Annotated in this window: 105 protein-coding genes and 3 tRNA genes (2 of these 108 running past the window's edge); 60 read left to right on the forward strand and 48 right to left on the reverse strand. The window is 73.2% G+C overall.

From position 1 onward, the window contains the following. From ELX43_RS03225 to ELX43_RS17735, 6 genes are all read right to left on the reverse strand, one after another. Nucleotides 1-394: the 5' portion of a hypothetical protein gene (locus tag ELX43_RS03225; RefSeq protein ID WP_127782111.1), read on the reverse strand. It extends 140 nt beyond the left edge of the window; the window shows 394 of its 534 coding nt (coding positions 1-394); the start codon lies at nucleotides 392-394; its stop codon lies off the left edge, out of view. 32 nt (nucleotides 395-426) lie between these two features. Then, a complete protein-coding gene (locus tag ELX43_RS03230; protein ID WP_127782112.1) occupies nucleotides 427-1,086 on the reverse strand; it encodes an acetyltransferase in 660 nt (219 codons plus the stop codon). Nucleotides 1,087-1,206: 120 nt separating this feature from the next. Next, nucleotides 1,207-1,896, reverse strand: coding sequence for a response regulator (locus ELX43_RS03235; protein ID WP_127782113.1), 690 nt, complete (start codon nucleotides 1,894-1,896; stop codon nucleotides 1,207-1,209). Further along, a complete protein-coding gene (locus ELX43_RS03240) occupies nucleotides 1,893-3,593 on the reverse strand; it encodes an ATP-binding protein (protein ID WP_127782114.1) in 1,701 nt (566 codons plus the stop codon). The genes ELX43_RS03235 and ELX43_RS03240 overlap by 4 nt, the downstream gene beginning before the upstream one ends. After that, the gene (locus ELX43_RS17730) at nucleotides 3,587-3,973 is read right to left on the reverse strand and encodes a response regulator transcription factor (protein ID WP_206518093.1); all 387 of its coding nucleotides are present in this window, start codon (nucleotides 3,971-3,973) and stop codon (nucleotides 3,587-3,589) included. The genes ELX43_RS03240 and ELX43_RS17730 overlap by 7 nt, the downstream gene beginning before the upstream one ends. Beyond that, on the reverse strand, nucleotides 3,970-4,365 hold the full coding sequence (locus ELX43_RS17735; protein WP_206518094.1) for a response regulator: 396 nt from the start codon (nucleotides 4,363-4,365) through the stop codon (nucleotides 3,970-3,972). The genes ELX43_RS17730 and ELX43_RS17735 overlap by 4 nt, the downstream gene beginning before the upstream one ends. A gap of 151 nt (nucleotides 4,366-4,516) precedes the next feature. Between ELX43_RS17735 and ELX43_RS03250 the strand changes: the two genes are divergently transcribed. The 10 genes from ELX43_RS03250 to ELX43_RS03295 all read left to right on the forward strand — a co-directional run bounded on the left by ELX43_RS03250 (nucleotide 4,517) and on the right by ELX43_RS03295 (nucleotide 14,867). Next, nucleotides 4,517-6,031, forward strand: coding sequence for an acetyl-CoA acetyltransferase (locus ELX43_RS03250; RefSeq protein ID WP_127782116.1), 1,515 nt, complete (start codon nucleotides 4,517-4,519; stop codon nucleotides 6,029-6,031). A gap of 31 nt (nucleotides 6,032-6,062) precedes the next feature. Beyond that, nucleotides 6,063-6,869 carry a crotonase/enoyl-CoA hydratase family protein gene (locus ELX43_RS03255; RefSeq protein WP_127782117.1) on the forward strand — a complete coding sequence of 269 codons (807 nt, stop codon included), beginning with the start codon at nucleotides 6,063-6,065 and terminating at the stop codon, nucleotides 6,867-6,869. Nucleotides 6,870-6,942: 73 nt separating this feature from the next. Continuing rightward, nucleotides 6,943-7,542, forward strand: coding sequence for a trimeric intracellular cation channel family protein (locus tag ELX43_RS03260; protein WP_127782118.1), 600 nt, complete (start codon nucleotides 6,943-6,945; stop codon nucleotides 7,540-7,542). 48 nt (nucleotides 7,543-7,590) lie between these two features. Further along, on the forward strand, nucleotides 7,591-8,280 hold the full coding sequence (locus ELX43_RS03265) for a response regulator transcription factor (RefSeq protein WP_127782119.1): 690 nt from the start codon (nucleotides 7,591-7,593) through the stop codon (nucleotides 8,278-8,280). Nucleotides 8,281-8,374: 94 nt separating this feature from the next. After that, nucleotides 8,375-9,757, forward strand: a complete 1,383-nt coding sequence (locus ELX43_RS03270) for a HAMP domain-containing sensor histidine kinase (protein ID WP_127784633.1) — start codon at nucleotides 8,375-8,377, stop codon at nucleotides 9,755-9,757. 91 nt (nucleotides 9,758-9,848) lie between these two features. Beyond that, nucleotides 9,849-11,390 (forward strand): FAD-binding protein, encoded by a 1,542-nt coding sequence (locus ELX43_RS03275; RefSeq protein ID WP_127782120.1) that lies wholly within the window; start codon nucleotides 9,849-9,851, stop codon nucleotides 11,388-11,390. Between the two features lie 4 nt (nucleotides 11,391-11,394). Continuing rightward, nucleotides 11,395-12,393 (forward strand): alpha/beta hydrolase, encoded by a 999-nt coding sequence (locus ELX43_RS03280; RefSeq protein WP_127782121.1) that lies wholly within the window; start codon nucleotides 11,395-11,397, stop codon nucleotides 12,391-12,393. A gap of 144 nt (nucleotides 12,394-12,537) precedes the next feature. Then, nucleotides 12,538-14,091, forward strand: coding sequence for a trypsin-like peptidase domain-containing protein (locus ELX43_RS03285; RefSeq protein WP_206518095.1), 1,554 nt, complete (start codon nucleotides 12,538-12,540; stop codon nucleotides 14,089-14,091). Nucleotides 14,092-14,165: 74 nt separating this feature from the next. Next, on the forward strand, nucleotides 14,166-14,663 hold the full coding sequence (locus ELX43_RS03290; protein WP_206518176.1) for a MogA/MoaB family molybdenum cofactor biosynthesis protein: 498 nt from the start codon (nucleotides 14,166-14,168) through the stop codon (nucleotides 14,661-14,663). A 3-nt stretch (nucleotides 14,664-14,666) separates the two neighbouring features. Then, nucleotides 14,667-14,867 carry a hypothetical protein gene (locus tag ELX43_RS03295; RefSeq protein ID WP_127782123.1) on the forward strand — a complete coding sequence of 67 codons (201 nt, stop codon included), beginning with the start codon at nucleotides 14,667-14,669 and terminating at the stop codon, nucleotides 14,865-14,867. A gap of 18 nt (nucleotides 14,868-14,885) precedes the next feature. On the opposite strand, the gene mscL is transcribed toward ELX43_RS03295, so the two are convergent. The 5 genes from mscL to ELX43_RS03320 form a co-directional block, all read right to left on the reverse strand. Next, nucleotides 14,886-15,335, reverse strand: coding sequence for a large conductance mechanosensitive channel protein MscL (gene mscL / locus ELX43_RS03300; protein WP_127782124.1), 450 nt, complete (start codon nucleotides 15,333-15,335; stop codon nucleotides 14,886-14,888). Between the two features lie 53 nt (nucleotides 15,336-15,388). Next, entirely contained in the window at nucleotides 15,389-16,150 is a 762-nt protein-coding gene (locus ELX43_RS03305) for an SAF domain-containing protein (protein WP_127782125.1), read from the reverse strand. Nucleotides 16,151-16,280: 130 nt separating this feature from the next. Then, nucleotides 16,281-16,718 (reverse strand): VOC family protein, encoded by a 438-nt coding sequence (locus ELX43_RS03310; protein WP_127782126.1) that lies wholly within the window; start codon nucleotides 16,716-16,718, stop codon nucleotides 16,281-16,283. A gap of 35 nt (nucleotides 16,719-16,753) precedes the next feature. Further along, a complete protein-coding gene (locus ELX43_RS03315; protein ID WP_127782127.1) occupies nucleotides 16,754-17,077 on the reverse strand; it encodes an FmdB family zinc ribbon protein in 324 nt (107 codons plus the stop codon). A gap of 81 nt (nucleotides 17,078-17,158) precedes the next feature. Further along, nucleotides 17,159-17,776, reverse strand: a complete 618-nt coding sequence (locus ELX43_RS03320) for a 5-formyltetrahydrofolate cyclo-ligase (protein WP_127782128.1) — start codon at nucleotides 17,774-17,776, stop codon at nucleotides 17,159-17,161. Between the two features lie 50 nt (nucleotides 17,777-17,826). Here ELX43_RS03320 and ELX43_RS03325 point away from each other — a divergent pair, with 50 nt between their 5' ends. The 7 genes from ELX43_RS03325 (at nucleotide 17,827) to ELX43_RS03350 (ending at nucleotide 22,572) form a co-directional block, all read left to right on the forward strand. Beyond that, nucleotides 17,827-18,738, forward strand: a complete 912-nt coding sequence (locus ELX43_RS03325; protein WP_127782129.1) for a UTP--glucose-1-phosphate uridylyltransferase — start codon at nucleotides 17,827-17,829, stop codon at nucleotides 18,736-18,738. Further along, nucleotides 18,735-19,985, forward strand: a complete 1,251-nt coding sequence (glp, locus tag ELX43_RS03330) for a gephyrin-like molybdotransferase Glp (RefSeq protein WP_127782130.1) — start codon at nucleotides 18,735-18,737, stop codon at nucleotides 19,983-19,985. The genes ELX43_RS03325 and glp overlap by 4 nt, the downstream gene beginning before the upstream one ends. Before the next feature lie 16 nt (nucleotides 19,986-20,001). Further along, nucleotides 20,002-20,655 (forward strand): GNAT family protein, encoded by a 654-nt coding sequence (locus ELX43_RS03335; protein WP_127784635.1) that lies wholly within the window; start codon nucleotides 20,002-20,004, stop codon nucleotides 20,653-20,655. Nucleotides 20,656-20,792: 137 nt separating this feature from the next. Then, the gene (gene glpR / locus ELX43_RS03340; protein ID WP_127782131.1) at nucleotides 20,793-21,593 is read left to right on the forward strand and encodes a gephyrin-like molybdotransferase receptor GlpR; all 801 of its coding nucleotides are present in this window, start codon (nucleotides 20,793-20,795) and stop codon (nucleotides 21,591-21,593) included. A 30-nt stretch (nucleotides 21,594-21,623) separates the two neighbouring features. Beyond that, nucleotides 21,624-21,696 (forward strand) — tRNA-Ala (locus ELX43_RS03345). 163 nt (nucleotides 21,697-21,859) lie between these two features. Beyond that, nucleotides 21,860-22,057, forward strand: a complete 198-nt coding sequence (locus ELX43_RS17555; protein WP_164860568.1) for a DUF5708 family protein — start codon at nucleotides 21,860-21,862, stop codon at nucleotides 22,055-22,057. Then, nucleotides 22,021-22,572 carry a TetR/AcrR family transcriptional regulator gene (locus ELX43_RS03350; RefSeq protein ID WP_164860569.1) on the forward strand — a complete coding sequence of 184 codons (552 nt, stop codon included), beginning with the start codon at nucleotides 22,021-22,023 and terminating at the stop codon, nucleotides 22,570-22,572. Before ELX43_RS17555 ends, ELX43_RS03350 begins: the two co-directional genes overlap by 37 nt. A 15-nt stretch (nucleotides 22,573-22,587) precedes the next feature. Here ELX43_RS03350 and ELX43_RS03355 read toward each other — a convergent pair whose 3' ends face one another. Together ELX43_RS03355 and ELX43_RS03360 are read right to left on the reverse strand one after the other, a co-directional pair. Next, the gene (locus ELX43_RS03355; RefSeq protein WP_127782133.1) at nucleotides 22,588-23,532 is read right to left on the reverse strand and encodes an NAD(P)-dependent oxidoreductase; all 945 of its coding nucleotides are present in this window, start codon (nucleotides 23,530-23,532) and stop codon (nucleotides 22,588-22,590) included. Nucleotides 23,533-23,563: 31 nt separating this feature from the next. Continuing rightward, entirely contained in the window at nucleotides 23,564-24,202 is a 639-nt protein-coding gene (locus tag ELX43_RS03360) for an HD domain-containing protein (protein WP_127782134.1), read from the reverse strand. 89 nt (nucleotides 24,203-24,291) lie between these two features. On the opposite strand from ELX43_RS03360, the gene ELX43_RS03365 reads away from it, so the two are divergent. Then, entirely contained in the window at nucleotides 24,292-24,519 is a 228-nt protein-coding gene (locus ELX43_RS03365) for a DUF2277 domain-containing protein (RefSeq protein ID WP_127782135.1), read from the forward strand. A 31-nt stretch (nucleotides 24,520-24,550) separates the two neighbouring features. Here the strand turns inward: ELX43_RS03365 and ELX43_RS03370 are convergent, their stop codons facing one another. Both ELX43_RS03370 and ELX43_RS03375 read right to left on the reverse strand, forming a co-directional pair. Next, nucleotides 24,551-25,252, reverse strand: a complete 702-nt coding sequence (locus ELX43_RS03370; protein WP_206518096.1) for a PIG-L deacetylase family protein — start codon at nucleotides 25,250-25,252, stop codon at nucleotides 24,551-24,553. Nucleotides 25,253-25,273: 21 nt separating this feature from the next. Beyond that, nucleotides 25,274-26,056, reverse strand: coding sequence for an alpha/beta fold hydrolase (locus ELX43_RS03375; protein ID WP_127782136.1), 783 nt, complete (start codon nucleotides 26,054-26,056; stop codon nucleotides 25,274-25,276). A gap of 119 nt (nucleotides 26,057-26,175) precedes the next feature. Between ELX43_RS03375 and ELX43_RS03380 the strand changes: the two genes are divergently transcribed. Beyond that, nucleotides 26,176-27,195, forward strand: a complete 1,020-nt coding sequence (locus ELX43_RS03380) for a P1 family peptidase (RefSeq protein WP_127782137.1) — start codon at nucleotides 26,176-26,178, stop codon at nucleotides 27,193-27,195. A 5-nt stretch (nucleotides 27,196-27,200) separates the two neighbouring features. Here ELX43_RS03380 and ELX43_RS03385 read toward each other — a convergent pair whose 3' ends face one another. After that, entirely contained in the window at nucleotides 27,201-28,643 is a 1,443-nt protein-coding gene (locus ELX43_RS03385) for a phospholipid carrier-dependent glycosyltransferase (RefSeq protein ID WP_241249851.1), read from the reverse strand. Nucleotides 28,644-28,764: 121 nt separating this feature from the next. Between ELX43_RS03385 and rsmI the strand changes: the two genes are divergently transcribed. Continuing rightward, nucleotides 28,765-29,637, forward strand: a complete 873-nt coding sequence (gene rsmI / locus ELX43_RS03390; protein ID WP_346773863.1) for a 16S rRNA (cytidine(1402)-2'-O)-methyltransferase — start codon at nucleotides 28,765-28,767, stop codon at nucleotides 29,635-29,637. Here rsmI and ELX43_RS03395 read toward each other — a convergent pair. The 4 genes from ELX43_RS03395 to pflB all read right to left on the reverse strand — a co-directional run bounded on the left by ELX43_RS03395 (nucleotide 29,607) and on the right by pflB (nucleotide 35,390). Then, entirely contained in the window at nucleotides 29,607-30,863 is a 1,257-nt protein-coding gene (locus tag ELX43_RS03395; protein WP_127782139.1) for an aminodeoxychorismate synthase component I, read from the reverse strand. The genes rsmI and ELX43_RS03395 overlap by 31 nt on opposite strands. Nucleotides 30,864-30,919: 56 nt before the next feature. Further along, nucleotides 30,920-32,239: a lipase family protein gene (locus tag ELX43_RS03400; protein ID WP_241249693.1), complete on the reverse strand. Its 1,320-nt coding sequence runs from the start codon at nucleotides 32,237-32,239 to the stop codon at nucleotides 30,920-30,922. 122 nt (nucleotides 32,240-32,361) lie between these two features. Continuing rightward, nucleotides 32,362-33,144, reverse strand: a complete 783-nt coding sequence (gene pflA, locus ELX43_RS03405) for a pyruvate formate-lyase-activating protein (RefSeq protein WP_127782140.1) — start codon at nucleotides 33,142-33,144, stop codon at nucleotides 32,362-32,364. Between the two features lie 8 nt (nucleotides 33,145-33,152). Further along, a complete protein-coding gene (pflB, locus tag ELX43_RS03410; RefSeq protein ID WP_127784639.1) occupies nucleotides 33,153-35,390 on the reverse strand; it encodes a formate C-acetyltransferase in 2,238 nt (745 codons plus the stop codon). A 216-nt stretch (nucleotides 35,391-35,606) separates the two neighbouring features. Here pflB and metG point away from each other — a divergent pair, with 216 nt between their 5' ends. From metG to ELX43_RS03460, 10 genes are all read left to right on the forward strand, one after another. Then, nucleotides 35,607-37,457 carry a methionine--tRNA ligase gene (gene metG, locus ELX43_RS03415; protein ID WP_127782141.1) on the forward strand — a complete coding sequence of 617 codons (1,851 nt, stop codon included), beginning with the start codon at nucleotides 35,607-35,609 and terminating at the stop codon, nucleotides 37,455-37,457. Next, the gene (locus ELX43_RS03420; protein ID WP_127782142.1) at nucleotides 37,454-38,287 is read left to right on the forward strand and encodes a TatD family hydrolase; all 834 of its coding nucleotides are present in this window, start codon (nucleotides 37,454-37,456) and stop codon (nucleotides 38,285-38,287) included. The genes metG and ELX43_RS03420 overlap by 4 nt, the downstream gene beginning before the upstream one ends. A 214-nt stretch (nucleotides 38,288-38,501) precedes the next feature. Beyond that, complete coding sequence (locus ELX43_RS03425; RefSeq protein WP_241249695.1) at nucleotides 38,502-39,704, forward strand: resuscitation-promoting factor; 1,203 nt, start codon at nucleotides 38,502-38,504, stop codon at nucleotides 39,702-39,704. Then, on the forward strand, nucleotides 39,701-40,564 hold the full coding sequence (gene rsmA, locus ELX43_RS03430; protein WP_127784640.1) for a 16S rRNA (adenine(1518)-N(6)/adenine(1519)-N(6))-dimethyltransferase RsmA: 864 nt from the start codon (nucleotides 39,701-39,703) through the stop codon (nucleotides 40,562-40,564). The genes ELX43_RS03425 and rsmA overlap by 4 nt, the downstream gene beginning before the upstream one ends. A gap of 117 nt (nucleotides 40,565-40,681) precedes the next feature. Beyond that, the gene (gene pta / locus ELX43_RS03435; protein WP_127782143.1) at nucleotides 40,682-42,784 is read left to right on the forward strand and encodes a phosphate acetyltransferase; all 2,103 of its coding nucleotides are present in this window, start codon (nucleotides 40,682-40,684) and stop codon (nucleotides 42,782-42,784) included. Next, the gene (locus ELX43_RS03440) at nucleotides 42,781-43,503 is read left to right on the forward strand and encodes a nucleoside/nucleotide kinase family protein (protein WP_241249697.1); all 723 of its coding nucleotides are present in this window, start codon (nucleotides 42,781-42,783) and stop codon (nucleotides 43,501-43,503) included. The genes pta and ELX43_RS03440 overlap by 4 nt, the downstream gene beginning before the upstream one ends. 44 nt (nucleotides 43,504-43,547) lie before the next feature. After that, the gene (locus ELX43_RS03445) at nucleotides 43,548-44,540 is read left to right on the forward strand and encodes a 4-(cytidine 5'-diphospho)-2-C-methyl-D-erythritol kinase (RefSeq protein ID WP_127782144.1); all 993 of its coding nucleotides are present in this window, start codon (nucleotides 43,548-43,550) and stop codon (nucleotides 44,538-44,540) included. Continuing rightward, nucleotides 44,540-46,333: an ABC-F family ATP-binding cassette domain-containing protein gene (locus ELX43_RS03450; protein WP_127782145.1), complete on the forward strand. Its 1,794-nt coding sequence runs from the start codon at nucleotides 44,540-44,542 to the stop codon at nucleotides 46,331-46,333. Before ELX43_RS03445 ends, ELX43_RS03450 begins: the two co-directional genes overlap by 1 nt. 124 nt (nucleotides 46,334-46,457) lie before the next feature. After that, nucleotides 46,458-47,042 carry a TetR family transcriptional regulator gene (locus ELX43_RS03455; RefSeq protein ID WP_127782146.1) on the forward strand — a complete coding sequence of 195 codons (585 nt, stop codon included), beginning with the start codon at nucleotides 46,458-46,460 and terminating at the stop codon, nucleotides 47,040-47,042. Between the two features lie 58 nt (nucleotides 47,043-47,100). Then, nucleotides 47,101-49,404, forward strand: a complete 2,304-nt coding sequence (locus tag ELX43_RS03460; RefSeq protein WP_127782147.1) for an MMPL family transporter — start codon at nucleotides 47,101-47,103, stop codon at nucleotides 49,402-49,404. An 87-nt stretch (nucleotides 49,405-49,491) separates the two neighbouring features. Here ELX43_RS03460 and ELX43_RS18155 read toward each other — a convergent pair whose 3' ends face one another. From ELX43_RS18155 to ELX43_RS03480, 4 genes are all read right to left on the reverse strand, one after another. Further along, the gene (locus ELX43_RS18155; protein ID WP_164860571.1) at nucleotides 49,492-52,746 is read right to left on the reverse strand and encodes an AfsR/SARP family transcriptional regulator; all 3,255 of its coding nucleotides are present in this window, start codon (nucleotides 52,744-52,746) and stop codon (nucleotides 49,492-49,494) included. Between the two features lie 2 nt (nucleotides 52,747-52,748). Next, entirely contained in the window at nucleotides 52,749-54,869 is a 2,121-nt protein-coding gene (locus tag ELX43_RS03470; RefSeq protein WP_127782149.1) for an MMPL family transporter, read from the reverse strand. Nucleotides 54,870-54,902: 33 nt separating this feature from the next. Further along, entirely contained in the window at nucleotides 54,903-56,285 is a 1,383-nt protein-coding gene (locus ELX43_RS03475; protein WP_127782150.1) for an FAD-binding oxidoreductase, read from the reverse strand. Between the two features lie 92 nt (nucleotides 56,286-56,377). After that, nucleotides 56,378-56,851, reverse strand: coding sequence for a DUF2599 domain-containing protein (locus tag ELX43_RS03480; protein ID WP_164860572.1), 474 nt, complete (start codon nucleotides 56,849-56,851; stop codon nucleotides 56,378-56,380). Nucleotides 56,852-56,988: 137 nt separating this feature from the next. On the opposite strand from ELX43_RS03480, the gene ELX43_RS03485 reads away from it, so the two are divergent. Both ELX43_RS03485 and ELX43_RS03490 read left to right on the forward strand, forming a co-directional pair. Then, nucleotides 56,989-58,209 carry an acetyl-CoA C-acetyltransferase gene (locus ELX43_RS03485; RefSeq protein WP_127782152.1) on the forward strand — a complete coding sequence of 407 codons (1,221 nt, stop codon included), beginning with the start codon at nucleotides 56,989-56,991 and terminating at the stop codon, nucleotides 58,207-58,209. 21 nt (nucleotides 58,210-58,230) lie between these two features. Next, nucleotides 58,231-60,390 carry a 3-hydroxyacyl-CoA dehydrogenase NAD-binding domain-containing protein gene (locus ELX43_RS03490; protein ID WP_127782153.1) on the forward strand — a complete coding sequence of 720 codons (2,160 nt, stop codon included), beginning with the start codon at nucleotides 58,231-58,233 and terminating at the stop codon, nucleotides 60,388-60,390. A 76-nt stretch (nucleotides 60,391-60,466) separates the two neighbouring features. Here the strand turns inward: ELX43_RS03490 and ELX43_RS03495 are convergent, their stop codons facing one another. Then, on the reverse strand, nucleotides 60,467-61,495 hold the full coding sequence (locus ELX43_RS03495) for an AraC family transcriptional regulator (protein WP_127782154.1): 1,029 nt from the start codon (nucleotides 61,493-61,495) through the stop codon (nucleotides 60,467-60,469). 5 nt (nucleotides 61,496-61,500) lie between these two features. Further along, a complete protein-coding gene (locus tag ELX43_RS03500) occupies nucleotides 61,501-63,069 on the reverse strand; it encodes a peptide chain release factor 3 (RefSeq protein WP_241249853.1) in 1,569 nt (522 codons plus the stop codon). A 184-nt stretch (nucleotides 63,070-63,253) separates the two neighbouring features. Here ELX43_RS03500 and ELX43_RS03505 point away from each other — a divergent pair, with 184 nt between their 5' ends. Further along, nucleotides 63,254-64,885, forward strand: coding sequence for a fatty acyl-AMP ligase (locus tag ELX43_RS03505; RefSeq protein ID WP_127782156.1), 1,632 nt, complete (start codon nucleotides 63,254-63,256; stop codon nucleotides 64,883-64,885). Nucleotides 64,886-64,972: 87 nt separating this feature from the next. Here ELX43_RS03505 and pth read toward each other — a convergent pair whose 3' ends face one another. The 6 genes from pth to ELX43_RS03535 form a co-directional block, all read right to left on the reverse strand. After that, on the reverse strand, nucleotides 64,973-65,533 hold the full coding sequence (gene pth, locus ELX43_RS03510; protein ID WP_127784643.1) for an aminoacyl-tRNA hydrolase: 561 nt from the start codon (nucleotides 65,531-65,533) through the stop codon (nucleotides 64,973-64,975). Nucleotides 65,534-65,741: 208 nt separating this feature from the next. Beyond that, on the reverse strand, nucleotides 65,742-66,413 hold the full coding sequence (locus ELX43_RS03515) for a 50S ribosomal protein L25/general stress protein Ctc (RefSeq protein WP_127782157.1): 672 nt from the start codon (nucleotides 66,411-66,413) through the stop codon (nucleotides 65,742-65,744). 200 nt (nucleotides 66,414-66,613) lie between these two features. Then, complete coding sequence (locus ELX43_RS03520) at nucleotides 66,614-66,955, reverse strand: helix-turn-helix transcriptional regulator (RefSeq protein ID WP_127782158.1); 342 nt, start codon at nucleotides 66,953-66,955, stop codon at nucleotides 66,614-66,616. Nucleotides 66,956-67,074: 119 nt separating this feature from the next. Next, the gene (locus ELX43_RS03525; protein WP_127782159.1) at nucleotides 67,075-68,046 is read right to left on the reverse strand and encodes a ribose-phosphate diphosphokinase; all 972 of its coding nucleotides are present in this window, start codon (nucleotides 68,044-68,046) and stop codon (nucleotides 67,075-67,077) included. 5 nt (nucleotides 68,047-68,051) lie between these two features. Continuing rightward, nucleotides 68,052-69,566 (reverse strand): bifunctional UDP-N-acetylglucosamine diphosphorylase/glucosamine-1-phosphate N-acetyltransferase GlmU, encoded by a 1,515-nt coding sequence (gene glmU, locus ELX43_RS03530; protein WP_127782160.1) that lies wholly within the window; start codon nucleotides 69,564-69,566, stop codon nucleotides 68,052-68,054. A 134-nt stretch (nucleotides 69,567-69,700) separates the two neighbouring features. Next, nucleotides 69,701-69,771: transfer RNA gene (locus ELX43_RS03535), tRNA-Gln, on the reverse strand. 164 nt (nucleotides 69,772-69,935) lie between these two features. Here ELX43_RS03535 and ELX43_RS03540 point away from each other — a divergent pair. Continuing rightward, nucleotides 69,936-70,553, forward strand: a complete 618-nt coding sequence (locus ELX43_RS03540; RefSeq protein WP_127784644.1) for a TetR/AcrR family transcriptional regulator — start codon at nucleotides 69,936-69,938, stop codon at nucleotides 70,551-70,553. Nucleotides 70,554-70,604: 51 nt separating this feature from the next. Then, a complete protein-coding gene (locus ELX43_RS03545; protein ID WP_127782161.1) occupies nucleotides 70,605-71,933 on the forward strand; it encodes a UDP-glucose/GDP-mannose dehydrogenase family protein in 1,329 nt (442 codons plus the stop codon). A 10-nt stretch (nucleotides 71,934-71,943) separates the two neighbouring features. Here the strand turns inward: ELX43_RS03545 and ELX43_RS03550 are convergent, their stop codons facing one another. Beyond that, nucleotides 71,944-73,092 carry a PQQ-dependent sugar dehydrogenase gene (locus ELX43_RS03550; protein ID WP_127782162.1) on the reverse strand — a complete coding sequence of 383 codons (1,149 nt, stop codon included), beginning with the start codon at nucleotides 73,090-73,092 and terminating at the stop codon, nucleotides 71,944-71,946. A 182-nt stretch (nucleotides 73,093-73,274) separates the two neighbouring features. Between ELX43_RS03550 and mfd the strand changes: the two genes are divergently transcribed. From mfd to ELX43_RS03565, 3 genes are read left to right on the forward strand one after another with little or no spacing between them, the layout of a single operon-like run. Next, nucleotides 73,275-76,889, forward strand: coding sequence for a transcription-repair coupling factor (gene mfd / locus ELX43_RS03555; RefSeq protein ID WP_241249708.1), 3,615 nt, complete (start codon nucleotides 73,275-73,277; stop codon nucleotides 76,887-76,889). Between the two features lie 22 nt (nucleotides 76,890-76,911). Further along, nucleotides 76,912-77,853, forward strand: a complete 942-nt coding sequence (locus ELX43_RS03560) for a SurA N-terminal domain-containing protein (protein ID WP_127782164.1) — start codon at nucleotides 76,912-76,914, stop codon at nucleotides 77,851-77,853. Continuing rightward, nucleotides 77,850-78,812 carry a MazG family protein gene (locus ELX43_RS03565; RefSeq protein ID WP_127782165.1) on the forward strand — a complete coding sequence of 321 codons (963 nt, stop codon included), beginning with the start codon at nucleotides 77,850-77,852 and terminating at the stop codon, nucleotides 78,810-78,812. The genes ELX43_RS03560 and ELX43_RS03565 overlap by 4 nt, the downstream gene beginning before the upstream one ends. Here the strand turns inward: ELX43_RS03565 and efeB are convergent. The 3 genes from efeB to efeU are packed head-to-tail and all read right to left on the reverse strand — an operon-like array spanning nucleotide 78,785 to nucleotide 82,061. Continuing rightward, the gene (gene efeB / locus ELX43_RS03570) at nucleotides 78,785-80,056 is read right to left on the reverse strand and encodes an iron uptake transporter deferrochelatase/peroxidase subunit (protein WP_127782166.1); all 1,272 of its coding nucleotides are present in this window, start codon (nucleotides 80,054-80,056) and stop codon (nucleotides 78,785-78,787) included. The genes ELX43_RS03565 and efeB overlap by 28 nt on opposite strands. Then, on the reverse strand, nucleotides 80,053-81,189 hold the full coding sequence (gene efeO / locus ELX43_RS03575; protein WP_206518098.1) for an iron uptake system protein EfeO: 1,137 nt from the start codon (nucleotides 81,187-81,189) through the stop codon (nucleotides 80,053-80,055). The genes efeB and efeO overlap by 4 nt, the downstream gene beginning before the upstream one ends. Nucleotides 81,190-81,218: 29 nt before the next feature. Next, nucleotides 81,219-82,061 carry an iron uptake transporter permease EfeU gene (gene efeU, locus ELX43_RS03580; RefSeq protein WP_127782167.1) on the reverse strand — a complete coding sequence of 281 codons (843 nt, stop codon included), beginning with the start codon at nucleotides 82,059-82,061 and terminating at the stop codon, nucleotides 81,219-81,221. Nucleotides 82,062-82,198: 137 nt separating this feature from the next. On the opposite strand from efeU, the gene ELX43_RS18160 reads away from it, so the two are divergent. The 8 genes from ELX43_RS18160 to ELX43_RS03620 all read left to right on the forward strand — a co-directional run bounded on the left by ELX43_RS18160 (nucleotide 82,199) and on the right by ELX43_RS03620 (nucleotide 89,001). Then, nucleotides 82,199-82,948, forward strand: a complete 750-nt coding sequence (locus ELX43_RS18160) for a lytic murein transglycosylase (protein ID WP_127784646.1) — start codon at nucleotides 82,199-82,201, stop codon at nucleotides 82,946-82,948. A 74-nt stretch (nucleotides 82,949-83,022) separates the two neighbouring features. Next, nucleotides 83,023-84,000 (forward strand): lytic transglycosylase domain-containing protein, encoded by a 978-nt coding sequence (locus ELX43_RS03590; protein ID WP_127782168.1) that lies wholly within the window; start codon nucleotides 83,023-83,025, stop codon nucleotides 83,998-84,000. Between the two features lie 126 nt (nucleotides 84,001-84,126). Next, entirely contained in the window at nucleotides 84,127-85,410 is a 1,284-nt protein-coding gene (gene eno / locus ELX43_RS03595) for a phosphopyruvate hydratase (RefSeq protein WP_127782169.1), read from the forward strand. A 1-nt stretch (nucleotide 85,411) separates the two neighbouring features. Continuing rightward, nucleotides 85,412-85,879 (forward strand): septum formation initiator family protein, encoded by a 468-nt coding sequence (locus ELX43_RS03600; RefSeq protein WP_127782170.1) that lies wholly within the window; start codon nucleotides 85,412-85,414, stop codon nucleotides 85,877-85,879. A 137-nt stretch (nucleotides 85,880-86,016) separates the two neighbouring features. Continuing rightward, nucleotides 86,017-86,487 carry a DUF501 domain-containing protein gene (locus ELX43_RS03605; protein ID WP_241249710.1) on the forward strand — a complete coding sequence of 157 codons (471 nt, stop codon included), beginning with the start codon at nucleotides 86,017-86,019 and terminating at the stop codon, nucleotides 86,485-86,487. Between the two features lie 64 nt (nucleotides 86,488-86,551). After that, on the forward strand, nucleotides 86,552-87,481 hold the full coding sequence (locus ELX43_RS03610; RefSeq protein ID WP_127782172.1) for a Ppx/GppA phosphatase family protein: 930 nt from the start codon (nucleotides 86,552-86,554) through the stop codon (nucleotides 87,479-87,481). An 84-nt stretch (nucleotides 87,482-87,565) separates the two neighbouring features. Continuing rightward, nucleotides 87,566-88,885 (forward strand): NAD(P)/FAD-dependent oxidoreductase, encoded by a 1,320-nt coding sequence (locus ELX43_RS03615; RefSeq protein WP_241249712.1) that lies wholly within the window; start codon nucleotides 87,566-87,568, stop codon nucleotides 88,883-88,885. A 41-nt stretch (nucleotides 88,886-88,926) separates the two neighbouring features. Further along, nucleotides 88,927-89,001 (forward strand) — tRNA-Leu (locus ELX43_RS03620). A gap of 22 nt (nucleotides 89,002-89,023) precedes the next feature. On the opposite strand, the gene ELX43_RS03625 is transcribed toward ELX43_RS03620, so the two are convergent. Beyond that, complete coding sequence (locus ELX43_RS03625) at nucleotides 89,024-89,368, reverse strand: TfoX/Sxy family protein (RefSeq protein ID WP_164860573.1); 345 nt, start codon at nucleotides 89,366-89,368, stop codon at nucleotides 89,024-89,026. A gap of 150 nt (nucleotides 89,369-89,518) precedes the next feature. On the opposite strand from ELX43_RS03625, the gene ELX43_RS03630 reads away from it, so the two are divergent. After that, nucleotides 89,519-90,409 carry a Bax inhibitor-1/YccA family protein gene (locus ELX43_RS03630; RefSeq protein WP_127782174.1) on the forward strand — a complete coding sequence of 297 codons (891 nt, stop codon included), beginning with the start codon at nucleotides 89,519-89,521 and terminating at the stop codon, nucleotides 90,407-90,409. A 79-nt stretch (nucleotides 90,410-90,488) separates the two neighbouring features. Here the strand turns inward: ELX43_RS03630 and ELX43_RS03635 are convergent, their stop codons facing one another. Together ELX43_RS03635 and ELX43_RS03640 are read right to left on the reverse strand one after the other, a co-directional pair. Continuing rightward, nucleotides 90,489-91,709 carry an acetyl-CoA C-acetyltransferase gene (locus tag ELX43_RS03635; RefSeq protein WP_127782175.1) on the reverse strand — a complete coding sequence of 407 codons (1,221 nt, stop codon included), beginning with the start codon at nucleotides 91,707-91,709 and terminating at the stop codon, nucleotides 90,489-90,491. Between the two features lie 43 nt (nucleotides 91,710-91,752). Next, entirely contained in the window at nucleotides 91,753-92,739 is a 987-nt protein-coding gene (locus tag ELX43_RS03640; protein WP_241249727.1) for an SGNH/GDSL hydrolase family protein, read from the reverse strand. Nucleotides 92,740-92,868: 129 nt separating this feature from the next. Here ELX43_RS03640 and ELX43_RS03645 point away from each other — a divergent pair, with 129 nt between their 5' ends. Beyond that, complete coding sequence (locus tag ELX43_RS03645) at nucleotides 92,869-94,254, forward strand: cystathionine beta-synthase (protein WP_127782177.1); 1,386 nt, start codon at nucleotides 92,869-92,871, stop codon at nucleotides 94,252-94,254. A gap of 172 nt (nucleotides 94,255-94,426) precedes the next feature. Next, nucleotides 94,427-95,209, forward strand: coding sequence for an RDD family protein (locus tag ELX43_RS03650; RefSeq protein WP_127782178.1), 783 nt, complete (start codon nucleotides 94,427-94,429; stop codon nucleotides 95,207-95,209). Here the strand turns inward: ELX43_RS03650 and ELX43_RS03655 are convergent. Beyond that, on the reverse strand, nucleotides 95,188-95,901 hold the full coding sequence (locus ELX43_RS03655) for an adenosylcobinamide amidohydrolase (protein WP_241249729.1): 714 nt from the start codon (nucleotides 95,899-95,901) through the stop codon (nucleotides 95,188-95,190). The genes ELX43_RS03650 and ELX43_RS03655 overlap by 22 nt on opposite strands. Before the next feature lie 78 nt (nucleotides 95,902-95,979). Between ELX43_RS03655 and ELX43_RS03660 the strand changes: the two genes are divergently transcribed. Beyond that, nucleotides 95,980-97,164 carry a cystathionine gamma-synthase gene (locus ELX43_RS03660; RefSeq protein WP_127782180.1) on the forward strand — a complete coding sequence of 395 codons (1,185 nt, stop codon included), beginning with the start codon at nucleotides 95,980-95,982 and terminating at the stop codon, nucleotides 97,162-97,164. On the opposite strand, the gene ELX43_RS03665 is transcribed toward ELX43_RS03660, so the two are convergent. The 3 genes from ELX43_RS03665 to ELX43_RS03675 form a co-directional block, all read right to left on the reverse strand. After that, nucleotides 97,161-97,403 carry a hypothetical protein gene (locus ELX43_RS03665; RefSeq protein ID WP_127782181.1) on the reverse strand — a complete coding sequence of 81 codons (243 nt, stop codon included), beginning with the start codon at nucleotides 97,401-97,403 and terminating at the stop codon, nucleotides 97,161-97,163. The genes ELX43_RS03660 and ELX43_RS03665 overlap by 4 nt on opposite strands. 125 nt (nucleotides 97,404-97,528) lie before the next feature. Next, nucleotides 97,529-98,020, reverse strand: coding sequence for a transcription elongation factor GreA (gene greA, locus ELX43_RS03670; RefSeq protein WP_127782182.1), 492 nt, complete (start codon nucleotides 98,018-98,020; stop codon nucleotides 97,529-97,531). A 162-nt stretch (nucleotides 98,021-98,182) separates the two neighbouring features. After that, entirely contained in the window at nucleotides 98,183-98,608 is a 426-nt protein-coding gene (locus tag ELX43_RS03675; protein WP_164860574.1) for a DUF4307 domain-containing protein, read from the reverse strand. A gap of 127 nt (nucleotides 98,609-98,735) precedes the next feature. Here ELX43_RS03675 and mca point away from each other — a divergent pair, with 127 nt between their 5' ends. The 3 genes from mca to ELX43_RS03690 are packed head-to-tail and all read left to right on the forward strand — an operon-like array spanning nucleotide 98,736 to nucleotide 100,667. After that, nucleotides 98,736-99,614, forward strand: a complete 879-nt coding sequence (gene mca / locus ELX43_RS03680) for a mycothiol conjugate amidase Mca (RefSeq protein WP_206518099.1) — start codon at nucleotides 98,736-98,738, stop codon at nucleotides 99,612-99,614. Next, the gene (locus ELX43_RS03685; RefSeq protein ID WP_164860575.1) at nucleotides 99,611-99,883 is read left to right on the forward strand and encodes a hypothetical protein; all 273 of its coding nucleotides are present in this window, start codon (nucleotides 99,611-99,613) and stop codon (nucleotides 99,881-99,883) included. The genes mca and ELX43_RS03685 overlap by 4 nt, the downstream gene beginning before the upstream one ends. A gap of 7 nt (nucleotides 99,884-99,890) precedes the next feature. After that, entirely contained in the window at nucleotides 99,891-100,667 is a 777-nt protein-coding gene (locus ELX43_RS03690; protein ID WP_346773864.1) for an ABC transporter permease, read from the forward strand. Here the strand turns inward: ELX43_RS03690 and ELX43_RS03695 are convergent. Genes ELX43_RS03695 through ELX43_RS03705 form a run of 3 tightly spaced genes read right to left on the reverse strand, consistent with a single transcriptional unit; the run spans nucleotide 100,664 to nucleotide 103,545 of the window. Next, the gene (locus ELX43_RS03695; RefSeq protein WP_127782185.1) at nucleotides 100,664-101,341 is read right to left on the reverse strand and encodes a lysophospholipid acyltransferase family protein; all 678 of its coding nucleotides are present in this window, start codon (nucleotides 101,339-101,341) and stop codon (nucleotides 100,664-100,666) included. The genes ELX43_RS03690 and ELX43_RS03695 overlap by 4 nt on opposite strands. Nucleotides 101,342-101,356: 15 nt before the next feature. After that, a complete protein-coding gene (locus tag ELX43_RS03700) occupies nucleotides 101,357-102,775 on the reverse strand; it encodes a HAMP domain-containing sensor histidine kinase (protein WP_127784650.1) in 1,419 nt (472 codons plus the stop codon). Between the two features lie 32 nt (nucleotides 102,776-102,807). Next, nucleotides 102,808-103,545 (reverse strand): response regulator transcription factor, encoded by a 738-nt coding sequence (locus ELX43_RS03705; protein WP_127782186.1) that lies wholly within the window; start codon nucleotides 103,543-103,545, stop codon nucleotides 102,808-102,810. A 135-nt stretch (nucleotides 103,546-103,680) separates the two neighbouring features. On the opposite strand from ELX43_RS03705, the gene ELX43_RS03710 reads away from it, so the two are divergent. The 4 genes from ELX43_RS03710 to ELX43_RS03725 all read left to right on the forward strand — a co-directional run bounded on the left by ELX43_RS03710 (nucleotide 103,681) and on the right by ELX43_RS03725 (nucleotide 108,696). Next, entirely contained in the window at nucleotides 103,681-105,171 is a 1,491-nt protein-coding gene (locus ELX43_RS03710) for an aldehyde dehydrogenase family protein (RefSeq protein ID WP_277601715.1), read from the forward strand. Between the two features lie 69 nt (nucleotides 105,172-105,240). Continuing rightward, nucleotides 105,241-106,359 carry an NDMA-dependent alcohol dehydrogenase gene (locus ELX43_RS03715; protein WP_127782187.1) on the forward strand — a complete coding sequence of 373 codons (1,119 nt, stop codon included), beginning with the start codon at nucleotides 105,241-105,243 and terminating at the stop codon, nucleotides 106,357-106,359. Nucleotides 106,360-106,465: 106 nt separating this feature from the next. Beyond that, nucleotides 106,466-108,469, forward strand: a complete 2,004-nt coding sequence (locus ELX43_RS03720; RefSeq protein ID WP_127782188.1) for a thioredoxin domain-containing protein — start codon at nucleotides 106,466-106,468, stop codon at nucleotides 108,467-108,469. Next, complete coding sequence (locus tag ELX43_RS03725) at nucleotides 108,385-108,696, forward strand: LppP/LprE family lipoprotein (protein WP_127782189.1); 312 nt, start codon at nucleotides 108,385-108,387, stop codon at nucleotides 108,694-108,696. Before ELX43_RS03720 ends, ELX43_RS03725 begins: the two co-directional genes overlap by 85 nt. A 255-nt stretch (nucleotides 108,697-108,951) precedes the next feature. On the opposite strand, the gene ELX43_RS03730 is transcribed toward ELX43_RS03725, so the two are convergent. Next, the gene (locus ELX43_RS03730) at nucleotides 108,952-109,578 is read right to left on the reverse strand and encodes a hemolysin III family protein (RefSeq protein ID WP_127784652.1); all 627 of its coding nucleotides are present in this window, start codon (nucleotides 109,576-109,578) and stop codon (nucleotides 108,952-108,954) included. A gap of 194 nt (nucleotides 109,579-109,772) precedes the next feature. On the opposite strand from ELX43_RS03730, the gene ELX43_RS03735 reads away from it, so the two are divergent. Next, a complete protein-coding gene (locus ELX43_RS03735) occupies nucleotides 109,773-110,552 on the forward strand; it encodes an isoprenyl transferase (protein ID WP_127782190.1) in 780 nt (259 codons plus the stop codon). A 21-nt stretch (nucleotides 110,553-110,573) separates the two neighbouring features. Here the strand turns inward: ELX43_RS03735 and coaA are convergent, their stop codons facing one another. Continuing rightward, nucleotides 110,574-111,521, reverse strand: a complete 948-nt coding sequence (gene coaA, locus ELX43_RS03740; protein WP_241249740.1) for a type I pantothenate kinase — start codon at nucleotides 111,519-111,521, stop codon at nucleotides 110,574-110,576. A gap of 80 nt (nucleotides 111,522-111,601) precedes the next feature. On the opposite strand from coaA, the gene ELX43_RS03745 reads away from it, so the two are divergent. Next, complete coding sequence (locus tag ELX43_RS03745) at nucleotides 111,602-112,810, forward strand: DUF885 domain-containing protein (RefSeq protein ID WP_127782192.1); 1,209 nt, start codon at nucleotides 111,602-111,604, stop codon at nucleotides 112,808-112,810. 237 nt (nucleotides 112,811-113,047) lie between these two features. Continuing rightward, nucleotides 113,048-113,808: the 5' portion of a PhoH family protein gene (locus tag ELX43_RS03750; RefSeq protein ID WP_127782193.1), read on the forward strand. It continues 538 nt past the right edge of the window; only the first 761 of its 1,299 coding nucleotides appear in the window; its start codon is at nucleotides 113,048-113,050; its stop codon lies off the right edge, out of view.

A 113,808-nucleotide genomic window follows, 5' to 3' on the forward strand; every position in this document is an offset into this window, starting at 1 on the left:
CCCGGGCCTGAGCCAGCCGAGGAAGCAGGGCCGCCTCGCTCGACGGCACCGCCAACAGCGCGGAGAGCTCCCGCAGGGTGAAGGCCCGGCGCATGGCGCGCGGCGACTCCTCCAGCACCCGGTTGCGGTGCCGGGTGCTCAGCCCCACCACCAGGTCGGCGTCGTTGACCATGGCGGGCTTGAGCTGGCGGGCGCGAAAGCCGGTGGGGTCACCGCCCAGCTCGGTGAGCACCTGGGCCGCTGACGGCTCCATGGTGTAGCCCGCCACCGCCCGGGTGCCGGCACTGCTCGCGGTCAGCCCGGGGAGTCCGTGGTGGGCGGCGTAGGCCTGGGTCAGCCGCTCGGCCGTGGGGCTGCGGCAGATGTTGCCGGTGCAGACGAAGAGCAGGTGCATCGCGCCATCATGGCAGCCCGCGAAAAGCAGTGTCAGCCGCGTGGCTTTGCGGGCACCCCTACCGCCGTGACACCCGCTGGAATGTCCTTGACCACGCTGGCGCTGGCCCCGATCACGGCGCCCTTGCCGACGGTACGGCCCTGGATGACGGCGGCGCCCGTGCCGATGTTCACCTCGTCCTCCAGCACGACGTTGCCCGAGATCGTCGCCCCCGGGTTCACCGTGACGTAGTCGCCCAGCACGGCGTCGTGGCCGACCGTGACACTGAGGTTGAGGTGTGTGTGCCTGCCCAGGACCACGTTCGTCGTCACCGAGGCGTGCGCGCAGATGACCGTGCCTGGGCCGACACGGTTGCGATGGCGGCCCAGGGTCGCAGTGGGATGGACGAGCACCGCTGCCTCGTAACCGGCCTCAGCAGCTCGTTCGTCGATCTTTCGGCGGACTGAGCCAGTGCCGATTCCGATCACGTACTGGGTGCCGTCCGGCAGGCCCTCCAGGGCGGCCATGCCGCCGAGGTGCGGTCCGCGGCCGTCGAGCAGCGACAGGTCGACCGGTCCGTCGTCGATGAAGCCAAGGAAGTCGAAGCGCGGTCGCCCATCGACGGCTGGCGCGTCATTCATGGCTTCCATGACGTCGTGCACTTCGCGGCCAAAACCGCCGGCACCGATGATCACGAGCGGTGTTGCGTTCATAGGCGGATGGTAATGAGGAGTGCGGCCACCGTGGGGGAGCCGCTTCAGCGATTCTCGCCGCCGCGTGGTGGCCGAGCCGTCTTGCCAGGTGAGCCGCGCCCCCGCAACGGACCCGTCCGGCTACTGACCGGTGCGGCGGACGTGCCCGGCGGCCACCAGTGCGGCCTCCACCTCGGCGTGCGCCAGCTCGCCGGCCTGGGCGCAGGCCTGCACCACCCGGCACAGCTCGGCCAGCCCGGGGTAACCGAACTGCCCGCTCGCCCCGGCCAGCACGTGCGCCACCTTGGCCAGCGCCACCAGGTCACCGGCCTCGCTCGCCGCAGCCAGCGCGGCGGTGCGCTCCGGCAGCAGCTGCAGGTACCCCGCCCGCATCTGGTTGAGCAGCTCGGCGTCGTAGGGATCCTCCAGCGGGTCGCGCACCGGCCCGTTGGTGAGCAGCTGGTGCGCCGCCGTCACCAGCACCGTGGCGTTGAGCGGCTTGGGCAGGCACAGCGCCGCCCCCGCCGCCTCCGAGCGGCGCCGCGCCGTGGGGGAGGGGTCCGCCGTCATGGTGATGAAGGTGGCTGCGCACCCGTTGCTGCGCAGCGCCCACAGCATGGTCGGCCCGTCCTGCTCGGCCATCGCCACGTCGGAGAGCACCAGGTCGATCTCGGTGTCGGCGTGCACCGCGTGCGCCTGCGCCGGGCCGCTGGCGGTGAGCACCGTGTACCCGGCCTCGTGCAGCACCCCGGCCGCGTGCGCCAGGTCGTCGGCGTCGTCGTCCACCACCAGGGCGATGAGCGCGGCCGGCGACGGAAGCTGAGTGCTCATGTGGCCCCCATTGCGTCCTGCATGGATTGTTCCGCGCCCACCCGCAGCGGCAGCCGGAAGCTGAAGGTGGTGCCCTCACCCTCCACGCTGCGCACCGCCAGCGTGCCCTGGTGCGCGGTGACGATCGCCCGGGTGATGGCCAGCCCCAGGCCCACCCCCGCGATGGCGTTGGTGGTGGCGGTGGTGGCGCGGAAGAAGCGGGTGAACAGCTGCTCCAGCTCGCCGGCGGGGATGCCGTAGCCGGTGTCGCGCACGCTCACCAGCGCCGCCGGCCCGCCCTCGCCGTCGGGCTCCACCACCAGGCACAGGCACACCGACCCGCCCCGCGGGGTGAACTTCACCGCGTTGGACAACAGGTTGTCGCAGGCCTGCCCCAGGCGCACCGCGTCCCCGGCCACCAGCACCGGGTGCTCGGGCAGCTCGGTCTCCACCAGCACCCCTGCAGCCGCGGCCACCGGCACCGCGGTGTCGGCCGAGGCCGCCAGCACCGCCACCAGGTCCACCGCGCTCTGGGCCACCACGAACTTGCCCGCCTCCACCTGCGCGGTGAACAGCAGGTCGCCCACCAGGTGCAGCAGCCGGTTGGCGTTGCGCTCCACAGTGGTCAGGTACTGCTGCTGCTGCTCGGTCAGCGGGTCGTCGGGGTCGTCCAGCACCAGCTCCAGGTAGCCCAGGATGGACGACAGCGGGGTGCGCAGCTCGTGCGAGATGAGGCTGATGAACTCGTCCTTGAGCCGGGCCACCTCCCGGGTCTTGGTCATGTCGGTGGCCACGAACAGGTAGCCCACCAGCTCGCCGTGGGCGTCGTGGCGCGGGGTGATGGCCAGCTCCACGCTGAGCAGCCGTCCGTCGGTGGTGCGGTAGGTGCAGTCGCGCACGTCGGCGGCACCGTCGGCGGCCAGCGCCACCAGCGCGGCAAAGCCGCTGCGCCCCGCGGCGTCGACGACGTCCAGCTCGGCGTCCACCAGGAAGTCGGTGACGCGGCGCTCGCGCACCACCTGGGTGCGCGCCGCCCCCAGCATCTTCTCCGCGCCCGGGTTGAAGATGGTGACCAGGCCACGGCGATCGGTGGCGATGATGGACTGCTCGGTGACGGCGTCGAGCACCCCGGCGAAGGCGTCGCGGGCCCCGGCCAGGTGCAGCGACGACTCGGTGAGCTGGGCCATCCGGTAGCGCACCCGGCTGGTCACCTGGTACATCGCCATCGCCGCCAGCAGCGCCACCGTGGGCGTGAACAGCCAGCGCAGCGTCATGTCCAGCGCGAACGGGGTGGGGTCGGGCAGCACCAGGTACGGCATGAACACCGTGAGGTCGGTGGCGAGGATGACCCACAGCAGCGTCTGCGGGCGCCGGGCCTGCGCCCCCAGCGCCAGCGCGGGCAGCACCAGCATGATCCCGTAGGGCGAGCTGGCCTCCCCGGTGGCCGCACCCAGCAGTCCCGAGGCGGTGATGCTCGCCAGGTCCACGCTGATCCGCCAGCCCGGGGCCCAGCGCCGCCACGGCAGCGCCAGCGCGGCCATGGTGATCACCAGCACCGCCACCACCGACGCGGTGAGCACCACGCCGTGCACCTCGATGCGGGTGAGCGGGATGCCCGACACCGACACCAGGAAGATGAGGCAGAAGATCACCTGCCGCTGGGCGAAGGTGGGGGTGGCCCGCCAACGACGCACCAGCGCGTCGCGGCTGCTCAGCACACCGGGTCCGCGAGCAGCTCGCCCAGCTTGGCCCGCAGCTCCCGCAGCGCGAACGGCTTGGGCAGGTAGGTGTCGGCGCCGGCGGCCAGCCCCGCCTGCACAGCGGAGACCTCCGCGTTGGCCGACAGGATGAGCACCCGCAGCGCGTCGCCGTGCTCGGCCCGCAGCGCGGCGCAGACCTGCAGCCCGGTCACCTGCGGCATGGACACGTCCAGGATGGCCAGGTGCGGCAGCTGCACCGCCGCGGCGTCCAGGGCGGCCTGGCCGTCACCCACCGAGGCCAGCACGGTGAACCCGGCCCGCTGCACCGCCAGCTCGATGAGCCGGCGGATGTCCGGGTCGTCGTCGGCGATCAGCACGGTGCGGACGGCTCCGCTCACGTGGGGCTCCAGTGCGGCAGCAGCCGGCCCAGGGCCGTGCGCAGCTGGCCGATGCTGAACGGCTTGGGCAGCGCGGTGTGCGCCGGCGGGTAGGACTCCAGGTCCAGTACCGAGGTGACCACGATGGGGCAGCGCGGGTCGCGCTCGTGCAGCGCCGAGGACAGCGTCCAGCCGCTCATCCCGGGCAGGCGCAGGTCCACCACCGCCAGGTCCAGGTCCACCCCCTCGATGAGGTCCAGCCCGGCCTCCGCGGAGGGGGCGGAGATCACCTCGCAGCCCGATCGCCGCAGGTAGACGGTGACCAGCTCGCGCTGGTCGTCCTCGTCCTCCACCAGCAGCACGGTGGGCGGGCGCCGCCGGGCGGGTCGGTCCAGCACGTCCTGGGTGTCCATGGGGCAGCAGCCTTCCGGTGATCAGCGGTGACCCACCCCACATCGGCTGAGGCGCCCGGTTCGTGAGGTCGACGCTGCAAGGGGGGTGGCGGGCGTCACTATTGGCTGCACTACTGTCAGGCCAGATCCCGACCCCTGAGGAGCGAGCGACGTGCCTGACCCGCGCCACATCCCCGTCATCGTCGGAGTGGGCCAGCTTCGGCACAACCGTGAGCGCACGGTGGCCGACGCCCGCGAGCCCCTGGAGCTGATGCTCGACGCGGTGGCCCTGGCCGCCGCCGACGCCGGCGTCCCGCAGCTGCCCGCCCACGCCGACAGCATCGACGTGGTCAACGTGGTGAGCTGGAGCTACGACGACCTGCCCGGCCTGGTGGCCCAGCGCGTGGGTGCCGACCCGCAGCACCGCCAGTACACCCCGGTGGGCGGGCAGTGGCCGGCCCGGCTGCTCGACGCCGCCGCCGCCCGCATCGCCGCGGGGGAGAGCACCATCGCCCTGCTGGTGGGCGGGGAGGCGCAGTCCTCCACCGGCGCCCTGGCCAAGGCCGGCGTCGACCCGGTGCAGGACTGCGGGTGGAGCGCCGCGCCCGGCGGGCCCGCGGCGTTCGACCCCGAGCTGCTGGGCGGCCCGGAGAACCAGGCGGCCGGGCTGATCCTGCCCACCCGCGTGTACCCGCTGTTCGACAACGCGCTGTCGCACCAGCTGGGACAGAGCCCGGACGAGGCGACGGCGTGGTCGGCGGAGATCTACGCCGCCTTCTCCGCCGAGGCCGCGGCCAACCCCGCGGCGTGGAACCCGGTGCAGCGCAGCGCCGAGGACATCGCCACCGTCACCCCCGGCAACCGGATGATCTCCGAGCCCTACCCGCTGTCGATGAACGCCAACCCGCAGGTGGACCAGGGCGCGGCGGTCATCATGACCTCCCTGGCCGCCGCCCGCGAGCACGGCGTGGCCGAGGACAAGCTGGTGTACGTGTGGGGCGGGGCCGGTGCCGACCAGGCCGAGGAGCACCTGCGCCGGGACGGCTTCACCGACTCCCCGGCCATGGCCGCCGCCTTCGAGCGCACCCTGTCCCAGGCCGGGGTGCACGCCGACGACCTGGACATCGTGGACATCTACAGCTGCTTCCCGGTGGTGCCCAAGCTGGCGTCGATCGCCCTGGACCTGCCCCGCGACGCCAGCCTCAGCGTCACCGGCGGGCACTCCGCCTTCGGCGGGCCGATGAACACCTACACCCTCTTCGCCGCGGTGAGCATCACCCAGCGGCTGCGGACGGAGCCGGGCCTGGCGCTGCTGCACGGCAACGGCGGCTTTGTCACCTACCAGCACGCGGTGCTGCTCAGCGACGCCCCGCACGCCCAGGGCTACGTGGGCAACCCCGAGCCGGTGCGCATCGAGTCGGCCAACGCCCCCGCGATCATCGCCCCCGTCTCCGGCACGGTGACCGTGGAGACGGCCACCGTGGAGCACGGCCGCGACGGCAAGCCCGCCACCGGCTTCCTGGTGGCCCGCACCGCCGACGGCGCCCGCTTCGCCGCGCAGACCGCCCCCGGCGACACCGCCAGCGCCGAGGCGCTGTCGATGGGCGAGCCCGGGGAGCGCCGCGAGGTGGTGGGCCGCACCGTCACCGTGGAGGTCGACGGCGCCCACGTGCGCATCAGCAGCTGAACCCACCATCACCGACAGGAACGAGGCGAGCGTGACCGACGAGGCACCCGAGGCAGTAGTCCTCACCGAGCGGCGGGGCCACACCCTGCTCATCACCATCAACCGCCCCAAGGCGTCCAACAGCATCAACGCCGACGTGCACAACGGCATCGGCGAGGCGCTGGAGCAGGCGGAGAACGACCCGGAGATCCGCGCGGTGGTGCTCACCGGCGCCGGCGACCGGGTGTTCTGCGGCGGCGCCGACCTCAAGGCGCTGGGCACCAAGGGCGGCGACGGCGTGCTGCCCCCGGAGACCAAGCACTGGGGCTTCGCCGGCATGGTGGACCACCCGGTGAGCGTGCCGGTGATCGCCGCGGTCAACGGCTCCGCGATGGGCGGCGGCACCGAGCTCGCCCTGGCCAGCGACCTCATCGTGGCCGCCGACAACGCCAAGTTCGGCCTGCCGGAGGTCCACCGTGGACTGATGGCCGCCGCCGGCGGGGTGTTCCGGCTGACCCAGGCGCTGCCCAAGCACGTGGCCCTGGAGCTCATCCTCACCGGCGAGCCGATGCCCGCCACCGACGCCCACCGCTGGGGCTTCGTCAACCGGGTGGTGCCGCAGGACCAGGTGCTCGACACCGCCCTGGCCCTGGCCGAGCAGGTCAGCGCCGGCGCCCCGCTGGCGGTGCAGGCCAGCAAGCGCGTCGCCCGCGGCATCGTCGACGGCAGCACCCCGGCCGAGCGGGACGCCTGGAAGCTCAACGACGAGGAGATGGCCAAGGTCTCCACCTCCGCCGACGTCATGGAGGGCATCGGCGCCTTCATGGAGAAGCGCCAGCCCAGCTGGCAGGGCAAGTAGCAGCACGGGTACGTCTGCGGGGCCGGTGACCAGGCAGGTCACCGGCCACCGCGCGTTGTGGAGACAATGAGCTGTGCTGCTCGTCGTCCTCGACCTCATCGGGATCACCGCCTTCGCGGCCTCCGGGGCGCTGGCGGGAGTGCGGGCGCGCCTGGACGTCTTCGGGATCGTGGTGCTCGGGGCCACCACCGCGCTGGGCGGGGGAGTGCTGCGCGACGTGCTGCTGGGCATCAACCCGCCCACCTCGCTGGTGGACTGGCGCTACCTGGTGACGCCGGTGGTGGTGTCGCTGCTGGTCTTCCGCTTCCACCCCCGGGTCTCCCGGCTGCGGCGGTCGGTGCTCATCCTGGACGCCCTGGGCATGGGGCTGTTCAGCACCTACGGCGCGGCCACCGCGCTGAGCCACGACGCCGGCGTGGTGGCGGCCTGCGTCATCGGGATGACCACGGCCATCGGCGGCGGCGCCCTGCGCGACGTGCTGCTCAACGAGGTGCCCATCGTGCTGCGCCGGGAGATCTACGCCGTGGCCGCGCTGGCCGGGGCCACCGTGCTGGTGGCCGCCGACGCCGCCGGGGTGCCGCAGGGCCTGGCCGCGCTGCTCGGCTCCGTGCTGGCCACCGGGCTGCGGCTGCTGGCCATGTGGCGGCACTGGAACGCGCCGGTCCCGCGGTAGGGCGGCTCTCTCAGACGGGTCTCAGGGGCAGCGGCCACACTGGGACGCATGCACATCTTGGTGGTGGACGACGACAGGGCCGTCCGCGAGTCGCTGCGCCGCTCGCTGACCTTCAACGGCTACACCGTCGACCTGGCCGGCGACGGCGTGGCCGCGCTGGAGGCGCTGGAGGCCACCAAGCCCGACGCGCTGGTGCTGGACGTGATGATGCCGCGGATGGACGGGCTGGAGGTGTGCCGGCGGCTGCGCAGCTCCGGCGTCGACCTGCCCATCCTGGTGCTCACCGCCCGCGACACCGTCTCCGAGCGGGTGGCCGGCCTGGACGCCGGCGCCGACGACTACCTGCCCAAGCCCTTCGCCCTGGAGGAGCTGCTGGCCCGGCTGCGCGCCCTGCTGCGCCGCGCCACCCCCAGCGCCGAGGACCCCGCCTCGGAGGTGCTCAGCTTCGCCGACCTCACCATGGACCCGGTGACCATGGAGGTGCGCCGCGGCGACCGGCTGATCAGCCTCACCCGCACCGAGTACTCGCTGCTGGAGCTGCTGCTGACCAACGCCCGCCGGGTGCTCACCCGCGGCCGCATCCTGGAGGAGGTGTGGGGCTACGACTTCCCCACCTCCGGCAACGCGCTGGAGGTCTACATCGGCTACCTGCGCCGCAAGACCGAGGCCGAGGGCGAGCCCCGCCTGATCCACACCGTGCGCGGGGTGGGCTACGTGCTGCGCGAGGGACCGCCGTGACGGGCAGCCGCCGGTGACGGCCCACCCGGAGCAGACCCCGCCGTCCGGCCCGCACCCGCCGGAGGCGCCGACCAGCAGCACCGGGCCGCACAAGATGCGCGCGCCCATGCCGCTGACCCGGTCGATGTCCCTGCGCGCCCGGGTGACCATGCTCGCCGCGGTGGTGGTGGCCGTGGCCGTGGCCCTGATGGCCACCTCCGCCTACTTCGTGGTGTCCAACGCCCTCTACGACGACGTGGACAACCAGCTGCGCAACCGGGCCACCACCGTGCTCAACAGCAACCTGCTGGAGTCCATCTCGCAGGAGAACCTGCAGATCGCCACGCTGTTCTCCTCCGGGGTGCGGGTGTCGGTGATCCTGCCCAGCGGCGCCGTGGCCTACTCCGGCCGCGGCGCGCCGGTGGGCAAGCCCGAGCTGGACGTGGCCATGGGGGTCTCGGCGGAGTCGCTGCGCACCACCGAGGACTACCGGGTGCTGGCCCAGCGCGCCCCCAACGGCACCACCCTGGTGCTGGCCCAGTCGCTGGCCCCCACCCGTCTGGTGCTGCACAACCTGGCGGTGGTGCTGTTCACCGTGGGCGGGGCGGGCATCCTGGTCGCCGTCGTGGCCGGCGCCGCCGTGGGCCGGGCCGGGCTGCGTCCGGTGGCCCGGCTCAACGAGGCCGCCCAGCGGGTGGCCCGCACCGACGAGCTCACCCCCATCCCGGTGACCGGCGACGACGAGCTGGCCAGCCTCACCCGCAGCTTCAACGCCATGCTGCTGTCGCTGGAGGAGTCCCGGGACCGCCAGCGCCGCCTGGTGGCCGACGCCGGCCACGAGCTGCGCACCCCGCTCACCTCGCTGCGCACCAACATGGAGCTGCTGATGGCCTCCAGCGCTCCCGGCGCGCCGCAGCTGGGGGAGACCGACCGGGCCGAGCTGCACGCCGACGTGGTGGCCCAGCTGGAGGAGCTGTCCACCCTGGTGGGAGATCTGGTGGAGCTGGCCCGCGAGGACGCCCCGCAGGTGGTGCAGCTGCCGCTGAACCTGGCCGAGGTGGTGGAGGAGGCCCTGGAGCGGGCGCGCCGGCGGCGCAGCGAGATCACCTTCACCGCCTGGCTGCAGCCCTGGTACCTGGTGGGCGACCCCACCGCGCTGGAGCGGGCGGTGCTCAACGTGCTGGACAACGCGGCCAAGTGGAGCCCGGCCGGGGAGCGGGTGGAGGTGGTGATGACCCAGGTGGACCCCACCCACGTCGAGGTGGTCGTCAGCGACGCAGGCACCGGCATCGCGCCGGAGGACCGGGCCCTGGTCTTCGAGCGCTTCTACCGCTCCACCGGCTCGCGGTCGATGCCCGGCTCGGGGCTGGGCCTGGCCATCGTCAAGCAGGTGGCGCTGCGCCACCAGGGCGCGGTGTGGGCCGAGGAGTCCGACCGCGGCGGGGCCCGGGTGCGGCTGCGGCTGCCCGGCTCCCCGCGGCCGCTGACCGACGCCTGAGCCCGCTCCCGGTCACTGGAACTCGCTGCCCGAAACCTCGGCCCACCAGCCACTATGGTTCAGATCACACATTTCTGTGGAGAGGTGCAGCATGCAGTGGAGCGAAGAGTGCGACGTCCTGGTGGTCGGGTCCGGCGGCGGTGGCGTCACCGGTGCCTACACCGCAGCCCGTGAGGGGCTGGACACCATCATGGTGGAGGCGACGGACAAGTTCGGTGGCACCACCGCCTACTCCGGCGCGGGCATGTGGCTGCCCTGCAACAAGGTCCTCGAGGAGGCCGGGGTGCAGGACAGCATGGACGACGTCCGCACCTACTTCCGCGCCGTGGTCGGCGACCGCACCCCGGTGGAGCTGCAGGACGCGTTCCTGGACAACGGCGCCCCGCTGGTGGACTACCTGGCCAGCGACGACGAGCACTTCGCGTTCGCGGTGCTGCCGTGGGCCGACTACTTCGGCTCCGCCCCCAAGGCGCACGCCCAGGGCCGCCAGATCATCCCCAAGCCGATGAAGGCGGAGAAGATCGGCGCGGTGCGCGACGACCTGCGCCCGACGCTGGCCGTCGAGCGCGCCGGTGCGCCGCTGGACCCCACCCTCACCGGTGGGCAGTCGCTGATCGGCCGCTTCCTGTGGGCGATGGACGGCATGGACAACGCCACCACCTACACCTCCACCACGGTGGACGAGCTGGTGGTGGAGGACGGCGCCGTGGTCGGCGCCATCGTGGAGCACAACGGCGAGCGCCGGGCCATCCGCGCCCGCGGCGGCGTGATCGTGGCCTCCGGCGGCTTCGAGGGCAACGACGAGATGCGCGCCAAGTACGGCGTGCCCGGCACGGCCCGCGACACCATGGGCCCGGACGGCAACCAGGGCAAGGCGATCGCGGCGGGCATCGCCATCGGCGCCGACGTGGACCTGATGAGCGAGGCGTGGTGGTCGCCCGGCGTGACCCACCCGGACGGTCGCTCCGCGTTCTCGCTGTGGTTCACCGGCGGCATCTTCGTCAACGACAACGGCGAGCGCTTCGTCAACGAGTCGCTGCCCTACGACCGCCTGGGCCGCGAGGTGATCGACGCGATGACCGCCGGCACCGTGACCCTGCCGTACTGGATGGTCTACGACGACCGCGAGGGCGAGAAGCCGCCGGTGGTGGCGTCCATGCAGCCCATGGGCGACCCCAAGGACTACGTGGCGGCGGGGCTGTGGAAGACCGCCGACACCCTGGAGGAGCTGGCCGAGCAGATCGGCGTGCCGGCGGAGAACCTGGTGGCCACCGTCACCCGGTTCAACGGCTTCGTCTCGGCCGTGTCGGACGAGGACTTCCACCGCGGTGACGAGCCCTACGACCGGGCCTTCTCCGGCGGCGCCTCGCCGCTGGTGCCCATCGAGCAGGGCCCGTTCCACGCCGCGGCCTTCGGTCTGTCCGACCTGGGCACCAAGGGCGGCATGCGCACCGACACCGCCGCCCGCGTGCTGGACAAGGAGGGCGCGGTGATCCCCGGCCTGTACGCGGCGGGCAACTCCATGGCCGCGGTCACCGGCACGGTGTACCCCGGCGGTGGCAACCCCATCGGCGCCAGCATGGTGTTCGCCCACCTCGCCGCGCTGGACGTCAAGCAGAACCGGCAGGGCTGACGCCATGGACCCTGCCGCTGCTCCGGTGTCCCCGCTGGGCTGGGAGCACCACTACGCCCGGATCAACGGCCTCGACGTGCACTACGTCGAGCAGGGGCAGGGTCCACTGGTCGTGCTGCTGCACGGCTTTCCGCACACCTCGTTCAGCTGGCGCCACCAGATCGGGGTGATCGCCGACGCCGGCTACCGGGTGGTGGCGCCGGACCTGCGGGGGATGGGCCAGACCAGCGCTCCCACGGACGGCTCCGGCTACGGCGTGGACGCCGCCGTGGGTGACCTCGTCGGGCTGCTGGACCACCTGGGCGAGGAGCAGGCGGTGTTCTCCGGCCTGGACTTCGGCGGCATGGCCGCCTACGACCTGGCCTACCACCACCCCGAGCGCATGCGCGCGGTGATCGGGCTGCAGAACCCGTTCATCTCGGTGGGGTCGGTGGCCCCGTCGGTGATCGAGCGCAAGCGCGGCGCCAAGCGGTTCAACCACATGTCCTACTACCTGGACCAGCCCGAGGCGGCCGCGCAGGACTACGCCGCGCACCCGCGGGAGATCCTGGCCAAGATCTTCCACGCGCTCTCCGGCACGGCCGACTTCACCCAGGTGTGGCAGCACCCGCCGGGCACCTCCTACCGGGAGGCGCTCCCGCAGCCCCCGCCGCTGCCGTGGTCGTGGATGTCGGAGTGGGAGCTGGAGACCTACGTGGCCGACTACGCCCGCAGCGGCTTCGCCGGCGGCATCGGCTGGTACCTGGCCCTCGACGACGTGTGGGAGCACCGCAAGTCCTACACCGGCCCGAGCACGGTGCCGTTCTACTTCATCGGCTCGGAGAACGACATCGACCTGGCCGTGTGGCACGGACGCGACCCGGTGAACAAGCTGTCCGACCACCACGCCGACGTCCGGGGCAAGCGGATGATCGACGGGGCCGGGCACATGCTGAACATGGAGTGCCCGGACGAGGTGAGCGAGGCCTACGTGGCCTTCCTGGACGAGGCGCACGGCCGCTGACGGCCCCGCGCTGACCGGTCTCGCTGCTGGTCAGCGGGTTCCACCACCCCGGTGGCCGGGCTCAGAGGTCTTCTTCACCACACTCCCGGCCAACCCCCAGGTGCATCTCAGCGGCTTCTCAGCCAGGCGCGGCACAGTGGTGACATGACCGATGGCAACGAGCGCTTCCCGCACGAGCAGCCCACCCCTGCTGGCTCCTCCGGCGACGGTGGGCCCGAGGAGACCGGCGGCCGCCAGTCCGGCGCCCAGCCGCAGCCCGGCGCGGTGCCGGACTCCTGGTGGTCGCGGCAGGGCCAGGGCGGCTCCGGTGACGCCGGCTCGGGACAGGCCGCCTCCGGCTCGAGTGACGCCGCCTCCGGCTCGAGTCACGGCGCCTCCGGCTCGAGTCACGGCGCCTCCGGCTACGACCCCTACGGCCGGGGCCCGGCCCAGCCCAGCTCGGGCGGCTTCTACGGCCGACCCCAGGGCGACTCGCCCACCCACCAGTACCCGGTGTACCCACCCGGCTACCCCTACGGCGGCACGCAGCAGCAGCACCCCGGCTCGGCCCCCGCCGCGGCACCCCGCAAGCGCACCGGCAAGCTGGTGGCCGGCGCCCTGGCCCTGGCCCTGCTGGCCGGCGGCGTGGGCGGCGCGGTCGGTGCCAACCTGGACAGCGGCTCGAGCAACACCACCGTCACCGCCCTGGGCGGCAGCGAGACGGTCAAGGCCCAGCCCGCGGCCGCCGCCCCCGGCTCGGTGCAGGAGGTCGCCGCCAAGGTGGTCCCCAGCGTGGTGCAGATCGAGGTGGCCAGCGGCACCCAGGGCGGCGAGGGCTCGGGCGTGGTGCTCTCCGCCGACGGGCTGATCCTCACCAACAACCACGTGATCGCCGCGGCCGCGGGCGGATCCGGTCAGCTGCGGGTGGTGCTCAAGGACGGCACCATCGAGGCCGCCTCCATCGTGGGCCGCGACCCGTCGTCGGACATCGCCGTCATCAAGATGGCCAACCAGACCAACCTCACCCCCATCAGCCTGGGCAGCTCGTCCAACCTCGCGGTGGGCCAGGACGTGGTGGCGGTCGGCTCCCCGCTGGGGCTGGCCAGCACGGTGACCTCCGGCATCGTCAGCGCGCTGAACCGCCCGGTGCGGGCCAGCGGCGAGGCCAGCGGGCAGAGCTCGGTGCTCGACGCCGTGCAGACCGACGCCGCCATCAACCCCGGCAACTCCGGTGGTGCGCTGGTGAACATGAACGGCGAGCTGGTCGGCGTCAACTCCGCCATCGCCTCCCTGGGTGGCAGCTCCTCCAGCAGCCAGTCCGGCTCCATCGGCCTGGGCTTCGCCATCCCGGTGGACCAGGCCATGCGCATCGCGCAGGAGCTGATCGGCAGCGGCACCGCCACCCAGGCGGTGCTGGGCGTCAGCGTCACCGACGCCTCGGCCGGCACCAGCTCCCGCTCGTCGGCCAGCACGTCGCTGCAGGGCGCGGCCGTGGCCGCCGTCTCGCCCGGCGGCGCCGCGGAGAAGGCCGGCATCGCCGCCGGCTCCGTGGTGACCAAGGTCGACGACCGCGTGATCCCCGACGGCGACACCCTGGTGGCCGCCATCCGCTCGCACCGCCCGGGCGACACGGTGACCCTGACGATCAAGAGCCCCAGCGGCGACACCAGCACCACCCAGGTGACCCTGCAGGGCAACACCGTGAAGGCGGGGAACTGACCATGCGCACCGGCACCACGGTCACGCTCGACCTCGTCCCGGCGCTTGTCGAGGAGGGCACTACGGTGAGCCTCATGGACATGGAGGACTCCCGCCTGGGACGCGCACTGGTGGTCATCGTCAACGATCGGACCGCCAGCCGGGACGAGCCGGATACCAACGGCCCGTTGGTCTCCGAGCTGCTGAGCGAGGCCGGCTTCCACGTGGACGCCACCGTGGCGGTGGCCGCCGACCCGGTGGAGATCCGCAACGCGCTGAACACCGCGGTGATCGGCGGGGTGGACCTGGTGGTCACCGTCGGTGGCACCGGCGTCTCCCCGCGCGACGTCACCCCGGACGCGACCTCCGGTGTGCTGGACCGCTCCATCCCCGGCATCGCCGAGGCGCTGCGCGCGTCCGGCCTGGCCGCCGGCTCGGTGGACGCCTGCCTGTCCCGCGGGCTCGTCGGCGTCTCCGGCAGCACTCTGGTGGTCAACCTGGCCGGCTCCCGCTCCGCCGTGCGCGACGGGATGGCCACGCTCACCCCGCTGGTCGGACACGTCATCTCCGAGCTCTCCGGCCTCGACGCCTGAGCCGTGGCTGACGCTCGCCCCGACCGTCCCGCCCCCGCCGACGAGGCGGCGGCGGAGCGGCGCCGGGCCCGGGAACGGCGGCAACGCATCTTCGGTGACGTGCTGCCGGAGACCACCCGCGACGAGCGCGGCCCGGCCGCGGAGAGCTCGGCCGGTGGCAACGACGAGGAGCTGCGCCGCAACGTGCCGCCGCACCACGGCTGAGCGGCTGCTCCGCTCGCGCTAGGGGGTGCCGGCGGCGGCCCGGGTCTGCGGCTCGCTGTGCGGGGCGCCCCCGGTGGCGCGCTGCTGTGCGGCGAGCAGGTCCCGGATCTCGGTGAGCAGCGCGACGTCGGTCGGCTTGTCCGGCCCCGCCTCCACGCCCTTCCGGCGGCGCTCCTGCAGCCGGTGCATGGGAACCACCAGCAGGAAGTAGACGACGGCGGCGACGATGAGGAAGTTGATGCCCGCGGTGATCACCGCGCCGACGTCCACCACCGTCTTGGGGTTGCCCGCCACCAGCTGAAAGCCCAGCCCGTTGGCGTTGGCGCCGCCCACCGCCGCGATGAACGGGTTGATCAGGTGCGTGGTGAAGGAGGTGACGATGGCGGAGAAGGCAGCGCCGATCACCACGGCCACCGACAGGTCGATGACGTTGCCCTTCATGATGAAGTCCTTGAACCCCTTGAGCACTGCTCTCCCTCACTGTGGCAACAGGTCCCGCGGCCGGTGGACGTGCCTCGCGGTCAGTGGAATGTAATGGTGAGCGACTCGGAAAGGGAAGCCGCCGCGACCGCCCCCGCCTGCTCGGCCGGCAGGGCCAGCACCACCAGCCGCCCCTCGGAGCGCCGCTTGGGATCGGCCGGCGGCACGCTGAGCACCGTGGCGTCGGTGGCCACCACCGTCACCGCGCCCCGGGCGCCGCCGAGGCCCAGGACGTCGACGGTGTCGCCGGGGTGCAGCAGGTCGGCCACGTCGGCGTCGGGCAGCCGGAGGGGCACCGCGGTGGTGGCGGCGTCGCCGGTGGCGGCCACCGCCAGGGCCGGTCCCAGCAGTCGCACGTCGGTGAGCTGCTCCCCGCTGCGCACCGCGGCCGCCAGGGCGCGCCCGGTGGCGTCGCTGGCCAGCGCCAGCGCGCCGGCGGGCAGCTGCTGGGCCGGGCGCTGCACCACCTGCAGGTCCGCGTCGCCCAGCACGTGACCCGGTGGCAGGTCCCGGGTGGCCACCAGCACCGCGGTGCCGGCGGTGCCCGGGTCGCCGCGCAGCGCCAGCACCCCGGCCAGCAGCACCAGCAGGGCGGCCACCACGCGCCGGACGGCGGCGGTGCGCGCCCAGCCGGGTCTGCTCAGCTCGGCCAGCCGCTCCCGCCACAGCGGCGCCAGGTTGCTCGCGCGCAGCCGCCGCTGCGGCGCCCGGGCCTCGGCCCGTGTCACCAGGGCGGGCCCGCGGGTCGCCGGGGCGGGCCTGCGGGCCGCGGGGCGGCGACGACCGCTGGTGTGGTTGGCCATGGCTGCCTCGTCCCTGCGCCCACGCAGGCGCTCACCGGCACGCTAGGCGCGGGGCGGCCGAGGCCGGGGCCGCTGCCACAACGCTGTGCAGGGCGGCGGCCGGATGTGGACAGGCCGCGAGACAGGCCCGTCAGTCGAGGCAGAACTCGTTGCCCTCGGGGTCGGCCAGCACCAGGTGGCCGGCGTTCATCGGGGGAGCAGGCTCGTGGCGCTGCAGCCGGCGGGCCCCGAGCGCGGTGAGCCGCTCGGCCTCGGCCTCCAGGGCCGCCATTCGCTCCTCGCCCTCCAGCCCGGGGGCAGCGCGCACGTCCAGGTGCACCCGGTTCTTGGCCTGCTTGGGCTCGGGCACCCGCTGGAAGAACAGCCGCGGACCGGCACCGTCGGGGTCGACCACCGCGGAGGCGTCGTTGCGGTGCTCGGCAGGCACGCCCCACGCCTCCAGCGCCTGCTCCCACGAGGTGAAGTCGCCCGGCGGGTCCTGCAGCCGGTAGCCGAGCGCCTCGGCCCAGAACGCGGCCAACCCGGCCGGGTCAGCGCAGTCGTAGGTGATCTGCATGTCGCGAGCCATGTCGTCTCGCCTCCCGCCGGGAGCTGGGTGAGGGGTCAGCTGGCGCTGGGTGTGGTGCTGGCCGGCTTGCTGGTGGCCGAGTCGCTCTTGCTGGTGGTGGTGGTGCTCGACGGGGTCGAGGCGGTGCTGCTGTCGGTGGACGCCGAGGAGGAGGTGGCCTTCTCCCCGCTGGGGACGGCACCCGCGCGGCTGTCGGTGCGGTAGAAGCCGCTGCCCTTGAACACGATACCCACGGAGTTGAAGAGCTTGCGGAGCTTGCCGGTGCACTGCGGGCACTCGGTGAGGTTGGCATCGGTGAACGACTGCACAGCGTCGAAGCGGTGGCCGCACTCGGTGCAGGCGTAGGAGTAGGTGGGCACGTAGGTCCTCCGCGAAAGGTCTGCTGTGGCGGTGCGGGGTACGCCGCTGGCACTCCCACAGCCGGAGTGCCAACACGCATGTTACAACGCGTTGCCCAGGCGAATCAGTCCCGCAGGCGTGAGGGCCGCGCTGACGGGGATGTCGTGCTGCTCACGCGGCAGTCGCGCCACCACCTCCGCCGCCCGCACCACGGCCACCAGCCGGGCGCTCGGGCTGGCCAGGGGCAGCGAGCGGTCGTAGCAGCCGGCTCCCCGACCCAGCCGAGTGCCGGCCCGGTCCACGGCCAGCGCCGGCAGCAGCACCACCTCGGCCTGAGCGATCGCGTGCGGGCCCAACGCGGGCGCGGCCGGCTCCCGCAGGCGGTGGGCGGCCGGCACCAGCCGGTCGGCGCCCTCGTACTCCGCCCAGTCCAGCGGGTCCCCGGCCGCGCCGGTCAGCGGCAGCAGCACCCGGGTGCCCTGGGCCCGCACGGCGTCGAGCATCGCCAGGGAGCCGGGCTCGGTGCCCACCGGCACGTAGGCGGCGAGCACGGCACAGCCGTCGGCGACCGTCAGCACGTGCTGGCTGAGCAGGTCGGCCTCGGTGTCGCGGACCTGCCCGTCGAGCGCGCGCCGCGCGGCCAGCACCCGTGTGCGCCAAGCGGACTTGTCGAGATCTGGTGCCGTCGAAGCGGCTGTCACGTCGTCGTTCCCACTCATCCGACCATCATTGCCGGGGGTTGGCCGCGCACGCCGATAAGGTGAGCGCCATGAGCAGCGCTGCTAAGCCACCCCAGTTCAGGACGGCCATCGTCCCGGCGGCTGGGCTCGGCACCCGATTCCTTCCCGCCACCAAGGCTGTACCCAAAGAGCTGCTGCCGGTGGTGGACACGCCGGGGATCGAGCTGGTGGCCTCCGAGGCGGCCGAGGCCGGGGCCACGCGCCTGCTGATCGTGAGCTCGCCGGGCAAGGAGAGCGTGGTCGACTACTTCCACCCCGACCCCGAGCTGGAGGAGACGCTGCGCGAGCGCGGCAAGACCGCCCAGCTGGAGAAGGTGCTGCGCGCGCCGTCGCTGCTGGAGGTGTCGTCGGTCCTGCAGGAGGAGGCCCTGGGGCTGGGCCACGCCGTCGGCTGCGCCGAGGACGAGCTCACCGACGACGACCAGGCCGTGGCCGTGCTGCTGCCCGACGACCTGGTGCTGCCCAACGGCGTGCTCACCGTGATGGCCGACGTCCGCGCCCGCCACGGCGGCACCGTGCTCTGCGCCTTCGACGTGCCCGAGGACCAGGTGTCCGCCTACGGCGTGTTCACCGTGGAGGACAGCGGGGACGGACCGGACGTGCAGCGCGTGGTCGGCATGGTGGAGAAGCCTGCCCCCGAGGACGCTCCGTCCACCCTGGCCGCGGCCGGGCGCTACCTGCTCGACCGCGCGGTGTTCGACGCGCTGCGCCGCATCACCCCCGGCGCCGGCGGCGAGCTGCAGCTCACCGACGCCATCGCGCTGCTCATCGAGGAGGGCCACCCCGTGCACGTGGTGGTGCACCGCGGCGGCCGCCACGACCTGGGCAACCCGGGTGGCTACCTGCGCGCGGCCGTGGACTACGCGCTGCAGGACGACACCTACGGCCCCGGGCTGCGGGAGTACCTGCAGGAGCGGCTCGCGCAGGGCAGCCCGTCGTGAAGTCCGTCGACGAGCAGCGCGCCCGCGTGCTGGAGTCCGCGGTGCGCCCGCGGCCGGTGCGGGTGGCGATCTCGGAGGCCCAGGGACTGCTGTGCGCCGAGGAAGTGGTGGCGGAGAACCCGCTGCCCGGCTTCGACCAGGCCGCCATCGACGGCTACGCGGTGCGCAGCATCGACGTGCAGCTGCCCAAGGACCCCAAGGAGGTCGGGGCCACCCCGGTCACCCTCCCGGTGGTCGGCGAGGTCAACGCCGGCTCGCGCCAGCCCACCCGGCTGCAGCCCCGCCAGGCCGTGCGGGTGGACACCGGCGCCCCGCTGCCCACCCTGGCCGACGCGGTGCTGCCGCTGAGCTGGACCGACGGCAACGCCGCCCGGCTCACCGTGAAGAAGCCCGTGCGCTCCGGCGACTTCGTCCGCCACATCGGTGACGACGTCCAGCCCGGCGACGTGGCGGTGCGCTCGGGCACGGTGATCGGCGCCGCGCAGGTGGGTCTGCTGGCCGCCGTGGGCAAGAACAAGGTGCTGGTGCACCCGCGCCCGCGGCTGGCCGTGATCTCCGTGGGCGGTGAGCTGGTGGACATCGACCGCTCGCCCGGCTCCGGGCAGGTCTACGACGTGAACTCCTACGCGCTGGCCGCGGCGGCCCGCGACGCCGGCGCCACCGTCACCCGGGTGGGCATCGCCACCGGCGACCCCCGCAAGCTGCGTGACGTGGTGGAGGGCCAGCTCATCCGCTCCGAGATCGTGGTGATCTCCGGCGCCGTGGGCGGCAACGCCTCCGAGCAGGTCCGCGAGGTGCTCGCCGACCTGGGCGAGGTGACGGTGGACCGGGTGGCCATGCACCCCGGCTCCGTGCAGGGCTTCGGCCGCCTGGGTGACGAGAAGGTCCCCACCTTCCTGCTGCCCGCCAACCCCGTCAGCGCCCTGGTGGTGTTCGAGGTGATGGTGCGGCCGCTGGTCCGCGTGGCGCTGGGCAAGCGCAACCCGATGCGCCGGATCGTCATGGCCCGCACCGTGGCCCCGGTGACCTCCATCGCCGGCCGCCGCGGGTACCTCCGCGGGCAGCTGATGCGCGACGAGGCCACCGGGGACTACCTGGTGCAGGCCCTCGGCGGCGCCCCGGGGTCGTCCTCGCACCTGCTGGCCACCCTCGCCGAGGCCAACTGCCTGGTGCTGGTGGATCCCGACGTCACCGAGGTGCGCACCGGCGACGAGGTCAAGGTCGCGTTCCTGGCCCAGCGGGCCTAGGCGCCCGGCGGTGAGCGTGCGCGACCGACGCACCAGCGACCGCCATCCCGGGTGGCCCGCTCGGCTCGGTCCGGTGCGGGTGCGGGCCGGGCAGGTGCGGGTGCGGCCCATCCGGCTGCGCGACGCCGCCGCCTGGAGCCACGTCCGCACCCGGGACGAGGCGCAGCTGCTGCCGTGGGAGCCCACCGGCGTCGGTCCGTGGCGCGCCCGCAACAGCGTGTCCAGCTGGCCGCTGGTGTGCTCGGCCATGCGGGGCTCGGCCCGGCACGGCACGCTGCTGCCCTTCGCCATCGAGGTGGACGGCGAGCTGGCCGGGCAGATCACCGTGGGCAACGTGGTGCGGGGTGCGCTGCTGTCGGCCTGGGTGGGCTACTGGGTGGCCACCCCGCTCACCGGCGGGGGAGTGGCCACCGCGGCCCTGGCGCTCACCCTGGACCACTGCTTCGGCCCGGTGGGGCTGCACCGCGTGGAGGCCACCGTCCGTCCGGAGAACACCGCCAGCCGGTCGGTGCTGGCGCGGGTGGGCTTCCGCGAGGAGGGCCTGCTGCGCCGCTACCTCGACGTGGACGGGGAGTGGCGCGACCACGTGCTGGTGGCGCTGACCGCCGAGGAGCAGGTGGGCGGGTTCACCGCGGCGCTGGTGCACTCCGGCCGTGCGCAATGGAGCTGAAAACGCCGCTGCTGCACGGCGTGTCGTGCGACACGGCGCGGCGTGTCTCGCGACACCCGGCGCGCCTGTCGCGCCCGCGGGGTGCACCTGACTACCGTGCTTACACTGATGTCGTTTAGCTCCCGGGGGTGGTTGCCGTGCCGAGCTCGCTGATCTTTGTCGGTCTCGTCGCGGCATGGCTGGCGGTGCTGGTCCCCATGGTGGCCAAGTACCGGCAGGAGGTGCGCCGCACCGGAGACGGAGCCCTCGCGGCGCGCGTGCTGCACCGGGGCGGCAGCGGCATCAAGCTACGACGACCCGGACCGGCCGCGGGACACCGCAGCAACCCGGACTGGCGCCAGCCCGAGCACGAGGAGACAGTGGTGGACAAGACAGCAGCGGACGACTCGATGCACGACCACCCGACCCAGGTGCTGGCCATCACCAGGACGGACGAGGCTGACCACGCGCCCCTGGGTGGGGTGGACGAGCACGAGCAGTACGAGCAGGACGAGCACCGTGAGCTCGAGGCGCCCCGGCGCACCGGCCGCGGCGGCTACGACCCGGAGGCCGACGCGGTGGCCCGGATGGCCCGCTACTCCTTCCGCCAGCGCGTGGTGCTCGGCCTGCTCATCGCCGCAGTCCTCACCGCCGTCCTGGCCGGTGTCGCGTTCAGCAGCCTGTGGACCGTGCACGTGCTGATCGACCTGGGCCTGGTCGGCTACCTGGCCTACCTGCGCCGCCAGGTGCGCATCGAGGAGAACGTCCGCGAGCGCCGGATGGCCCGCATGGGCCGCGCCCGCCTGGGCGTGCACTCCACCGAGGACGACGAGTTCGGCGTGGTCCCGCAGCGCCTGCGTCGCCCGGGGGCCGTGGTCCTGGAGATCGACGACGAGGACCCGGCCTTCGACGAGCTGGACGACCGCCCGTACGAGCTACCGCGTGCGTCGGGTCAGTAGCGGGCTGCTAGAGTTTCGCTCGCAGTACCCGGGGCTGTGGCGCAGTTGGTAGCGCGCCTCGTTCGCATCGAGGAGGCCAGGGGTTCGAATCCCCTCAGCTCCACCGGAAGTGCACAAGGCTCGAATTCTCGCCGACAGACATGTTGGCCGGGGTTCGGGCCTTGTTGCTTTTCCGGCCCGCGTGAAAGCCATCAGCACACCCTGGACCGCAGCCGCTCATCACTGTACATTCGTACAATACAGTCGTACAGAGATGAGGAGCGGGCATGAGCAAGCAGGGCTGGGAGCTGGTGGTCGGGGCAGTCATGGTCATCGGGGGGCTGACGATGTTCTTCGTCTTCCGCGACGTGGAGACCCCGGTAGTGGGTCTGCGTCAGGCCGGTCTGGTGATCGCGGTGCTCGGCGCGATCGAGCTCGCGGTGACCGGGTGGTCGAGGATCCAGTCGCGGCGGCCGCACGACTGATGGCCGTCACCCGCCTGCTCGACGCCGTGCTGACCGTGCTGGCCGAGCACGGAGCTGGAGCGCTGAGCGTCCGCAGCGTCGCCGCAGCGGCGGGGGTGTCACCGGCGCAGGTGCAGTACTACTACCGGACCAAGAGCGAGCTGGTGCGCGCCGGCTTCGATCACGCGGGCGAGCAGTTCCTCGCCGACGTGACGGCCTCCGGTGCCACCACGCTGATGGACGTCGTGCAGCAGTGGCTGCCCCTGGACGACCGACGCGAGCGCCGCGCTCGCGTGTGGCTCGCCTACGCCGCCCTCTCGGCTGTCGACCCCGAGCTGGCGGCGGTCTCGGCCCAGCTCGATCGCGAGCTCCGTTCCTGGTTCGCCGACCAGGGACTCACCGACGAGCAGGCCTCGACGCTCCTCGCGCTCATCGACGGAGTCACCGTCCAGTGCCTCGTGCTGCCCCACCCCGATCGGCGAGCGCTGGTCGAGCGCACCATCGTGCCGTTCGTCGCGGGCCTCGGGTCAGCCTGAGCCAGTGGCCACCGGCTAGCGGTCGTCGGCAGACAGCTCCGCGGCAAAGCCCTCGCGCCAGGACGAGTACCCGGGCTGCCAGCCCAGCAGCTCCTTGGCGCGGTTGTTGTCGGCCCCGCGCAGCGCCGTCATGAAGGCCACGCCCCAGGCGCCGACTGCCAGCCGGGCCACCAGCGCCGGGATGTGCCGCGGCTCCGGGGCGCCGAGCACCTGGGCCAGCTCGGGGATCCACTCCCGCGTCGCCGCGGGGTCGTCGTCGACGATGTTCAGCGCCCCGGTGACCTGGCTGTCCAGCGCGGCCACCACCGCGGCTGCGGCGTCGCGGGCGTGGATGAAGGAGAATACCGCATCACCGCTGCCCACGATGGGCAGGCTGCGGGCGCGCACCTGGCTGGTGAACGAACCGTTCAGGCCGAAGGCCGAGCCGGGCCCGTAGAGGTGCCCCAGGCGCAGCACCAGCCCACCGGACTGCGCGGTGCGCTGCTCCAGCTCCTGCACCGCGGCGAGCACGCTGGCGAACTGACGTGCCGGTCGCGGCCAGAGCGCGGTGTCCTCGGTGGCCAGCCCCGCGCCGCGGGGGTCGTAGCCGAAGGCGATGCTCTGGGCGACCACCCGCTGCACGCCCGCGGTGTCGGCGGCGTCGAGCAGGTCGCGGGTGCCCTCGGTGCGCAGCCGGTTGGTGGTGGCGAAGGCCTGGCCCATCCGGCGCGGGTCGATCTCGGCGGGGATCGCCGTCAGCAGGTGCACCACGGCGTCCGGGGCGGCGTCGCGCACGGCGCGGGTCAGCCCCTCGCGGTCCAGGGCGTCGGCCGGAACCACGGTGACCCCGCGGCGCGCCCCCAGTGCCTGCACCCGACTGCTCGGGCGGGCCAGGGCGAGCACCTCGTGGCCCGCCGCCGTCAGCTGGGGCAGCAGCGGGGTGCCCAGCACGCCCGTGGCTCCCGCGACCAGTACCCGCACGTCGACCTCCCCGTTCCGGTGGACCCCGGCTCTACTCGGGCCAGGGGTTGGCCTCGATCACCTCGACGAAGTCGGTGCGGACGAACCCGGGGACGAAGTGTGCCAGCACGTCGGCGTTGACGGTGCCGAACGTGGTGTCGGGCCGGTCGGCGAAGCCGTTGGTGAAGGCCTGCAGGATCTGCCGCTTGAAGTCCGGGCGCGGGTGCGCGGCGGTGACGGCCTCCAGCTGCGCCGCGTCCAGGTCGTGGAAGCCGATGCCCAGCACGTCGGTCTCCACGCCCGCCGTCACCAGCGCCACCTCCGGCTCCAGGTGCTCGGGGATGCCCGGGGTGGTGTGCAGCGCGATGGCCGTCCACACCCGGCGCACGGCGTCGGTGTCCAGGCCATGGGCGGTGAGGAAGCGGCGAGCCTCGTCGGCGCCGTCCACCTCGAAGCGCTGGTCGGTGCTGCGGTAGGTGTCGGTGAGGCCCAGGTCGTGGAACATGGCGCCGACGTAGAGCAGCTCCGGGTCTGGACGCAGGCCGCGGCGCTCGCCCTGCAGGCTGCCGAAGAGGAACACCCGCCGGGAGTGGTGGTAGAGCAGGTCGGACGTGGCGGTGCGCACCAGCTCGGTCGCCTCCGCCACCAGCTGGGTGTCCGGAACGGTGACTCCCGCGATCTGCTCAGCCATCAGCTTCCCTTCGGTGGTGGGTGGGCACCCGAAGTGAATGCCCTGGTCAGGGGGTGGGCAAGCGGCGCGAGCGTCCCTACGCTGGCCACATGTGCCGCAGCATCAAGACGCTCCGCCCGCCCTACGCCGAGGATGTCACGGACGACGACGTGCGGGCCGCCGCCCTGCAGTACGTCCGCAAGATCAGCGGCATGCGCGCCCCGGCCAAGGTGAACGCCGAGGTGTTCGACCGCGCCGTGGACGCCGTCACCGCGGCGACCCAGGAGCTCCTGGGCGACCTGCACGTGCGGGGCGCCACCACCGCCGCCAAGTCCTGACCGCCTAGCTGGTCCGGAGTGGTGCTCCCGGCTAGGCGCCGAAGATCTCGAAGGCGGCGACGTTGGGGTTGGGCATCACCTGCGCCAGCACGCCGCGGGCGTCCAGGCCCAGCTCGGCCAGGTAGGCGCGGTGCTCGGCCAGCGAGGCCACCGCCAGCTCGGTGGTGGCCGAGACGTCCAGGCAGTGGGTGGGACGCGGAGAGCCGACCACCGCCACCAGCCGCGGGCTCCACGGCTCGCCGGCGTCGCGGAAGATCCACCGGTTGCCCGCGTCGGCGACGGCGTCCATGGTGGCCAGCCCGACCGCGCGGTGGTCGGCGAAGTTCCACCCGCCCGAGGGCCAGGTGTCGCGGTGGCTGCCGGTGAGCACCAGGTCGGGCTGGTAGTGGCGGATGCGCGCGGCGAGGTCGTGGCGCAGCGCGATGCCGTACTCCACCACGCCGTCGCTGTAGCCCTCCAGGAACTCCACGGTGTGCACGCCGACCTGCGCGGCGGCGGCGCGCTGCTCGGCCTCCCGCAACGGGCCGGTGACCTCCGGGTCCAGGCTGTCCATGCCCGCCTCGCCCCGGGTGACCAGCAGGTAGACCACCTCCTTGCCGGCCTGCACCCAGGTGGCCACCGCGCCGGCGGCGCCGTACTCCAGGTCGTCGGGGTGGGCGGCGATGGCCAGCGCCCGGTGCCAGTCCAGCGGCATCTCGGGCAGGTCGACCATGCCCCGGTTGGCAGCACTCATGGCGGAAGCCCTCCGTGCGTCTCAGCTGGTGCTCTGCAGGATCAGCCGGGTGGTCTCCTCGGGGCTGTCCCAGTGGGGGAAGTGCCCGCAGCGGTCGAACCAGTGCAGCGTGGCCGACGGGAAGCGCTCGGCGGCGACGGCGGCCTGGCTGGGCAGCGTCACCCGGTCCTGCCGGCCCCAGCCCAGCACCACCGTGCCGTGCGGGACGCTCGGGTCGGCGCCCGCCTGCAGCGGCCCCTCGGCGAGGGCGTGCAGCGCCTCGTCCAGGGACGGGGAGGCCTCCGCGGTGAAGCCCTGCAGCTCCTGCAGCACCAGCTCGGCAGGCAGCTTCCACGGCGCCGCGGCGAACTGGGCCAGCAGCACGCTGCGGCCGGCGGCGCTGGTGCTCAGCCGGGGCAGCGCCGGCTGGATGCGGCGGACCAGGCCGATAGAGGCGATGAGGCTGCCCTTGAGGAAGCGGGCCTGCTGGGCGTTCCAGAAGCCGCCCGGGTCCAGCGCCACGACGGTGCCCTGGTGCCCGCGGCGGGCCAGCTCCAGCACCATCCGCGCCCCCAGCGAGCTGCCCACCAGCGCGGCCTCCGCCAGGCCCTCCTCCCGCAGGAAGTCGGCCAGGGCGTCGGTGAGGGTGGCCACGGAGACCTCGCCCAGCAGTGGCGGGGTCTTGCCGAAGCCGGGCAGGTCGACGGCGATGACCTCGCGCTCCTCGGCCAGCGGGCCGACGATGCGGTCCCAGGTGCCCAGGCTCGACCCGAGGCCGTGCACCAGCACCACCGGCGCCCCCGTGCCCGTGCGAGAAACGTTCATCGACTGGCCTCCGACTGGTCCGATGTGTCACAGCTGCTCCCGTGCCGACCAGGCTAGGGAGGGCCGTGACGCCCCGCGACACGAACAGCCCGCGGGGTGGTGGGCGGTAGTTTCCCGACATGACCGACTTGACCGACAGCCCTGCAGACAAGGCCAGCACGACCAGCACGACCAGCACGGGCATCACCGACGTCACCGGGGTGCGGGTGGGTCACGCCCAGCGCACCGGGGACGGCTGGCTGACCGGGGTGACCGTGGTGCTGCCGCCGCCGGGCACGGTGGCCGGGGTGGACGTGCGCGGCGGTGGGCCGGGCACGCACGAGACCGACGCGCTGGACCCGCGGACGCTGGTGCCCACCGCCGACGCCGTGGTGCTCACCGGTGGCAGCGCCTACGGCCTGGTGACCGCGCACGGGGTGCAGCGCTGGTGCGAGGAGCACGGCCGGGGCTTCCCGGTGGGCCCGCAGCCGCACCAGGTGGTGCCCATCGTGCCGGCGGCGGCGCTGTTCGACCTGGGCCGGGGCGGGGAGTTCACCGCCCGCCCGGACGCCGAGATGGGTCACGCCGCCGCAGCTGCCGCCGCGGCCACCGACGACCACGCCCCCGTGGTGCGCGGCTGCGTGGGCGCGGGCACCGGGGCGCTCATCGCCCGGGGCAGCGCCAAGGGCGGGGTGGGCACCGCCTCGGTGACGCTGGGGCCCGAGGCCGGGGGAGCGGTGGTGGGCGCGATCGCCGTGGTGAACGCGGCCGGCAGCCCGGCCGTGGGCCAGCCGCCGGAGGCGGGCGAGGGCACGGCGATCCACCCCCTGGCCACGCAGGCGCTGAACACCACCCTGGCCGTGGTGGCCACCGACGCCGCCCTCGACCCGGCGGAGGCCTCGCGCACCGCCACCGCCGCCCACGACGGGCTGGCCCGCGCCCTGGACGTGGCGCACACGATGAGCGACGGCGACACCATCTTCGCCCTGGCCACCGGGGCGGTGCCGCTGCCGGGGGAGAGCAGGGTGCAGCGGGTGCAGGCGCTGGTGGCGCTGCAGGCCGCCGCGGCCGAGGCGGTGCGGCTGGCCGTGCTGGACGGGGTGGCCGCGGCCACCGCGGTGCGCACCCCGGCCGGCAGCTGGGAGCCCTGGCGGCTGTAGCTGAGCTAGCGCCAGCTGGGCAGCCAGAGCTCGTTCTGCCAGTGCGACTCGGTGATGGGCACCCCGGTGAGGATGGGGTAGAGCCACGCGAAGTTGGCCACCACCAGGCCCACGTACAGGCACACCACCAGCAGACCGGTGCGGCGGCGCTCCAGGCCCGCGCGGGCCCGGCCGAGGACGTCGCCGAGCACCAGCGTGACGGCCATGACCAGGAACGGCGCCATCGCCATGGCGTAGAAGAAGTACATCTGCCGGTCCAGGTTGGTGAACCAGGGCAGGAACGCCGCGCCGTAGCCCACCAGCACCACGGAGTAGCGCCAGTCGCGGCCGAACACCGCCCGCCACAGCGACCAGGCCAGCACCGGCAGCGCCAGCCACCACAGCGCCGGGGTGCCCACCAGCATCACCGCGGACACGCAGCTGGCCGCGCCGCAGCCGCTGACGTCCGGGCCCGCGGAGTAGGCGTAGAGCATCGGCCGCAGCCCCATCGGCCACGTCCACGGCTTGGACTCGTAGGGGTGCGGGCTGCCCGCCGGGGTCACCAGGTTGGAGTGGAAGCTGAGCACGTGGCCGCTGTAGTACCAGAGCGCGCGCAGCGCGTCGGGCACGAAGCCGAACGGGCCGCCGGTGCCGACCTTCTGCCCCACCACCCAGCGGTCGATGCCGGTCTCGCTGCCGAACCACGCCCACCAGGTGGCCAGGTACACCAGCAGCGGGATGGCGACCAGGGCGTAGAGCGCCGGGCCGACGTCGCGCACCAGGGTGCCCACCCACGGGCGCTGCACGCCGGCGCTGCGCCGGGCGGCGACGTCCATGCCCACGCAGAGCAGGCCGTAGAACACGATGAAGAAGGCGCCGTTCCACTTGGTGCCGCAGGAGATGCCGAGCATCACCCCGGCGCCCAGGCGCCACCAGCGCACGCCCAGGCGCGGCCCCCACGGGGAGTCGCCGATGCGCCCCTGCTCCACCACCGTGCGCATCCGGGCGCGCACCTGGTCGCGGTCGACCACCAGGCAGCCCAGCGCGGCCACCACGAACAGGGCCAGGAAGATGTCCAGCATCCCCACCCGCGAGGACACGAACGACATGCCGTCGCAGATGAGCAGGATCCCGGCCACCCCGCCCAGCAGCGTGGAGCGGGTCATCCGCCGCACGATGCGGACGACCAGCAGCACCAGCACCACCCCGGCCACGGCGGAGGCGAACCGCCAGCCCACCGCGTTGTAGCCGAAGATCCACTCCCCGGCGGCGATCAGCTGCTTGGCCACCGGGGGGTGCACCACCAGCTCGTAGCCGGGGTTGTCCTCCAGCCCGCCGTTGGTGAGCGCCTGGTGGGCCTGCGGCACGTAGTGCTTCTCGTCGAAGATGGGCGTGCCGCCGTCGGTGGGGCTGCCCAGCCGGTAGAAGCGGGTGAACGCGGCGATGGCGGTGAGCACCAGGGTGACCACCCAGCCGCGCAGCCGGTCGGTGGGCGGGTCGTCCCGCCAGGAGGGGCGGAGGGGGCTGGTGCGCGCTCGGTCGGGTACCGCGTCGGCCAGCAGGGTCACCCGGCAATCGTAGGCTCTACCGGTGACCACCGAAGGCCCCTCGAGCACCTCCGCTGAACGCGCGCCCGGCCGCCTGGTGCTCGCCGCCACCCCGATGGGCCAGGCCGGTGACGCCTCGGCCCGGCTGCGCGAGGCCCTGGCCACCGCCGACGTGGTGGCCGCCGAGGACACCCGCCGCACCAAGCAGCTGGCCTCGGCGCTGGACGTGCGCATCGCCGGACGGGTGGTGAGCTTCTACGACGCGGTGGAGACGGCCAAGGCCCCGGCCCTGGTGGCCGAGGTCGCGGCCGGGCGCACGGTGCTGCTGGTGACCGACGCGGGCATGCCGTCGGTGAGCGACCCCGGTTACCGGCTGGTGGCGGCCTGCGTGGCGGAGGACCTGCCGGTCACCTGCCTGCCCGGGCCCTCGGCGGTGACCACGGCGCTGGCGCTGTCCGCCATCCCGTGCGAGCGGTTCTGCTTTGACGGCTTCCCCCCGCGCAAGTCCAGCGCCCGGCGCACCTGGCTGGCCCAGCTGCGCGAGGAGGAGCGGGCGTGCGTGTTCTTCGAGGCCCCGCACCGGCTGGCCGACTGCCTCGCTGACGCGGTGGCGGTGCTCGGCGCCGACCGCCGCGCCGCGGTGTGCCGGGAGCTGACCAAGACCTACGAGGAGGTGCGCCGCGGCACCCTCGGCGAGCTGGCCGAGTGGGCGGCGGAGGGGGTGCGCGGGGAGATCACCGTGGTGCTTGCCGGCGCCGCGCCCGCCGGCCCACCCGCGATGGAGCAGCTGGTGGCGATGGTGGACGAGCTGGTGGACACCGGGCTGCGGCTGAAGGACGCCTGCGCGCAGGTGACCGAGCGCAACGGCGGCTCCAAGCGGGAGCTCTACGAGGCGGTGCTGGCCGCCCGCGACTGAGGCGCCAGCGGCGTGGAGGGGCTCAGCCCGGTGGTGGCGGCGGCCTTGTCCAGGCACTCCTGCCACTCCGCCGCCGGGTCGGAGTCGATGGTGATGCCCCCGCCCACGCCCAGCTCCACCGCACCGTCGGCGGCCACCGCCACGGTGCGGATGGCCACGTTGAGCTCGAGGCCGGCCACCGGCGAGACCATGCCGACGGTGCCGCAGTAGATCCCCCGGGCGCCGTCCTCCCAGCCGGCCAGCAGCTGCCGGGCCCGGCCCTTGGGGGTGCCGGTGACCGAGGCGGGCGGGAAGGTGGCCGCCAGCAGCTCGGCGTCGGTGACGTCCGGGCGCAGCTCGCCGCGCACGGTGGAGACCAAGTGCCAGACCCCGGGCGCGGGGTGCACGGCGAGCAGGTCGGGGACGGTGATGCTGCCCGGGCGGCAGACGCGACCCAGGTCGTTGCGCACCAGGTCCACGATCATCACGTTCTCCGCCACGTCCTTGGCCGAGGCGCGCAGGTCGGTGGCGCTGCGGTGCGCGGGCAGCGTGCCCTTGATGGGGCTGGAGCTGACCACGCGGTCGTGGCGGGCCAGGAACAGCTCGGGGGAGAAGGAGACGACCGCGCCCCAGTCGCCGGCGAGGTAGGCCGCCCGCGCCGGGTCCTGCGCGTGCACCCCGGCGGTGAACAGCTGCACCGCCTCGCCGGCCAGCGCGCCGGTGAAGCGGGTGCACACGCAGGCCTGGTACACCTCGCCCTCGGCGATGGCTGCCCGGCACTGACGGACGCGGTGCTGGTGGGCGGCGGCGTCGGGGGCGTGCCAGCGCACCGCCCAGGCCTGCTCCGGGGCGCCGGCACGGACCACCGCGGCCAGCTCAGCCGGGCAGGACTCGCCGGTGAGGCTCTCGAACCACCAGGTGCCGCCGGTGTCCAGCCGCAGCACGCAGCTGGTCCAGCCGCCCGCCGCGGGCGCAAGCGCGGCGCCCGCCCCGTCGGGGTAGGCGAGGTAGCCGATCCAGCCCCCACCGATCGCGCCGGCGGGGCCCGGCGTGGGACCCGTCGGGGGGAAGGCGGCGGACGGGTCGCAGGGGGTGACCTCCACGCTGGGTGCCAGCACCGCGGCGGAGCCGAACCACTGCCCGGTGAGCGCGGCCGGGCCGGGCACGCCCAGCCGCTGCGCTCGGCGGTGCAGCCCGCGCAGCACCGCCTGGGGGGACGCCCCGCCGCCCAGCCGTTGCACGTGCACCCGCACAGCCTCCCCGAGCCGGTCGCTCAGACCGGCTCCGGGGGCTGCTCAGGCGCTCAGCCCTGCTCGGCGCAGGTCGACGTGGCTGCAGGGGTGGCCTCGGTGACGCGCTCGTAGAGCCAGCGCAGCGCGTCGCCGGCACCCAGCACCGCCGGCAGCACGTGGCCGATGCCGGTGCCCGGGAAGACCGGCGGGATGGCCAGCTCGTTGTACTGCACGGTGGCGCCCAGTGCGCACCAGTCCGTCGCCAGCTGACGGGCCTGCGGCGCGGGGATCACGTCGTCGTTGGCGCCCTGGAAGAGGTAGACCGGCGCCGTGGGGGTCAGCCGACCGAGGCGCTGGGCGGCCACCGCGGAGACGAACGGCTCCTGGTCCAGGAACGACCCGACCGGCTGCCCGCTCACGGTGAAGCTGCTGGTCTGCTGGAACGCGTAGCGCAGCGTGGTCTCGCCCACGCACTGGTTCTGCGTCTCGGCCAGCAGCCGCTTGCCCTGCTCGTTGAGCAACCTGTCCAGCTCGGGCACCAGCTCGGGGTAGACCTTGGACAGGCCGTTGATGGAGTAGCCGATCAGGCCGGACAGCGTGCTGCCGTCGATCGCCGGTGCCACGGTGGACAGGTCGGCGGGGGCGTCCCCGGCGGCGGCGCCCTTGAGGTTCAGCTCCGGGGCGTAGCTGGGGGCCATCTCTGCGGCCGAGGCCGATCCGGCGCCGCCCTGGGAGTAGCCGTAGATGCCGATGGGGGCGCTGGCCGACACTCCGGAGCCGGGGGTGCGCTGGGCGGCGCGGGCGGCGTCGAGCACGGTGTGCGCCTGTGAGACCCGGTCCACGTAGGTGTGCACGCCGGGCGTGCCGAGGCCCTCGTAGTCGGTGACGACCACCGCCACGCCCTTGTCCAGCATCTGGCTGATGAACAGCAGCTCGTACTGCAGGCCCTGGTTGAACAGCACCGACGGCGCGCACTGGTCGCCCTGGCCGATGGTGCCCACCGCGTAGGTGACCAGCGGTCGCTCGCCGGGGCCGGTCCAGGCGGCGGTGGGCGAGAAGACGGTGCCGGTGACGGCGATCGCCCGGTTCTGGGTGTCGTTGCTGCGGTACATGATCCGGGTGGCCGCGGCGGGCAGGGTTCCCCGGGTGAGCGGGTCGGTGATCACCGCCGAGCTCTCGCAGCGGATCAGGTCACCGTTGCCGGCGGGCAGCCCCGCCGGCGGGGTGTAGAAGTCCGCGGTGGGAGCGCAGGCGGTGGGGACGGTCGGGACTGCCTGGGTGGGCGCGGGCGCCGGTGCGGCCTGCGCGGGCACGGCGGTGGCGGTGGCGGTCAGCGCCACCGCCGCCATGGTGAGGACGGGGAGCTGGAACAGCCGGCGTCGGTGTCGCATGAGAGTCCAATCGTGGAGCCCCCAGCGCCCAGGAGGCCACAGAGGACTGTCTGTGTGTGACGAGCACCACGGACTCTAGCCCAGCGTCGGTGCACACCTGTAGCCAAAGCGCGGCGGAGCGGTCACGGCGCGTGCAGCCCCGCGTCGGCGAAGCGCTGTCGCGCCGAGTCCACCTGTGCCGCAGTGGCGGCCGGCACTCCGGCGAGCCGGTCGGGCTTGCCCAGCGCGGCGTACTTCTCCCGGCCGAGCAGGTGGTAGCCGAGCACGTCCACCCGCTCCACGTTGCCCAGCGAGGCCACGTAGGACGCCAGCTTCCGCACGTGCTCGGGAGCGTCGTTCACCCCCGGCACCAGGACGAAGCGCACCCACACGTGCTGGCCCCGGGCGGCCAGGCGCTCGGCGAAGCGCAGCGTCGGCTCCAGCTGCCCGGTGGTCAGGTCGGTGTAGAGCGCGGGGTCGATGGCCTTGACGTCCAGCAGCACCAGGTCGGTGGCGTCGAGCAGGGCGTCGCTGGCCCGTGCACCCAGCGCGCCGGAGGTGTCCAGCGCGGTGTGCAGCCCCAGCTCGGTGCACCGCTGCAGCACCGCCTCGGTGTAGGCGGGCTGCAGCAGCGGCTCCCCGCCGGAGATGGTCACCCCACCGCCGGCGGTGGTGAGGAACGTCCGGTAGCGGGCGATGCGGTCCATCGTCTCCGCCACCGTGTGCCGGGTGCCGCTGCGCATCATCTGCGTGTCCGGGTTGTGGCAGTAGGCGCAGGCCAGCGGGCAGCCGGCCACGAACAGCACGAACCGGGTGCCGGGGCCGTCCACCCCGGTGGAGATGTCCCAGGAGTGCACGGCACCGGTCAGCTCATCGGCGTGGTCGGGCAGCACCGGGTCCGGCAGCAGCACAGGTGCGGTCGTCATCCAGCCCCTCACAAGCCCTGGTGGAAGGTGCGGTTGATGACGTCGAGCTGCTGCTCGCGGGTCAGCCGGACGAAGCTCACCGCATAGCCGGACACTCGGATGGTCAGCTGCGGGTACTTCTCCGGGTGCTCCATCGCGTCCTCCAGCGTGGCGCGGTCCAGCACGTTGACGTTCATGTGGAAGCCCGAGGACGCGACGAAGCCGTCCAGCACGCCGACCAGGTTGTCCACCTGCTCCTGCCGGGTGCGGCCCAGGCCGGCCGGCGTCACCGTCTCGGTCAGGGAGATCCCGTCGCGGGCGGAGTCGAACGGCAGCTTGGCCACGCTGAGAGCGGCGGCCACCAGCCCGTGCCGGTCGCGGCCGTTCATCGGGTTGGCCCCCGGCGCGAACGGCTCGCCGGCGCGGCGACCGTCCGGGGTGTTGCCGGTGTTCTTGCCGTAGACGACGTTGCTGGTGATGGTGAGCACCGACTGGGTGTGCTCGGCGTCGCGGTAGGTCTTCTGCTGGCGCACCTTGGCCATGAACGTCTCCACCAGGTCCACCGCCAGAGCGTCGGCCCGGTTGTCGTCGTTGCCGTAGGTGGGGAACTCCCCGGTGGTCACGTAGTCGACCACCAGCCCCCGCGCGTCGCGCACCGGCCGCACGTCGGCGTGCTTGATGGCGGAGAGCGAGTCGGCCGCCACCGACAGCCCGGCGATGCCGCAGCCCATGGTGCGGTGCACGAAGGAGTCGTGCAGCGCCATCTCCAGCGCCTCGTAGGCGTACTTGTCGTGCATGTAGTGGATGACGTTGAGCGCGTCCACGTAGGTCCGGGCCAACCAGTCCATCATGGCGTCGAGCTTGGCGCGGACGTCGTCGTAGTCCAGCCGCTCCCCGGTCACGGCGGCCGCCGGTGGCGCCACCTGGGCGCCGGTGATCTCGTCGCGGCCGCCGTTGATGGCGTAGAGCAGCGTCTTGGCCAGGTTCACCCGGGCGCCGAAGAACTGCATCGACCGGCCGACGGTCATCGGCGACACGCAGCAGGCGATGGCGGTGTCGTCGCCCCAGCGCGGGCGCATCAGCTCGTCGGACTCGTACTGGATGGCGCTGGTGTCCAGCGACACCTGGGCGCAGAACCTCTTGAAGCCCGCCGGCAGCGCCGGGGACCAGAGCACCGTCATGTTCGGCTCCGGGGCGGGACCCAGGTTGTACAGCGTCTGCAGGTACCGGAAGGAGGTGCGGGTGACCAGCGGCCGCCCGTCCAGCCCGATGCCGCCGAGGCTCTCCGTCACCCAGGTGGGGTCGCCGGAGAACAGCTCGTCGTAGGCGGGGGTGCGCAGGAAGCGGATGATCCGCAGCTTGATGACGAAGTCGTCGATCAGCTCCTGCGCCTGCGCCTCGGTGAGCTCGCCGGCGTCGAGGTCGCGCTGCAGGTACACGTCCAGGAAGGTGCTGGTGCGCCCCAGCGACATGGCCGCGCCGTTCTGCTCCTTGGTGGCGGCGAGGTAGCCGAAGTACAGCCACTGCACGGCCTCCCGGGCGGTGGCCGCCGGCCGGGAGATGTCGTGGCCGTAGGAGGCGGCCATGGCCTGCAGGTCGTGCAGGGCCCGGACCTGCTCGGCCAGCTCCTCGCGGGTGCGGATGACGTCCTCGGTGGCGGGCAGGTCGTCGAGGGCGTGCAGGTCGGCCTGCTTGACCTCCACCAGCCGCTGCACCCCGTACAGCGCCACCCGGCGGTAGTCACCGATGATCCGGCCGCGACCGTAGGCGTCCGGCAGCCCGGTGATGATCTTGTTCTTGCGGGCCGCGCGGATCTGCGGGGTGTAGGCGTCGAACACCCCGTCGTTGTGGGTCTTGCGGTACTTGGTGAAGATCTCGCGCACCCGCGGGTCGGCCTCGTAGCCGTAGGCGTCCAACGAGCTCTGCACCATCCGCCAGCCGCCGTTGGGGATCATCGCGCGCTTGAGCGGGGCGTCGGTCTGCAGCCCCACGATCAGCTCGTGGTCGCGGTCGATGTAGCCGGGGCCGTGGCTGGTGATGGTGCCCGGCACGTGGGTGTCGATGTCGTGCACCCCGCGCTCGCGCTCGGCGGGGAACATCGCGGTGAGCTTGTCCCACACCCTGCGGGTGCGCTCGGTCGGTCCCTCGAGGAACTCCGGGCCACCGGTGTAGGGGGTGTAGTTGGCGTGGATGAAGTCGCGCACGGCGATGGTGTCGCACCAGTCGCCCCTGCGGAAGCCGCGCCAGGGGTCCCGGTTGTTCTGCACGGGATCCTGTGGCGCGGGTGCGCGGCGCTCGCGGACGTCGGTGGTCACTCCAGCTCCTTCCCGTCTGGTCACTGGGGGAGCCGGCCCGGAACGTGGGTCGCTGGAACCGGCCCGGCCTTGCCTGGTTCAACACCTGTCCAGCGCCGACGCTTCCCGCGCCGGGCGCACCCCCGGCGGCTGCGTCGGCCCAGGTGCGCCCTCGTTAGGCTGGCAACCATGTCCAACACCGTGCTCACCGCCGTCGCCTGGCCCTACGCGAACGGTCCCCGTCACATCGGGCACGTCTCGGGGTTCGGCGTTCCCTCCGACGTCTTCGCCCGGTACCAGCGCATGGCGGGCAACAAGGTGCTGATGGTCTCCGGCACCGACGAGCACGGCACGCCGATCCTGGTGCAGGCGGAGAAGGAGGGGGTGAGCACCCGGGAGCTGGCCGACCGCTACAACCGGGTGATCAACAAGGACCTGGCCGACCTGGGCCTGTCCTACGACCTGTTCACCCGCACCACCACGCGCAACCACTACGCGGTGGTGCAGGAGCTGTTCCGCACGCTGCACCGCAACGGCTACCTGGTGCCCAGGACCACCACCGGCGCCATCAGCCCGTCCACCGGACGCACCCTGCCCGACCGCTACGTGGAGGGCACCTGCCCGCTGTGCGGCTACGACGGCGCGCGCGGGGACCAGTGCGACAACTGCGGCAACCAGCTCGACCCGGCCGACCTGATCAACCCGCGCAGCAAGATCAACGGCGAGACCCCGAAGTTCGTGGAGACCGAGCACTTCTTCCTGGACCTGCCGGCGCTGGCCGACGCCTTGGCCGACTGGCTCAAGGGCCGCACCGACTGGCGCCCCAACGTGCTGCGCTTCAGCCTCAACCTCATCGCCGACTTGCGCCCCCGGGCCATGAGCCGGGACATCGACTGGGGCGTGCCCATCCCGCTGGAGGGCTGGGCCGACCGCGGCGACAAGAAGCTCTACGTCTGGTTCGACGCCGTCATCGGCTACCTCTCGGCCAGCATCGAGTGGGCGCACCGCACCGGCAACCCCGACGCCTGGCAGGAGTGGTGGTGCGACCCGCAGGCGCTGAGCTACTACTTCATGGGCAAGGACAACATCACCTTCCACAGCCAGATCTGGCCGGCCGAGCTGCTGGGCTACGACGGCAAGGGTGCCAAGGGCGGCAGCCCCGGTGAGCTGGGCCGGCTGAACCTGCCCACCGAGGTGGTCAGCAGCGAGTTCCTCACCATGAGCGGCTCCAAGTTCTCCACCAGCCGCGGCACCGTCATCTACGTCCGCGACTTCCTGGCCGAGTACGGCCCGGACGCGCTGCGCTACTTCATCTCGGTGGCCGGCCCGGAGAACCAGGACACCGACTTCACCTGGGACGAGTTCGTCCGGCGCACCAACTTCGAGCTGGCCAACGAGTGGGGCAACCTGGTCAACCGCTCGGTGTCCATGGCGCACAAGAACTTCGGTGCCATTCCCAAGCCGGGCACCCGCAGCGAGGCCGACGTGGAGCTGCTCCGCGCCGCCGAGGGCGCCTTCGACACCGTGGGCGCGCTGCTGCAGCGCAGCCGGTTCAAGCAGGCCGCCGGCGAGGCCATGCGGGTGGTGACGCTGGCCAACCGCTACATCTCCGACATGGAGCCGTGGAAGCTCGGCAAGTCCGGCACCGAGGAGGACCGCGAGCGCCAGGCCACCGTGCTGCACACCGCGCTGCAGGTGGTCTCCGACGCCAACGCGCTGCTCACCCCGTTCCTGCCGCACTCCGCCCAGCAGGTGCACACCGCCCTCGGCGGCAGCGGCACCTGGGCGGCGCAGCCGCAGATCCACGAGGTGACCGACGACGTGCTGCCCGGCTTCGCCGAGCCGCTGGTGGGGGCGGGCCTGCCGGAGGCCGGGCACTCCTACCCGGTGATCATGGGCGACTACGCCAGCGAGCAGGCGCACTGGGGCCGCACCGAGATCGCCGCGGGCACCGAGCTGCACAAGCCCACCCCGCTGTTCACCAAGCTCGACCCCAAGCTGGGCGAGACCGGCCCGGAGTGGGCGCCGGTCAACCCGTGAGCAAGCGATCCCGCTCCGGCCCACCCCCGGCGCCGGAGCCGCTGAGCCCGCTGCTGGACGCGCACACCCACCTGGACGCGTGCGGGGCGAGCACCGCCGAGGACGTGCGCGCCATCGTGGACCGCGCCGCCGCCGCCGGGGTGGGCCAGGTGGTCACCGTCGCCGACGACCTGGCCTCGGCGCACTGGGTGACCCGGGCCGCGGAGTGGGACGAGCGGGTGTGGGCGGCCACCGCGCTGCACCCCACCCGGGCCAACGCCCTGGACGAGGCCGCCCGCAAGGACCTGGAGGAGCTGGCCCGGCATCTGCGCACGGTGGCGGTGGGGGAGACCGGGCTGGACCACTACTGGCCGGGCAAGCTGGAGGGCTGCGCCGACCTCGCCACCCAGGAGGAGGCCTTCCGCTGGCACATCGACCTGGCCAAGCGGGTGGGCAAGCCGGTGATGATCCACGACCGGGAGGCGCACGCCGACGTGCTCCGGGTGCTGCGCGAGGAGGGCGCTCCGGAGCGGGTGATCTTCCACTGCTTCTCCGGCGACGCCGCGGTGGCCCGCGAGGCGGTGGACGCCGGCTACGTCATCAGCCTGTCCGGCACGGTCAGCTTCCGCAACGCCCACGCGCTGCGGGAGGCGGCGCTGCTGGTGCCCGCCGAGCAGCTCACGGTGGAGACCGACGCCCCGTTCCTCACCCCGCACCCCTACCGCGGCGCGGCCAACGAGTCGTACTGCCTGCCCTACACCGTGCGGGCCCTGGCCGAGCTGCGCGGCGACGACCCCGCCGAGCTGGCCGCCGCGACCACCGCCACCGCCCGGCGGGTCTACGGGCTGTGAGCCCCGCCGCGGCCGCGAGGACCGCCCGCACGTCCTAGTGACACACGTCATGAGTTGAGACCTGTTCTTGCCCAGACAGACACCGGCCCGTTACCGTGCCGTGATCGACTAGCCGGGATGGGGAAGTTCCGGTGCGGCAGCAGCTCTGGGTCCCTCTCCGGTCTCGTGCCACCGCACGCCCCTGCCCGGACGCTCCGACGTCAGGACGACCCGCGTGCCCCTGCTCGACCGTGTGACCCTCAGCCGAGCAGGACTCGCCCGCTCCGTCGTCGCCGCCCTGGTGCTGACCGTCGGGGCCGGCGCCGGCACCGCCATCGCCATGGAGAAGACCGTCACCGTGCAGGTCGACGGCGAGGAGCGGACAGTCTCCACCATGTCCAGCAACGTCGAGGGTGTGCTCAAGGCGGCCGGCCTCGGCGTCGGTGAGCACGACGCCCTGGCTCCCGCGGCCGACTCGGCCGTGACCGACGGCGACACCGTGGTGCTGCGTCGCGGCCGCCACGTGGAGCTCACCGTGGACGGACAGACCCGGTCGATGTGGACCACCGCGCTCACCGTGGACGAGGCGCTGGCCGAGCTGCGCCTGACCGGCGGGGACGTGCAGCTGTCCGCCTCCCGCGCCACCCGGCTGCCCCTGGAGGGCGCCACCCTGAGCGTGGCCAACCCCCGCACCGTCACCGTGGCCGACGCCGGCGCCCTGCACCAGGTGCGCACCACCGCGGCCACCGTGGGGGCGCTGCTGGCTGAGCGCAACCTGGCGCTGGTGGAGCGCGACGCCGCCTCGGCGGACCTGGCCGCCCCGCTCACCGACGGCATGCGGGTGGACATCACCCGGGTGCGCACCACCGAGGTCATCGCCCAGCAGCCGCTGCCGGCGCCGGTGCAGAAGGTGGACGACCCGACGCTGGAGACCGGCCGCACCGCCGTGCAGACCAAGCCGGTGGACGGCGCGCAGACCGTCACCTTCCGCGTCACCACCACCAACGGCGTGGAGACCGCGCGCGAGCAGGTCGCCGCGGCCGTCACCGCCCCGCCGGTGCCCGGCGTCACCCGCGTCGGCACCAAGATCGCCCCACCGCCGCCCGCCCCGGCCCCCGCCCCTGCTGCTGCACCCGCTCCGGTCGCCGCGGTGGTCAAGTCCGGCGGCGCCCCGGCCCCCGCCGTGGCCAACGGCGCGGTGTGGGACCGCCTGGCCCAGTGCGAGGCCGGCGGCAACTGGTCCATCAACACCGGCAACGGCTACTACGGCGGCGTGCAGTTCGACCGCGGCACCTGGTTGAGCAACGGCGGCGGCGCGTACGCCCCGCTGCCGCACCAGGCCACCCGGGAGCAGCAGATCGCCGTGGCCTCCAAGGTCGCCGCCGGCCGCGGGTTCTCCCCGTGGCCGTCGTGCTCGAGCAAGCTGGGTCTGCGCTGAGCGAGGAACGCGCCGCCCTGCTCGGCCCGGTCGAGGTGCGCACCCTGGCGGCCGAGCTGGGGGTGCGGCCCACCAAGACCCTGGGCCAGAACTTCGTGCACGACGCCAACACCGTGCGCCGCATCGTCACCAGCGCCGGGGTGGGCGCCGACGACGTGGTGCTGGAGGTGGGCCCCGGCCTGGGCTCGCTCACCCTGGGGCTGCTGGAGCCCGCTGCCGCGGTGGTGGCCGTGGAGATCGACCCGGTGCTGGCGGCGCGGCTGCCGCGCACCGCCGCCGAGCGCGCTCCGGGCCTGGCCGACAAGCTCACCGTGATCGGCGCCGACGCCCTGCGGGTGCGCGCGGCCGACCTGCCCGCGGCGCCCACCGCGCTGGTGGCCAACCTGCCCTACAACGTGGCGGTGCCGGTGCTGCTGCACCTGTTCGCCGAGCTGCCCAGCCTGCGCAGCGCCCTGGTGATGGTGCAGGCCGAGGTGGCCGACCGGCTGGCCGCGCCGCCGGGCAGCCGCACCTACGGCGTGCCCAGCGTCAAGGCGTCCTTCCACGGCCGCGTCGCCCGCGCCGGCGCGGTGCCGCGCGGGGTGTTCTGGCCGGTGCCCGGGGTGGACTCCGGGCTGGTGCGGGTGGACCGGCACGAGCAGGCGCCGTGGCCCACCGACGAGCAGACCCGCAAGCAGGTGTTCCGGGTGGTCGACGCCGCGTTCGCCCAGCGGCGCAAGACGCTGCGGGCCGCGCTGGCCGGGTGGGCCGGCTCGCCGGTGGAGGCCGAGCGGCGCCTGCGCGCGGCGGGCATCGAGCCCAGCACCCGTGGTGAGCAGCTCGACGTGGCCGCGTTCGTGGCGCTGGCCCAGCAGGGCTGAGCGCGGCAACGCTCAGCAACAAGGGCGTGCAACGCCGGCGACGGTGGGCGTGGCCGTGCGTGCCGCGGGGTGAGACCCTCAGGTGAGCAGGTAGCGACGAGCTGACGGGGGTGGCCGGTGGCCCGAGGGGTGTACGTGGTGGCCGCGACCGCGGGGACCGGCAAGTCGCTGGTGTCGGTGGGGCTGCTGGCCCTGATGCGCAGCAGCACCGACACGGTGGCCTTCCTGCGTCCCCTCGCCGAGCCGCGCCCCTCGGTGGACGGCCACGAGCAGGACCCGGACACCGACCCGCTGGTGGTGCTGGTCCGCGACGCCATGGGCGTGCCCGCCGAGCTGGCCCGCGGCGGGGTGCCGCGCGCCAAGGCGCGGGCGCTGCTGGCGGCCGGGGAGCGCGACGAGCTGTTCCGCCGCTGCGTCGCCGCCTACAGCGACCTGGCCGCGCGCGCCGACGTGGTCATCGTGGACGGCTCCGACTACGGCGACGGCCGGCGCCTGGGCGACGAGCTGGACCTGAACACCGAGCTGGCCAACCACCTGGGCGCCATGGTGGTGGCCGTGGTCAGCGGCGCCGGCCAGGACACCGCGGCGCTGGTGCAGTCGGTGGACCTGGCCCGCAAGGAGGTGCTGGCCGCCGGCTGCGCGCTGGCCGCGGTGCTGGTCAACCGGGTGCCGGTGGAGCTGGTGGAGCAGACCCGCGCCACGGTGCACCGTGGCGCGTCCGGGCGCCCGGTGTACGTGCTGCCCGAGACCGACGAGCTCGACCGCCCCAGCGTGGCCGAGGTGGCCACGGCGGTGGGCGCCCGGCGCATCGGCGGCAGCACCAACCTCGACCGCGACGTCCGCTCGGTGCGGGTGGCGGCGATGACGGTGGAGCACGTCCTGCCGCTGCTCACCGACGGCGCCCTGGTGATCACCCCGGGCGACCGGGCCGACGTGGTGGTGGCCACCGTGGCGATGGCGCTGTCCGCCCAGCAGCCGGTGCCCGCCGCCGTGCTGCTCACCGGCGGCATCCCGCTGGCCGACAGCGTGCTGGCGCTGCTGCCCACCGCGCCGTTCCCGGTGCTGGCCCTGGACACCGACACCTACACCGCCGCCCACGCCGTGGGTGGGGTGCACGGCGAGCTGGCCCCGGGCAACCCCCGCAAGATCGCCACCGCGCTGGGGGTGTGGAACGCCGGGGTGGATGCCGCCGAGCTGGTGGAGCGCCTGGCGCTGCCCCGGCCGGAGCGGATGTCGCCGGTGCGCTTCAGCTACGAGCTGATGCAGCAGGCCAGCGCGCAGCGGCGCCGCATCGTGCTGGCGGAGGGGACCGAGCCGCGCATCCTGCGGGCCGCGGAGATCATCCGCCGCCGCGGGGTGTGCGAGCTGGTGCTGCTGGGCAACGCCGCCCAGGTGGGCGAGCTCGCCGGGACCGCGGGCGTGGACCTCACCGGCATCGAGGTGCTCGACCCGGAGGCGTCGCCCGAGCGGGAGCGCTACGCCGCGGAGTACGCGCGGCTGCGGGCCCACCGGGGCGTGGACCTGGAGCAGGCGCGGGAGGTGATGACCGACGTCTCCTACTTCGCCACCATGATGGTGCACCTGGGCCACGCCGACGGCATGGTCTCCGGCGCGGTGCACACCACCGCGCAGACGCTGCGCCCGGCGCTGGAGTTCATCAAGACCGCGCCCGGGGTCTCCACCGCCTCCTCGGTGTTCCTCATGTGCCTGCCCGACCGGGTGCTGGTCTACGGCGACTGCGCGGTGATCCCCGACCCCGACGCCGCCCAGCTCACCGACATCGCCGTGGCCTCGGCCGACACCGCCGCCCGCTTCGGCATCACCCCGCGGGTGGCGATGCTGTCGTACTCCACCGGGGCCTCCGGCACGGGCACGGCGGTGGAGAAGGTGCGCGAGGCCACCGCGCGGGTGCGGGAGCGCCGCCCGGACCTGCCGGTGGAGGGCCCCATCCAGTACGACGCCGCGGTGAACGCCTCGGTGGCCGCCACCAAGCTGCCCGGCTCCGAGGTGGCCGGCCGCGCCACGGTGTTCGTCTTCCCGGACCTCAACACCGGCAACAACACCTACAAGGCCGTGCAGCAGTCGGCCGGTGCGGTGGCCATCGGGCCGGTGCTGCAGGGGCTGCGCAGACCGGTGAACGACCTCTCCCGCGGGGCCACCGTGGAGGACGTCATCAACACCGTGGCCATCACCGCGGTGCAGGCGCAGGACCGGCCGTGAGCGCGCTGCCGGTGCACCCGCCGCTGCCGGAGCTGGTGGCCGCCGCCGAGGAGCTGATGAGCGCCAGCCTGGACGCGGGCCAGCGGCGGGCGGTGCTGGGCATCACCGGCCCGCCGGGGGCCGGCAAGAGCACCCTCGCGGGAGCGCTGGTCACCGCCCTGCAGGTGGCGCTGGACACCGAGCCGGTGGAGCCGCTGGTGGTGGGAGTGCCGATGGACGGCTTCCACCTGGCCGACGCACAGCTGGAGCGGATGGGCCTGCGGCACCGCAAGGGCGCACCGGAGACCTTCGACGTGGGCGGCTACCGCTCCGTCCTGCGCCGGCTGCGCTCCGCCGACGAGCAGGCGGTGTACGTGCCCAGCTTCGAGCGGACCCTGGAGCAGCCGGTGGCCGGCTCCATCGCCGTGCTGCCCTCGGCCCGCCTGGTGGTGACCGAGGGCAGCTACCTGCTGCACGGCGCCGACGGCTGGGAGCGGGTGCGCTCGCTGCTGGACCAGGTGTGGTTCCTCGACGCCGACGACGAGCAGCGCCGTGCCGCGCTGGTGGCCCGGCACGTGCGTCACGGCAAGACCCCGGAGGACGCGCAGGCCTGGGTGCGGGAGGTGGACGAGCGCAACGCCGCGCTGGTGGCGCGCACCCGGCACCGCGCGGACCTGGTGGTGGCGCTCGACCTCGGCCAGCACGGTGACGCCGGTCACCGGCAGGCGCCCGCGGGGTAGCGGGCGGCGCTGGGTGGCTCCGGCAACGATTACGCTGGTGCACCGTGCTTGCCGTCGTCCCTCCTCCCGTCACCGTGCGGGTTCCCGCCAAGGTGAACCTGCACCTGGCCGTGGGCGACGTGCGCGCGGACGGCTACCACGAGCTGGTCACGGTGTTCCAGGCGTTGTCGCTGGTGGACGACGTGTCGGTGGCCCCCGCGGACGCCCTGTCGGTGCGCGTGGTGGGGGAGGGCGCAGGAGCGGTGCCCACCGACAAGCGCAACCTCGCCTGGCAGGCCGCCCAGCTGCTGGCCCGCACCACCCACCACCCGGCCGAGGCCGAGATCACCCTCACCAAGGGCATCCCGGTGGCCGGGGGCATGGCCGGCGGCAGCGCTGACGCCGCGGCCACCCTGCTGGCCCTGGCCACCCTCTGGGGCAGCGACGTCAGCCGCGAGGAGCTGGCCGCGCTGGCCGCCCAGCTGGGCAGCGACGTCCCCTTCGCCCTGCACGGGGCCACCGCGATGGGCACCGGCCGCGGCGAGCAGCTGCTCCCGGTGCTGGCCCGCAACACCTTCCACTGGGTGCTGGCTCTGGACCACGAGGGCCTGAGCACCCCGGCGGTGTACGCCGAGCTGGACCGGCTGCGGGCGACGGGCGCGCAGCCGCGGGTGGGCGACGTGCAGCCGCTGATGCACGCCCTGGCCGCCGGCGACGCCCTGGCCCTGGCCCCGCTGCTGGCCAACGACCTGCAGGCCGCCGCGCTCTCGCTGCGCCCGAGCCTGCGCCGCACCCTGCACGCGGGCACCGAGGCCGGTGCCCTGGCCGGCATCGTCTCCGGCTCCGGGCCCACCTGCGCCTTCCTCTGCGTCAACGCCGACGCCGCCGTGCGGGTGAGCGCCGAGCTGGCCGGAGCCGGCGTGTGCCGCACCGTGCGGGTGGCCGCCGGGCCCGTCGCCGGCGCCAGGGTGCTGCCCGCACACCCCGCTGGCCCCAACCCCGCCAGCCCCCGAACCCCTGATCCACGAACTCGATCGAGCACCGGAGCGCACAGCTGATGGCCCAACCCGTGAACCTGGTCAACCTGGAACAGGTGTCCAAGACCTACGGCGTCAAGCCGCTGCTGGACAAGGTGTCCCTGGGCGTGGCCTCCGGCGAGCGCATCGGCGTCGTCGGCCTCAACGGGGGCGGCAAGACCACCCTGCTGGAGGTGCTCACCGGGCTCGAGCAGCCCGACTCCGGCCGGGTCAGCCAGACCGGCGGCCTGCGCCAGGCCGTGGTCACCCAGCGCGGCGTGCTGCCCCCGGGCTCCACCATCGGCCAGGTGGTGCTCGCCCCGCTCGGCGTGGACGAGCACGAGTGGGCCGGCGACTCCCGCATCCGCAACGTGCTGCACGGCATCGGGGTGGACGCCCTGGGCGTGGACACCCCCATCGACGGCCTCTCCGGTGGCGAGCGCCGCCGGGTCGCCCTGGCCGCCGCGCTGGTGCAGGACCTGGACCTGCTGGTGCTGGACGAGCCCACCAACCACCTCGACGTGGAGGGTGTGCAGTGGTTGGCCGAGCACCTCAAGGGCCGCCGCTCCAGCCTCGTCGTCGTCACTCACGACCGCTGGTTCCTGGACACCGTGGCCACCCGCACCTGGGAGGTGGTGGGCGGCAAGGTGGAGACCTACGAGGGCGGCTACGCCGACTGGGTCTTCGCCCGTGCCGAGCGCACCCGCCAGGCTGACGCCGCCGAGGAGCGCCGCCAGAACCTGGCCCGCAAGGAGCTGGCCTGGCTGCGCCGCGGCGCCCCGGCCCGCACCTCCAAGCCCAAGTACCGCATCGAGTCGGCCGAGGCGCTCATCGCCGACGTGCCGCCCCCGCGCGACCGGGTGGCGCTGGCCTCCTTCGCCGCCCGCCGCCTGGGCAAGGTGGTGCTCGAGCTCGAGCACGTCAACGTGCAGACCCCGGACGGCCGTGAGCTGGTGCACGACCTCACCTGGCGGCTGGGCCCGGGCGACCGCATCGGCCTGGTCGGGGTGAACGGCTCCGGCAAGACCACCCTGCTGCGGATGCTCGGCGGCGAGGTGGAGCCCACCGCCGGCAAGCGCATCCAGGGCCAGACCGTGCACCTGGGCTGGCTGCGCCAGGAGCTGGACGACCTGCCGCTGGACATGCGGGTGCTCGACGCGGTGGAGGACGTCGCCAAGTACGTCACCCTGGGCGACAAGGAGATGTCCGCCGCGCAGCTGGCCGAGCGGCTGGGCTTTGCCCCGGCGCGGCAGCGGGTGCCGGTGGGCGACCTCTCCGGTGGCGAGCGCCGCCGGCTGCAGCTCACCCGGGTGCTGATGGCCGAGCCCAACGTGCTGCTGCTGGACGAGCCGACCAACGACCTGGACATCGACACGCTGCAGCAGCTGGAGGACCTGCTGGACTCCTGGCCGGGCACCATGGTGGTGGTCAGCCACGACCGCTACCTCACCGAGCGGGTGTGCGACTCGGTGTGGGCGCTGTTCGGCGACGGCAAGCTGACCAACCTGCCGCGCGGCATCGACGAGTACCTGGAGCGCCGGGCCGCCGACCTCAGCGACAACCCCGGCCAGCCGGCCAACCTCGGCGGCACCACCAGCGCCGGTGGCAGCCGGCCCGACGCCGCCACGCTGCGCGCCGCCCGCAAGGAGCTGAGCAAGGTGGAGCGCACGGTGAGCAAGCTGGACGAGAAGGAGCGTGCGCTGCACGCCCAGCTGGCCGAGGCCACCACCGACGCCGGCCGGCTCGCCGACCTCGGGGTGCAGCTCAAGGCCGTGCAGGCGGAGAAGGAAGCCGCCGAGGAGAAGTGGATGGAGCTCGCCGCCGCATTCGAGTGAACCAGCGTTCGAGGGACCCTGCCCTCGACTGAACCGACTCGTGCGCCAGTGACGAAGCCCACGGAGATGCACGTCACGGTCGTTTTCGTGGGCAACGAGACGGACGCCTGCAAGACTGCACTCTATGGGGCAGAGTGCAAAGACCGTGCTGCGGCGTCGCACGCAGACCGGGTACCGGGTGTGGATGTGCGCCCAGCAGCTCACCGACGAGCGTGGCTTCGACGGCTTCACCATGGACGACCTCGCCGAGCTCGCCGGGGTCTCCCGCCGCACCCTGTTCAACTACTTCCCCGGCAAGGCCGACGCGGTCCTCGGCACCGCCCCTGAGCTGACCAGCGACGTCCTGGTCACCCTCTCCGAGCGTCGCGGCAGCGACCTGATGGAGGACCTGCTTCTGCTCGGCGGCGAGATCCTCGGGCCGCTGGACATCACCCGCGCGCAGGTGGAGCGGATGAAGCGGGTGATCATCAGCAACCCCCGCCTGCTGACCCTGTGCTACGAGCGGATGGCCGCACTGAGCGCCCAGACGGTGGCGGCGATCCGGGCCCGCGACGGCGACGCCTTCGACGGCCCACGGACGGTGCTCGCGGTCCGCCTGGTGGGGGCCATCCTCGACGCCGCGATGGAGAACTGGCTGGCCCAGGACGACGGCACGCTCGTGGAGGCCTTCGAGAAGGCGCTGAGGGGGGCTCGTGAGCTGCTGAGCTGACCCGCCGCTGTCGGCACCGGCCACCCGGTGCCCCGTCTGACTCCTCAGGAGAACCCGCATGGCTACCCTGCTCTACCGCCTCGGCCAGACCGCCTACCGGCGGTGGCCGCTCTTCCTGGTCGCCTGGCTCATCGCCATGGTGGCCATCGCCGGCTTCGCCGCAACGTCGTCCAAGCCCATGACCGACTCCTTCTCCATCCCGGGCATCCCCTCGGAGCAGGCAGCTGACCTGCAGTCCCAGCTGTTCCCCGGGGCCAAGGACGCCTTCGACACCGCCTCGGTCAAGGTCGTCGTCGCCGCGCCGGACGGCCACCAGCTGGCAGAGCCGACCTACGCCCAGGCCGTGGACGCCCTCGTCGCCGACCTCAAGGGCCTGCCGCAGGTGCCGGCCGAGGCCCCGGTGGTCAACCCGGTGCAGGCCGCCGCGGCGCAGACCGAGAAGATCGTCGCCGCCGCCGGCCAGGCCGGGCTGTCCCCGGAGCAGGCCCAGGCCAACGCCCAGGCGCTGTCCCCGCTGTCTCCGGACGGTCGGGTGGGCACCATCTCCTTCGACCTGGACGTGGCCACCGTGGCCGACGTCGAGCCGACCACCATCGACGAGCTGTTCTCGGTGCTGGACACCGCCCGCGGCAGCGGGCTGACCGTGGAGGCCAACGGCACCGGCACCACCGGCATGGCCGAGATCAGCATGACCTCCGAGCTGATCGGCGTGGCCGTGGCGCTCATCGTGCTGGTGCTCACCTTCGGCTCCCTGGTGGGTGGCGGGCTGCCCATCATCACCGCCCTGTGGGGCGTGGGCCTGAGCGCCGCCGGCATCTACGCGATGACCGCGTTCACCGAGGTCGGCTCCACCACCCCGATGCTGGCCATCATGATCGGCCTGGCCGTGGGCATCGACTACACGCTGTTCATCCTGGCCCGCTACCGCAGCGAGCTCGAGCACACCGACGACCGCCGGCACGCCACCGGCATCGCGGTGGGCACCGCCGGCTCCGCCGTGGTGTTCGCCGGCCTCACGGTGCTGATCGCGCTGGCCGCGCTGTCGGTGGTGCGGATCCCGTTCCTCACCACCATGGGTGTGGCCGCGGCGGCCGCGGTGTTCGTGGCGGTGCTGCTGGCGCTGACCCTGCTGCCGGCCCTGCTCGGCATGCTCAAGTCCAAGGCGTTCGGCGGCACGGTGCGCAAGTACCAGCCCAAGCGCGAGGACGACGGCGTTGTGCTCAACAACGGGGTGCGCTGGGCGCGCCTCGTCGGCAAGGCGCCCGTCGCGGCGCTGCTGATCGGCGTGGTGGCGCTCGGTGCCCTGGCCGTTCCGCTGCAGGGCCTGCACCTGGCCCTGCCCAGCGACTCCACCGCCTCGTCCGACACCACCCAGCGGCAGGCCACCGACCTGATCGCCGACGCCTTCGGTCCCGGCCGCGACGCTCCGCTGCTGATCGTGGTGGACGGTCGCGGCATCGACGACCCCGGCCAGCGCACCGCCGCCTTCGCCCAGGTCGCCACCTGGGCCGGCGAGCAGTCGGGCGTCACCAACGCCCAGCTGGTGGCCAGCAACCCCGAGGGCACCGGTGCCCAGATCATGGTCACCCCGACCAAGGGCGCGGCCGACACCGAGACCGAGAACCTGCTGACCGACCTGCGGGAGGGCCAGGCCGGAGTGGAGCAGCGCACCGGCACCGTCATCGGCGTCACCGGCCTGACGGCCATCGCGGTGGACGTCTCCGAGCAGCTGGCCGACGCCCTGCCGATCTACCTCTCGGTGGTGGTGGGCCTGGCGTTCATCCTGCTCACCCTGGTGTTCCGCTCCCTGCTGGTGCCGCTGACCGCCACCCTCGGGTTCGTGCTGTCGGTGCTGGCCACCCTGGGCGCCACCGTCTGGATCTTCCAGGACGGCGCGTTCGGCCTGGTGGAGGGACAGCCCATCATCAGCTTCATGCCGATCTTCCTCATCGGGCTGGTGTTCGGGCTGGCGATGGACTACCAGGTGTTCCTGGTGACCCGGATGCGGGAGGCGCACGTGCACGGCTACTCCCCGCGGGAGGCCGTGGTGGACGGCTTCCGCAGCAGCGCCCGGGTGGTGGCCGCCGCGGCGGTCATCATGATCGCGGTGTTCGGCGCGTTCGTGCTCATCGACGAGCCGATCATCCGGTCGATGGGCTTCGCGCTGGCGGTGGCGGTCTTCCTGGACGCCTTCGTGGTGCGGATGATGCTCATCCCCGCGGTGATGTACCTGCTCGGGGAGAAGGCCTGGTGGATCCCCCGGTGGCTCGACCGGATCCTGCCCAACATCGACGTGGAGGGCGAGAAGCTCGACCGCCCGCACCTGCAGACCGATGACGAGCGCGAGCCGGTCAACGCCTGACCTGCTCCGCTGGCGGAACGGCCCCGCACCCTCTCGAGGGTTGCGGGGCCGTTCTGCGTCGCGGCCCCTGCCCCGCCCCCCGGGTGGTCAGAGCAGGGCACGCGCCTGGCGAGCCCAGTGCGCGGCGCCGAGCTTGTCGGCCAGGGCCGCCGCGTCGGCGGCGTGGCGCGCGCTGGCGGCAGCGTCGCCCCGCGCCCCCGCCAGCTTGGCCAGGTACAGGTCCACCGGGCCCAGGGTGGCCGCACCGCCCTGGATGCCGGCGAGGTGCCCGGCCCACGGCAGCAGCTGGGCGTACCACTCCGCGCAGGCCGCGGGGTGGGCCAGGCGGGCAGCGTTGTCGGCCCGCAGCCCGGCGAAGTACAGCCACAGGTAGTCGTGCAGCACCGGCAGCGCCGGGTCCCACACCGCCTGCGCCTGCTCGAGCCGGCCCGCGTCCAGCAGCGCGGTCACCACCATGTCGTTGACCCCTCGCGGGCGCAGGTCCAGCCAGCTGGTCAGCTCCTCGACGAAGTCGGCACAGTCCCCGGCGGCGTGGGCCACCGTGAAGCGCAGCACCACGTCCATCGCCACCCCGTTGGGATCCCCCGACGCCTGCAGCTGCTGGGCCGTCGCCGCGTAGGTGTCCCTGGCCGCGTCCAGGTCGCCGCGGGTCAGCGCGACCGCGCCGGAGAACATCGCGGCCACCGCCAGCAGCAGCGGCAGCTGTCCGGCGCTGCCCGAGCGCGTCGCGTGCGCCACGTGCTCGGCGGCCAGCTCCAGGTCGCCGGCGTCGGCCGCGGCGCCGAACAGCACGTGGTGGGCCACCGCCTGGTAGGTCAGCAGCCCCGCCTCCTGCGCCACCGCCAGCAGCTGCTCGCCCACCGCCCGCAGCTGTCCGGCCGGCCGTGGTGGGAACGCCACCAGGTAGCGGGCGTTGAGCGCCCGGCACAGCAGCACCGGGTCGCCCAGCCGGGTGGCCAGCTCCACCGCCTCGGCCGAGCACTGCTCCGCCCGGCGGAACAACCGAGTGCTCTCCGTCTCCAGGGCCAGGCTGGCCAGCAGGTCCACCCGTAGCGGACCCGGCTCGGTGACCACGGCCACGGCCCGCTCCAGCTGAGCCACCACGGTCTCGTCCAGCAGGGACAGCTCACGGATGGTCCACACCGTCGGCGCCTGCCACACCAGGGCCCGGGCCACGTCGCGGGGCCCGCCGTGCTGCTGCGCCCACTGCACCGCCCTGGCCCGCTCCTGCCGCGCCAGCGCCAGCTCGCCGTGCGCGGCGAGGGCGTGCACCAGGTGGCGCTGCACCGCGAAGCGCGCGGGGGCCGGGGTGTGCGCCAGCTCGTGGGCCTGCAGGGCGGCGCGGGCGTGCCGGATCGCCTCGTCGAACGCCCCGTGCTCCATCGCCCGCTCGCAGCCGGCGCCCAGGTGCCCGACGGCGCGCCCGGCCACCCGGGCGTCCAGGGCCGCGGCGCTGTGGTGGGCCATGGCCTCCACCCGGTCGGGATGGCGGGTCTCCAGCAGGGCGAGCACCGACTGGTGCAGGCGGCTGCGGCGGATGGGAGCCAGCCGCTCGTAGAGGGCGTCGCGGACCAGGGCGTGGGTGAAGCGCACCTCGCCGGGGGCGGGCACCTGCAGCAGCCCGGCCACCACGCCCGCGTCCAGGTCGTCGACCACCTGCTCCTCCAGCTCGGTGGCGGTGGCCGGGCGGGGCAGCTGGGTGGCCTCCACCTCCAGCAACAGGTCCAGGTCGATGTCGCGGCCGAGCACCGCCGCCCGCGACAACAGCTCCACCGTGGCCGGGGGCAGCCGGGCGATGCGGCGCTGCAGCAGGTCGCGGATGGCCGAGGGCAGCTCGCGCAGGGCCTGCTCGGCGCCCTCGGCGGCCACCAGCCGACCCAGCTGGCGCAGGAACAGCGGACTGCCCGCGGAGCGCTCCACCAGCGACCGCCACGTCGCCGCGGGCAGCGCCTCGCCCACCAGCTCCTGCAGCAGCCGCTGGGCCGGGGCCGGTTCCAGCCCGCCCAGCTCGATGCGGTCGACGGTGCGGTCGGCGACGGCGGCGAAGGTGGCGCCCAGCTCGGCGGAGACCTCCTCACCGCGGAAGGTGGCCACCAGCAGCACGCCGGGCTGCCCCTGGTGGGCGAGGTGACGAAAGATCTGCAGGGTCTCCCCGTCGGCGCGGTGCAGGTCGTCCACGGCCACCACCACCGGCCCCCCGGCGCTGCGCCCGGCCAGCGCCCCGGTGAGCGCCGAGGCCAGCTCGAACGGGGTGCTGGCCTCGGCACCGTCCAGCGACCGCAGCACCTCCCGCCACGCCCAGCCGGCCGGCGCACCGTCCACCTCGGCGCAGCGGCCCCGCACCACGGTGGCCGTCGCCGCCGACTCGTCGCAGAACCGCTCCACCAGCGCGGACTTGCCGAACCCGGCCTCGGCGCACACCCACACCACCGCCAGCCGGTCGCGCGCCTGCTCGGCCGCGCGCCGCAGCCGGGCCAGCTCGGCGTGCCGGCCGACGAAGCCCGCCCCGGAGCGGCGCGCCACCGCGGGCGGGGCCGGCGGGACGACGCGGGCGGCCGCGGGCGGGGCCGGCGGGACGGGGACCTGCAGGTGCTCGGCGTGGGCGAGGATGTCCGCCTCCAGCGCGCGCACCGCGGGGCTGGGGTCCACGCCCAGCTCCGCCACCAGCCGGCTGCGCAGCGAGCTCAGCTCGGCCAGCGCCTCACCCTGCCGTCCGGCCCGGTACAGGGCCGTTGCCAGGGCGTGCACCGCCTGCTCGCGCAACGGGTGGGCCCGCACGTGCTGGGCGAGGTCGGCCGCCACCAGCTGCGCGGAGCGCCCCAGCTGCAGCCCCGCGGTGGCCCGCAGCTCCACCGCGCTCGCGCGCAGCTCGCCCAGGCGCCGCGCCTCCGCGGCGGCCCAGGGCTGGTCCGGGTAGGCGGCGTAGGGCTCGTCGGTCCACAGCGCCAGCGCCTGCTCCACCAGGGCGGTCACCTGGTGCGCGTCGGTGACCTCGCCAGCGCGGGCCAGCAGCGCCTGGAAGTGCCAGGCGTCCACCGACTCGGTGGGCAGCGCCAGCAGGTAGCCCGGCGCGGCGCTGACGATCACCGCCGCCGGGCGTCGCCGCGGCCGGTCGGGCTCCAGCCGCTTGCGCAGGTGGGAGATGTAGGCCTGCAGGGCGCCGCTGGCCTTGGGCGGCGGGTGGCCCGCCCACAGGTCGTCCAGGAAGCGGTCGGCGGAGACCACCCGGCGGCCCGCCGCCACCAGCAGCCCCAGCACCGCGCGCTGGCGCGGACCGCCGAGCTCGAGGGGAGTCCCGTCGAGCTCGGCGCGCACCGTGCCGAAGATGCTGACCCGCACCACCCTCAGGAGGGTACGGTCGTCGGCGTCTCGGATCGAGCCCTTTCCGCAGGTCGCAGGGGCTTGCGCTGCCCGGGAAGCCGGGAGTCCAGCCAGGCCGGCAGCCACCAGGCCCGCTCGCCGAGCAGCACCATCACCGACGGCAGCAGCACCATCCGCACCACCGTCGCGTCCACCGCGATGGCGGTGGCCATGCCCACGCCCACCATCTTCACGGTGAGGTCGGTGTCGGTGGCGAAGGCCAGGAACACCGACACCATGATCAGCGCCGCGCAGGTGATCACCCGCCCGGTGGCGCCGATGCCGCGGTGCACGCTGCCGGCCGCGTCCCCGGTGCGCAGCCACTCCCGGCGGATGCGCGAGACCAGGAACACCTCGTAGTCCATGGACAGCCCGAACAGCACGGTGAACAGCAGGATCGGCACCCAGGTGGACACCGGCGTGGCGTGCGGCAGCCCGAGCAGGGTGGCGCCCCAGCCCCACTGGAACACCATGGTGAGCACTCCGTAGGCGGCGCCGACGCTCAGCAGGTTCAGCGCGGCAGCCTTCAGCGCGATCGGCACCGAGCGGAACACCACCACCAGCGCCAGCACCGACACCGCCACCACGAAGCTGATCACCACCCACAGCCGGACCGCCAGCTTGTCGGCGATGTCGGCGAACACCGCGGTGGTGCCGGTGACCATCACGCCCGGCTCCAGCACGTCCGCGCGCAGGTGGCGGATGAGCGCCGCCGCGGCCGGGTCCTGCGGGCTGGTGCTCGGCTGCACCTGCACCAGCGCCGCGGTGCCCGCCTGGTTCAGCACCGGCGGGGCCACCTGGGCGATCCCGGGGGTGCTCTGCAGCGCGGTGACGGTCTGCGCCACCCGCTCGGTCCGGCCGTCGCGCAGGTCGACGGCCACCACCAGCGGCCCGTTGGCGCCGGGCCCGAAGCCCGCCTCCACCAGGTCGTAGGCCCGCCGGGTGGTCTGGGAGTCCAGCCCGCTGCCGGCGTCCTGCGGCCAGGTGCGCATAGCCAGCGCGGGCGCGGCCAGCAGCAGCAGCAGGGTGAGCGCCGCCAGGCCCCACGCCACCGGGCGGCGGCTCACCCGCACGGCCCAGCGCGCCGAGAGCGGGGTGGTGCCGGCGCGGGCGCGGCGGCGCCCGGCCCGGCCCAGCAACCGGTGCCCGGCCGCCCCGCACAGCGCGGGGACCAGGGTGATGGCGGTGAGCACCACGCACAGCACCACCAGCCCGGTGGCGTAGCCGAAGGAGGTGAACACCGGCAACCCGCTGAGCCCCAGGCCCAGCAGCGACAGCAGCACCGTGGCCCCGGCGAACACCACCGAGGTCCCCGCCTCGGCGTTGGCGTCGGCGGCAGCGTCCACCGGGGCCCGGCCCTCGTGCAGGTGCTCGGTGAACCGGGTGAGCAGCAGCAGCGCGTAGTCGATGCCCACCCCGATGCCCACCATGGCGGCGACGAACGGGGCAGAGGTGCTGATGTCGGTGACCGCGGCGAGCAGGGTGATGCCGGCCGAGCCCACCCCCAGCCCGAACAGGGCCACCAGCAGGGGGAGCCCGGCGGCGAGCACGGAGCCGAAGGCCAGCAGCAGCACCACCGCGGCGACGGCCAGGCCGATGAGCTCGGCGGAGCTGCCCCCTTCCTGGGCGTCCTCGGCCACCAGCCCACCCAGCTCCACCTGCACCCCGGCGTCGGTGGCGGGCCCAGCGGCCGCGCGCAGCGCGTCCACCCCCTCGGTGCCGGCGAAGTCGGTGACCGGGATGGAGTACTGCACCACCAGCAGCGCGGTGCGCCCGTCGGCCGACCAGCGCGGGCTCACGGTGCTGACGCCGTCCAGGGTGGCGGTGCGCTCGCGCACCTGCTCGACCGTGGCGGCCTCCAGCGGTGCCCCAGCGCGGTGCAGGACGACGCGGGCCTCGTCCCCGGCGGACTGCGGGAAGCTCTCCCGCAGGAAGGCGGTGGCCGCGGTCGACTCGGTGCCGGGGGTGTCGTAGTTGTCGTGCGGGGCGGCGCCCAGCTGGGCGGCCGCCCCGAGGGCAGCGACGAGCACCACCACCCAGGCTGCGACGGTCCGCCAGGGGTGCAGGGCGCAGGCCCGTCCGAGCCTGCTCAGCAACGTGCTCATGATGAGGTCCTTGTCCGAGAGCGGTCTGGGGGATCAGGCGAAGGTGCCGGTGGGGTCGAGGCGGTGGCGCAGCTCGGTCAGCCGGGCGTGCACCGCCGGTGGCCAGGCGTCGCTGAGCGGGTGCGCGTCGTCGACGGGGCCGTGGAAGTTCAGCTGCGTGCCGCAGTCGTAGCGGCCCAGCCCGGCCAGCAGCGCGTCGGCGGCAGCGGGCACGGCGGTGGCGAAGAGCTCGGGCACCGGCACGCCCAGCACGCTCACCAGGTACTCCGCCTGCCGGCCGCCCACCGCGTTGCCGCCGGCCGGCTCGTGGCGCAGCGCCCCGCCGAGGTGGCGCAGCTCCACCGCCATCAGCGGGCTGGCCGGGTCCTGCATCGGCTCGGTGACGGCCTGCACGACGGTGTCTCGGGCCGTGGCGCTGTCCACTCCGTGCAGCAGGCGGCCGCGCTGCCAGGACGGCATGGGCTCGGCGCCCTCCGCCTGCTGGGCGGCCAGGGTGGCGGAGCTGTGCTCGCCGAAGGTCGCCAGCACCGGGGTGTGTCCGGCCAGCAGCTGCTCCACCAGCCGCGCGCCGGTCTCGGGGGTGCCCTCGTGGCAGAGCTGCAGCTGCAGCACGTGCTGGCCGCGCAGGGGTGGGGGCAGTGCGGGCAGGTCGGGCAGGTGCAGCACGGTGGCCGAGGAGCTCACCGACTCCGGCGCGCTGCGGGTCCACGCCAGGTAGCCGGCCAGCCCGGCGGTGACCTGCTCGGCGGGCAGCCAGGCGGTGCCCGCGTGCAGGCGGGGCGCGGGCTGCAGGGCCAGGGTGAGCGCGGTGACCACACCCAGGCCGGTCTTGCCGCCGCGCAGCGCCCAGAACAGGTCCGGGTGCTGCGCGGCGTCGACGGTGCGGACCATGCCGTCGGCGGTGACCACCTGCATGGCGAGCACGTGGTCGGCGGCGAAGCCGCGCGGGCGGGCCAGCGGGCCGATGCCGCCGCCCAGGGTGAAGCCGACGACGCCGACGGTGGGGTAGGTGGCGCCCACCGGGGCCAGCCCGACGGCGTCGCAGGCGTCGAGCACCGGGCCCCAGGTGGTGCCCGCGCCCACGGTGACGGCGCCGGCCACGGGGTCCACGTCGATGGTGTCCAGCCGGTGGGTGAGCAGCAGCAGCCCGCCCACCGCCGGGGCGGTGGTGCCGTGGCCGGTGGTCTGGGTGGTGACCGCGAGCCCGTGGCGGGTGGCCACCGCGACGGCGGCGGCGACGTCGGCGGGCTCGGCGGGCTCCACCACCACCAGGGGCTGGTGGGTCACCGCCCGGTTGTGGCCGGTGACGAGGTGGTCGTAGTCGGGGTCGTGCGGGTAGCGCAGCCGGCCGCGGACCGATCCGCGGAGCTCGGCGACAGCGTCGGGGGGCAGGGGCTGGGGGTGGGTGGTGGTCATGTCCACCACGGTGGGGCGCGGCGGTTGCGGCGCACTTGCAGCCGGCTAGCGGCCCGTCCGCAAGTGTCGCTCCTCCGGAGACGGAGCGGGCGCTACTCCGGGCCGCCGGGGTTGCACTCGGCGTCCACGGTGGCGCGGTAGCCCACGTCGGGGCGCCACTGCTCGAGGTTCCACGAGGGCTTGGCCGGCTCGAACAGCCGCGCGAGCTCCCAGTGGCAGCGGAACTGGTCGTGCAGCGATGCGGTGTCGGCCCCCGGAGCCGCGGCCACCACCTCGGCCCAGGCCGCGGTGCCCGCGGCGGTGCTGGCCGCGGCGCGACCGGCGGCGCTGGGGTACACGCGCAGCGTGCGGCCCTTGGCGGTGTCCACCCACTGCACGCGCTCGACGTAGAGCGGAGCTGCGGCAACGGGGCTGGTGGTGGGGGCGACGCTGGACGAGGACGGCACGGACGAGGACGGCACGGCCGGTGCGGACACGTCAGGCGTGGCGCACCCCACCAGCGGGAACCCCACCAGCGCGCACCCCAGCACGGCGAGGCCCACGCGTCCCACCCGCCAGCGCGCCACGTCAGCGAGCGTAGGGGAGTGAGCGATGCGGCCACCCAGGACGAGCGCTGCGGTCAGGGGTTCCTTAGCTACCGGGCAGTAACATCGTGCCGGTCAGCGCGACTGCTGACTCGTTTGTTCTCTTCTTTGGAGGCTCCATGTCAGGTTCGTCCGGCGCTCCCCAGGCGTTCATCTACGACGCCGTGCGCACCCCACGCGGCAAGGGCAAGAAGGGCGCCCTGCACGGCGTCAAGCCCGTCACCCTCACCGCGGGCGTGCTCTCCGCGCTCGCCGAGCGCAACGACCTGGACACCTCCCGGGTCGACGACGTCGTCCTCGGCGTCGTGTCCCCGGTGGACGAGCAGGGCGCGGACATCGCCCGCACCGCCGTCATGGTCGCCGGCTGGGACGAGAGCGTCGCCGGTGTGCAGCTCAACCGCTTCTGCGCCTCCGGCCTGGAGGCCGTGAACCTGGCCGCCGCCAAGGTCGCCTCCGGCTTCGAGGACCTCGTGGTCGCCGGCGGCGTGGAGTCCATGTCCCGCGTCCCGATGGCCTCCGACGGTGGCGCCTGGTTCGCCGACCCGGAGACCAACCTCAAGGCGAACTTCGTGCCCCAGGGCATCGGCGCCGACCTCATCGCCACCCTCGAGGGCTTCAGCCGCCACGACGTGGACGCCTACGCCGCGCAGTCGCACGAGCGTGCCGCCGCCGGCTGGGCCGCGGGCCACTTCGACCGCTCCGTGGTGGCCGTGCGCGACCGCGTCGGCACCCTGCTGCTCGACCGCGACGAGACCGTCCGCCCCGGCACCACCCCGGAGATCCTGGGCAAGCTGCGCTCGGCCTTCGCCGACCAGGGCGCCATCGGCTTCGACACCGTGGCCATCGACCGCTACCCGCAGGTGGAGCGCATCAACCACGTGCACACCGGCGGCAACTCCTCGGGCATCGTCGACGGCGCCGCCGCGGTGCTGATCGGCAACGAGCAGGCCGGCCGCGACCTGGGCCTGACCCCGCGGGCGCGCATCGTCGCCACCGCCGTCATCGGCAGCGAGCCCACCATCATGCTCACCGGACCGGCCCCGGCCGCCCGCAAGGCACTGCAGCGCGCCGGCCTCACCGCCGACGACATCGACCTGTTCGAGATCAACGAGGCCTTCGCCTCGGTGGTGCTGAAGTTCCAGCGCGACCTCGACCTCGACCCGGCCAAGGTCAACGTGCTCGGTGGCGCCATCGCCATGGGCCACCCCCTGGGCGCCACCGGCGCCATGATCCTGATGACCCTCGCCGACGAGCTGGAGCGCCGCCAGCTCCGTCGCGGCCTCGCCACGCTCTGCGTCGGCGGCGGCATGGGCATCGCCACCATCATCGAGAGGGTCTGACCCACCATGACCAGCGAATCTATGAACACTGACAGCTCGGCTATCACGTACGACCGCGACGCCGACGGTGTCGTCACCCTCACCCTGGACGCCCCGGGCCGCTCCGCGAACACCATGGACGCGCTGTTCCGCAGCTCGCTCAAGGAGACCGTCGAGCGGCTCACCGCCGAGCGCGAGCAGGTCACCGGCATCGTCATCACCTCGGCCAAGAAGACCTTCTTCGCCGGCGGTGACCTCAACGAGCTCATCAAGGTCACCCCGGAGACCGCCCAGGACTTCGCCGCGGGCGGCAACGAGATGAAGGGCCACCTGCGGGCCATCGAGACCATGGGCGTGCCCGTGGTCGCCGCGATCAACGGCGCCGCCCTCGGTGGCGGCTGGGAGATCGCGCTGTCCTGCCACCGCCGCATCGCGGTGAACAACCCCAAGATCAAGCTGGGCCTGCCCGAGGTCACCCTGGGCCTGCTGCCCGGTGGCGGCGGCGTGGTCCGCACCGTCCGGCTCATCGGCCTGGCCGCGGCGCTGCCGCTGCTCACTGAGGGCCGCCAGCTCACCCCGGAGAAGGCCCAGCAGGCGGGCCTGCTGCACGAGCTGGTGGAGACGCCGGACGAGCTGCTCACCGCGGCCAAGGCCTGGATCAAGGACAACCCCACCAGCGCCCAGCCCTTCGACGCCAAGGGCTACCAGATCCCCGGCGGCAGCGTGCGCGACGCCGGCATGATGATGGCCGCCATCCCGGCCATGCTGCGCAAGAAGACCCACGGCACCCAGCCCGCCCCCGAGGCGATCGTCTCCGCCGCCGTGGAGAGCATGAACGTCGACGTGGACACCGCCCTGCGGGTGGAGACGGCCTACCTGGCCGAGCTCGCCGCCGGGCAGATCTCCAAGAACATGATCAGCGCGTTCTTCTTCCAGCTCAACCAGATCAACGGCGGCGGCTCGCGGCCTGACGGTCCGGCCAAGCGCACGCCCACCAAGATCGGCGTCATCGGCGCCGGCATGATGGGTGCGGGCATCGCCCACGTCGCCTCCACCCGGGGCATCGAGGTCGTCCTGGTCGACGCCAGCCTGGAGGCCGCCGAGCGCGGCAAGAAGCACGGCGCCGACATCCTGGACGCCAAGGTGGCCAAGGGCCGCCTGGCCCAGGACAAGCGGGACGCCACCCTGGCCCTGGTCACCCCCGTGGACGACGCCGCCCAGGTGGCCGGCTGCGACCTGGTGATCGAGGCCGTGTTCGAGGACCGCAAGGTCAAGGCCGAGGTGCACAACAAGGTCGCCGCTGCGGCGCCGGAGGCCACCATCGCCTCCAACACCTCCACCCTGCCCATCACCGGGCTGGCCTCGGCGGTGCCGGACCCGGCCAAGTTCGTCGGCATGCACTTCTTCTCCCCGGTGCACAAGATGCAGCTGGTCGAGCTGATCCGCGGCGAGAAGACCAGCGACGAGACGCTGGCCTTCGCCTTCGACACCGTGCTCGCGCTGGGCAAGACGCCCATCGTGGTCAACGACGCCCGCGGGTTCTTCACCTCCCGGGTGTTCGGCACGTTCACCAGCGAGGGCCAGGCCCTGCTGGGCGAGGGCGTGCCCGCGGCGCGCATCGAGACCGAGGCCCTCAAGGCCGGCATGCCGGTGGGCCCGCTGGCGGTGTCCGACGAGGTGTCCATGACGCTGATGCTGGCCATCCGCAAGCAGACCCTGGCCGACATCGCCGAGACCGGCGACAGCAGCGGCATGAGCGCCGACCACCCGGGCTTCGCGGTGACCGACAAGATGGTCAACGAGTTCAACCGCCCGGGCAAGGCCAAGGGCGCCGGTTTCTACGACTACCCCGAGTCCGGCGGCAAGCGCCTGTGGCCCGGGCTGGCGGAGAACTTCGGCAAGGCCGACGGCGGCGCCGAGCTCACCGGCCAGGACATCCGGGACCGCTTCCTCTTCGCGGAGGCCCTGGAGTCGGTGCGCTGCGTGGAGGAGGGCGTCATCGACTCCGTCGCCGACGCCAACATCGGCAGCATCTTCGGCATCGGCTACGCCCCCTGGACCGGTGGCGTGCTGCAGTTCCTCAACGGCTACGGTCTGCCGCAGGCGGTGGAGCGGGCCAAGGAGCTGGCCGAGCGCTTCGGCGAGCGGTTCGCCCCGCCCGCGCTGCTGGTCGCCAAGGCCGAGGCCGGCGAGCAGTTCTAGAGCTCTCCCCGCGCACCCAGCACCGCCCCGTGACCCCTGGTCGCGGGGCGGTGCTGCTCGTTCAGGGGCCGGCCGCTCAGCGCTGCTGCGCGGCCAGGTAGGAGCCGGGTGAGTGCCCGGTCCACCGCCGGAACGCCCGGTGCAGGGCGCTGGCCTCGGAGAAGCCCAGCCGCACGGCCAGCTCGTCCAGCGGCTCGTGGGCGTCGGTGATGCTGGCGGTGGCCAGGTCACGGCGCAGCGCGTCGCACACCGCCGAGTAGGAGGTGCGCTCGGCGGCGAGGTGGCGGCGCAGCGACGCCGGGCTGTAGCCCAGCCGGGCGGCCACGTGCGGCAGCGTGGGCAGCAGCCCGGTGGCGGCCAGGTCCTCACCCACCACCCGGCGCACCGCGGCGGCGCGGCTGGTGCCGTGCTCGCGGCGGGCCAGCAGGTCGGCCGGAGAGCTGCGCAGGAACCCGGCCAGCGCCCGCTCGTCGCGCTGCACCGAGGTGTGCAGATCCGCGGTGTCCAGCACCAGCGCGCTGCACGGCTGGTCGAAGACCACCGGCGCCCCGAACAGCTGGGTGTACTCCCCGCGGTGCGCCGGCGGGGGATAGGCCAGCTCCACCGCCAGCGGCACGATCGGCGCCCGCACCAGCCAGCTGGCAAAGCGGTGCCAGATCATCAGCAGCGACTCGGTGAGGAACACCCCGGGCCCAGGCGCCAGCTCCAGCCGGGTCTGCTCCGCACCCACCTGCAGCCGAAACCGCGGCCCACCGGGAAAGAGGTGGTAGAACGCGGTGGCCCGGGTCAGCGCGGTGCGCAGGTCGGGGCAGTGCACCGCCAGCAGCCCCATGGTGGCGAAGGTGCCGCGCCGGCTGGGCACCGGCCAGTGCCCCATCAGCTCGTCGTCCAGGTGGTCCCACACCCCGCGCACCAGCCGGGCGAACTGCTCGGTGGACACCACCGGCGGGCCACCATCGCCGTCGAGCCCGGTGCCGTCGAGTCCGGTGCCGTCGAGCCCGGTGCCGTCGATGCCGGCACTGGCGAGCAGCTCGGCCCGCTCGTCCGCGACCACTCCCTGCAGCACCGCCCGCACGTGGTGGCTGCCGATCCCTGCGCTGGGCACGTCCGTCAGTCGGCGGCGGCCACGAGCGGCTCCAGGGTGAGCCCGGGGTGCTCCTTCTGGATGTACTGCAGGCGCCACTTGTCGCTGACCAGCGCCAGCAGCACCCCGTCGCTGCGGGTGAACACCTCGATGCCGCGCTGGCGGTTGAGCTCGTCGGCCGACTCCGCGTTGGTGCGCCGGGCCAGCGAGTAGCCCAGGTTCTCCATCTTGGCCTCGACGTCGAACTCGGCCTTCATCCGCGCGGCCACCACCTCGAACTGCATGGGGCCCACCGCCGCCAGCACTGGGGAGGCGTCGCCGCGGAGGTCGTTGCGCAGCACCTGCACCACGCCCTCGGAGTCCAGCTGGTCCACCGCGCGGCGGAACTGCTTGTACTTGCCGGCGCTGTCGGCCCGCAGCACCGCGAAGAACTCCGGCGCGAAGCTGGGCATCGGCGGGTAGCGCACCGGCTCCTCGGTGTAGAGGGTGTCGCCGGGGCGCAGGGTGAGCGCGTTGACCAGGCCCACCACGTCGCCGGGGTAGGCGGTCTCCACCGTGGAGCGCTCGCGGCCGAACACCGACTGGGCGTACTTGGTGGTGAACGGCTTGCCGGTGGCGGCGTTGGTCACCACCATGCCCCGCTCGAAGGTGCCCGAGCACACCCGGATGTAGGCCAGCCGGTCGCGGTGCGCGGAGTCCATGCCCGCCTGCACCTTGAACACCACCGCGCTGAAGGGTGCCGTCACCGGGCGGGGGTGACCGTCCACGTCAGGACGGTCACCCGGCGGGGGAGCGAGGTCGACCAGCGCGTCCAGGATCTGGTGCACGCCGAAGTTGAGCATCGCCGAGCCGAAGATCACCGGGGAGGTGCGCCCGGCCAGGAACTGCTCCTGGTCGTGGTCGGCGCCGCTGATGCTCAGCAGCTCGCTCTCCTCCACGGCGTTGCCCCAGTCCACGCCCTCGCGCGCCGCGGCCGCCTCGGCGTCCATCAGCTCCTCGGGGGCGATCTTGGCGCCGCCGGCGGTGCGGGTGAAGCGGATGTAGGAGTCGTTGGTGCGGTCCAGCAGGCCGCGGAAGTCGCCGGCGATGCCCACCGGCCACAGCAGCGGGGTGGGCTTGAGGCCGATGCGCTCCTCGATCTCGTCCATCAGCTCCAGCGGCGCCTGGCCCGGCCGGTCCCACTTGTTGATGACGGTGATCACCGGGATGCCGCGGTGGCGACAGACCTGGAACAGCTTGAGGGTCTGCGGCTCCAGGCCCTTGGCGGCGTCGATGAGCATGACGGCGGCGTCGACGGCGGTGAGCACCCGGTAGGTGTCCTCGGAGAAGTCGGCGTGGCCGGGGGTGTCGACGAGGTTGATCACCGTGTCGCGGTAGGTGAACTGCAGCGCGGTGGAGGTCACCGAGATGCCGCGGGCCTTCTCCATCTCCATCCAGTCGGAGACGGTGGAGCGGCGGCCGGCCTTGCCGTGGATGGCACCGGCCTCGGAGATCACCTTGGCGTGCAGGGCGAGGGCCTCGGTGAGCGTGGACTTTCCGGCGTCGGGGTGGCTGATCACGGCGAACGTGCGCCTGCGGGCGACCTCGTTGGCCACTGCCAGCCCGGCACGGTCGCTCGCGAGACGCTCCTCGGAAGCCGGTGCGGAGGGGGTCTGGGTCACGAGTGGTCCTTTCGGGTGGTCAGCACCCCAGGGTATCGCTCCGGCAAATGTGGCCGGTGCCCGCGTTTCCTGCCGAGCCCTGCAGAGGTTTGGGGCAACGCCCTCTATTGTGTTACCCGTGAGTACGTTTACCGAGACCCTGTACCGCACCGCTGCCACCTCCCCGAACGGGATGGTCACCGGTGAGCCGGATGCACCCCTGCGCCGCAGCTGGGGCGAGATCCACGCGCTGGCCCGCAAGGGCGCCGGTGCGCTGGCCGCCGCGGGGGTGGGCCCCGGTGACGCAGTCACCATCCTGGCCGGTGAGTCGGTGGAGATCGCCCCGGCGATCCAGTCGGCGTGGATGCGTGGCGCCAGCGTCACCATGCTGCACCAGCCCACCCCGCGCACCGACCTGGGCGTGTGGGCCGAGGAGACCATGACGGTGCTGGACATGGTCGGCGCCAGCGTCGTCCTGCTCGGCGAGCCCTTCGGCGCCATCAAGCCGCTGCTGGAGGAGCGCAAGGTCGCCGTGGTGGAGATGGCTGACCTGGTCACCGGCCCGGACACGGACCCGCTCGAGGTGGACGAGGACGCCACGGCGCTGCTGCAGCTGACCTCGGGCTCCACCGGGACCCCCAAGGGCGTGCGGATCACCCACCGCAACCTCAACGCCAACATCCTGGGCATGGCCAAGGGCGCCAACTTCGACTACGGCAACGACGTCATGGTCAGCTGGCTGCCGCTGTTCCACGACATGGGCATGGTCGGGTTCCTCACCGTGCCGATGACCCTGGGCGTGGACCTCATCTCCATCACCCCGATGGACTTCCTGCGCTCCCCGCTGCTGTGGCTGGAGCTGATCAGCCGCTACAAGGGCACCATCACCGCCGCCCCGAACTTCGCCTACGCCGTGGTCGCCAAGCGCCTGGCCAAGGAGGAGGACGGCAAGTACGACCTGTCCTCCATGCGCTTCGCGCTCAACGGCGCCGAGCCGATCGACCCGGCCGCGGCGTTCAGCTTCCTGGAGGCCGGGGCCCGCTTCGGCCTGCGCTCCTCGGCGATGGTTCCCGCCTACGGCATGGCCGAGTCCACCCTGGCCATCTCCTTCCACCCGCTGGACACCGACCTCATCGTGGACACGGTGGACACCGACGCGCTGGAGCGCGACCGGGTGGCCAAGCCCGCCACGGGGGAGAACACCCGCGGCTTCCCGAGCCTGGGTCTGCCGCTGGAGGGCATCGAGGTGCGCACCGTCGACCCGGAGGGCAACGTGCTGCCCACCCGCGGGGTCGGCGTGCTGCAGCTGCGCGGCGAGCCGATCACCCCCGGCTACCTCACCGTGGACGGCCCGCAGGACATCCGCGACGACGAGGGCTGGCTGGACACCGGTGACGAGGGCTACGTCACCGAGGACGGCCACGTGGTGGTCTGTGGCCGCGTCAAGGACGTCATCATCATGGGTGGGCGCAACATCTACCCCACCGACATCGAGCGGGCCGCAGCCACCGTCGCCGGGGTGCGTGCCGGCAACGTGGTGGCCGTGCGGATGGAGGCCGGCGAGCGCCGGGAGTCCTTCGCCGTGGTGCTGGAGAGCAACCAGCACGCCGACGAGGCCCAGGTGGAGCGCATCCGCAAGGAGGTGACCGCCGCGGTGGTCAGCGCCACCGGGGTGCGCCCGCGCAACGTCACGGTGCTGGCCCCGGGCTCGGTGCCCAAGACGCCGTCGGGCAAGCTGCGCCGCTCCACCTCGGTGGCCCTGGTCAGCTAGTCCCCGCACACACAGCACCGCCAGACACAGCACCGCCCCGGCCGCACCTGCGGACCGGGGCGGTGCCGTGTCTGGGGAGGCACGGGGCTAGCGGGCGTGCACCACCTGCTGGGCGTCGGTGAGGCTGCGCACCAGCAGCAGCTCCACCGCGTCGGCGGCGTCGTCCACGGCGAGCTCCACCGCGGTGCGCTCGGAGCCCGCGAACGGCTTGAGCACGTAGTCCGCGGGATCCATCCGCCCGGGCGGGCGGCCGATGCCGACGCGCACCCGCAGGTAGTCCTTGCTGCCCAGCGAACGGCTGATGGAGCGCAGGCCGTTGTGCCCGCCCTCACCGCCACCGCGCTTGAGCCGCACGGTGCCCAGCTCCAGGTCGAGGTCGTCGTGCACCACCACCAGCTCGCTCACCCCGACCGAGAAGAACTTGACCGCCGAGCTGACCGGGCCGCCGGCCTCGTTCATGAACGTGCGCGGCTTGACGAGGACGGTGCGCCGGTTCGCCAGCCGCCCCTCCACCACCTCGGCGTTGCTGCGCTTGTGCGCGCTGAAGCGTCCACTCATCCGGGCCGCGAGCAGGTCGGCGACGAGGAAGCCGACGTTGTGGCGGGTGCGGGCGTAGGACGGTCCCGGGTTGCCCAGACCCACGACCATGGCGGGCAGCGCGGGGTCGGGCGGGGCCGCGGCGACCGCGGTAGCGCTGGCGTGGGCGCTCGGGCGGCCCGGCGCCGCAGCGGGCGGTCCGGGAGTGTGGTCGGGCATCGGTCCTCTTCGGAGTGTGGGGGTCAGCCGGACGCACCAGCGGCGCGCCACCCGCAGAAGGGGAGACGCGCCGCCGGTGTGACTGCGTTGAGCGAGAGGCTCAGCTCTGGTCGGCCTCGGAGGCGTTGTCCGCGGCGGGGGCCTCGTCGGCCACGGTGCCCTCGTCCGGAGCATCCTCCACCACGCCGGCGCCCTCGGTGTCGAGCTCGGCCTCCAGCGCGGCCTCGGAGGGGGCCTCCACGATGTTGACGACCAGCATCTCCGGGTCGGAGACCAGGGTCGCGCCCTCGGGCAGCGCGAGGTCGCTGGCGACGATCTGCGTGCCGACGGGGCGGCCGTCGATGGACACCTCGATCTGCTCCGGGATGGTCATGACGTCGGCCTCGACCTCGACCGTGCTGGCGTCCTGGGTGACCAGGGCGCCGGGGGCCGGGTCGCCGACGATGGTGACGGGGATCTCGACGTTGACCTTCTCGCCGCGACGGATCACCAGCAGGTCGGCGTGCTCGATGTAGTTGCGCAGCGGGTGCACGACGACGGTCTTCACCAGCGCCAGGTGCTCCTCGCCGTCGGCGGTGACGGTGATGACGGCGTTGGTGCCGTGGGCGCGCAGCACGCGGGCGAACTCCAGCGCGGGCAGCGCCAGGTGCACGGGGTCGGTGCCGTGGCCGTAGACCACGGCGGGGACCTTGCCGGCGTTGCGGGTGCGGCGGGCAGCACCCTTGCCGAACTCGGTGCGCTTCTCAGCGTTGAGGGTGATGTTCTCGGCCACGATGACTCCTTGGTGCGGTTCTTGGTGCGACAGCTGGTCCGGGGCCCGGCGAGGGGTGGACACGTCACAGCCGTGCGTCGTCAAGACCGCAGCCGCGTCGATCACGGGACCCTGCACGTGCGGGTCACCCTCGCCGAGACAACTGGGGAAGCCTACCGCACCACCGCGACCGCTCCGCACCGACGGGCGTGCGGGGAGGCTCAGTCCCCGCGCTCGGCCCGCAGCCGGGCGTTGTCGCTCTCCAGCTGGCTGTTGTCCGAGGTGAGCTCGTCGTTGCTCCGGCGCAGGCGCACGTTGTGCTGCTCCAGCTCCACGATGTGGGCGACCCCGACCAGGTTGACCCCGGCCTCCACCAGCTCCGCCACCCGCTGCAGCTGGCGCAGGTCGTCCTCGCTGTAGCGGCGGGTGCCCCCGTCGGTGCGCGAGGGCGCGACCAGCCCGCGGCGCTCGTAGAGCCGCAGCGTCTGCGGGCTGATGCCGGAGAGCTCGGCGGCCACCGAGATCCCGTACACCCCGCGCTGCGAGGCCGGTGTCTCCGCCATGCTTGCTCCATCCACCAGCACCGGCACGAACGGCGCCAGACTAGCAGCCGCCGTGCAGATAATCTGCTAGCTGTGCCGCAGATTATCCGCCGTGCGGCTGCGGGTGAGCAGCGACGGGTTCAGGCGTCGCCGTCGAAGAGGCTGGTCACCGAGCCGTCCTCGAAGACCGCCCGGATGGCGCGGGCCAGCAGCGGTGCGATGGAGAGCACCGTCAGCTGCGGGAACTGCTTGTCCTCGCCGATGGGCAGGGTGTTGGTGAAGATGACCTCGCGGGCGCCACAGGTGGACAGCCGCTCGGTGGCCGGGCCGGACAGCACGCCGTGGGTGGCGGCGATGATGACGTCCTTGGCCCCGGCGTCGCGCAGCACCTGCACGGCGCTGGCGATGGTGCCGCCGGTGTCGATCATGTCGTCGATGAGGATGCAGGTGCGCCCCTCGACGTCGCCGACCACGCGGTTGGCCTTGACCTGGTTGGGCACCCGCGGGTCACGGGTCTTGTGCACGAACGCGATGGGCACGCCGCCGAGGGTGTCGGCCCACTTCTCCGCCTGGCGGACCCGGCCGGAGTCGGGGGAGACCACGGTGACGTTCTCGTCGGGGTACTTGCTGGTGACGTACTCCGAGAGCAGCGAGGTGGCCAGCAGGTGGTCCACCGGGCCGTCGAAGAAGCCCTGGATCTGCGCGGTGTGCAGGTCCACGGTCATGATGCGGTCCGCGCCGGCGGTCTTGAACATGTCCGCGATGAGGCGGGCCGAGATCGGCTCCCGGCCGCGGTGCTTCTTGTCCTGCCGGGCGTAGGGGTAGAACGGCATGATCACGGTGATCCGCTTGGCGGAGGCGCGCTTGAGCGCGTCGACCATGATCAGCTGCTCCATCAGCCAGGTGTTGATGGGCGCGCAGTGGCTCTGCAGGACGAAGGCGTCACACCCACGCACCGACTCCTCGAAGCGCACGAAGATCTCGCCGTTGGCGAAGTCGCGGGCGGTCTGCGGGGTGATGGAGACGCCCAGCTGCTCGGCAACCTGGTCGGCCAGCTCGGGGTGCGCGCGCCCGGCAAAAAACATCAGGTTCTTCTTGGGCGTTGCGGGCATAGCGCTCACAGAGCTTCGCCGTCCTTAGGAGTTGAGAGGGTGGGGGTGGTGGGGGTCTGTGGTGCTGCTGCGGTGGCGCGGGTGGCCTCGGCGGCCTGCGCGGCGGCGGTGCCGGGGCGCTTGCGGGCGACCCAGCCCTCGATGTTGCGCTGGCGGCCCCCGGAGACGGCGAGCGCTCCCGGCGGCACGTCCTGGCTGACCACGGTGCCCGCGCCGGTGTAGGCGCCGTCGCCCACCCGCACCGGGGCGATGAACATGGTGTCGGAGCCGGTGCGGACGTGCGAGCCGATCTCGGTGCGGCTCTTGCTCACGCCGTCGTAGTTGACGAACACGCTGGAGGCGCCGATGTTGCTGTGCTCGCCCACGGTGGCGTCGCCGACGTAGGTCAGGTGCGGGACCTTGGAGCCGGCGCCGATGCTGGCGTTCTTGGTCTCCACGAAGGTGCCGATCTTGCCGGCCGCGCCCAGCACGGTGCCGGGGCGCAGGTAGGCGAACGGGCCCACCGTGGCATCCGCGCCGATCACGGCTTCGCTGCCGTGGGTGCGCACCACCGAGGCGTTCGCCCCCACGCGCACGTCGGTGAGGGTGGTGTCCGGCCCCACCTGAGCGCCGGTGTCCACCCGGGTGCGCCCGTGCAGCTGCACCCCGGGGTGCAGCTGCACGTCGGGGGCCAGCTCGACGGTGACGTCCAGCCAGGTGGTGGCGGGGTCGACCACGGTCACGCCGGCGCGCATCCAGCGCGCCAGCACCCGCCGGTTGAGCTCCGCGCCCAGCTGGGACAGCTGCACCTTGTCGTTGACGCCGGCCACCAGCCAGTCGTCGGTGACGGCGAGCCCGGCCACCCGGTGGCCGTCCGTGCGGGCACCGTGCACCAGGTCGGTCAGGTACAGCTCGCCCTGGGAGTTGTTGGTGTCCAGCCGACCCAGCCCGGTGCGCAGCACGGCCGCGTCGAAGGCGTACACACCGGAGTTGACCTCGGTGACCGCCAGCTGCTCCGGGGAGGCGTCCTTGTGCTCCACGATGGAGCTGACCTGCCCGGTGTCGTCGCGCAGCACCCGGCCGTAGCCGGTGGGGTCGGACAGGTGGGTGGTGAGCACGGTGACCGCGGCGTCCTGCTCGGTGTGCGCGGCCAGCAGCTCGCGCAGCGTCGCGGTGTCCAGCAGCGGCACGTCGGCGTAGGTCACCACCACGGTCCCGGTGAGGTCGGCGGGCAGCTCGGCCAGCGCGCACTGCACGGCGTGGCCGGTGCCGTTCTGCTCGGCCTGCACGGCGGCAGCGACGGGGCGGTCCAGCTCGGCAGCAACGTCGGCCACCGCCGCGCCGACCCGCTCGCGGTCGTGCCCGACCACGGCGACGAGGTGGCGGGGGGAGAGCCCGGCCGCGGCGTGCAGGGAGTGCGCGAGCAGGCTGCGCCCGCCCACCTGGTGCAGCACCTTCGGCAGGCTGGAGCGCATCCGCGTCCCGGCTCCGGCAGCCAGCACCACCACTGCGGCGGGTTCGGCGGATGGACCAGTGCGCATGCGTTCAGCCTGCATACCCGTAGAAGCTCCTCACGACAGTCTGGGGTCACACCGCACGGGCCACCGCACGCGGGTCGGCCGAGGCCAACCACTCGCAGTGATCCTACGGCCCGCCCGGTGCCGGGCGGGCGTCGCTCCGCCGCCAGGATTCGAACCTGAACCATCTGAACCAAAATCAGAGGTGCTGCCTTTACACCACGGCGGAAAGCATGCCCGACGATGGTCTCACGAGCGGAGCCCTGGGCGGACACGGCCATGGTCGGCGCCGGCGGTGGATAGGCTCGGTGCGCCAAGTGGTCACTGGTGACGCGGGCAGAGTGGAGCATCGTGTCAGCTGAGCAGCACCCCACCCCGCCCGTCCGGGCCCGGATGACCGGTTTGCAGCGCCGTGCGCAGCTTGTGGACGTCGCCCGTGCCCTCTTCGCCGAGCGCGGCTACGCCGCGACGTCGGTGGAGGAGATCGCGCTGCGTGCCGGGGTGAGCAAGCCGGTGGTGTACGGCCACTTCGGTGGCAAGGACGGCATCTACGGCGTGGTGGTGGAGCAGGAGACCCAGGAGCTGCTGCGGCGGATCAGCACCGCGCTGTCGGTCGGGCAGCCGCGGGTGCGCTCGGCCGCGCACCCACGGGTGCGCCTGGAGCAGGCGGCCATGGCGCTGCTCACCTACGTGGAGGAGTGCACCGACGGCTTCCGCGTGCTGGTGCGCGACTCACCGCCGTTCACCCTCACCGGCCACTTCTCCGGCCTGCTCAACGACGTGGCCAGCCAGGTGGAGCACATCCTGGGCCACGAGTTCGCCGAGCGCGGCTACCCGCGGCAGATGGCGCGGATGTACTCGCAGTCGCTGGTGGGCATGGTGGCGCTGACGGCGCAGTGGTGGCTGGACGAGCGGGTGCCGGACAAGCAGGCGGTGGCCGCGCACCTGGTGAACCTGTGCTGGAACGGGCTGGCGCACCTGGAGAGCACCCCGCGGCTGCGGGTGACCTGAGCGCCGCTGCTCATCCGGCGCCAGGCCGCCTGACCAGGCATTCTCTGCTCCATGGGTCACAGGATCACGGTGCTGGGCACCGGGTACCTGGGCGCCACCCACGCGGCGAGCATGGCCGAGCTGGGCCACGACGTGCTCGGGGTGGACGTGGACCCCGGCAAGGTGGCCAAGCTCAACGACGGCGAGGTCCCGTTCTACGAGCCCGGGCTGCAACAGATCCTGCAGGCGCACCTGGCCGGTGGCCGGCTGCGGTTCACCGGCTCCTACGCCGAGGCCGCCGCCTGGGGCGACGTGCACTTCCTCACCGTCGGCACCCCGCAGAAGACCGGCGAGCTCTCCGCCGACCTGACGGCCGTGGAGGCGGTGATCGACTCGCTGGCGCCGCTCCTCACCACGCCGGCGGTGGTCCTCGGCAAGTCCACCGTGCCGGTGGGCACCGCCGCCGTCCTCGGTGCGCGGCTGCGCGCGGTGGCCCCGGCCGGCGACGAGGTGGAGCTGGCGTGGAACCCCGAGTTCCTCCGGGAGGGCTTCGCCGTGCAGGACACCATCCATCCCGACCGGCTGGTCCTCGGCGTCGACGCGGACCGCCCGGGCACCGCCGAGCGGCTGACCCGGGAGATCTACGCGCAGCTGCTGGCCGAGGACGTCCCGCTGCTGGTCACCGACCTGGCCACCGCCGAGCTGGCGAAGGTGGCCGCCAACGCCTTCCTGGCCACCAAGATCTCCTTCATCAACGCCATCGCCGACGTCTGCGAGGCCGCCGGCGCGGACGTGGTGCGGCTGGCCGACGCCATCGGCTACGACGACCGCATCGGCCGTCGCTTCCTCAACGCCGGCATCGGGTTCGGCGGCGGCTGCCTGCCCAAGGACATCCGGGCGTTCATGGCCCGCGCCGGCGAGCTGGGCGTGGGCCACGCCATGGCCTTCCTGCGCGAGGTGGACAACGTCAACATGAGCCGCCGCGCCGCCATGGTCGAGCGCACCCGCCTCGCCGTCGGGGGCTCGCTGCTCGGCGCCCGGGTGGCGGTGCTGGGGGCGGCGTTCAAGCCCGACTCCGACGACGTGCGTGACTCGCCGGCGCTGAACGTGGCCGGGCAGATGCAGCTGCAGGGCGCCGCGGTGAGCGTGTACGACCCCAAGGCGACGGAGAGCTGCCGGCGGGTGTTCCCCACGCTCACCTACGCGACCACCGCGCTGGAGGCCTGCACCCGCGCCGACGCGGTGCTCGTGCTGACGGAGTGGGAGGAGTTCCGCCAGCTCGCCCCGGAGTCCCTCGCCGGCCAGGTCGGCGCCCGGGTCGTCATCGACGGCCGCAACTGCCTGGACCCGGCCCGCTGGCGGGCGGCGGGGTGGACCTACCTCGGAGTGGGCCGGCCCTGAGCCGGGGCCCTCAGCCGCCGGTGGGGGTGACCCGCAGCAGCTCGTCCCCGGAGCCGTTGTCGGTGGTGACGTAGAGGGCGCCGTCGGGGCCCTGCTGCACCGCGCGCAGCCGCCCGTGGGTGCCGTCCAGCTCGGGCAGCTGCACCACGTCGCTCACCTGGCCGGCGGGGTCCAGCCGCAGCACCAGCGCCTGCTGGCCCTTGAGCGCGGCCACCACCAGCCCGCCCTCCAGCGGACCCCACTGCGCGCCGGTGAGGAAGGTGGCGCCGGAGACCGCCTCGGTGGGATCTCCGGAGGACCACAGCGCCGCCACCGCGTCCGGGAAGCGTGCGGTGTCGGTCATCGGCACCGACTCGTCGTAGCTGGTCTCGGTGCCGCCCTGGCTGGGGTCCCACCCGTAGTTGGCGCCCGCGCGCAGCAGGTTCACCTCGTCGTCCACGTCCGGCCCGTGCTCGGCGGTGTACACCTGCCCGCTGCCCGGACGCACCGCGACGCCCTGCAGGTTGCGGTGGCCGTAGGTCCACACGTAGGGGTGCTCGGGCAGCGGGGCGCCGGGCAGGGCGGCACCCGTGGCCAGGTCGGCGCGCAGGGTCTTGCCGCCCAGCGAGCCCAGGTCCTGGGCCACGCCGGCGCGGGCGGTGTCGCCGGTGGCGACCAGCAGCTCGCCGGCGGGACCCAGCGCGAGCCGGCAGCCGGAGTGGCGCCCCGAGGGGTTCAGCGGGATGCCGGACAGCAGCGGGTCACCGACCCGAGTCGCGCTCGCGCCGTCGGCGGACAGCTGCCAGGTGCTCACCCGCACGTCCACCGCTCGCCCGTCCTGGGCGTGGGCCTGGCAGGTGGAGAACTGCCGGCTGCCGGCGAAGTCGGGGTGCACCAGCAGGCCCATCAGGCCCGCCTCGCCGCGGGCGTGGACGTCGGAGAGGTCGGCGCGCACCGCGGTGGTGACGCCGTCGCGCACCAGCTGCAGGCGCCCTGCCCGCTCGGTCACCAGCATCGACCCGTCCGGCAGGAACCCCACGTCCCAGGGGTGCTCCAGCCCGGCGGCCACGGTCTGCACCTGCAGCGCGGGGGTGCCAGGCGGCGGCGGGGCCGGGGGCGCGGTCGGCTCGGTGGTGCAGGCGCTCAGCAGCAGCACGGCGCCGAGCGCCCACGTGATCACCCTGGGTAGCTGCACCCCGCCAGTCTCACGGTCGCCGCTGTTGATCGCCAGGGGAGCCGGCGGCACCCGTCAAAGCCCCAGTACCGTGCAGCCCGGCCTAAACTTGAGGTGAGGCACCGCCCGGGTCGCGCAGATTCGGCGGTGGCCTGCCGTGCTCGCTGAACAACCTCTGGAGCTCCTCGTTGTCTGCACCGCTCGCCGGTCTGCTCGCCACTGCCCTTCCTGACTCCGCGCTGCAGGCGGTCACCGAGGCCGTCGGCGCGGCGCACCTGGAGCTCGAGGGCCCCAGCTCCGCCCGCCCGTTCGTCGTCGGCGCCCTCGCCCAGCAGGTGCCCGTGCTGGTGGTCACCGCCACCGGCCGCGAGGCCGAGGACCTGGGCGCCTCGCTCACCGAGATGCTCGGCGAGCACCGGGTGGCGGTGTTCCCCTCCTGGGAGACCCTGCCGCACGAGCGGCTGTCCCCGCGCGCGGACACCGTGGGCCGGCGCCTGCAGACGCTGCGCCACCTGGCCCACCCGGAGGAGAACCCCGGGGGCGAGCCGCTGCAGGTGGTGATCACCACGGTGCGCAGCCTGGTCCAGCCGATGGCGGTGGGGCTCGGCGAGATGGAGCCGGTGCGGATGAAGGTGGGCGAGGAGCACAGCTTCGACGGCGTGGTGCAGCGCCTGGTCGAGCTGGCCTACGCCCGGGTGGACATGGTGGGCAAACGCGGTGAGTTCGCCATCCGCGGCGGCATCCTGGACGTCTTCCCGCCCACCTGTGACCACCCGGTGCGGGTGGAGTTCTGGGGCGACGAGGTGAGCGAGCTGCGCGCCTTCGCGGTGGCCGACCAGCGCTCCCTGGACGACGTCGAGGTCGCCGTGCTGGAGGCGCCGGGCTGCCGGGAGATGCTGCTCACCGCCGACGTGCGGGAGCGGGCCCGTGCGCTGGCCGCCGACCACGCCGAGGACGCCGCCCTCACCGAGATGCTGGAGAAGCTGGCCGACGGCATCCCGGTGGAGGGCATGGAGGCCCTGCTGCCGGTGCTGCTGCCCGGCCAGCTGGAGCTGCTCACCGACGCGATGCCCACCGGCTCGCACGTGCTGCTGTGCGACCCGGAGAAGATCCGCACCCGCGCCCACGACCTGGTGCGCACCGGCCAGGAGTTCCTGGAGGCGTCCTGGACGGCGGCCTCGGTGGGGGCCGCCGCTCCGCTGGACCCCAAGGGGCTGAACCTGGGCGCCTCGGCCTACCGCGGCCTGGACGAGGTGCGCGAGAACGCCCAGCAGCACGGCACCCCGTGGTGGACGCTGAGCCCGCTGCTGTCCGGGCGCGACGGCTCCGGCGCGCTCACCCTGGACGTCACCGCCGTCAAGCCCGCCCGCGGGCTGGAGCCGGAGATCGCCGCCACCTTCGCCATGCTGCGCGCCCACTGCGCCTCCGGAGGCGCCGCCGCCGTGGTGGTGGCCGGCGCCGGCACGGCCCAGCGGGTGCTGGAGCGGCTGGTGGAGGCCGAGGTGTCGGCCGTGCGCGGCGAGCCCGGTGCCGCCCCCGAGCCCGGCCACGTCACCGTGCTGTGCGGCAGCCTCTCCGACGGCGTGGTGCTGCCCGGCGTCCGGCTGGTGGTGGTCTCGGAGTCCGACCTCACCGGCAACCGGGCCGCCGCCACCACCGACGGCCGCCGGCTGCCCGCCAAGCGGCGCAACCAGGTGGACCCGCTCGCCCTGAACGCCGGTGACCTGGTGGTGCACGACCAGCACGGCATCGGCAAGTTCGTGGAGATGGTGGAGCGCACGGTCGGCGGCGCCCGCCGGGAGTACCTGGTGGTGGAGTACGCGCCCAGCAAGCGCGGCCACCCCGGCGACCGGCTGTTCGTCCCGATGGACTCCCTGGACCAGCTCTCCCGCTACGTCGGTGGCGAGCTGCCCGCGCTGAGCAAGCTGGGCGGCTCGGACTGGGCGCACACCAAGCGCAAGGCGCGCAAGGCCGTCCGGGAGATCGCCGCCGAGCTGGTGCAGCTCTACGCCGCGCGCCAGGCCGCGCCCGGCCACGCCTTCGGCCCGGACACCCCGTGGCAGCGGGAGATGGAGGACGCGTTCCCCTTCACCGAGACCGTGGACCAGATGACCGCCATCAACGAGGTCAAGTCCGACATGGAGAAGCCGGTCCCGATGGACCGGGTGATCTGCGGCGACGTCGGCTACGGCAAGACCGAGATCGCGGTGCGCGCGGCGTTCAAGGCGGTGCAGGACGGCAAGCAGGTCGCCGTGCTCGCGCCCACCACCCTGCTGTCGCAGCAGCACCTGCAGACCTTCACCGAGCGGATGACGGGCTTCCCGGTCACCGTGCGCGGGCTGTCCCGCTTCACCGACCCAAAGGAGGCCAAGGAGACCTTGGCCGGCCTGGCCGACGGCAGCGTGGACATCGTGGTGGGCACGCACCGGCTGCTGCAGACCGGCGTGCAGTGGAAGGACCTCGGCCTGGTGGTGGTGGACGAGGAGCAGCGCTTCGGCGTGGAGCACAAGGAGCACATCAAGGCGATGCGCACCGCGGTGGACGTGCTCACCATGTCCGCCACCCCCATCCCGCGCACGCTGGAGATGAGCCTGGCCGGCATCCGCGAGATGTCCACCATCCTCACCCCGCCCGAGGAGCGGCACCCGATCCTCACCTACGTCGGCGCCTACGACGACAAGCAGGTCGCCGCCGCGGTGCGCCGCGAGCTGCTCCGCGACGGCCAGGTGTTCTACGTGCACAACCGGGTGTCCTCGATCGACAAGGCGGCCAAGCGCATCCGTGACCTGGTGCCGGAGGCCCGGGTGGCCGTGGCGCACGGGCAGATGAACGAGGACGTGCTGGAGAAGACCGTCGAGGGCTTCTGGAACCGTGAGCACGACGTGCTGGTGTGCACCACCATCATCGAGACCGGGCTGGACATCTCCAACGCCAACACGCTGCTGGTGGAGCGGGCCGACGCCCTCGGCCTGAGCCAGCTGCACCAGCTGCGGGGCCGCGTGGGCCGCAGCCGCGACCGGGGCTACGCCTACTTCCTGTACCCGCCGGAGAAGCCGCTCACCGAGACCGCCTACGACCGGCTCGCCACCATCGCGCAGAACTCCGAGCTGGGCGCCGGCATGGCGGTGGCCATGAAGGACCTGGAGATCCGCGGCGCGGGCAACGTGCTCGGCGCCGAGCAGTCCGGGCACGTCGCCGGCGTCGGCTTCGACCTCTACATCCGGCTGGTGGGCGAGGCGGTGGAGGCCTACCGCGCCGCCGCCGACGGCCACGCCATCCCCACCGCCGAGGAGGTCAAGGAGGTGCGGGTGGACCTGCCGGTGGACGCGCACATCCCCCCGGACTACGTGGACTCCGACCGACTGCGCCTGGAGGCCTACCGCAAGCTGGCCGAGGCGCAGGACGAGGAGGCCCTGGCCGGCCTGCAGGAGGAGCTGGTGGACCGCTACGGCCCGCCGCCGGAGCCGGTGCACAACCTCTTCGCGGTGGCCCGGCTGCGGTTGCTGTGCCGGCACTACTCGGTGACCGAGGTGACCGTCACCGGCACCCAGCTGCGGCTGTCGCCGCTGCCGCTGGCCGACTCCCAGCAGGTCCGGCTCAAGCGGCTCTACCCGAGCGCCCAGTACAAGCCGACCACCCACCTGGTGCAGCTGCCGCTGCCCCGCTCCGGCAGCGGCGGGATCGGGGCAGAGCGGTTGCGCGACACCGAGCTGCTGCAGTTCGTGGCGGACCTGCTGCTGCAGCTGGACGGCAAGCCGGCCGGCATGGTCAGTGTGACCCCGGCCACTGCTGCAGTGGGTTGAGGTGTGTGGCACCGTGTCGCCCGTGACCGTCTCCCAGCCCGTGCGGGCACCCCGCCGCCGGACCGCTCTTGCTCTCGCCGCTGCTGCCGCCGCCCTGGTCGTGACCGGCTGTGGGGGAGGCCCGACGCTGCCCGGCGCCGCGGCCACCGTCGGCGACGACCGCATCAGCGTGGAGCAGCTGCAGTCCCAGGTGGACTCGGTGCTCACCTTCCGCGGTGGACCCGAGAACGCCGCGGTGCGCGACCAGCTGCCCACGATCACCCAGCAGGTGCTCTCCGGGGAGGTCCAGCGCGCCCTGGTCGCCCGGGCGGTGCAGCGCACCAACCTGCCGGTGGACGAGCAGGCGATCGCTGACCAGGTGGCCAGGATCGACCCCAAGGTGCTGGACGGGCAGGGCGTCACCTTCATCACGCCGCAGACGCTGCCGCAGTTCGTCCACGACCAGCTGGTCATCGCCCAGCTGGGCGCCACCTCCTGGGACAGCCTCGCCGTGGTCGCCGACCTCACCACCGCCACCGACCAGGCCGACGCGGAGGCCAAGGCCCGGCGGATGGCGGAGAGCCCGGAGTCCTCCCGCGCCGTGGTGGACGAGGCGAAGGCCCAGGGCCAGCAGACCCAGGTCGGCTACCCGCTGAGCCCGGCGGTGCTGGAGGGACTGGCGGGCAGCCCGCTGTTCGCCGCCGCCGAGGGCAGCGGCATCGCCTTCCGGCTGGACCAGCAGTGGCAGGCCGCACGCATCGTCAGCCGCACCACCACCGCGCCGAAGACCACCTCCGCCGACGCCGTGGACGCCAGCCAGGCCCAGGCCAGCTCCACCTACGCCCTGGGCGTCACCCTGCTGCAGGAGCTGGCCGGCAACCCCGAGGTGCGGGTGAATCCCCGCTACGGCACCTGGGACCCGTACCAGGGCCAGGTGGTCAACGAGTCCGACCCGCGCTCCGTCGTCTTCAGCCCGCGGTCGTGAGCGCGCCCGACCCCGGGCAGGCGCCGACCGTGGTGCTGCTCGATCCGCTGCGCCCCGACGACGTGCCCGCGGCGGCGCTGGCCCTGCTGCGCGGCCCGGTCAGCTGCACCCCCGACGTGCCCGACGCCGTGCGGGCGGCGTGCACCGTGGTGGCCGACGCCCCCGTGCTGGTCAGCTCCGACGAGACCCACCCGCAGGTGCTGCAGCGGCGGGAGGCCGGTGCTGCGGTGCTGCGCAGCCACCCGCCCACCGGGTCCCAGCTGCTGGAGGCGGTGGCGGTGATGGACCGCCTGCGCTCGCCCGGCGGCTGCCCGTGGGACGCCGAGCAGACCCACGACTCGCTGCGCCGCTACCTGGTGGAGGAGTGCTACGAGCTGCTGGACGCGCTGGACTCCGGTGCGCCCGTGCACGTGGTCGAGGAGCTGGGCGACGTGCTGCTGCAGGTGCTCTTCCACGCCCGCGTGGCCGCCGAGCAGCCCGCCGCCGACGGTGGCTTTGACATCGACGACGTGGCGCGGGCCCTGGTGGTCAAGCTGGTGCACCGCCATCCCCACGTGTTCGCCGACCCCGCCCACGGGGCGGTGGAGCGGGTGGCCGACTCCGCGGCGCAGCAGCTGCGCTGGGAGGAGCTCAAGGCGGTGGAGAAGCGCCGCGACTCGGCGGTGGAGGGGGTGGCCACCGGTCAGCCCGCGCTGGCCCTGGCGGCCAAGCTGGTCTCCCGCGCCACCCGCGCCGGTCTGCCTGCCGACCTGGTGCCCGCCGAGCTGGCGGCGGTGGGCGGCGGTGACGCCGAGGACACCCTGCGCCGGGCAGCGCTGCGCTTCGCCGCGCAGGTGCGGGCGGCCGAGGACGCCGCGCGCGGCGACGGCGTCGACCCCGCGGCGCTGTCCGAGCCCGACTGGCGGCGGTACTGGGCCCAGGCACGGGTGACTCAGCCGAACAGCGTGGAGCCCCAGTAGTCGGTGCTGCCCAGCCCCGGCGGGCAGGCGAACACGGCGGAGCCGTTGTGCTCCAGGTACTCGGTCATCGCGTCCCTGCTGGCCAGCGCCAGCTGCATCGGCACGAACTGCGTCTGCGGGTTGCGGCAGCAGGCCAGGAAGAACAGGCCCGCGTCGAGGTGGCCCACCCCGTCGGAGCCGTCGGTGAAGTTGTAGCCGCGCCGCAGCAGCTGGATGCCGCCGAGCTCCTCGGCCGAGGCCAGCCGCACGTGTGAGTCCACCGGGATGACCGGCCCCCGCGAGTCGCGGATGCCCAGGTCGACGGGGTCGAACTCGTCCACCTGGCCCAGCGGTGCCCCCGAGCCCTTGGTGCGCCCCACGATGGTCTCCTGCTCCTTCAGCGAGGAGCGGTCCCAGGTCTCGATCTGCATCCGGATGCGCCGCGCCACCAGGTAGGTCCCGCCGCTGAGCCAGGCCGGTCCGTCGCCGGGCTGCACCCACACGTGCTGGTCCAGGGCCACCGGGTCCTCCGCCTTGAGGTTGCGGGTGCCGTCCTTGAACCCGAACAGGTTGCGGGGGGTGGCCTGCGTGGTGGAGGTGGAGGAGGTGCGCCCGAAACCCAGCTGCGACCAGCGCACCGACACCACCCCGAACCCGATGCGGGCCAGGTTGCGGATGGCGTGCACCGCCACCTGCGGGTCGTCGGCGCAGGCCTGGATGGCGAGGTCGCCCCCGCTGCGGGCCGGGTCCAGCTGGTCGTGCGGAAAGCGCGGCAGCTCGGTGAGCGGGTCCGGGCGCTGCCCGGCGATGCCGAAGCGATCCCCCTGGGCGGGGTGCGTGAACAGCGACGGGCCGAACCCGATGGTGAGGGTGAGCGAGGAGGCGGGCAGGCCCAGTGCCTCGCCGGTGTCCCCGGGCGGGGCGTGGGCCTTGCCGCCGGTGGCGCCGTCCGGCACCGCCTCCTGCCCGGCCGTCATCCGCTCGGCCGCCTGGGTCCACTCCCGCAGCAGGTCCACCAGCTCGGTGCGGGAGTCGGTGGTGACGTCGAAGGCGACGAAGTGCAGCCGGTCCTGCGCCGGGGTGATGATCCCGGCCTGCCTGCTGCCGCGGAAGGCCACCGTGGCCGAGCCCGGCACCGTGGCCCCGCCGGCGGTCTCCCGCCCAGCCACCACCCCGACCCCGACCCCGGCCGCGGCCACCGCGGCGCCGCCGAGCCCCAGCAGCCGGCGCCGGGAGAACCGCCCGCCCGGGGACGGGGTGCTCACTCGGCGACCGTCCCGGCCACGCTGCTCAGCGGCTCCGCCAGCGCGTCCACCTTGTCGGAGAGGTCCTTGACCTGCTCGGGGGTGAGCTGGTCGTAGAGCACGTAGCCGTCCCCGGCCTGCAGCGCGGTGAGGGCCTGGTCCACCGCGGCGAAGCGGGCGTCGAGGGTGGGGACCAGGTCGGGGTTGCGCTCCTGCAGCACCGGGCGCAGCGACGCGATCGCGGCCTCGGAGCCGTCGATGTTGGCGCGGAAGTCCCACAGGTCGGTGTGCGAGTAGGCCTCCTCCTCGCCGGTCACCTTGCCGGTGGCCACCTCGTCCAGCAGGGCCTTGGCGCCGTTGGCCATCTCCAGCGCGGAGAGCTCCACGGTGCGGGCCCGGGTGGACACCTCGTTGACGTTGGTCTGCAGCTGGTCGGCCATGGCCACGGAGTCCGGCTGCAGGCCGTCGCGCCACAGGTCGCGCTCCAGGCGGTGCCAGCCGGTGAGCTCCTGGCCGGGCTCCAGGGCGTCCTCGCGGCCGTCGGTGATCGGGTCGAGGTCGCCGAAGCTCTCCGCCACCGGTTCGATGCGCTCCCAGTAGGTGCGGGCCACCGGGTACAGCGTCTTGGCCAGCGCCACGTCACCGGCCTTGACGGCGACGACGAACTCGGCGGTCTTGGCGGTGAGCGCGTCGGCCTGGCTGTTGACGTAGCGCTGGTAGCTGTCGGTGGCGTCGTCCAGCTTGGTGTCGGTGTCGCCCTGCACGGTGTCCCCGCTGACCAGGAAGTCCCCGCGGATGCCGTCGCCGACCATGCCGGGCTTGCAGGCGGTGGTGTAGCTGCCGGCTTGCGGCACCTCCACGATGAGCCGTCGGCTGAGCCCGGGACTGATGTTCTCCACCTCGCCCATGATCCGGTCGCCCTCGGCGTAGAGGTAGAACTCGGTGGTCTTGCTGCCGGTGTTGGTCACCTCGAAGGTGGTGTTGCCGGTGCTCGCGCTGGTGGTGGAGACCTCGCAGGAGCTGTCGCCGGCCTTGACCGAGACCACGCCGTGCGCACTGCTGCCGGCCTTGGCGGTGCACCCGGCCAGGGCGAGCGGCACGAGCACGAGGGCAGTGGCCAGCGAGAGAGGGCGGGAGAGGGGGGTGCGAGGCACGGCTGACACCTTCCGGGGCGGGGGCGCGCTCACGAGCGGAGTGCGGCGGTGGCGGGGGTGGGGGCGGCGCTGCGGGTGGGGCGCAGGAACAGGGTCAGCACGATCACCACGTAGAGCACCCAGACCACCGCCTCGAGCACGGTGGTGGCGGGGGAGAAGTTGAAGATGCCCTTGAGCAGGGTGCCCAGCCAGGAGTCCGGCCGAACGTGGGCGCTGACGTCGAAGGCCAGGGTGTTCAGTCCCGGCAGGATGCCGGCCTCCTGCAGGTCGTGCACGCCGTAGGCGAGGATGCCGGCGGCCACGACGACGAGCAGGACGCCGGTGACGGTGAAGAAGCGGCTGAGGTTGATCCGCACGGCGCCGCGGTACATCAGGTAGCCGAGGAGGACCGCCGTCGCGAGGCCGAGGGCGAACCCCAGCAGCGGCTGGGCGGTGCCGCCGTTGGCCGCCTGGACGCTGGAGAAGAAGAACAGCGCCGTCTCCAGGCCCTCCCGGCCGACCGCGAGGAACGCCATCACGGCCACCGCGACCGGCCCGGCCCGCAGCGCCGTCTCCATGCCCGCCCGGAGCGTGCCGGACATCGAGCGCGCCGCGGTGCGCATCCACAGCACCATCCAGGTGACGAAGGCGACCGCCACGATGGAGGCGAACCCGCCCACTGCCTCCTGGGCGGTGAAGGACAGCTCGGAGGTGCCGTAGTGCAGGGCCGCGCCCACCGCCACGCTGAGGAGCACGGCCGCGCCGACGCCCAGCCACACCCAGCGCAGAGCGGAGCTGCGGTCGGTCTTGACGAGGAACGCCACCAGGATGAGCACGACGATCGCCGCCTCGAGGCCCTCCCGCAGGCCGATCAACACGTTGCTGACGAGCATCGACTCTCCCCAGGTGAGGCAAGGCAAGGCTTACCCGAAGGTACCGACGAGGAGGCCGTGCTGCCGTGCGAGCGCGTGCCCACCGGCAGATCAGGCACCATGGTGTGGTGGCGCGCAGAGCTCGACGACGACGATCGATGCGCCCCGTGGTCGGTTCGCTGGCGCTGCTGCTGGTCACCGTGCTGGCGGCCGCGGCGCTCGTCAGCTGGTTCTCCGCCCTCACCAGCTCCAACATGATGGACCGGCGGGTGCGCGCGGAGGCGCCGCCCGCCCCCGGGGCACCGGTGCCCGCCCTCGACCTGGCCCTGCCCGTCGGCGCGCACCCGCAGCTCGCCGAGTGGGCGCAGCGCCTGTCCACGTCCGTCGGAGTGCCCGCGCTGGCGCTGCAGGCCTACGGCTACGCCGCGGCCAGCCAGGCGGCGGCCCGCCCCCAGTGCTCGCTCGGCTGGACCACGCTGGCGGGGATCGGCTCGGTGGAGTCGCGCCACGGCAGCTACGGCGGCGCCCGGCTCGACCTGGCGGGCACGGCCCGGCCGGCCATCATCGGGATCCCGCTGGACGGCTCGCCGGGGGTGCAGGAGATCGCGGACACCGACGAGGGGGTGCTGGACGGCGACACCGCCGTGGACCGGGCGGTCGGCCCCATGCAGTTCATCCCGGAGACCTGGCAGCGGTGGGGAGCCGACGCCAACGGCGACGGGGTGGCCGATCCGAACAACGTCAACGACGCGGCCATGGCAGCGGCCCGCTACCTGTGCTCCACCGGGGCCGACATGGGCTCCGCGGACGGGTGGCGATCAGCGCTGTTCACCTACAACCGGTCGGCGGTCTACGCCAACCAGGTGCTGCAGAACGCGGCCGGCTACGCGGTCGGGGTGGTGGAGTAGCGACAGGGGAGTCGGTGACCAGCACGAATGGTTCGTCGGCGTAACTTAACGGGGGATGGACCGTTGGACTTCTCGTGAGAGCACGCGGATACCTGGCACGCGTCCTGGTGGCCCTGGTAGCGGTGGGGCTCCTGGTCGGTGCTGTGGTGGGCGCCCAGGCCGTCACCTCGACCAGCGGCAGCACCCGTCCCGTGGTGGAGGCGCTGGCCCCGGTGGCGGTGGACGGCAGCCTGAGCAGCGATCCCGCCTCGGTGCCCGTCAACGCCGACGCCCCGGCCACCGCGCCGCTCCCGCCGCAGAACGCCGCGCTGCCCGCCCCGGCCGCTGAGCCAGGCGCCCCGGTGGCCGACCCCGTGCCCAACCAGCCGGCGCCCAACCAGCCGGCGCCGGCCCAGCCGGTGCCCAACCAACCCCGGCCCACGACGGCGGTGCCCGCCCCCCGGCCCGCCGCTCCGGAGCCGCAGGCCTCCACCGTGCCCGCGGGGCTCTCGCCCTACTCGGCCTGGGCCGCGGGGCTGGCCAGGCGCATCGACGTGCCGGCCCGCGCGCTGCAGGCCTACGGCAACGCCCAGAACGTGCTGGCCAAGGAGCAGCCGCGCTGCAAGCTCTCCTGGACCACGCTGGCCGGCATCGCCCGGGTGGAGAGCAACCACGGTCGCTACAACGGCCGTGTGCTGCAGGCCGACGGTCGCTCGTCCGTGCCGATCATCGGCATCCCCCTGGACGGCGGGCCCAACGTGCAGGCCATCCCGGACACCGACGGCGGGGCGCTCGACGCCGACACCACCTGGGACCGCGCGGTCGGTCCCTTCCAGTTCATCCCCACCACCTGGGCGCGCTGGAAGGCCGACGGCAACGGCGACCGGATCGCCGACCCGCAGAACATCGACGACGCGGCCGTGGCCGCCGGGCGCTACCTGTGCGTCGGCGGACGCAACCTCACCAACGGCGAGGACTGGTGGCGGGCCATCCTCAGCTACAACCTGTCCAACGCCTACGTGCAGGACGTGTTCACCGGCGCCGACAGCTACGCCCGCGCTGCGCTGGACTGATCGACGGCTGGTGCGCACCCGACGCTGACCGGCGGGACCCGCTCCCGCGTGCCGCGCTCGGGCGGGCCTGCGGGGCCGATACGCTGGGGGTCACTTTGCCGTCAATCGCGTTGAGGAGACACACCCGTGGCCGTCATTGAACAGGTCGGAGCGCGCGAGATCTTGGACTCGCGCGGCAACCCCACCGTGGAGGTGGAGGTGGCGCTGGACGATGGCACCTTCTCCCGCGCGGCCGTGCCCTCGGGCGCGTCCACCGGTGAGCACGAGGCGGTGGAGCTGCGCGACGGGGGTTCCCGCTACGGCGGCAAGGGTGTGCAGAAGGCCGTGCGCGCGGTCCTCGACGAGATCGGCCCGGAGCTGGTCGGCATCGAGGCCGTCGAGCAGCGCATCGTGGACCAGAAGCTGGTCGACCTGGACGGCACGCCGGACAAGTCCCGCCTCGGGGCCAACGCCCTGCTCGGCGTGTCCCTCGCCGTGGCCCGCGCCGCGGCCGACTCCTCCGGCCTGGACCTGTTCCGCTACGTCGGCGGCCCCAACGCCCACGTGCTGCCGGTGCCGATGATGAACATCCTCAACGGTGGCGCGCACGCCGACACCGGGGTGGACGTGCAGGAGTTCATGGTCGCGCCGATCGGTGCCGCCAGCTTCCGCGAGTCCCTGCGCTGGGGCACCGAGGTCTACCACGCGCTGAAGTCGGTGCTCAAGAGCAAGGGCATGTCCACCGGCCTGGGCGACGAGGGTGGCTTCGCCCCCAACGTCGCGGGCACCAAGGAGGCCCTCGAGGTCATCGCCGAGGCGGTCAGCGCGGCGGGCTTCACCCTGGGCACCGACGTGGCGCTCGCCCTGGACGTGGCCGCCACCGAGTTCCACTCCGCCGAGGGCTACGCCTTTGAGGGCCAGGTCCGCAGCGCCGAGCAGATGTCGGCCTTCTACGCCGACCTCGTCCGCGGCTACCCGCTGGTCTCCATCGAGGACCCGCTGAGCGAGGACGACTGGGACGGCTGGGTCGCGCTCACCACCCAGCTGGGCGACCAGGTGCAGCTGGTCGGCGACGACCTCTTCGTCACCAACCCCGAGCGCCTGGAGGACGGCATCCTCAAGGGCGCCGCCAACGCGCTGCTGGTCAAGGTCAACCAGATCGGCACGCTCAGCGAGACCCTGGACGCGGTCACCATGGCGCACAGCTCGGGCTACCGCTGCATGATGAGCCACCGCTCCGGCGAGACCGAGGACACCACCATCGCCGATCTGGCCGTGGCCACCGGGTGTGGTCAGATCAAGACCGGCGCCCCCGCCCGCAGCGAGCGCGTGGCCAAGTACAACCAGCTGCTGCGCATCGAGGAGACCCTGGGCGACGCCGCCCGCTTCGCCGGCGACCTCGCCTTCCCGCGCTTCCGCATCGAGGGCTGACGTGGCGAGGGGCAGGGCGGGACGCACCTCGCGCACCAGCCGGACCAGCACCGACCGGGTGACCGGCGCGCGGACGGGACTCGGCCTTCGGCTGAGCCTGTCCACCCGCCGGGCCGCGGTGCTGGCCCTGGTGGTGTGTGGTCTCGCCCTGACCCTCGCGGTGCCGCTGCGCACCTACGTCGGCCAGCGTCAGCAGCTGGCCGAGACGGTGGCCCAGCGGGAGGAGCTGCGCAACCAGGTCGCGGACCTGCAGCAGCAGCGGCTCCGGCTGGACGACCCGGCCTACGTGCAGTCGCAGGCCCGGGAGCGGCTGCGCTACGTCCGGCCGGGCGAGACGCCGTACCAGGTGCAGCTGCCCGGCGACGCCGAGCGTGCCGAGGCCGCGGAGAACCCGGTGAGCCCACCCAGCACCGACTGGTACGCGGCGCTGTGGGCCTCGGTCAACCAGCCCGCGGGAGCACCGCGGTGACCAGCTTCCCCACCGACGGCGAACCAGCAGACCGCGAACCACCAGACAGCGACACGACTGATATCGACACAACTGATATCGACACAACTGATATCGAACCAGCAGAGGACGAGGCAGCAGACGTGGACCCGAGCAGCGTGAGCACCGCTGACCTGGAGGCGGTGCACGCCCAGCTCAAGCGCGAGCCGCGCGGCGTGCTGGCGATCGCCGCGCGGTGCCGCTGCGGCAAGCCCACCGTGGTCACCACGGCGCCGCGGCTGCCCGACGGCACGCCGTTTCCCACCCTGTACTACCTCACCTGCCCCCGGCTCAGCGCGGCCTGCAGCACGCTGGAGTCCGAGGGCGTCATGCGGGAGATGACCGAGCGGCTGGGGGAGGACCCCGAGCTGGCCGCGGCCTACCAGCGTGCCCACGACAGCTACCTGGCCGAGCGTGACGCCATCGAGCCGCTGGGCACGAAGGTGACCGCGGGCGGCATGCCGGACCGGGTGAAGTGCCTGCACGTGCTGGTGGCGCACTCGCTGGCCAAGGGGCCCGGCGTCAACCCGCTGGGTGACGAGGCGCTGGAGCGGATCGGCGAGTGGTGGCGCAAGGGACCGTGCGTGTGACGAACACCGAGCGTGTGACGTGCACCGTGGGTGGGACGTGCACCGTGGGTGGGAGGAGAGCTCGGTGAGCAGGGTCGGAGCAATCGACTGCGGCACCAACTCCATCAGGCTCCTGGTGGCCGACGTGTCACCCGGTGGTGACCTGCGGGACGTGCACCGCGACATGCGGGTGGTGCGCCTGGGCCAGGACGTCGACCGCACCGGTCGGCTGGCGCCGGAGGCGATCGAGCGCACCCGGGTGGCGCTGGTGGAGTACGCGGGCGTCATGGCGCGCAAGGGTGTGCAGCGGGTGCGCATGGTTGCCACCTCCGCCACCCGGGACGCGGCCAACCGGGAGGACTTCTTCGCCATGGTCCGCGGCGTGCTGGGCGTGGACGCCGAGGTGATCACCGGTGACGAGGAGGCCCGCCTGAGCTTCGCCGGGGCGGTGGGCGAGCTCGACCCGGACGAGGGCCCGTTCCTGGTGGTCGACCTCGGTGGTGGTTCCACCGAGCTGGTGCTGGGCGACGCCGACGGCGTGCAGGCGGCCTTCTCCACCAACATCGGCTGCGTCCGGCTCACCGAGCGCTGCCTGCCCGACGACCCACCCACGGCGGAGCAGGTGCACGCCGCCGAGCAGGTGGTCCGGGACGTGCTGGCAGAGGGCTTCGCCGCGGTGCCGGTGGCCAAGGCCCGCACGTGGGTGGGGGTGGCCGGCACCATGACCACCATCGCCGCGGTCAGCCACGAGCTGCCCACCTACGACCGCGACCTCATCCACCTCTCCCGCACCCCGCTGGAGCGGGTGCGCGAGGTGTGCACCGACCTGACCGCCCGCAGCAGCACCCAGCGGATGGAGCTGCCCCCCATGCACCCGGGCCGCGCGGACGTCATCGGTGGTGGCGCCATCATCACCCGGGTGCTCGCCGAGGAGCTGGCCGAGCGGGCGGGCATCACCGAGCTGGTGGTCAGCGAGCACGACATCCTGGACGGCATCGCGCTCTCCATCGCCTGAGTGCCTGGCCGGGAGGTGCTCCGTCCGGCGGCGCCTCGCTGACCTGCCTGCTCGGACCAGTGTGGACGGTGCGAGGATCTACGCGTGAGCAACGCGAAGCCCGCCCGGATCCTCATCGTCGGCGGCGGCTATGTCGGCATGTACACCGCGCTGCGCCTGCAGAAGAAGCTGCGTCGGTCCGAGGCCCAGATCACCGTGGTGGACCCGCAGCCGCACATGACCTACAAGCCGTTCCTGCCCGAGGCGGCGGCCGGCTCCATCGAGCCGCGCCACGTGGTGGTGCCGCTGCGCAAGGCGTTGCGCAAGTGCAAGGTGGTCACCGCGCGGGTGGACAAGGTCGACCACTCCCAGCGCACCGCCTGGGTCTCCACCCCGGAGGGCGACACCTCCACCATCGAGTACGACATCCTGGTGATGTCGCCGGGCTCCATCGCCCGCACGCTGCCCATCCCGGGTCTGGCTGAGCAGGGCATCTCCTTCCAGACCGTGGGCGAGGCCATCTACCTGCGCAACCACGTGCTGTCCCGGCTGGACACCGCTGCCACCACCACCGACCCAGTGGGCCGGCAGAAGCTGCTGACCTTCGTGGTCATCGGTGGCGGGTACGCCGGCATCGAGGCGCTGGCGGAGCTGGAGGACATGGCCCGCTACGCCCTGCGCTACCACCAGGAGATCAAGCCCTCGGAGATGCGCTGGGTGCTGGTGGAGGCCACCAACCGGGTGATGCCCGAGGTCAGCCCCAAGCTGGGCGTCTACACGGTGCAGCGGCTCACCGAGCGCGGCATCCAGGTGTACCTGGACACCCGGGTGGAGTCGATGGTCGACGGCAACGTGCGGCTGTCCGACGGCACCGAGTTCCCCACCGGCACCATCGTGTGGACCGCAGGGGTCAAGGCCAACCCGATGCTCGCCAAGACCGACCTGCCCCTGGACGAGCGCGGGCGGGTGCGCTGCACCACGGCGCTGCAGGTGGCCGGCCGCTCGGACGCCTACAGCGCCGGCGACTGCTCCGCGGTCCCCGACCTGTCCAAGCTCGAGCAGGACTCCGGCGCCACCTGCAGCCCGTCGGCGCAGCACGCCGTGCGCCAGGCCCGGGTGCTGGCGGACAACGTCGTCGCCGGGCTGCGCGGCAAGGACGCCACCCCCTACGAGCACAAGTACGTCGGGTCGGTGGCCAGCCTGGGCCTGTACAAGGGCGTCGCCGACGTCTACGGCATCAAGCTCAAGGGGGTGCCGGCCTGGTTCATGCACCGCACCTACCACCTCAGCCGGATGCCCACCTTCAACCGCAAGGTGCGGGTGCTCATCGACTGGACCGAGGCGCTGCTGCTGCGCCGCGAGGTGGTCGCGCTCGGCCAGATCCACGACCCCAAGGCCGAGTTCGACCGGGCCGCCGCCAGCTAGAGTTCCGCACGCACGCCGCGCGGCACACTCGCGCGGCGCTCGCCCCCGTGGCCCAACTGGCAGAGGCAGACCCCTTAAAAGGGTTACCGGTGTCGGTTCGACTCCGACCGGGGGCACCGAGGGCACGCGGTCGGCGCATCATGCGCCTCGCCGCCCCGTCCCGCGCGGCTTGCGGGGCTTGGGCGGCGGCACGCGCGCCGCGGTCTCCGCGACCACGCCCTGCAGCCAGTCGTGGTCCTCGAGCAGCTCACGGGGGATGCGCCAGTACGGCTTGGACCCCGGGAACAGCTCACCCTTGAGGTCGTCGGTGAGCCGGTCGTCGACGAGCTCGGTGATCTTCAGGCTGAGCGTGTCGTCGGTGACGAACGCCGGGATCGTCCCGTTGAGGTACAGCGCGTGCCCCCCGAACAGGGGCCGGGTGGTCACCGGCAGCGGGGCGAGCTGGTCGAGGATGTGCTCGAGCAGCTCCGGATCCGTCGTCATGCACCGACGGTACAAAGGTCCACCGGCTCCTCGCCCGGTCAGCGTCCGATTTGTCTCGTCCGTGCCGGGAACCTTGTACCGTTGAGACGCGTTACTCCTGCAAACGGGCTGTTGCCCGTCGCTACTCATCCCGCAAGAAGGGAACACATCGTGCGCACCAGCAGCAACCCGGTATTCCGCACCCTGCCCAAGGACAGGAACGGGTACGCAACGTTCGGGTCCGGCGCGGCGCCCCAGACCGGCCAGGCCCCCTACGGCCAGCAGCAGCCCTACGGCCAGGCCCCGTACGGCCAGCAGCAGCCCTACGGCCAGGCCCCGTACGGCCAGCAGCCGTACGGCCAGCCACAGCCGGCGCAGCCGTTCTCCACCGAGCGGGCGATGACCATCGACGACGTCGTGGTGAAGACCGGCATGACCCTGGGCGTGCTCACCGTGGCCGGGATCATCTCCGCGCTGGTGTGTGCGGCCAACCCCGACCTGGTCACCCCGCTGGCCATCGGCGGCGTGGTGATCGCGCTGGTGCTCGTGCTGGTGGCCACCTTCGGCCGCAAGATGAACCCGGGCATCGTGCTGTCCTACGCCGCTGCGGAGGGTGTGGCCATCGGGGCCATCTCCTTCGTCTTCGCCGACCTCTTCGGCAGCGCCATCGTGGGGCAGGCGGTGATCGGCACCGTCGGTGTCTTCGCCGGCATGCTCATCGTCTACCGCACCGGGGCCATCCGCGTGACCCCCAAGCTCACCCGGATGATCGTGGGCGCCATGATCGGCATCCTGGTGCTCATGGTGGCCAACCTGGTGGGGTCGCTGTTCGGCCTGGAGATGGGCCTGCGCGACGGTGGGGCCCTGGCCATCGGCTTCAGCCTGATCTGCATCGCGGTCGCCGCGTTCAGCTTCCTGCTGGACTTCGACCAGGCCGACCAGCTCATCCGCGCGGGCGCGCCGGAGAAGGCCGCGTGGGGCGTGGCCCTGGGCCTGACCGTCACCCTGGTGTGGCTGTACCTGGAGATCCTGCGCCTGCTCAGCTACTTCCAGAACGACTAGCACCAACCCGCTCCCACCGGAGCGACGAGAAGGGCCCGGCAGCAGCGCTGCCGGGCCCTTCTCGGTGTCTAGCGGGTGATCAGCTGAGACGCTCGATCACCATGGCCATGCCCTGGCCGCCGCCGACGCACATGGTCTCCAGGCCGATGCTCTTGTCCCGGGAGGACAGGTTGTTGAGCAGCGTGGTGGTGATGCGCGCACCGGTCATGCCGAACGGGTGGCCGATGGCGATGGCGCCACCGGAGACGTTGAGCTTCTCCTCGTCCAGGCCCAGCTCACGAGCGGAGCCGATGACCTGCACCGCGAAGGCCTCGTTGATCTCGGCGAGGTCGATGTCGTCGATGCTCATGCCGGCCAGCTTCAGCGCCCGGCGGGTGGCCTCGATCGGGCCCAGGCCCATGATCTCCGGGGAGAGGCCGGAGACGCCGGTGGACACGATGCGCGCCAGCGGGGTCAGGCCGAGCTCCTTGGCCTTGGTGTCGCTCATGATCACCAGGGCGGCAGCACCGTCGTTGAGCGGGCAGGCGTTGCCGGCGGTGACCACGCCGTCCGGACGGAACACCGGCTTGAGCTGGGAGATCTTCTCGTAGGTGGTGCCGGCGCGGGGGCCGTCGTCCTTGCTGACCACGGTGCCGTCAGCCAGGGTCACCGGGGTGATCTCCCGCTCGAAGAAGCCGCTGTTGATGGCCTCCTCCGCGCGGTTCTGGCTGCGCACGCCCCAGCGGTCCTGCTCCTCGCGGCTGATGCCGGTGTAGGAGGCGACGTTCTCCGCGGTCTGGCCCATGGAGATGTAGGCGTCCGGGATGAGGCCGTTCTCGCGGGGGTCCTGCCACGCCCCGGCGCCGCCCTCGGCGCTCTTGGCGGTGCGGGCCTCGGCGTCGGCGAACAGCGGGTTGTGGGTGTCCGGCCAGGAGTCGGCGTTGCCGCGGACGAAGCTGGAGACGCTCTCGACGCCGGCGGAGATGAAGACGTCGCCCTCGCCGGCCTTGATGGCGTGCATCGCCATGCGGGTGGTCTGCAGCGAGGAAGAGCAGTACCGGTTCACCGTGGTGCCGGGCAGGCCGTCGTAGCCCAGCTGCATGGCGACCATGCGCGCCATGTTGAAGCCGGACTCACCCGCGGGCTGGCCACAGCCGAGCAGCAGGTCGTCGATCGTGGTGGGGTCGAGCTCAGGGACCTTGGCGAGGGCAGCGGCCACCATCTGCGTCGCAAGGTCGTCGGGACGAACGCTGGCCAGCGATCCCTTGAACGCTCGCCCGATCGGGGAGCGTGCAGTGGAAACAATGACGGCCTCGGGCATGGGAGAACTCCTCTGTCGGCGTGTTGAGCTACCTGCCGAGAGGTTACTGGTCGGTGGGGAGCGCCTCGCCACGGCGCTGGACATCGGCCCTGCGCAACAGCTCTGTGGCCCACCGTCCCCCGGTTCGCGCCCGCTGGTCGAGGTTCTGGTTCAGCGCGGCGGTGAGCCGAGAGGTGGGGCGCCGCGCCTCGGCGGTGACCGAGCGAAGGGGGAGCTCGGCCAGCGGCGGCCCACCCCACAGGCCCAGCTCGGAGCACACCGCCGGCAGCATCAGGGTGGCCGCTGCCTCGTAGCCGGCCGCCGAGGGGTGGAACTGGTCGGCGGAGAAGAAGACCTCGGGGCGGGTGAGGAACTCGGGGGAGAGCAGGTCGGCCAGCGGCACGGCGCAGCCTCCGGCGGCGGTGATGGCCACGCTCTGCGCCTTGGCCAGCCGCAGGCTCCAGGAGCGCACCACGCTGCGCAGCGGCTGGGGGATGGGACGGACAGCGCCCAGGTCGGGGCAGGTGCCGGCGACGACGGCGGTGCCGTGCCCGCGCAGCCGGGCCACCGCCGCGCCGAGGCGGTCCGCCGAGGCCTGCACCGACTGCTTGGAGGTGACGTCGTTGGCGCCGATGAAGATGACCGCGGCGTCCGGGGCGCGGCCGCCCTGCTCGGACAGCGCCCGGGAGATCTGGTCGTCCAGGGTGGTGGAGTTGGCGCCGACCACGGCGTAGGTGTGCAGCCGCACCGGGCGACCGGTCTCGTCGGCGAGGCCGCGGGCCAGCCGCACGCCGGGGAGCTCGGCCGCGGTGGCGCACCCCAGGCCGGCGGCGGTGGAGTCTCCGAACAACCCGAGCGTCAGCACGTCCGTGCCCGGCCCGGCGTCCGGGTCGAGCACCGCGCCGCCGGGGCAGGGCTCGGTGGCCTGCGGCTGGTACACGCCGTCGGCGCGCGGGGCGAGGGAACGGGGTGGGCCGATCTTGCGGCGGGCGTGCTTGGACTGCTCGATCAGCAGGCGGTAGGCCGTGCCCGCGGAGGAAGCAGTGACCACCGCCGCGACGGAGATTCGTCGTGTCCGGGCCACGCTGCTCCCCTCTGTCGGCGGTCGTCTCGCGAGCACGGTATACCTCGGTGCCGGTCTGCAGACCCGGCCCACGGGGCGACCTGACACGATGGGGTCATGCGCATCGCCGAACACATCGTCGACCTCGTGGGCAACACCCCCCTCGTCCGGCTGACCTCCGTCACCGACGGCCTGGTGCCCCTGGTCGCCGCCAAGGTGGAGTACCTCAACCCTGGTGGCTCCGTGAAGGATCGGATCGCCGTCCGCATGGTGGACGCCGCCGAGGCCTCCGGCGCGCTCAAGCCCGGCGGCACCATCGTGGAGCCCACCTCGGGCAACACCGGGGTCGGCCTGGCGCTGGTCGCCCAGCGTCGCGGCTACCACTGCGTGTTCGTCTGCCCGGACAAGGTGGGCGAGGACAAGCAGAACGTGCTGCGGGCCTACGGCGCGGAGGTCGTGGTGTGCCCGACCGCGGTGCCCCCGGAGCACCCGGACAGCTACTACAGCGTCTCCGACCGACTGGTTCGGGAGATCGACGGCGCCTGGAAGCCGGACCAGTACTCCAACGAGATGGGTCCGCTGAGCCACTACGAGACCACCGGTCCGGAGATCTGGAACGACACCGACGGCAAGGTCACCCACTTCGTCACCGGAGTGGGCACCGGCGGCACCATCACCGGGACCGGTCGCTACCTCAAGGAGGTCTCCGGCGGAAAGGTCCGCGTGATCGGCGCGGACCCGGAGGGCTCGGTGTACTCCGGCGGCTCGGGTCGGCCGTACCTGGTGGAGGGCGTGGGGGAGGACTTCTGGCCCAGCGCCTACGACCCGTCCATCCCCGACGAGATCATCGCGGTCAGCGACGCCGACTCCTTCGAGATGACGCGGCGGCTGGCCCGCGAGGAGGGGCTGCTCGTCGGCGGCTCCTGCGGCATGGCCGTGGTGGCGGCGCTGCGGGTGGCTGAGCGCGCCGGCCCGGACGACGTCATCGTGGTGCTGCTGCCCGACGGTGGGCGCGGCTACATGGGCAAGATCTTCAACGACGAGTGGATGTCCTCCTACGGCTTCCTGCGCAGCCCGCTGGACGGGCACACCGTGCAGACCCGGGTGGGCGACGTGCTGCGGGCCAAGTCCGGCGCGATGCCCGCGCTGGTGCACACGCACCCGCAGGAGACCGTGCGCGACGCCATCGAGATCCTCCGTGAGTACGGCGTCTCCCAGATGCCGGTGGTGGGCGCGGAGCCGCCGGTGATGGTGGGCGAGGTGGCCGGCAGCGTCAGCGAGCGCGACCTGCTGGACGCGGTGTTCGCCGGTCGTGCGCACCTGGCTGACCCGGTGGCCAAGCACATGAGCCCCGCGCTGCCGCTGATCGGGGCGGGCGAGCCGGTGGCCGAGGCCACCGCGGCGCTGACGGAGACGGACGCGCTGATGGTCATCGACGACGGCAAGCCCGTCGGGGTGATCACCCGCCACGACCTGCTGGGGTTCCTCAGCGAGAAGCTCTGAGCAACCGCCAGTCGGTTGCGGCTGTGCCGGGCGCGCACGAGCGGGGTTGCCGCGGCACGGGATTCGTGTCCTCGGGGCACGGTGCCACGCCGGGACGCTCGGCACCGAGTGGCGTCCCGGCGGGTTAACGTACCGCGATCACTCGCGCGCGCTTGCCCACCAGAGGAGTCACATGAGCGACAAGTCCTACGGCCCCCCGTCGGAGCAGGACCCGACGTCGGGCTCCGGGGCGTACCAGCAGGGTGGGCAGGGACAGCCCGCCTGGGACAAGAACGCCGGCCCCGGCCAGCAGGGCTGGGACCAGGGCGCCGGCTACGGGCAGCAGGCCTACCCGCCTGCGGGGTACGGCCAGCAGGGCTGGGACCAGAGCGCCGGCTACGGCCAGCAGGCCTACCCGCCCGCGGGGTACGGCTACCCGGCGCCCAACCCCGACGCCTACGCGTCGTGGCCGCTCCGCGCGCAGGGGGCACTGGTCGACTTCATCGCACCCGGCATGGCCTTCAACATCCTGTTCAGGATCGCTGAGTTAGCCATCGGCGGCGTAGTGGGCACTCTGCTCGCCTTGGTCGTCTTCGCGGCGTTCCTGGGCTTCGTCATCTGGAACTCCTTCATCCTGCAGGGCAGCACGGGCCAGAGCCTGGGCAAGCGGTGGGCCGGCACCCAGCTGGTCGACGAGCGCACCGGGCGGCCGATCGGCGGCGGGATGGCCTTCGTCCGCCAGCTGGCGCACATCGTGGACTCGCTGATCTGCTACGTCGGCTGGCTCTTCCCGCTGTGGGACGACAAGCGGCAGACGCTGGCGGACAAGATGGTGCACACCGTCGTGCTGCCGGTGGCCCCGACCAACCCGGGCCAGGGCTACGGCCGGCAGGGCTATGGCCAGCAGGGCTATGGCCAGCAGGGTTACGGCCAGCCAGGGTATGGCCAGCCGGGTCAGACCGGCCAGGGCTGGTAGCCCTGCGCGGTCAGCGCGTCGATCCGGGCTCGGTCCACCACCAGCCCCGCGGTCACCGCGTCGAACACCGCGCTGGCCGTGCGTGATCCCCACACGGAGCGGGTGCCCCCGAACACCTCGGGCGCACCCGCTCCGTCGTGCTCGGGGGCCGGCGGGCACGGGGCTGGTGGACACAGTGCTGGCGGAGGACACAGGGCGGTGACGGTGTCGGTGGCGGTGCCGGTGCCGGCCACCCCGAAGGTGAGCATCGCCTGCGTCTTGGCCTCGGTGACGGTGCCCACCAGGTTCACCAGCGCCGCGTCGGTGAGCGCCACGGGCAGCTGCACCACCACGTTGATGGTGCCGGGCCGGTAGGGCACCGCTGCGGCGCCCGCGGCCGCCCAGGTGGGGGCGCCCACCCCGGTGGTGGCGGTGACCACCACCCCGTCCTGCTCCACGGTGACGGCGGCGCGCACGTCCACCGCGGTGAGCAGCCCGACGCCGGGCCCGCCGAGCCCGAGGTGCTCGGCGATCTCGCGCAGGTGCGCCTCCGGGTCGGTGCGGCCGTAGTCGGCGGGCACGGTCGCGTTGACCACCCAGCCGCGGAGCCCGACGCCGCCGCCCAGCGGGGCCGAGGAGATGGCCCGCCACGGTGTGGGGCTCACCCACAGCTGCAGCGGGTGGCCGTCGTGGACGTGGTTCGTGGGGTGCACCGACTCATTGTGTCGGCCAGGCACGTCGGCGCTGTGCCCGGCTCGGGGTGCCCCGCGCCCGCCACTAGGCTCGGGCGCATGACCCACGACTCGTCGCACAGTGCCGGCAGCAACCTCGCCGGTCCCGGATTCGCCACCCGCGCCATCCACGCGGGGCAGGAGCCGGACCCCACCACCGGTGCGGTGATCGTGCCGATCTACGCCACCTCCACCTACGCCCAGGACGGGGTGGGCGGGCTGCGCGGCGGCTACGAGTACTCCCGCACCGGCAACCCCACCCGGGCGGCGCTGCAGACCGCGCTGGCGGCGCTGGAGGGTGGCGCGCACGGGCTGGCCTTCGCCTCGGGCATGGCCGCCAGCGACACCGCGCTGCGCGCCATCCTGCGTCCGGGCGACCACCTGGTGATCCCCAACGACGCCTACGGCGGCACCTTCCGGCTGATCGACAAGGTGCTCAGCGAGTGGGGCATCGAGCACACCCCGGTGTCCATGAGCGACGTGGACGCGGTGCGGGCGGCGCTGCGGCCCAACACCAAGCTGCTCTGGGTGGAGACGCCCACCAACCCGCTGCTGAACATCGCCGACATCACCGCGCTGTCGGAGGTGGCCCACGACGCCGGGGTGACGGTGCTGGTGGACAACACCTTCGCCTCCCCGTACCTGCAGACGCCGCTGGCGCTGGGCGCCGACGTGGTGCTGCACTCCACCACCAAGTACCTGGGTGGGCACTCCGACGTGGTGGGCGGGGCGCTGGTCACCAACGACGCCGAGCTGGCCGCGGCGTTCGCCTTCCTGCAGAACGGGGCGGGCGCCGTGCCGGGACCGTTCGACTCCTGGCTGGTGATGCGCGGGGCCAAGACCCTGGCGCTGCGGATGGAGAAGCACAGCGACAACGCCGAGCGCGTGGTGGAGATGCTCAGCGCCAATCCGGCGGTCGCCAGCGTGCTCTACCCGGGCCTGCCCGAGCACCCTGGGCACGAGGTGGCCGCCAAGCAGATGCGCCGCTTCGGCGGGATGGTGTCGCTGCGCCTGGCCGGGGGCCGCGAGGCGGCGCTGGCGCTGTGCGCGCGGACCCGGCTGTTCACCCTGGCCGAGAGCCTGGGCGGGATCGAGTCGCTGATCGAGCACCCCGGCGCGATGACCCACGCGAGCACGGTGGGCTCGGCGCTGGAGGTGCCCGACGACCTGGTGCGGCTGTCGGTCGGCATCGAGGACGTCGCCGACCTGCTGGCGGACCTGGAGCAGGCCCTGCCGACGAGCTAGGGGCGGTTGCCCTGGCCGTCCGGCACGGCCGCCGGTGTGGTCGGGGCGCCGGGGACCACCAGGTCACCGGCGGCGACGCAGCCGCCCACCAGCTCCACGCCGCCGTCGGCGCGGGTCTGCAGGTGGGCGGGGGTGTCGCAGCCGGCCTGGGCGACGGTGAACAGTGCGCCGCCGATCAGGCTCGCGCTCGCCGCGACGGTGCAGAGCAGGCCGAGCAGGGAGGTGCGGTGTGCCCTCATCGGCCGGACCTCCTCGTTCGTGCGGCTGGGACGGGACTCGCGGACGAGCGACCCCGGTGGCGCTCCGCCCTTGACGCTACCCACACCGGGTGCGGGGAGCGGGGAGGACCACCGGGGCAGGCGCGTCAGGCCTGGTAGGGCTCCGCGCTGGTGAGCGTGACCTTCATCGTGCCGCCGTTGGGCAGCGGGTACTCGCGGCTCTCGCCGACCTTGGCGTCCAGCAGGGCCCTGCCCAGCGGAGAGCTGGGCGAGTAGACCTCGAGGCGGCCGTGGCTGCCCTCCTCGCGGGTGGCGATGAGGAACGTCTCGGTGTCGGACTCGTCACCGTCGTAGTACACCTTCACGACCGAGCCGGGCAGGGCCACGCCGGAGGTGGTGGGGGCCTCGCCGACGTGGGCGTTGTTGAGCAGCTCCTGGAGCTGGCGGATGCGCCGCTCCTGCTGGCCCTGCTCCTCGCGCGCCGCGTGGTAGCCGCCGTTCTCCTTGAGGTCGCCCTCCTCGCGGCGGGCGTTGATCTCCTCGGCGATGACGGGACGGTTGGCGATGAGGTTGTCCAGCTCGGCCTTGAGCCGGTCGTGGGACTCCTGCGTCAGCCAGGTCACCTGGGTGTCGGTCATCGTGTCCACTCCCTCGTTGCGGGTCGACTACCTACGGTGGGCACCCGCTCAATACGACGAAACACGGCCCCGTGCGGGACCGTGCCATGAGCCAAGGCTAGCAGTCTTCCGCCGTCGGCGCCCGTCTCCGCGGCGGGCGCCGACGGCGTCAGCGTCGGCGCGTCAGGGGGTGAGCAGGTAGCTGGGGACGTCGTAGCCGCAGCCGAACACGTCTGCCACCACAGGCTTCTCGGAGGCGCGGATGACCGCGTCGTACTGGGCGATGTCGGTGTCGCTGGGCGGGATGAAGACCTCCCGGCGACCCGTCTCGGAGTGGTCGGTGGTCAGCGCACGCACGACGCAGACCGCCGGCTTGGCCGGGTCGTCGCGGGTGACGGTGAAGGTGACGCTGATGGAGGAGTCGTCGAGCGTCTGGTAGCCGGTGCTCTCGCTGGAGATGGGGCTGGAGCCGAAGCTGCGGTAGAGCAGCAGGGCGATCAGGGCGCCGAAGACGAGGGCGGCCACGACGGCCAGGGCCGCGGTGAGCCGGGGTGAGCGGTGTCGCTTCGTGCCCGTTGAGTACCGGCCGGCTGGCAGGGTGGTGGCCATGGGGTGCGACTCCTGGAGGTGCCGACGCGCAGCAGTGCGGTCAGATGGGATCATGGGTCTCTAGTGCGACATCTGTGTCGCACCACCCCAGGTTACGACCAGGCCGATGTACGAGGTGAGGACGCCGGTGAGTGGACTACGGCTGATGGCGGTGCACGCGCACCCCGACGACGAGGCCAGCAAGGGTGCGGCCACGACGGCGCGCTACGTGGCCGAGGGGCACGAGGTGATGGTGGTGACCCTCACCGGTGGGGAGCGTGGCGACATCCTCAACCCGGCGATGGACACCCCCGGGGTGCACGAGCGGATCCACGAGATCCGCCGCGACGAGATGGCCGAGGCAGCCAAGATCCTGGGCGTGCAGCACCGCTGGCTGGGCTTCGTGGACTCGGGGCTGCCCGAGGGCGACCCGCTGCCGCCGCTGCCGGAGGGCTGCTTCGCCCTGGTGCCGCTGGAGGAGCCCACCGAGCGGCTGGTGCGGCTCATCCGCGAGTTCCGCCCGCACGTCCTCACCACCTACGACGAGCACGGCGGGTACCCGCACCCCGACCACATCCGTTGCCACGACGTGACCATGGCCGCGTTCGAGGCCGCCGGCGACCCGGACCGTTTTCCGGACGCGGGCGAGCCCTGGCAGCCGCTGAAGGTCTACTACTCGCACGGCTTCAGCCGCCAGCGCCTGCAGCTGTTCCACGACGCCCTGGTGGCCAAGGGGATGGACTCGCCCTTCGCCGAGTGGCTGGCGCAGTGGGACCCCTCTCGCGGGGACGTGATGCAGCGGGTGACCACCCAGGTGGAGTGCGCCGACTACTTCGAGGTGCGCGACGCCGCGCTCAAGGCGCACGCCACCCAGATTGACCCCAACGGACGCTTCTTCGCCATCCCGGTGGAGATGCAGCGCGAGCTGTGGCCCACCGAGGAGTGGGAGCTGGCGCGCTCGCTGGTCGACACCGACACCCCTGAGGACGACCTCTTCGCGGGGATTCAGGAGACAGTTCAGGCATGACGGGCACACTCTCCCTGCTGGCCACCGAGGTCCTGCTGGGCCAGGGGCCGACCCCCACGCCGACGCCCAACCCCAACCCGAACTCCACGGGTGCGGAGTTCGGCAAGGCGGCACCGGCGGGCCTGGTGCTGGTGCTGCTGCTGCTCGTCGGGCTGATCCTGCTGATCCGGTCGATGAACCGGCACATGCGCAAGCTGCCCACCGAGTTCGACCAGGCCAAGGCCGACGCGGAGTCCGGCCCGGCCGGCCCCGCGGGCTCCACCAGCTAGCGGGGCAGTGATTCTCACCCTGGGGTCTTTCGCCCAGGGGCCCGCCACCCTCGTCGAGGTCGGTCCCGGCCTGGTCGTGGCCATGGTCGTGCTCACCGCAGCCGCTGCGGCGGTCGCCGTGGCGGGCCGCGTGGGGGTCGGGCGCGAGGTGGTCGTGGCGGTGCTGCGCGCCGTGGTCCAGCTGGCCGCCGTCTCGCTGGTGATCGCCGCCATCGTCGGCTCGCTGGCCGCCACCGTGGCGTTCGTCGCGCTGATGGCGGTGGTGGCCAGCGGCACGGCCGCCCGACGGATGCGCACCGGACGCAACGGCTGGTGGGCGGCGCTGCCGGTGCTGGCGGGCACCACCCCGGTGGTGCTCGGCCTGGTGCTCGCCGGCATGCTGCCCACCACCGGGCTCGCGCTCATCCCGGTGGCGGGCATCCTCGTCGGCGGCGCGATGACCGCCACGGCGCTGGCCGGACGCCGCGCGCTGGACGAGCTGGCCCAGCGACACGGGGAGCTGGAGGCGGGCCTGGCCATCGGGCTGCCCACCCGCGAGGCTGCCCTGCTGGTGTGCCGGCCGGCCGCGGGCCAGGCCCTGGTGCCGGCGCTGGACCAGACCCGCACCGTGGGGCTGGTGACCCTGCCGGGCGCGTTCGTGGGGATGCTGCTGGGCGGGGCGAGCCCGGCAGCTGCCGGTGCCGTGCAGCTGTTCGTGCTGGTGGCGCTGCTGGCGGTGGAGACCGTGGCGGTGGTGCTGGTGGTGGAGCTGGTCGCCCGCGGGACGGTGCGGCCGGTCCGCTAGCCCTGCTGCTCCTTGACCGAGGAGGCGTAGGCGTCGACGTACTCCTGGCCGGAGAGCTTGACGATCTCGGTCATGATCTGGTCCACGATGGCGCGCTCGGCCCAGCGGTCGCCGGCCAGGCCGTCGTAGCGGGAGAACTCCAGCGGCTTGCCGAAGTGGATCTCGATGCGGTGCGGGCGCCACATCTTCGAGCCCACCGGGTTCAGCTTGTCGGTGCCGATCACCGCCACCGGCAGCACCGGGGCGCCGGTGGCCAGGGCCACCTTGGCCACGCCGGTGCGGCCCTTGTACAGCCGGCCGTCGGGGGAGCGGGTGCCCTCCGGGTAGATGCCGAAGGCCATGCCTCGCTCGACGTGCTCGATCACCACGTCCACCGACGCCGAGGCGGCGCTGGCGTCGTCGCGCTGCACCGGGACCATGCCGATGGCGCCGAAGAAGATGGCCCGGGCCCGCCCCACCAGGCCAGTGCCGGTGAGGTACTCCGCCTTGCCCAGGAAGATCACCCGACGCGGCATCACCAGGGGCACGACGAAGGAGTCGGCCACGGCGAGGTGGTTGCCGGCCACGATCACGCCACCGGTCTTGGGGATGTTCTCCCTGCCGGTCACCCGGGGGCGGCTGAGCAGCATCATGAACGGACCCGGGCACACATGCTTGAAGAGGAAGTAGAGCACCTGGTGAACCTACCGTCAGTGCGGGGCGCGGGGCAGCGACACCCGGAAGGTGGCCCCCGCGCCGGGAGCGCTGTCCACCCGCACGGTGCCCCGGTGGGCGGACACCAGCGCCGCCACGATGGACAGCCCCAGCCCGGTGCCGCCGCTGGCTCGGGTGCGGGAGGAGTCGGCGCGGTAGAAGCGCTCGAAGACCCGCTCGGCCGCCTCCGTGGTGAGGCCGGGTCCGGTGTCGCTGACCTCCAGCACGCTGTGCTCGGCGTCGGTGCCCACCCGCACGGTCACCGCGGCCTCCGGCGGGGTGTGCACCAGGGCGTTGGTCACCAGGTTGCCCAGCACCTGGCGCAGTCGGCTGTCGTCGCCGAGAACCTCGGGCGTGCCTGGCCCGTCCACCACCTCCAGGCGGATGCTGCGCCGGGGGGCGACCGCCTGGGCGGCGTGCACCGCGTCGCTGGCCACGGCGAGCAGGTCCACCGGCTCCCGCTCCAACGGGCGCTGGGAGTCCAGGCGGGCCAGCAGCAGCAGGTCCTCCACCAGCAGCCCCATCCGGGCCGACTCGTCCTCGATGCGCGACATCAGCCGCTGCACCGCCGCCGGGTCGGTGGCCGCCCCCTGCCGGTAGAGCTCGGCGAAGCCGCGGATGGTGGTCAGCGGGGTGCGCAGCTCGTGGCTGGCGTCGCCGACGAAGCGCCGCATCCGCTGCTCCGAGCTCTGCGCGGCCTGTGCCGAGGCCGCGGCGGAGTCGAAGGCGGACTGGATCTGGCTGAGCATGCCGTTGAGCGCCACCGACAGCCGGCCCACCTCGGTGCGCTGGCCGAGGTCGGGCACCCGCCGGTCGAGCTCACCGGTGGCGATGGCCGCAGCGGTCTCCTCCACCTCCACCAGCGGGCGCAGGCTGCGCCGGACGACGAGGTAGCCGAGCACGGCCAGCAGCAGCAGCACGACCAGCCCGATGGCGGTCTGCAGCAGCACCAGCCGGTGCACCGTGGAGCTGACGTCGGCCAGGCTGGTGGCCGCCACGACGCTCGCCGCGCTGCCGTCGGTGAGCACCACCGGCTCGGCCACCACCCGCCACTGCGGTCCGCCGGTGGTGGAGGTCACGGTGACCGGGCCGTGGGCGGTGCTGTCCGGGCGGATCGAGGTCAGGTCGGGGGCCGTGGCCAGGCCGGGATCGTCGATCACCTGCAGGGTGGTGCCGTCCGCGGCCACCAGGGCCACGTAGTAGCGGGCCGGTGGGCGTGGGGCGCCCGGATCGTTGAGCGGGGCGACCGGTGCGCTCATCCGGTGCAGGAACGCCCCGGCGTCCTGGCCCAGCTGGGCGTCGGTGCGCTGCACCAGGAAGTCCTTGAGGTAGGTGGTGGTGGCCACCCCCGAGGCGAGCAGGCCCAGGGTGACCAGGGCCAGCAGCGCCGCCACCAGGGTGACCCGCAGCGGCACCCCGCGGGCCGGCCCGGCCCGCCGGGGCAGCGTCACCGGCGGGGTTGCCGCAGCACGTAGCCGACGCCCCGGAGGGTGTGGATGAGGCGCGGCTCGGTGGTGTCCACCTTGCGCCGCAGGTAGGAGACGTAGGACTCGACCACGTTCATCTCGCCGCCGAAGTCGTAGTTCCACACGTGGTCGAGGATGCGCGGCTTGCTCAGCACGGTGCCAGCGTTGGCCATCAGGTAGCGCAACAGCTTGAACTCGGTCGGCGAGAGGGTGACCGGCTCGCCGGCCTTCCACACCTCGCGGGTGTCGTCGTCCAGGGTGAGGTCGGCGAAGGTCATCCGCGAGGAGCTGGCCAGCCCCTCCAGCGTCCCGGTGCGGCGCAGCACCGCCCGGATGCGGGCCACCACCTCCTCCAGGCTGAACGGCTTGGTCACGTAGTCGTCGCCGCCCAGAGTGAGCCCGGTGATCTTGTCCGCCACCGCGTCCCGGGCGGTGAGGAACAGCGCGGGGCACTGGGTGCCGTCCGCCCGCAGCCGGCGCAGCACCCCGAAGCCGTCCATCCCCGGCATCATCACGTCCAGCACCACCAGGTCCGGGCGGAAGGTCCTGGCGACGTCCAGGGCGCGCATGCCGTCAGCCGCGGTGGCCACCTCGAAGCCGACGAACCGCAGGCTGGTGCTGAGCAGCTCCACGATGTTGGGCTCGTCGTCGACCACCAGGATCTTGGCCTCGGGCACCGTCGGGACCCGTGCCCCCGCGGACCGCGCTGCGTGCTGCATGGGGTCAGTGTCGCGTGTGCGCCTGTGCCGAGGCTGGCGGTTTGCTGTGAGCTCCCTGTGCGACCTCCGAGCGCCCGATTGGTCCGTTCTCGGTCACCGAGACGCTGGTCATGGCGTCGGTCTATGCCTAATAGGTTGAGTGCGCTCCGCCTGCTGGCGGAGCGCGAGCTCGCCCGACGTGGAGGACAGATGGAGCACGGCAGCGACGAGGTACAGCACCTGACGACGGTGCTGGCGCAGCAGCAGGAGGCCTTCCTGGCCGAGGGCCCGCCCAGCGTCGAGGTGCGCCAGGCCCGCCTGCAGCGCGTCATCGACATGCTGGTGGCCTGCCACGAGCCGCTGGTCGCCGCGATCGGGGCCGACTTCGGCAACCGCCACCCCGGCTACTCCACGATGAACGACGTGCTGGGCTCGCTGGCCTCGCTCAAGTTCACCCGTGACTCGGTGGCGCAGTGGATGGAGCCTGACCCGCGTCCGGCCTACGCGCCGTGGGACCAGATGGGTGCCACCGCGCACGTGCAGCACCAGCCCAAGGGCACCGTCGCCATCATCGGCACCTGGAACGCCCCGGTGTACACCCTGCTCGCCCCGCTGGCCTACGCCCTGGCTGCCGGCAACCGGGCGGTGCTCAAGCCCTCCGAGCTGGTGCCGCGCACCGCCCAGCTGCTCGCCGAGCTGGCGGCCGAGCACCTCGACCCGACCGAGGTTGCGGTGGTCACCGGCGGTCCCGAGGTCGCCGGCGCGCTGTCCTCTCAGCCGCTGGGACACATCATCTTCACCGGCGGGACCACGGTCGGCAAGATCATCATGACCAACGCCGCCAAGAACCTGGTGCCGGTGACCCTCGAGCTGGGCGGCAAGTCGCCGTCGGTGGTCTCCCGCAGCGCCGACCTGGCCATCGCCGCCGGCAAGGTGGCCGTGGCCAAGGCCACCAACGGCGGCCAGCTGTGCGTCAACGCCGACCTGGTGCACGTGCCCCGCGAGCACGTGGACACCTTCGTCGCCGAGCTCAAGACGCAGTTCGCCCAGCTGTTCCCGACCGTGGCCGACAACCCGGACGTGGTGGCCGCGATCAACGATCGCCACCGCGACCGGGTGCAGGGCTACGTGGACGACGCCGCAGCCCGCGGTGCCCGGGTGGAGGTGAGCCCGGAGGGGGAGCAGGTGCCCGCCGACTCCGGCCGCCAGCCGCTGCGCATCGTGGTCGACCCCGCCCCCGAGGCGGCGATCATGCAGGAGGAGATCTTCGGCTCCGCGGTGGTGGTGCTGCCCTACGACACCGTCGAGGAGGTCATCGCCGACATCAACGCCCGGCCCGCGCCGCTGGCGCTGTACTACTTCGGCACCGACGAGCAGGAGAAGCAGCTGGTGCTGGAGCGCACCCGCTCCGGCGGCGTGACGGTCAACGGCCTGATGCTGCACCCGGGCATGTCGGAGGCCCCCTTCGGCGGCGTCGGCGCCTCCGGGATGGGGCACTACAACGGGCGCGAGGGCTTCCTCGAGCTCACCCACGCCCGCACCGTCTTCGAGGCGCCCGCCGGCGCCGACCCGCGGCACGACTGGGGCATGCTGCCGCCCTTCGGCGAGCAGTTCCACGCCGGCATGGTCGCCGCCATCACCCCCTAGCCGGCGCCTGCTTCCACCCGCACCACCCCCACCCACCAGTACGGCTCGACCCAGAACTCAGGAGCAACTGTGCAGACTCGCGGCGCCATCATCCGGCAGGCCCCCGGCAAGTACGAGGTGGTCGACCTCGAGCTCGACCGGCCCCGGCAGAACGAGCTGCTGGTGAAGATGGTGGCCTCGGGGCTGTGCCACTCCGACGACCACCTCGCCACCGGTGACCTGCCGGTGGGCAGCTACCCGTTCTGCGGTGGCCACGAGGGCGCCGGCGTGGTGGTCGAGGTCGGCCCGCACACCCTGGACTGGGCCGAGGGCGACCACGTGGTGTTCTCCTTCCTCGCCGGCTGCGGACGCTGCCGGTGGTGCGCCACCGGCATGCAGAACCTGTGCGACCGGGGCGCCTCGGTGCTGGTGGGCAGCCGCCCGGACGACCCGTCCAGCTACCGGATGAGCCTGGACGGGCAGGCGGTGGCGCAGAACAGCGGCATCTCCACCTTCAGCGAGCACACCACCGTGCACGTCAGCTCCGCGGTCAAGGTGGACAAGGACCTGCCGCTGGACAAGCTCTGCCTGCTCGGCTGCGGCGTGGGCACCGGCTGGGGTGCGGCGGTCAACTCCGCCGAGGTCTACCCCGGCCACACCGTGGTGGTGATGGGCGTCGGCGGCATCGGGATGAACGCGGTGCAGGGTGCGGCCCACGCCGGCGCCGCGCACGTGATCGCGGTGGACCCGGTGGCCTTCAAGCGCGAGACCGCGCTGGCCCTGGGCGCCACCCACGCCGTGGCCACCATGGAGGAGGGCACCGAGATCGCCCGCTCCTTCACCAACGGCCAGGGCGCGGACTCCGCCATCGTCACCACCGGCGTGGTCACCGGTGAGCAGGTGGCGCAGGCCTTCGCCGCCATCCGCAAGGCCGGCACCTGCGTGGTGACCGGGCTGGGCAACGCCATGCAGATGGGCCTGCCGATCAACCTGGTGGAGCTGGTGCTGTACCAGAAGCGCATCCAGGGCTCGCTGTTCGGCGCCTCCAGCCCCAGCTCGGGCATCCCCTGGATGATCGACCTCTACACCAGCGGCAAGCTCAAGCTGGACGAGCTGGTCACCACCACCTACAGCCTCGACCAGGTGGCACAGGGGTTCGAGGACATGCACTCCGGCAAGAACATTCGCGGCGTCATCCTGTTCGACTGACTCCCTCGCCCCGTCGGGAACACACCCGGCGGGGCGGAGGTTGTCCTGACACGATGGCCGTGCGGCTTGGGGGAGCCCGACCGACGCCGAGTGGAAGGACACCCAAGTGAACCAGCTGGCGGAGTCGTCTAGCCCGTACCTGTTGCAGCACAAGGACAACCCGGTGCACTGGCAGGAGTGGTCCGCGGCGGCGCTGGAGGAGGCCAGGCAGCGGGACGTGCCGGTGCTGCTGTCGGTGGGCTACTCCGCCTGCCACTGGTGCCACGTGATGGCGCACGAGTCGTTCGAGAACCCCGAGATCGCGGCGCAGATGAACCGGGACTTCGTCTGCGTCAAGGTCGACCGCGAGGAGCGTCCGGACATCGACGCGGTCTACATGGAGGCCACCGTCGCCATGACCGGCCAGGGTGGCTGGCCGATGACCTGCTTCCTCACCCCCGACGCCGAGCCGTTCCACTGCGGCACCTACTACCCGCCCACCCCGCGGCAGGGGATGCCGTCCTTCCCACAGCTGCTCACCGCGGTCACCCACGCCTGGACGGACAACCGCGCCGAGGTGCTCAAGGCCGGCGTGGCCGTGGTGGCGGAGCTGGAGCGCGCCTCGGGGGTGCTGCCGCCGGCCGCCGTCACCCAGGAGGCGCTGGACTCCGCCGTGGGCAAGGTGCTGCGCGACGCCGACCCGGTGAACGGCGGTTTCGGCACCGCCCCCAAGTTCCCGCCGACCATGCTGTGCCAGGCGCTGCTGCGCCACTACGAGCGCACCGGCGCGGAGAAGGCGCTGGCCACGGTGGTGCGCACCGCCGACGCGATGGCCCGCGGCGGCATCAACGACCAGCTGGGCGGTGGCTTCGCCCGGTACTCGGTGGACGCGGCGTGGGTGGTGCCGCACTTCGAGAAGATGCTCTACGACAACGCCCAGCTGCTGCGGCTGTACGCCAACCTGCACCGGGTGACCGGCTCGGCGCTGGCGCTGCGGACCGCGCAGAGCACGGCCGACCTGCTCCTGGGCGCGCTGCGCACCGAGCAGGGTGGCTTCGCCTCGGCCCTGGACGCCGACACCGACGGCGTGGAGGGGCTCACCTACGTGTGGACCCCGGCGCAGCTGGCCGAGGTGCTCGGACCCGACGACGGCGCGTGGGCGGCCGAGCTGTTGGTGGTGACCGAGGAGGGCACCTTCGAGCACGGCGCCTCGGTGCTGCAGCTGCCGGTCGACCCGGACGACTCCGACCGGTGGCAGCGGGTGCGCGCCACGCTGCTGGCCGCCCGGGCCCGGCGCCCGCAGCCTGGCCGCGACGACAAGGTGGTGACCGCCTGGAACGGGTTGGCCATCACCGCGCTGGCCGAGGCTGGTGCGGCGCTGGACCGGCCGGAGTGGGTGGAGGCGGCGGCGACGTGCGCCGAGCACCTGCTGGCCACCCACCTGGTGGACGGACGCCTGCGGCGGGCCTCGCTGGGCGGGTCGGTGGGCTCGGCCGCGGCGGTGCTGGAGGACCACGCGTCGCTGGCGACGGGGCTGCTGGCCCTGCACCAGGCGACCGGGGCCCTGAGCTGGCTGGAGCACGGCTGCACGCTGGTGGACCTGGCCGTGGAGCACTTTGCCGACGGCACCGAGCCCGGCGCCTGGTTCGACACCGCCAACGACGCCGAAGCCCTGGTGCGCCGTCCGCGCGACCCGATGGACAACGTGACCCCGTCCGGGGCGTCCGCCATGGCGGAGGCGCTGCAGGTGGCTGCCGCGCTCACCGAGCCCGAGCGCTCGGCGCGGTACGCCGAGCTGGCCGACACCACCCTGGCCCGAGCCGGCGTGCTGCTGGACCGGGCGCCCCGGGCGGCGGGCAACTGGTGGGCGGTGGCCGAGGCTGCCCAGCGCGGGCCGCTGCAGGTGGCGGTGGCCGGCGGGGGAGCACTGCTGTCCTCGGCGCGGCGCAACGCCCCCGGCGGCACGGTGATCGTGGGCGGCAAGCCCGACTCCGCACCGCTGCTGGCCGGGCGCGAGCTCATCGACGGCCACCCCGCGGCCTACGTGTGCCGCGGGTTCGTCTGCGACCGCCCGGTGGCCAGCGTGCCCGAGCTGCTGCAGCTGCTGGGCCGGGGCGCCGACAGCGTCTAGGTCCACAGTCCCGCTCGCCGTTTCGCAAGGGGAAGTACCTCGGTACGGGGACCACCAAGGCGTACGGATTCACTGACTTCAGCACCGCATCGAGCGACCGCACGGTGGTGCTCACCTACAAGGTCGTGGGCGAGTGCAACGCGTGCCCGGCCAAGGGCTTCGCCACGGTGAAGTACCACTGGCAGGACAACCGCGTCGTCATGGAAGGCACCCCGCCGGAGCAGTAGCTCCAGTCGGGTCGCCTGCCGGCAGCAGCGGAGCTGCACCACCTGCTGGAAGGTGGGCCGGTTCCGCCCGCTGATCGTGGGGCCGGTCACCCCACCGTCCCCGTGATTCCCCCCACGTCAGCGTGCAGTGGCGTGAGCATGATCGTCCGCCCACCCGAGCGTCAACAGGGTCGTTCAGGTGCCGAACGACGGCCCGGCGGGGCACCGATCAGCGGGAGCGCGAGGGGAGCGGGGCGGGCCGCCGGGGCCGGCGCGTCAGGAGTAGATCGCCAGCCAGATGGCCACGTAGTGGCACAGCGCGGCGAGCACGGTGGAGGCGTGGAAGAACTCGTGGAAGCCGAAGGTGTCCGGCCACGGGTTGGGCCACTGCACGCCGTAGAAGATCCCGCCCACGGTGTAGAACAGCCCACCGATGATGAGCAGCAGCAGCGCGGCGAGCCCGGCGTGGTGCAGCAGCTCGGGCAGCACGAAGACCGCCACCCAGCCGAGCGCCAGGTAGAGCGGGACGCCCACCCAGCGCGGCGCCGAGGGCCACGCCATCTTCAGCACAACCCCCAGTGCCGCACCGGCCCACACCACGGCGAGAACCCGGTTGCCGGTGTCGCGGGGCATGCACAGCAGCGCGAACGGGGTGTAGCTGCCGGCGATGAACACGAAGATCATCGAGTGGTCCAGCCGCTTCATCCAGGTGCGCGCGCGCTCGCTGCGCCAGGCCCGGCGGTGGTACAGCGCGCTCACCCCGAACACCCCGCACACGGTGACTCCGTAGATGCCGGTGCCGAGCGCCGCGCGGCCGGAGACGGTGGACGCCGCCAGGGTGACCAGCACCGCGGCGGCGACCACCGCGGCGCAGAACGACCAGAGGTGGATCCAGCCGCGCATGCGCGGCGTGACGAGCGAGGGGGCGGGGGTCAGGGTGGTCACGGGACGGCCTCCTCCAGCTGTGGTCACCGCACCAGCGGCGAGACCAATCACAGGGTACCCAGCCGAGGCGCTCACTCGGACACCGTTCTGGGCGGTCCGCTCCCAGGCGTAGGGTCCCCTCCCGTGGAGGGCGGCGCCAGGAGGACTCAGCAGTGACGGTCAGGGAGACGACGAGCAACCTGGCCTACGCCTTCTACGAGCGCCACCTGCTGCGCCAGCTCCGCGGCGTGGAGCGCCCGCGCCACATCGGCGTGATCATGGATGGCAACCGCCGCTGGGCCCGTGAGGCCGGCTTCGACGACGTCAGCCACGGCCACCGGGTGGGGGCGCAGAAGATCGCCGGGATGCTCGGCTGGTGCGACGCCGCCGGGGTGGAGGTGGTGACGCTGTACATGCTCGCCACCGACAACCTGCGGCGCGACCCCGAGGAGCTGGAGGCGCTGCTGCACATCATCACCGACGTGGTGGACGAGCTGTCCGGGCCGGAGGCCAACTGGCAGCTACGCATCGTGGGTGCGCTGCACGCGCTGCCCGAGCCCTTCGCCAAGGGCCTGCGCGCTGCCGCCGAGCGCACCAAGGGCCGTCCGGGCGTCTCGGTGAACATCGCTGTCGGCTACGGCGGGCGCCAGGAGATCGTGGACGGCGTGCGCTCCCTGCTGGCGGAGCGGGCCGCCGCCGGCGTGCCGGCCGAGCAGCTGGCCGCGACGGTGACGGTGGAGGCCATCGGCCAGCACCTCTACACCTCCGGCCAGCCCGACCCCGACCTGGTGATCCGCACCAGCGGCGAGCAGCGGCTGTCGGGCTTCCTGCTCTGGCAGAGCGCGTACTCGGAGTTCTACTTCTGCGAGACCTACTGGCCGGAGTTCCGCCGGGTGGACTTCCTGCGGGCGCTGCGCGACTACGGGGCACGGCACCGCCGGTACGGCTCCTAGCCAGCACCGCCGGTACGGCTGCTAGAGCTTGCGCAGCCGGACCCGGCGGATGGAGTGGTCGCGGTCCTTGCGCAGCACCAGCGTGGCCCGTGGCCGGGTGGGCAGGATGTTGGCCACCAGGTTGGGCTCGTTGATGGACAGCCAGATCCTGCGGCCCTCCACGCGCGCCTGCGCGTCGTCGAGGGAGGAGTAGTGGTGGAAGTGCGAGCCCGGCTGGGCGAAGGCCGTGCTCCGCAGCGCCAGGAAGCGCTCTACGTACCACCTCTGCAGGTCCTCCATGGCGGCGTCGACGTAGATGGAGAAGTCGAACAGGTCCGAGACCATCAGCCGCGGGCCGGGCTGCAGCACGTTGAGGCCCTCGACGATGAGAATGTCCGGCTTGGACACCACCTGCTCGGCCCCGGGCACGATGTCGTAGTCCTCGTGCGAGTAGACCGGCGCGGATGCGCGCTCCACCCCGTTCTTCACGCTGGTGACGAAGCGCAGCAGGGCGCGGCGGTCGTAGCTCTCCGGGAAGCCCTTGCGGTCCAGGATTCCGCGGCGGGTCAGCTCGGCGGTGGGGTAGAGAAAGCCGTCGGTGGTCACCAGGTCCACCTGCGGGTGGTCGGGCCAGCGGGCGAGCAGCGTCTGCAGCAGCCGGGCGGTGGTGGACTTGCCCGCCGCCACGCTGCCGGCCACGCCGATGATGAAGGGCACGCGGGTGCTGGCCGGGGTCTCGCCGAGGAACGTGGTGGTGGCGTTGTGCAGCTGCTGGCGAGCGGCCACCTGGAGGTTGATCAGCCGGGCCAGCGGCAGGTACACCTCCGCCACCTCGTCCAGGTCCACCTGCTCGCCGAGGCCGCGCAGGGCGCTCAGCTCGTCGTCGTTGAGCGGCAGCGGGGTGGAGAGCCGGAGGTCGCGCCACTGTGCCCGGTCGAGCTCCACGTACGGGCTGGGCTCCTGGGTGCTGCGCGTGCTGGTTCGAGCCACGGGACAAACGGTACGCATAGGCCTGGAGAGGGAGAAGCCGTGGGGCGCCTGGACCGGCGTGGCGACTAGGCTTGACGGTCGTGGACGCGAACACGCTGGTGCGCGAGTACCTGCTCCTGGGGCTGCGCTTCGACCGACTGGAGCCTGGGTTCGTCGACGCCTACACCGGCGACGCGGCCCTGCGCAGGCAGACCGAGAACGAGCCCCCGCCCGACCCACGTGCGCTGGCCGCACGGGCGGCCGACCTGCGCGCCGAGCTCGCCTCGGTGTCCCTGGCACCGGAGCGGGAGCGCTTCCTGGACGTGCACCTGCGGGCGCTGGAGTGCTCGGGACGCAAGCTCGCCGGCGACGCCATCGACTTCGTCGAGGAGGTCGACGCCTACTTCGACGTGCGGATCACCCCGGGTGACCCGGACGAGTACCTGGCCGCGCACCGCGCCCTGGCCGCGGAGCTGCCCGGCGACGGCCCGCTGCCGGCCCGGCTCAACGCCGCCCGGGCCCTGGAGGAGATCCCGCCGGAGCGGCTCAGCGCCTGCGTGCACGCCTTCTCCTCCGCGCTGCGCGACCGGGTGCGCGACCAGTTCGCGCTGCCCGAGGACGAGACCGTGAGCTACGAGATCGTCGGTGACAAGCCCTGGTCGGGCTTCAACTACTACCTGGGCAACCACCAGTCCCGGGTGGCCATCAACTCCGACCTCAAGCAGCGGATGAGCCACCTGCCGCACCTGGTGGCCCACGAGTCCTACCCCGGACACCACACCGAGCACTGCCGCAAGGAGTCCGGCCTGGTGGCCGACGGGCAGCTGGAGCAGACGCTGTTCCTGGTGAACACCCCGCAGTGCCTGATGGCGGAGGGGCTGGCCGACCTGGGCCTGGACGCCGTGGTCGGGCCGGGCTGGGGCCTGTGGGCGCAGGAGATCTTCGCCGACCTGGGGCTGCGCTTCGATGGGGCGCGGGCCGAGCGGCTGCACAACGCCTCCACCCAGCTGCTCACGGTGCGCCAGGACGCGGCCCTGATGCTGCACTCCCAGGGCGCGGAGGAGGACACGGTGGTGGACTTCCTGCAGCGGTGGCTGCTGGTGCCCGCGCCCCGGGCCCGGCAGATGCTGCGCTTCCTGTCCGACCCGCTGTGGCGGGCGTACACCACCACCTACGTGGAGGGCTACCGGCTGCTGCACTCCTGGTTGGACGCCCGGCCCGCCGACGAGCCGCTGGGCACCCGCTACCTGCGGCTGCTGGACGAGCCGCTGGTGCCCGCCACCGTGCGCGCGGAGATCGCCGCCGCCTGAGGGCCCGTGAACGCCCGGTAAACCGTGGCGTGTCCTGCATCACCCTGGCGGTGGCGGCGGCTAGCGTCGGCGGTGTCGGGTGGTGGGGAAGCCACCCGTCCGGGAGGTTCCAGTCGTGAGTGTCTGCACGAGGGGGCCGGCACCCGGTCCTCGTCACCGTCAACCCTGACGGCGGCCAGGAACGGTCCGGCCGAGCAAACCGCTTGCGCGGGTGCCGCGCTGGTGAGGGAGCCTGCTGTGGCTGCACGAACGTACGTCCTGGACACCTCAGTGCTGCTGTCCGACCCCTGGGCGCCGACCCGCTTCGCCGAGCACCAGGTCGTGCTCCCGCTGGTGGTGATCAGCGAGCTGGAGGGCAAGCGGCACCACCCCGAGCTCGGCTGGTTCGCCCGCGAGGCGCTGCGCCTGCTGGACGACCTGCGCCTGGAGCACGGACGGCTGGACCAGCCGGTCCCCGTCGGCGCCCACGGCGGCAGCCTGCACGTCGAGCTCAACCACACCGATCCGGCGGTGCTGCCCTCGGGCTTTCGCACCGACTCCAACGACTCCCGCATCCTGGCCTGCTCGTTGAACCTGCGGGCCGAGGGGCGCGACGTGGTGCTGGTCAGCAAGGACACCCCGCTGCGGGTGAAGGCCGGGGCGGTGGGCCTGCCCGCCGACGAGTACCGCGCCCAGGACGTGGTGGACTCCGGCTGGACCGGCATGACGGAGCTGGCGGTGACCCAGTCCGACGTGGACAACCTCTTCGCCACCGGGCTGATCGACCTGGACGAGGCGCGGGACCTGCCCTGCCACACCGGCCTCCGGCTGCTGGCCGGGCAGCAGTCCGCGCTGGGGCGGGTGACCCCGGGCAAGCAGGTGGCGCTGGTGCGCGGGGAGCGGGAGGCCTTCGGGCTGCACGGGCGCTCGGCCGAGCAGCGCATCGCCCTGGAGCTGCTGATGGACCAGAGCGTGGGCATCGTGTCGCTGGGTGGGCGTGCCGGCACCGGCAAGTCGGC

Source organism: Rhodococcus sp. X156 (genome assembly GCF_004006015.1).
GTDB lineage: Bacteria > Actinomycetota > Actinomycetes > Mycobacteriales > Mycobacteriaceae > X156.

Excerpts from the sequence above, each read along its gene's own strand:
- ELX43_RS03675 (WP_164860574.1), bottom strand. The coding sequence starts at position 98,608 with ATGGCCACCACCCTGCCAGCCGGCCGGTACTCAACGGGCACGAAGCGA.
- ELX43_RS03525 (WP_127782159.1), bottom strand. The coding sequence starts at position 68,046 with ATGCCCGCAACGCCCAAGAAGAACCTGATGTTTTTTGCCGGGCGCGCG.
- ELX43_RS17735 (WP_206518094.1), bottom strand. The coding sequence starts at position 4,365 with ATGGACACCCAGGACGTGCTGGACCGACCCGCCCGGCGGCGCCCGCCC.
- ELX43_RS03660 (WP_127782180.1), top strand. The coding sequence starts at position 95,980 with ATGACCCACGACTCGTCGCACAGTGCCGGCAGCAACCTCGCCGGTCCC.
- ELX43_RS03375 (WP_127782136.1), bottom strand. The coding sequence starts at position 26,056 with ATGAACGTTTCTCGCACGGGCACGGGGGCGCCGGTGGTGCTGGTGCAC.
- ELX43_RS03360 (WP_127782134.1), bottom strand. The coding sequence starts at position 24,202 with ATGGCTGAGCAGATCGCGGGAGTCACCGTTCCGGACACCCAGCTGGTG.
- ELX43_RS03270 (WP_127784633.1), top strand. The coding sequence starts at position 8,375 with ATGCGCGCGCCCATGCCGCTGACCCGGTCGATGTCCCTGCGCGCCCGG.
- ELX43_RS03275 (WP_127782120.1), top strand. The coding sequence starts at position 9,849 with ATGCAGTGGAGCGAAGAGTGCGACGTCCTGGTGGTCGGGTCCGGCGGC.
- ELX43_RS03685 (WP_164860575.1), top strand. The coding sequence starts at position 99,611 with ATGACGGGCACACTCTCCCTGCTGGCCACCGAGGTCCTGCTGGGCCAG.
- pflA (WP_127782140.1), bottom strand. The coding sequence starts at position 33,144 with ATGACGACCGCACCTGTGCTGCTGCCGGACCCGGTGCTGCCCGACCAC.
- ELX43_RS03265 (WP_127782119.1), top strand. The coding sequence starts at position 7,591 with ATGCACATCTTGGTGGTGGACGACGACAGGGCCGTCCGCGAGTCGCTG.
- ELX43_RS03370 (WP_206518096.1), bottom strand. The coding sequence starts at position 25,252 with ATGAGTGCTGCCAACCGGGGCATGGTCGACCTGCCCGAGATGCCGCTG.
- ELX43_RS03230 (WP_127782112.1), bottom strand. The coding sequence starts at position 1,086 with ATGAACGCAACACCGCTCGTGATCATCGGTGCCGGCGGTTTTGGCCGC.
- ELX43_RS03305 (WP_127782125.1), bottom strand. The coding sequence starts at position 16,150 with ATGGCCAACCACACCAGCGGTCGTCGCCGCCCCGCGGCCCGCAGGCCC.
- metG (WP_127782141.1), top strand. The coding sequence starts at position 35,607 with ATGTCCAACACCGTGCTCACCGCCGTCGCCTGGCCCTACGCGAACGGT.
- ELX43_RS03455 (WP_127782146.1), top strand. The coding sequence starts at position 46,458 with ATGGGGCAGAGTGCAAAGACCGTGCTGCGGCGTCGCACGCAGACCGGG.
- ELX43_RS18160 (WP_127784646.1), top strand. The coding sequence starts at position 82,199 with ATGCGCCCCGTGGTCGGTTCGCTGGCGCTGCTGCTGGTCACCGTGCTG.
- ELX43_RS03235 (WP_127782113.1), bottom strand. The coding sequence starts at position 1,896 with ATGAGCACTCAGCTTCCGTCGCCGGCCGCGCTCATCGCCCTGGTGGTG.
- ELX43_RS03380 (WP_127782137.1), top strand. The coding sequence starts at position 26,176 with ATGACCGACTTGACCGACAGCCCTGCAGACAAGGCCAGCACGACCAGC.
- ELX43_RS03470 (WP_127782149.1), bottom strand. The coding sequence starts at position 54,869 with ATGAGCACGTTGCTGAGCAGGCTCGGACGGGCCTGCGCCCTGCACCCC.
- ELX43_RS03665 (WP_127782181.1), bottom strand. The coding sequence starts at position 97,403 with ATGAGGGCACACCGCACCTCCCTGCTCGGCCTGCTCTGCACCGTCGCG.
- ELX43_RS03450 (WP_127782145.1), top strand. The coding sequence starts at position 44,540 with ATGGCCCAACCCGTGAACCTGGTCAACCTGGAACAGGTGTCCAAGACC.
- ELX43_RS03400 (WP_241249693.1), bottom strand. The coding sequence starts at position 32,239 with ATGCGACACCGACGCCGGCTGTTCCAGCTCCCCGTCCTCACCATGGCG.
- ELX43_RS03625 (WP_164860573.1), bottom strand. The coding sequence starts at position 89,368 with ATGACGACGGATCCGGAGCTGCTCGAGCACATCCTCGACCAGCTCGCC.
- ELX43_RS03635 (WP_127782175.1), bottom strand. The coding sequence starts at position 91,709 with ATGCCCGAGGCCGTCATTGTTTCCACTGCACGCTCCCCGATCGGGCGA.
- greA (WP_127782182.1), bottom strand. The coding sequence starts at position 98,020 with ATGACCGACACCCAGGTGACCTGGCTGACGCAGGAGTCCCACGACCGG.
- ELX43_RS17555 (WP_164860568.1), top strand. The coding sequence starts at position 21,860 with ATGAGCAAGCAGGGCTGGGAGCTGGTGGTCGGGGCAGTCATGGTCATC.
- ELX43_RS03325 (WP_127782129.1), top strand. The coding sequence starts at position 17,827 with ATGAGCAGCGCTGCTAAGCCACCCCAGTTCAGGACGGCCATCGTCCCG.
- ELX43_RS03730 (WP_127784652.1), bottom strand. The coding sequence starts at position 109,578 with ATGCGCGGCTGGATCCACCTCTGGTCGTTCTGCGCCGCGGTGGTCGCC.
- ELX43_RS03365 (WP_127782135.1), top strand. The coding sequence starts at position 24,292 with ATGTGCCGCAGCATCAAGACGCTCCGCCCGCCCTACGCCGAGGATGTC.
- ELX43_RS03705 (WP_127782186.1), bottom strand. The coding sequence starts at position 103,545 with ATGCAGCACGCAGCGCGGTCCGCGGGGGCACGGGTCCCGACGGTGCCC.
- ELX43_RS03475 (WP_127782150.1), bottom strand. The coding sequence starts at position 56,285 with ATGACCACCACCCACCCCCAGCCCCTGCCCCCCGACGCTGTCGCCGAG.
- pth (WP_127784643.1), bottom strand. The coding sequence starts at position 65,533 with ATGGTCGTGGGTCTGGGCAACCCGGGACCGTCCTACGCCCGCACCCGC.
- ELX43_RS03460 (WP_127782147.1), top strand. The coding sequence starts at position 47,101 with ATGGCTACCCTGCTCTACCGCCTCGGCCAGACCGCCTACCGGCGGTGG.
- ELX43_RS03485 (WP_127782152.1), top strand. The coding sequence starts at position 56,989 with ATGTCAGGTTCGTCCGGCGCTCCCCAGGCGTTCATCTACGACGCCGTG.
- ELX43_RS03290 (WP_206518176.1), top strand. The coding sequence starts at position 14,166 with ATGGACATGGAGGACTCCCGCCTGGGACGCGCACTGGTGGTCATCGTC.
- ELX43_RS03320 (WP_127782128.1), bottom strand. The coding sequence starts at position 17,776 with ATGAGTGGGAACGACGACGTGACAGCCGCTTCGACGGCACCAGATCTC.
- ELX43_RS03520 (WP_127782158.1), bottom strand. The coding sequence starts at position 66,955 with ATGGCGGAGACACCGGCCTCGCAGCGCGGGGTGTACGGGATCTCGGTG.
- ELX43_RS03490 (WP_127782153.1), top strand. The coding sequence starts at position 58,231 with ATGAACACTGACAGCTCGGCTATCACGTACGACCGCGACGCCGACGGT.
- ELX43_RS03545 (WP_127782161.1), top strand. The coding sequence starts at position 70,605 with ATGGGTCACAGGATCACGGTGCTGGGCACCGGGTACCTGGGCGCCACC.
- glmU (WP_127782160.1), bottom strand. The coding sequence starts at position 69,566 with ATGCGCACTGGTCCATCCGCCGAACCCGCCGCAGTGGTGGTGCTGGCT.
- ELX43_RS03285 (WP_206518095.1), top strand. The coding sequence starts at position 12,538 with ATGACCGATGGCAACGAGCGCTTCCCGCACGAGCAGCCCACCCCTGCT.
- ELX43_RS03645 (WP_127782177.1), top strand. The coding sequence starts at position 92,869 with ATGCGCATCGCCGAACACATCGTCGACCTCGTGGGCAACACCCCCCTC.
- ELX43_RS03540 (WP_127784644.1), top strand. The coding sequence starts at position 69,936 with ATGACCGGTTTGCAGCGCCGTGCGCAGCTTGTGGACGTCGCCCGTGCC.
- efeU (WP_127782167.1), bottom strand. The coding sequence starts at position 82,061 with ATGCTCGTCAGCAACGTGTTGATCGGCCTGCGGGAGGGCCTCGAGGCG.
- ELX43_RS03310 (WP_127782126.1), bottom strand. The coding sequence starts at position 16,718 with ATGGCTCGCGACATGCAGATCACCTACGACTGCGCTGACCCGGCCGGG.
- ELX43_RS03280 (WP_127782121.1), top strand. The coding sequence starts at position 11,395 with ATGGACCCTGCCGCTGCTCCGGTGTCCCCGCTGGGCTGGGAGCACCAC.
- ELX43_RS03650 (WP_127782178.1), top strand. The coding sequence starts at position 94,427 with ATGAGCGACAAGTCCTACGGCCCCCCGTCGGAGCAGGACCCGACGTCG.